The sequence below is a fragment of the Bradyrhizobium sp. MOS002 genome, from assembly GCF_003020115.1.
Taxonomy (GTDB): Bacteria; Pseudomonadota; Alphaproteobacteria; order Rhizobiales; family Xanthobacteraceae; genus Bradyrhizobium.
The window spans coordinates 443,032-553,629 of sequence record NZ_PYFX01000001.1 but is presented as its reverse complement, the minus strand read 5'-3'; the positions used below and the strand labels follow the sequence as shown (position 1 = coordinate 553,629).

The window sequence follows — 110,598 nt, the reverse complement described above, 5'->3', positions numbered from 1 at the left end:
AGCCGTCAACCCACTGTGCAGGGAAGGCCGAGTGTTCGGCGTCACCTGTATGCTGCTGTGCGGTCTCTTTGCGCTACACTTTCGCGCAGCGGACCGCGGGTGCCAGCCGGCACCCGGTCTTCCCTGCGCCCTCTTCACAGAGGAGGGGTAAGGAGAGAAGCAAAACTCGGGTGCTTTGAGCCGCGAGAATGCTGATCTGTGCGTGATTTGACCCAGGGAATGGTGCTGCCAGACAGGATTGAACTGTCGACCTCTCCATTACCAATGGAGTGCTCTACCACTGAGCTACGGCAGCATGTGCTGGGGTAAGAATCGGCCGCCACGAGGGGCCTACCAAGCGGGCCGATATCTGCCACAAGCCCCCCTCCTGTGCAAGCTTGCTAGCTCCGCCAAAGCGATAAAATCGGGTCGATATCGGGGCCAAAGTGCCTGTTTTGGCTCGAAACGGCCGACTTTCCGCGGATTCGGTTCCGATATCCCCACCCAACTGGCCAGTTGCCCGACGCGCCGGATTCGATCCATTTCGATTTTCGCACGATCGGATCGCGCGGGCCTCTTGAGCTGCCTTATTCCTCGGGCATGTTATCGCCGATCGCTGTAATGGACCCTGATGGCTGACGAGAACGACAAGAGCGAGCGGCAGGACTCCAAACAGGCGAGGGCGTCCCGCGACGACCGGCTCAAATCGGCGCTGCGCGAAAACCTGAAGCGGCGGAAGGTGCAGGCGCGCGAACGCGCCGCAAGTGGCGACCCCTCGCAGAATGAAGATGGTTCCCTAGATGAGGGGACCGCCGACAAGACCGGCGGCTAGAATCCGACGGCTGGAATTTTTTTGGAGTGCATGGACGTGGCAATGGGGCAGGACGAATCGCAACGACCCGAGAGTGACGCGCAGATGTCGCGGTTCACCCGCCCTGAGCAGACCTTTCCGACGCTGACATCAGCGGAGATCGAGCGGATGAGGCATTTCGGCGAGGTCCGCAACTATGCCGATGGGGAATTCCTGTTCGAGACCGGCAAGCCGGGGCCCGGCATGTTCGTCGTGCTGAAGGGACATGTCGCCATCACCCAGCGCGACGGCCTTGGCCACGTCACCCCGTTGATCGACCAGGGGCCGGGGCAATTTTTGGCCGAGCTGAGCCAGCTCTCCGGACGGCCGGCGCTGGTCGACGGCCGCGCCGAAGGCGATGTCGAGACGCTGCTGCTGCCGCCGGAGCGGCTGCGCGCGCTGCTGGTCGCCGAGGCCGACCTCGGCGAGCGCATCATGCGCGCGCTGATCCTGCGCCGGGTCAATCTGCTCCAGGCCGGCGTCGGCGGCGTGGTGCTGATCGGACCGTCGCATTCGGCAGGCGTGGTGCGGCTGCAGGGGTTCCTCACCCGCAACGGCCAGCCGCATCATCTGCTCGATCCTGAGCGCGACCGTGACGCCGCCGAATTGATCGCGCGCTATTCGCCCAAGCCGGAAGACTGGCCGCTGGTCGTCGCCGCCAGCGGCGAGGTGCTGCGCAACCCCGGCGAAACCGAACTTGCCCGTGCCATTGGCATGATCGGCGGAGCAAAGGACGATCGCATCTACGACGTTGCGGTCGTCGGCTCCGGACCGGCCGGGCTCGCCACCGCGGTGTATGCCGCATCCGAAGGCCTCTCGGTCGCGGTGCTCGACACCCGCGCCTTCGGCGGCCAGGCCGGCGCCAGCGCGCGTATCGAAAACTACCTCGGCTTTCCGACCGGCATTTCCGGTCAGGCATTGACCGCGCGCGCCTTCACCCAGGCCCAGAAATTCGGTGCCGAGATCATGATTCCCGTCACGGTGAAGTCGCTCGACTGCACGCGCAGGGATGGCGCATTCTCGGTGGCGCTCGACGGCTGCGATCCCCTGCGCGCGCGCGCCATCGTGGTCGCCAGTGGCGCGCGCTATCGCCGGCCGGAGATCGAGAATCTCGACAAGTTCGAGGGCCGCGGTGTTTGGTACTGGGCCTCCCCGGTCGAGGCGAAGCTGTGCGCCGGCGAGGAGGTCGCACTGGTCGGCGCCGGCAACTCGGCGGGGCAGGCCGCCGTGTTCCTGTCGGGACACGCCAAAAAAGTTCTCATGATCATCCGCGGAGGCGGCCTGGGCGCCAGCATGTCGCGCTATCTCATCGAGCGCATCGAAGCGACCCCCAACATCGAATTGATGTTCAACACCGAAATCTCCGCGCTCGAAGGCGACGAAGCCTCGCTGCTGCGGCGCATCCGCCTGAAGAGCCGGCTGTCGAACGACGAGGATTTCGCCGACATCCGCAATCTCTTTTTGTTCGTCGGCGCCGATCCCGCCACCAATTGGCTCGACGGCTGTGGCGTGACGCTCGATCGCGGCGGCTTCGTCGTGACCGGCGCGCAGTCCGAACAGAACCAGGGCCGGCTGGTCGCGCCACTGGAGACCTCGGTGCCCGGCGTCTACGCCGTCGGTGACGTCCGTTCCGGCTCGGTCAAGCGCGTCGGCGGCGCTATCGGCGAAGGCGCCCAGGTCGTGGCCTCCCTGCACGGCTTCCTCGGCGACGCCGCAAAACCGGCGCTTTAGTCAAGGACAAGGCAAGTAAATGGCAAGTCGAATGAGGCTTGCCATTGCGCGTGTTGATGCAGACTATCCCCTCATCCTGAGGAGCGCGCATTGCGCGCGTCTCGAAGGATGAAGGCCCAGCCGCCAAAGCCGGGCCTGCATGGTTCGAGACGGCGCTCGCGCGCCTCCTCACCATGAGGATCGACAAACAAAACGCTTAACGGGAGGACTAAATGGCTGAACTCGTCGTGCTCTACAAGACGCCCAAGGATGCTGCCGCCTTCGACAAGCATTATGCCGAGACGCACATCCCGCTCGCGAAGAAACTTCCCGGCTTGAAGAAGTACGCGGTCAGCACGGGCGCCGTCGGCTCCCCCGCGGGACCGTCCGGAATCCACCTCGTCGCCATCCTCACGTTCGACAACGTCGCCGCCATCCAGTCGGCCTTCGGCAGCGAAGCAGGCAAGGCGGCCGCGGGCGACGTGCCGAAATTCGCCAGTGGCGGCGCCGACCTGTTGATTTTCGACACCAAGGAAGTGTGAGCCGCGATCCGACTTTCGTCGACTCGTAGCCCGGCGGGTTACAAGCTGCCGTCGTTTGCGACAGCGTTGCAAAAAATTCAGTCATGCGTTTGTCGATTCGCACGATGACGCATGGCTGTGCACGCATGTGTGACGCCAGCGCATGTGGCAATCCGATGAGGACCGTAATATCAATCCTGAACTCAATGCAGAGAGTAGGAGAGATGTCATGGTTCTTGGGTTGAGCTTGCCCGCCTTCACGTTGGTCCATGTCATCATCAGCCTGATTGGCATTGCCGCCGGCCTCGTCGTGATGTTCGGCCTGCTCGGCTCGAAGCCGATGCCGGGCCTGACCGCGATTTTCCTGCTGTTCACGATCCTCACCAGCGCCACCGGCTTCCTGTTTCCGTTCAAGGAGCTGCTGCCCTCGCATATCATCGGCATCATCTCGCTGGTCCTGCTCGCGATCGCCTGTATCGCGCTCTACGGCATGAAGCTCACCGGGGGCTGGCGCCCGGTCTACATCGTGACCGCGATGATCTCGCTGTATTTCAACGTCTTCGTGCTGGTGATCCAGTCGTTCCTGAAGGTGCCGGCGCTCGCCGCGCTCGCACCCGCCGTGCCGCCGAATCCACCGGGAGGTCCCGTGTTCGCCGTGGTGCAGGGCCTCGTGCTGGTGTTCTTCGTGGTGCTCACCGTCGGCGCCTGGCGCCGCTTCAAGCCGATGGCGTTCGCCTGATCATTCAAGGAGCCTGACAATGCCCACCATCACCACCAAGGACGGCGTCGAGATCTTCTACAAGGATTGGGGAAGTGGCCAGCCGATCGTGTTCAGCCATGGCTGGCCGCTGTCGGCGGACGACTGGGATGCGCAGATGATGTTCTTCGTCACCCGCGGCTACCGTGTCGTCGCCCATGACCGTCGCGGCCACGGCCGCTCGTCGCAGGTCGCCGACGGCCACGACATGGATCATTATGCCGATGATCTCGCGGCCGTGACGGCGCATCTCGACCTCAAGAATGCAATCCACGTCGGCCATTCCACCGGCGGCGGCGAAGTCGTGCATTACATCGCGCGCCATGGCGAGAGCCGGGTGGCGAAGGCCGCGATCCTCTCCGCAGTGCCGCCGCTGATGCTGAAGACAGACGCCAATCCCGGCGGCCTGCCGAAGAGCGTGTTCGACGATTTCAAGGTGCAGCTCGCTGCCGGCCGCGCCAGCTTCTACCGCGACATCGCAGCCGGTCCGTTCTACGGCTACAATCGTCCCGGCGCGAAGCCGTCGGAAGCGGTGATCCAGAACTGGTGGCGCCAGGGCATGATGGGCGGCGCGAAGGCCCATTACGACGGCATCGTCGCGTTCTCGCAGACCGACTTCACCGAGGATTTGAAGAAGATCAATGTGCCGGTGCTGGTGATGCACGGCGACGACGACCAGATCGTGCCTTACGCCGATTCCGCGCCGTTGTCGGCCAAGCTGCTCAAGAACGGCACGCTGAAGACCTACAAGGGTTTCCCGCACGGCATGCCGACAACGCACGCCGAGACCATCAACGCGGACCTGCTGGCGTTCTTCAGGGGGTGAGCGGCTTCACGCCAATATCGCCCTGATCGCGTCGAAAGTGCGCTTGACGAAAGCTTCCGGCTTCTCTCGCGCCCCTCCGCCGATCCAGCTCTCGCCGCCGACGCGCATCGCGCCGGTGGCAATCATTGCGACGAGGCGTGCCTTCAGCTGCTCCGATTTGTTTCTGGCGCGCTGGGAGAGCCCTTCGGCCAGCGCCCGCTCGAGCTTCTCGTATTTGAGCTGGTCGCGGGCCTGAAGCGCGGGATTGTCGCGCTTGAGCCGCGACATTGCCGCGGCCTCGGCCGGATCGATCCGCTTGAGCGTTGCCGCGATCGCGTTTTCCGCCGCGGTCAGCATGGTTTCGCCCGCCGGCCGCGCCACGACCTCCGCGACCAGCGCGGCGGCGGCGCCTTCCTGCCATGCCGCGACCACGTCCTCCTTCGAGGCGAAATAATGGAAGAAGCTGCGTCGCGACACGTCCGCCGCGGCCGCGATATCGTCGATGGTCGTGGCCTCGAAGCCGCGCTCCAGGAACAGCACCATCGCCGCGCGGGCCAGCCGTTCGCGGGTCGCCTGCTGCTTGCGCGCGCGCAAGCCCGGTGCTACCGGCGATTTTCCTCCCGGCGACAATGGCTTGGCGCTTGTCCTGGCGGGCTTCGAAGCATTCAAATCATTTCACCACTTGCAAAGTTGCACCCAGTGCACATTTAGACCCGTCGCGGGCCCTTTCCCAGCCCCGACGGAGCTATGGCATGACCGACTGGACCACGGCAGACATCCCCTCCCTCAGCGGCAAGACTGCCGTCGTGACCGGAGCGACGGGCGGCCTCGGCTACGAGACGGCGATGGCGCTGGCGGGCGCCGGTGCCATTGTCATACTCACGGGGCGCAACGACGCAAAGGGTCTGCGCGCGATCGAGGGCATTTGCGAACGCTTTCCCAATGCGCTGATCGCCTACGAGCATCTCGATCTCGCCAGCCTCGCCTCCGTCGTCGATTTTACCAGGCGCTTTGCCGCCGGCAATGAGCAGCTCGACCTGCTCGTCAACAATGCCGGCGTGATGGCGCTGCCGAAGCGGCAGCAGACGGCAGATGGTTTCGAGATGCAGCTCGGCACCAACTATCTCGGTCATTACGCACTGACGGCGCGGTTGTTGCCGCAGCTTCGCCGGGCGAAGGCCGCGCGAGTCGTCAACCTCTCGAGCCTTGCGCACCGCTCCGGGGCGATCAATTTCGACGATCTGCAGGCTAAGCATTCCTATCGTCCGTGGCGGGCCTATTGCCAGTCCAAGCTGGCGATGCTGATGTTTTCGCTGGAGTTGCAGCGCCGCAGCCTCGCCGCAGGCTGGGGTCTGACGAGCCTTGCCGCACATCCCGGCTACGCGCGGACCGATCTGATTCCGAACGGGCCGGGCACTAGGAGCTTGCAGTCGCGTGTCAGCCGGTGGCTGCAGCCTTTCATCAGCCAGTCTGCTGCGGAAGGCGCGCTGCCAACCTTGTTGGCGGCGACCTCGCCGGCAGCGGAGCCCGGCGGATATTACGGCCCGAACGGGTTCTACGAATTGAAAGGGCCACCACGGCCGGCGAAGATCATGCCGCAGGCAAAGGATTTCGCCTCGGCCGCCATGCTGTGGGATGTCTCGGCGACGTTGACCGGTGTATCCTTCGACGAGATCGCGGCCGCCGCATGAGCCGCGGGCCTGTCGGGGAGGTCCCGATGCAGATCATCATTTTCGGCGCGACCGGCATGGTCGGGCAGGGCGTCTTGCGCGAATGCCTGGTCGATGCCGGCATCGATCGCGTGCTCGTGGTCGGCCGCAGCCCGACCGGCGTACGTAACGCCAAGCTCACGGAGATCACGCATGGCGATTTCACGGACTACTCGGCGATCGAAGCGCAGCTCACCGGCTTCGACGCCTGCTTCTTCTGCCTCGGCGTCTCCTCGATCGGCATGAGCGAGGAGCGCTACCGCCATCTCACCTATGACCTCACGCTCGCAGCGGCGACCGCGCTGGCACGGCTCAATCCGCAGATGACATTCGTCTATGTCACGGGCGCCGGCACCGATTCCACCGAGCAGGGTTCGCGGATGTGGGCGCGGATCAAGGGCAAGACCGAGAACGATCTGCTCAAGCTGCCGTTCAGGACGGCCTACATGTTCCGGCCGGGTGCGATCCAGCCGCTCCACGGTGCCCGCTCCAAGACGGCGTGGGTGCAGGCCGTGTATACAGCAAGCTGGCCACTGTGGTCTGTGCTGCGCCGGCTCTCGCCGCGGCTCGTCACCTCGACCGAGCAGGTCGGCCGCGCCATGATCCGGGTTGCGCGGGAGGGGTATCCGCGAAAGGTGCTGGAGATGGAGGATATCAATAGCCTCTAGTCCCGTGGGGCGTTAGTTCTAGGGAAATTTCGCCGCCCGCGCGCGTTGAGCCCCGTCTGCCCGAAGGAGAAAGCGCCGTCGATGTCTCCCCAGCTCAAACTGATCGCACTCGACGCCGACGACCTCTCCGTGATCTCGGCCCACGTCCAGGACGCCCGCGTGCAGCCCTCGGACATCATCTGGCGGCAAAGCGAAAAGCGGCTGGTTGTCGGCATGAGCCGGTTGGACTGGGAGCAGACGCTTGACGGCGATGCCGAGCCGCGCAGGCTGGTGGCCGCCCTTCGTTTCGACCGCGTGCTCGCCTGCAAGTCGCGCAACATCGACCTCGACGCGCCGGACACGATCATGGACCTCGTCGGTATCGAATTCCACGGCCAGGACGCCCCCGGCGGGAGCGCGCTGCTCCTGTTTGCCCAAGGCGGCGCCATCCGCCTCGACGTCGAATGCCTGGAATGCGAGCTGACTGATCTGGGAGCGGATCAGCTGGGGACGGGGTTGGAGGCTGAAGGGGAGGGGTGAGGTGGCATGCCAAGGCCACGCATTCCGCTGTCGCCAGGATGACGCCGGAGGGGAACGGCCCGGCCCAAGGGTTGACGCAGCTTCCCCGCCGCGCCATTGAGCAGAGGCTTGGTGAGCCAAACCGCGCCCCCAAAAACCAGTTAGAAGCCAAGATGCCCGTTCGTCTCGACCGCAGCAGCGCCGATTTTGACCAGCGATTCGGGGCCTTCCTCGCCGCCAAGCGCGAGGCCTCGGCCGACGTCGAGGCCGCCGCGCGCGCCATCGTCGACGACGTGGCGAAGCGGGGCGATGCCGCCCTGCTCGAGGCCACGGCAAAGTTCGACCGGTTGACGCTCGATGCATCCGGCCTGCGCGTCACGGCCGCCGAGATCGACGCCGCGGTGAAAGCCTGCGATGCGGCGACGCTGGATGCGCTCAAGCTCGCGCGCGATCGCATCGAGACCTATCACAGCCGCCAACTGCCGAAGGACGAGCGCTTCACCGATTCCCTCGGGGTCGAGCTCGGCTGGCGCTACACCGCGATCGAATCCGCTGGCCTCTACGTGCCCGGCGGCACCGCGGCCTATCCGTCCTCGGTGCTGATGAATGCGGTGCCGGCAAAGGTCGCCGGCGTGACGCGCCTCGTCATGGTGGTGCCCTCGCCCGACGGCAAGCTCAACCCGCTGGTGCTGGCGGCAGCAAAGCTTGGCGGCGTCACCGAGATTTATCGCGTCGGCGGCGCGCAGGCGATTGCCGCGCTCGCGCATGGCACTGCGACGATCGCGCCTGTGACCAAGATCGTCGGACCCGGAAACGCGTATGTCGCCGCGGCAAAGCGGCTGGTGTTCGGCAAGGTCGGCATCGACATGATCGCCGGTCCCTCGGAGGTGCTTGTCATCGCCGATGACACCGGCAATGCTGACTGGATTGCCGCCGACCTGCTGGCCCAGGCCGAGCACGATGCCAGCGCGCAGTCGATCCTGATTACCGATTCCGCGCGCCTTGCCGCCGACGTCGAAAAGGCCGTTGAGGCACAGTTGAAGACGCTGCCACGCGCCGCGATCGCCAGCGCCTCGTGGGCCGATTTCGGCGCCATCATCATGGTGAAGAACCTCAACGACGCCATTCCGCTTGCGGATGCGATTGCCGCCGAGCATCTCGAGATCATGACGCAAGATCCCGACGCGCTCGCCGCAAGGATCCGCAACGCCGGCGCCGTGTTCCTCGGGCCGCATACGCCGGAGGCGATCGGCGACTATGTCGGCGGCTCCAACCACGTGCTGCCGACGGCGCGCTCGGCACGATTCTCGTCAGGTCTTTCGGTGCACGATTTCCTCAAGCGCACCTCGATCCTGAAATGCGGCCCGGATCAGCTGCGTGCGCTGGGTCCGGCCGCGATGATTCTCGGCAAGGCGGAGGGGCTAGATGCCCACTCGCGTTCGATTGGATTGCGCCTCAATTTGTCATGACCCAGCCGCCCGAACAGGACGACTCGCAGAATCGCATCGTCGGCGTCACGCTCGACGAGGACTCGATCGGCCGTTCCGGGCCCGACATCGAGCATGAGCGCGCGATCGCGATCTACGATCTGATCGAGCAGAACCTGTTCGCGCCGGAGGGCGCGGACGGGAAGGGGCCGTTCACGCTGCATATCGGCATCACCGGCAGCCGGCTGATGTTCGACATCCGCCGCGAAGACGGCACACCCGTGGTCGCGCATCTGTTGTCGCTGACGCCGTTCCGGCGGATCGTGAAGGACTATTTCATGATCTGCGACAGCTACTACCAGGCGATCCGCACGGCGACGCCGGACAAGATCGAGGCCATCGACATGGGCCGCCGCGGCATCCATGACGAGGGCTCGCGCACGCTGCAGGAGCGGTTGAAGGGCAAGGTGCGGGTCGATTTCGAGACCTCGCGCCGGCTGTTCACGCTCATTACCGTTCTGCACTGGAAGGGTTAAGCGCGATGGCGGGTCCGCCACGCGCACGCGATCCGCAATCGGTGCTGTTCGCCTGCGCCATGAACAGCGTGCGCTCGCCGATGGCCGAGAGCCTGCTGCGGCACATGTTTCCGCAAGGCCTCTACGTGAAGTCGGCCGGCGCCAGGCGCGGCGAGCTCGACCCGTTCGCGGTGTCTGTGATGGCCGAGCTCGACCAGGACATCTCCACCCACAAGCCGCAGACCTTCGAGGAGCTGGAGGATTGGGAGGGGCTGAATTTCGATCTCATCATCACGCTCTCGCCGGAGGCGCATCACAAGGCGCTGGAGCTGACCCGGACGCTTGCCGCCGACGTCGAGTATTGGCCGACGCAGGATCCCACCACCATGGAAGGCAGCCGCGACCAGAAGCTCGCCGCCTACCGCGACGTCTGCGATCAGCTCCTGATGCGCATCCGCCGGCGGTTTTCGAAGGTGGGCGCGGCGAACGGGTAGCATTCGGCCGTAACACCCGCGTCACAGACTGCAGGCACACGCATCCCGTGCCCGTCGAATCAGTAATGTCCGGGTTCCCGGGTTGTGAAATCAGCCCCCGTCCGATAGGTTCCGCGCGCAATTCACCCCCTGCTTCATTCCCCAAATCACCTGATGCTCGGCCGCCCCAAATTCGTTCTCGCCTCCGGTTCGCCGCGGCGCCTGTCGCTGCTCAACCAGGCCGGCATTGAGCCGGATGCGCTCCGGCCTGCCGACGTCGACGAGACGCCGAAGCGGGGCGAGCTGCCGCGCGCCTGCGCCAACCGGCTCGCGCGGGCCAAGGCGGATGCGGCACTCAAATCGGTGCAACTCGACGACGAGCTGCGCGGCGCCTTCATCCTCTCCGCCGACACGGTGGTGGCGGTCGGCCGCCGCATCCTGCCCAAGGCCAATCTCGTCGACGAGGCTGCGCAGTGCCTGCGGCTGCTGTCGGGCCGCAACCACCGCGTCTACACCGCGATCACGCTGGTGACGCCGCGCGAGGCCTTCCGCCAGCGCCTGGTCGAGACCCGCGTCCGCTTCAAGCGCCTCTCGGAGGACGACATCCAGGCCTATATCGGCTCCGGCGAATGGCGCGGCAAAGCCGGCGGCTACGCCGTGCAGGGCATCGCCGGCTCGTTCGTGGTCAAGATGGTGGGGTCCTACACCAACGTGGTCGGCCTGCCGCTGTACGAGACCACCACGCTGCTTGGCGGCGAAGGTTTCCCGATCCGCTTCGGCTGGCTCAACGCCACCGCCATCTGAGCCGACAAGCCGCTCCTGCAAAAAATCTCGAAAACAACCCCATGCACAGTAGAATTGCCCGGCGGCACCTGGCCAGGATGCTTGCGCCTCCGCCGGAGGAACCCCTTTTGCGGCAGGCCCTTGAGCTGGCTCGCATGTGTAAGCTGAGCACCTCATGGACGACCCGGTGAAAAAGCCCGCAAGCACCCTCAAAACCTGCCCGATCTGCGGCAAGCCGCAGGCCGAGGCCACCCGCCCGTTCTGCTCCTCCCGCTGCCGCGATGTCGATCTGAACCGCTGGCTGAAGGGCTCCTATGTCATTCCCGGCCGGGATGACGAGGCGGATGGGGAAGAATAACCCTGTTGTATCAATTATTTAAATTCTCGATGCGCCGCTGCGCGCCGTTTCGGCCAAGCCACGTTCCGCCTTGTGCACAGCCGGGCCGCACCCCGCGAAGCCATCGGCGAAGCGTGGGTGGACAGGCAGCCTTCAGCCCACTATAAACCGCCCGCTCGATGGGCTTTGGCCCCTCTTTGGAGCACGCCCAGGTAGCTCAGTTGGTAGAGCATGCGACTGAAAATCGCAGTGTCGGTGGTTCGATTCCGCCCCTGGGCACCATTCGCTCACTCAAGCAGGCGATAGGGCTCCTCCCGGCAGGGGCGACTGCGGCTCGACGGTCTCGTCAGCTTCGGCGCGCGAATACCAGTTGGCGGACGTCGATCTTTTCGGCCCTGAAACCTGCCTCGCAGTAGCACAGGTAATATTCCCACAGCCGCCGGAACGGCTCGTCGAACCCGAGCGAGGTCAGGTCCGACCAGGCATGGCCGAAGCTCGTTCGCCAGACCGCGATCGTCTTGGCATAGTCCTGTCCAAAGACCCGCTCGCGGATCAGGGGCATCTGCACGCGTTCGCCGAGCGAGCGCAGGACATTCGGCGAAGGCAGCATCCCGCCCGGAAAAATGTATCTCTGGATGAAGTCCACGCGCCGCCGATAGCTGTCGAAGAGCTCGTCGCGGACGGTGATCGCCTGGATTCCGGCAAGGCCGCCCGGCTTGAGCCGTTGATGCAGTTGATTGAAGTATGTCGGCCAGAACGGTTCGCCGACGGCCTCGATCATCTCGATCGAGGCGATCCGGTCGAACTGCCCGTCCTGATCGCGATAATCCTGCAACCGGACCTCGACTTTTTCGCCGAGTCCGGCTTCGTGGATTCGCCGGCTGGCGAATGCGTGCTGCTCCTTGCTGATGGTGAGCGCCAAGACTTTGGCGCCGCAAGTTTTGGCGGCATATTCGGCGAAGCCGCCCCAGCCGCATCCGATCTCAAGCAGGGTATGGCCGGGCCGCAGCTCGATCGCCTGCGCCAGCTGTTCGTATTTGTGCCGTTGAGCGGCGAGCAGGTCGGTCGCCTCGGGCGAGAACAATGCCGACGAGTAGGTCATGCTCGGATCGAGCCAAGCCGCAAAGAACTCGTTGCCGAGATCATAGTGGGCGTGGATGTTCAGCCGCGATCCCAGTCGCGTGTTTCGGCGCAACCGATGCAGCGCGCGCCGGCAAAGCCGGACCAGTGCATTGCCGGCGAAGGCGCTGTCGACCAGGTCCTCGTTGAGACAGAACACGTAAAGCAGCTGGGAGAGATCCGGCGTGCTCCAATCGCCGCGAACGTAAGCCTCGGCCATGCCGATATCGCCGCCCAGGACCAGGCTTCGCGCGAACGCGTAGGTGTTGAGCTCGATGGTCGCCGCCGGACCCGGATGCGTTCCCCGCAACACCACCGTTCTGCCGTCGGGAAGGCGAACATCCACGGTGCCGAGCTTGAGCCGCGAGGCAAGCCGGAGCGCGAGCCGCGCGAGCAAGGGAACGTCATCGAAGCGAGCGGTCTGGTGAGTGGCTGCGAGGTCCATGGCTTCACATTCAGCGTTGGTTCGGACGGGGAACGTAAGGAACATTCTTCAGCCAAAGCCGGATCGCTTCCCAATGGATGGCCGCGACGACCTTGAAGGTGAGAAGTGGCAGGGTGACGAGCGTCGCCAACAGCGAGCGGCCGGTCAGCGGGCGACGCTGCCCGGAGAATGCGGCCGTAAATATAGCGCCATGCTCATCGGACTGCACGATTCTGACCTTCACTTGCTGGTCGGGCGGGGCAATGGTGAAGCGATAGCTCGTTTGCATCTCCATGAATGGCGAGACGTAGAACTCTTTCGCCTGGCATTGTCGTATGGCACCGCCGGCAGCAGCATCCTCGACCGGAAGGACGTAGGAATGGATCTCGCCAAAAGTGTTGCGGACTTCGTAGATCAGCAGCGCAAGATTGCCGTGGCTGCCATAGCAGAAGTAGATCGAAAGCGGATTGAACACGTAGCCGAAGACCCGCGGATAGCACAAAAGGAGGATGCGCCCTCCCGACAGATCGATATCGCGTTGTTCGGCCAGGCGTCGCACATGGTTGCCCAAGGATGCCCCGTCACGCTTGCCGTGATCGGATTCGTGAAAGCTGAAGAGTGATGCGCGATTGACGCCGAACAGGCGAGACTGGCGATCCGCTTCATCAAGCCGGTCGAGGTCGATGAGCAGGTTCATGACCCGGTAGGCGAACCTGTGGTGCACGGGCCGCATGCGCGTGTGCATCACGCGGCCCAGGTAGAGCGCGGCTGCAGATGACGTCGCCGTTCGTTCTGGAGCGCCCGGTTGCAACATGTTCTACTCAGCAGCCTGCGCCAGCAACGCGCCGGACCGTCGCCACGGCACCGCACTGCCAAGTGCCTCGGCGACGGCGATGCCGGAACGCAAGCCATCCTCATGGAATCCGTAGCCGGTCCACGCGCCGCAAAACCAGGTACGGCGGTGTCCCTGGATTTCGGGCAGGTTCCTCTGCGCGGCAAACGCGCCCGCGTCATATTGTGGATGCGCGAATGTGAACTTGCCGAAAGTGAGATGAGGCGCCGGCTCGCAAGGGGGATTGAGGCTGACGAATAGCGGCTTGCTGTCGTCGATGCCCTGCAGCCGGTTCATCCAATAGGTCACGGCGACGTCATTCTGGGCAGGCGTTTCGCGTCGCCAGCGCAGGAAGTTCCAGGATGCCCATGCGTTGCGGCGTTTCGGCATGAGGCTGAGGTCGCGGTGCAGATAGGCCGTGTTTGGCGCGTAACGGATCGCGCCGAGAATGGATCTCTCGCGTGGGTCGGCATCCGACAGCATCGCCAAAGCCTGATCACTGTGACAGGCCATCACGACAGCGTCGTAGGATTCCTGATGGCCGTGACTGTCGCCGATCGTCACCCCATGCTCGGTTCGATGGATCGACGTCGCCGCGCAGCCGAGCCGGATGCTGGCCTTGAACCTGGCCGTGAGCTTCTCGACATAGCGCCGGCTGCCGCCTTGGACGGTCCGCCAGAGCGGCCGATCCAGATGCAACAGCCGGTGATTGTCGAAAAAGGCGATGAAGTTTTCCGCGGGAAAGGCGAGGATTTCGGCCGAGGGCGACGACCAGATGGCGGCCCCCATCGGTCCCAGATAATCGCTGAACAGGCGCGGGCTGAACGCTCCCTGGCGCAGATATTCGCCGAGTGTGAGGTTCTGGAGCCGGCCAGCCCGCAAGTCGGAGACGCTTTCCTTATTGAAGCGGCGGACCTCGGCCAGCATGCGAAAATACGAGGGGGAGAAGAGGTTGCGCGGCTGGGCAAACAGGCCGGAGGCGACCTGAAGGAAGGTCTCGCCGCCACCCCGCCATTCGAATCGGCCATGGTCGGCCGACATCGCGAAGCTCATGCATGTCTCCTCGGTCTTCACACCCAGGTGCGCGAACAGAGACGTCAATTCCGGGTAGTTCGGCTCGTTGAAAACGATGAAGCCGATGTCGACGTCGATCTCTTCGCCATCGTAGTCAACGCGTACTGTATGACTGTGTCCACCCGGTCGCAATTCCCGCTCGTAGACGGTCACGGCATGACGCTCTGACAGGAGCCATGCGGCGGCATTGCCAGCAATTCCCGTCCCGATCACCGCCAAACGCATGTCTTGTCGCCCCCCAATACCACCAGCGACGGCCGGAACATCCGGGTTCGGGCCAATGTCGATCGTCGCCCGGCTCAGGACAGCTCTAATAGCTGACCCGTCCACATGCGCTTGAGGAAACGTTCCAGCGGACGGCGTGGATCACCCGTGAAACCGGGGCATAAGGCGGACGTAAGGATCCAAGTTTGCTTATGGTGAGGACATGGATTTCCTGCAAATACTGATCATCGCCGGCATCGCGCTTGCCCTGTCGCTGTTGATGGGGCTGGCCTGGATCGTTCAGCAGCGAACGGGCAATTCTGGGTGGGTCGATACGATCTGGACCTTCTCCGTCGGCCTCGTCGGGGCGGTTGCGGCCCTTTTGCCGTTCGGCGAGGCGCTGCCAGTGCGCCAGATGCTCGTGGGCGGGCTGGTGCTGCTTTGGTCGGCGAGGCTCGGGACGCATATCGCCCGCCGCGCCGCAGCGGGTATCGACGATCCCAGATATGCCAGCTATGCCCAGGAATGGGGCTCGCGGGCGCCGCTCCGCATGTTCGCATTCCTGCAGTCGCAGGCCTTCGTCTCGGTCCCGCTGCCATTCGCGGTCTTCCTGGCTGCACACGCTCCACGGACCGGGTTGGGACTTCAGGACTATGCCGGCGCCGCCATCATGCTTGCGGCCGTTGCAGGCGAGGCGATCGCCGACGAGCAATTGCGGGGCTTCAAGCGCCACAAGGCAAACGCGGGCCTGGTCTGCGATATCGGGCTTTGGCGCTGGTCGCGTCATCCGAATTATTTCTTCGAATGGCTCGGATGGCTCGCCTACCCGGTCATCGCGCTGTCGCCGGGCTACGCATGGGGCTGGGCGAGCCTGATTGCGCCGGCGATCATGTACTGGATACTCGTGCACGTGACCGGAATACCCCCGCTCGAGGTCCAGATGCTTCGATCCCGCGGCCGCCGATATCGGGACTATCAGGCACGCACCAGCGCGTTCTTTCCACGACCGCCCAAACAGGCGCCGGAATGATCGGACGTCCGGCGCCGCGCGATCTGGTTCAAGGGCGTGACGGGGTTGCGCGGCAAGGCGGAACGAGGGCGCAGCGTGATCCAGCGAAGGCCTCCCGTCGTTTATAGGCGTTGCCTTTGTCAAACCGGTTGCGACACCACCGGAGGGGAGACCGGACATGAGCCTGCTTTTCACATATCTGTCGGTGGCTGCGACCTTCGTTGCGCTCGACATGATCTGGCTGAAGACCATGGTTGAGAGACTTTACCGGCCGGTGCTGGGCGACATGTTGCGCTCGGAGCCCGACCTCGCCGCCGCTGCAGTGTTTTATCTGGCGTATCCCGTCGGCCTGATCTGGTTCGCAGTGCTGCCGGCTCAGCAAGATGGCGGCGCTCTGCGCGCCTTCATGTCCGGCGTGATGCTGGGCTGCTTCACCTATGCGACCTACGATCTGACCAACCAGGCAACGCTGCGCAATTGGTCGACGGGGCTCACTGTTGCGGACGTGTGCTGGGGATCCTTCCTCGCCGGTGTCAGCGCCTGGACCGGATTTCTCGTCGCACAGAAAATGGCGCATTGATCATGGACGGGACGCACGACGGAGCGCTGCAGCAGGATGGCGACCGGAAGCGCGGCAGATGGTACCGATTCGCGGCTTTCCTGTTTCTGGTTCCTGCTGCGGGGATTCTGATCGGGGTCCTGAACCGTTCGGGAGCCTGGTACGCGGCGCTCAACAAGCCGTCTTTCAATCCGCCGGATGCGGTCTTCGCACCGGTCTGGACGATCCTGTTCCTGATGATCGCCGTGGCCGGATTCCGCACCTTCGAGGCGGAGCCGCGCGGAACGACGATGAGATTATGGAGCCTGCAGATGATCCTGAATTTTGCATGGCCTCCCATCTTCTTTTCGCTTCATCGCATGGACGTGGCTCTAGGCGTCATTGTTGCGCTGTTCGCCGTGATCCTTGCCTTTGTCTGGCGTCAATGGGCGAACGATCGGCTGGCGGCGACGCTTTTCATTCCCTATGCCGGTTGGGTGGGCTTTGCGACCTTGCTGAACATCTCGTTGCTCCGTCTCAATTAAGATCGGCGCGCAGAACTGACTTCACGCGTTGAACGGACGAACGTAGTGCCGAATTCAGGGATCCGTCGCTCCATCGCATCCGTCAAAGGCATCTCTGGTCGCCGCGATCTTGTCGGAGAGCGACGTGAATGCGATCAGGACACTCTGCTTGGCATCGTCGTCAAGCACGAGGTGCGCAAGATCGACCAGTCGATCACCGAAACGCTCCATGACAGCGAGCAAATGATCGAGACATTCCGCGGGCTGCTCGGCTGCCAGACGGTCGACCTCTTTCACCATCTGCTCGAGCCTCGCAACGGAGGACACAAGCAGGTCCTGGTGTCCAGGGTTGGGGAATTCGATGATCTCTGCGGTCACGCGTGGGGTCCTCGCCTGCTTCAGGCTGCAGCCGATGCGGCAAGGCAGTCCTTGCGTACCGCCAGAAGGGTTCGGTGCAGCCAGGTCTTGATGGTGCCGACCGGCACACCGAAGCGCCGCGACAAGCTCGCGCGGCTCTCACCCTCGAGATAGGCCAGCGCCACCAGCCTGCGGCGGTCTTCCGGTAAACGAGCCAGCACGCTGCGTGCGATCGGTTCGGCGCGGGCGTAGTCGAAATCGTCGATGGGCGATGAATCAGCGTTTGTCGGAATCAGAAGCGCCTCGTCCAGCTCGTGAGTCGGCAGTCTTCTGACCCGCAGATGGTCGATGGCGGTATTCCGCGCGATCGCGGACATCCATGTCATCGCCGAAGCACGTTCGCCGTCGAACCGACCCGCGTTGCGCCAGATCTTCAGATAGGCTTCCTGAAGAATGTCCTCGATGTCGTGGGGCGGAGTTCCGACGGCGAGCGCAGTCCTGCGCAGCCTGCTCCGCGTCAGCACATGCAGCGCTGCGAAGGCGCGTGTGTCGCCCGCCGAAACGCATGCCAGCAGTTCGGGCAATGCTTCGCTCTGCGCCTGTCGTGTCAGGCTTAAGCCGGCCATGACCTGTCTCCCTTGCGTTTCCTTCGATACGCTCCGGGCTCGCGTTCGGATCACCCGGCGGAAGAAGGATCAAAGCCGCACGAATGGCCCGATCAGCCTGCCGAGCAGGCCGTTCATGTGCAGGTCGCCCGTCATTGCGACAAGGCAAACACAGGGGCCCTCGTCGCCCACCACAGGTCGATGGTCGACCTCGTCGTCGCCATAGTCGAAATCACCTGGACCAAACCGGCCGCCCTCGTGGCTGAAGCTGCCCTCGAGCACGAGGGTCAGTTCGGTGCCGGTGTGTGTGTGTTCAAGCATGCGCGTCCCCGGCGCGGACCGAAGCAAGAATGCCCGCGCCGTCCCCGATCCGGACAACTCGATCGGGCGCATGCTCAGACCCGGAGCGATGCGCCTGCGCTTGCCGATGCGGTAGTTTCGCAGCGCCGCCGGAACATCCTGCTCGCTGCCGCGAGCGATCTCAGCAGTCGGCACCGCTCGTTTTTCAGGAGCGTCATGAATGCGCGACATCACCCGCTCGAACGCATCCGATGCGACCGGCACCGGCTCGATATCGTCAAGCGCCAAGCCGCCAAGTTGCTCGATGGCCTGCACGAATCGGCCGCACCGTGCGCAACCCGCAACATGCACTCCCACCACCAATTGATGGGCTTCTTCCAACCTGCCGGCCGCAAAGTCGGCCAGAAGATCTTCCGGCGGATGATGGCTGATCGTCATGCTTCTTCGTCCAATATGTCTCTCAAGCGGTTCATCGCCAGCCTGATCCGCGACTTCACCGTTCCGAGCGGAATGCCGAGCAGGCTTGCGATTTCCGGGTGCGGCCTCTCCTCGATGAACGACAACCGCACCACCATGGATTGCTCCATCGAGAGCCGCTTGACGGCCGAATTGATCCGCGCCGCGTCCTGCACGCGGGACATGACGGCGTCCGCGGGTTCCGCGGGATCCGGTGCCTCGGGAAGCTCAGAGGTGCCTCGCAGGCGGTCTGCCCGCGCTCTGCTGCGGAACAAATCGATGCGCAAATTGCGCGCGATGGTGAATATCCATGCCGCGGCCCCAGCGGTGGAAGGATCGAACTGGCCTGCCTTCCGCCAGACGGCGATCAGGGTATTTTGAGCAATCTCCTCCGCCTCGTCCGAACTGCACCCGGCCTTCAGCATCAGTCCCTTGATGCGTGGCGCGAAATGCTCGAATAGGCGCTTGAAGGCCTCCCGGTCTCCGGCCGAGGCGACGCGTCCGATCAGATCAGCCCAATCCACCTTTGTCTTCGGCCCTTTGCTCGTGCCAGTCGACAGCCGCGCTTCAATCCTCCGGGGAAAACCAGCCTTCGCCCGGATTGGCGCATCTAAAGCTCGGATAGCAGCGATCATAGCGCCTCGACAAGCGACCTGTGGGTCTGGGAACGAACGAGGACAGGCCTTGGATCACCGCGGAATGATCATTGCGACAGGTTCCGGGGCCGTCCGCACGCAGGTCCGGCCGACGGCGCGCCGTCTCGTGCCCACGCCTCACACCGGAAACGTCAGCGATTTCGCGAGCCTGACCAGGTCGACCTGGCGCCGGCAGCCGGTCTTTTCGAAGACGTGAATGAGATGGCTCTTCACGGTGCTGACGGAAACGCCGAGCAAGGCCGAGATCGCGTCTCGTGTGTGTCCCTCGCAGATAAGCTCGAAGATGCGAATCTCGGCCGGCGTGAGATCATAGAGCTGGTTGAGCGCATCGTGAGGCAATCGCGGCGGCCCGGAGGCGGACGTCACGAACACGGCGGCAGCGGCGCTCTGGATCAGGCCGGATCGGGTGTGGCTGCGTCGCAGCGGCAGAACGTGGATGACGAGAGGGTCACCGCCTTGGCGAGGGATCGGGATGCCGATGCCTTTTTGCCCGAGCGTCGCCTCGTCCTTTGCTGCCTGCGCGACGGCGGATTGCAATGCGGCCGTGGTCGCCGCGGATTGAACCGCGATCCGGCCATGCCTTGTCACGATCGGATCGCCGGCCGCGAGCATCGCCGCGGCTGCGGCGTTGGTGTGAACGATGTTCGAATCCTCGTCGGCCAGGACGACGCCCACCGTCAGGGCCTCCACCGTCGCGGCGAATGTGTTGGCTTCCACCGTCTTCATGTCGAACAGATTGCTGATCGTCACGGCGCGGCGGATGTGAGGCGCCAGAAGGCGCAATCCGTCGACCTGCGCATCGTCAATGCGGCCTGCCGACTCATGCTGGCTGAATATCGCGTTTCCGACCATCGTCCTGTCGCGTACGAGGCCGACGGCAACGGCGTCGAACAAGCCCTTGGGCAGGGCCCATTCGCGATAATAGCGATTGCTGGAAATGACGTCCGGCCGGACCGCCTGGGATTGAACGATCGGCTCGCCGAGCGGGTATTGCTGAATGCGCTCGGCGCCGCCCCAGAGCTCGATGATATCGGGGCCGTAGCCGACCCCGTTCTGGGCCATCTGGGCCAGGTCGGACCCGGAGACTGCATTGACGACGGCTTTCATGTTCGAGAGGCTGGCGACCGAGAGCGCGCCGGTGGCAAAGCCGAAGTCGGCGCAAATCTGGTCCAGAACTTCGGTCCAGCGTTCCGGCGCGATCACACAATCATAGATACTGCCGATGAGGTCAGAGAACTTCTCGACCGAAGCCTGCTGCATTCCAAACCACTCACTTCAAAATCACTGACGACAAAGCGTGCCGTCACCCCGAGTTCCCCTACACCGGAAAGGCCAGCGACCTTGCCAGCCTGACCAGGTCGACCTGGCGCCGGCAACCTGTCTTTTCGAAGACATGAAAGAGGTGGCTTTTCACGGTGCTGACGGACACCCCGAGTTGCGACGAGATCGCCTCGCGTGTCTGTCCATCGCAGATGAGCTCGAAGATGCGAATTTCGGCCGGCGTCAGATCGTAGAGCTGGACGAGAGCATCGTGAGGCAGCTGCGGCGGACCGGAGGCCGATGCCACGAACAGAGCGGCGGCGGCGCGCTGGACCAGGCCCGCCCGCATGTCGCCGCGTCGCAGCGGCAGAACGTGAATGACGAGAGGGTCTCCGCTCGAGCGGGGGATCGGGATGCCGATGCCTTTTTGGCCGAGTGCCGCCTCGTCCTTTGCTGCTTGCGCGATGGCCGATTGCAACGTGCTGGTGGTGGTCGCCGATTGAACGGCGATCCGGCCATGTCGAGCCAGAAGTGGATCGCTTGCCGCGAGCATGGCTGTGGCTGCGGAATTGGTGTGAACGATCTTCGAATCGTCGTCCGCCAGAACGACTCCGACCGTCAGGGCCTCCACTGTCGCGGCGAATGTCGCGGCTTCCAAGGTCTTCATGTCGAACAGATTGCTGATGATCACGGCACGGCGGATGTGAGGTGCGAGAACGCGCAATCCGCTGACCTGCGCATCGTCAATGGCTCCGTCCGACTGATGCTGACTGAATGTCGCATTGCCGATCATTGTTTTTTCGCGAACGAGGGCGACGCCGACGGCGTCGAACAAGCCCTTGGGGAGAGCCCATTCCAGGTGATAGCGATTTCCGAGGACTGTTTCCTCCGGGACCGCCTGGGATCGAATGATCGGTTCTCCAAGTGGATATTGCCGGATGCGCTCAACGCCGCCCCAGAGTTCGACGATATCGGGCGCATACTCGATGCTGGTCCGGGCCATCGTCTGGACAGGGTCGGTCCCGGACGCGGCATTGACTCCGATCCTCATGTTCGTGAGGCTATAGGCCGAGAGCACGGCGGTCGCGAAGCCGAGCTCCGTGCGAATCTCATTTAGAACGCCCGTCCAGCGTTCCGGCGCGATCACGCAGTCGTAGATCGCGCCGATGAGGTCTGAGAACTTCTCGACCGAAGCCTGCTGCATTCCAAACCACTCACTTGAAAATCACGGACGTCACGTGGACGCTAGTTTAGGAGTGGCTTCATCGCCTATGGTGTATTTCACAATCCTGAGGCCCTGATCCTATCACCGTGATTCCGTGGCGCAAACGGGAACACCGAACACAAATGCTTATGGCCTGATTAAAACGGCGGCAGCCGCGACGTTGATTGCAAACCGGCAGGGCGTATCAAGTATGCAGGGGTTCGACGATGCAATGATATTGGGCGCGAGATGTCCTCGTCTCGGGGCCGCGGAGGCCTGTCCGCCGGGCGTAGACGAATCATAATAGATCGTGACGGTCGCCGTCCGTCTCTCCTCCGATTGGACGACGGCTCGACCGACAGCGCATCGATCATCGCCGGGTGATCGACGACACATATCATTCCAGCTGATCGATCTAGCTTGGTGTCAGGTGGCTCGCAGTGATCCACCAAGCAAAAGGCAAAACTCATGCGCAACTACATCCTTGCGGCTCTCGCAGCGATCGCATTGGCGAACGTGGTGACACCTTCGAACGCGACGACCATCGTCCGCGATCATCGCGACCCGCCCGTCGTACGCGACCATCGCAATCAACCCATCGTCCGGGATCACCGCAATCAACCTGAGGTCCGCGACCACCGCCACTAAGCGTCCTGGCGACGGAGCCGAACTGAGGAGGTTCGGCTCCGCTTCGCGTCATGGATCGTCTGCGCGTGGCGCCTACGTCCATTCGCGATTGTGAGGCTTGAGAACGAGCCACGCCCGCGCTCTCATGCTATTGCTGCCTCGCAACGACGCGAGGACACCCATGCTCCCCCTTCCCGCCGACATCTTCACCGAGCCCGAGGACGTCTCGCCCGACGGCCTTGCCAATCTCGGCCCGCTCCGCCGTCTCGCAGGCAGCTGGCAGGCTGACAAGGGCATCGACATCAATCCGAAGGCGGAGGGGCCGGAGCGGCGGACCTTCATCGAGCGCATCCGGATGGACCCGATCGATCCGCAGGCCAACGGGCCGCAGCTGCTCTACGGGCTGCGCTATCACATCCACATCAACACGCCCGAGGAAGACATCACCTTCCACGACCAGGTTGGCTACTGGTTGTGGGAGCCAGCGACCGGGCTGATCATGCAGACGCTGGCGATCCCGCGCGGGCAGGTGCTGCTGGCGTCGGGCAAGGCCGGGCCGGACGACAAGGAGATCTCCGTCACCGCCAAGCGTGGCGACACCGCTTACGGGATCTGCTCGACTGATTTTCTGGAACAAGCGTTCCGCACCGATGCTTACCGCTGCGACATCACCTTCAACGACGACGGCAGTTGGACCTATCTGATCCAGACCGAGTTGTTCGTGAGCGGCGCGCCGTTCAACCATCGCGACACCAACACGCTCAAACTCGTCGCGCCGCCGAAGCTCAATCCCCTCGCGGTGATCGTGAACGGTCGGAGTGAGAAGGGCAATGAGCCGGCAGCCTGAGCGCGGCCCGGAGATGCGCATGAAGCCTTACGTCATCTGTCTGATGCATTCGAGTCTGGACGGCCGCACCCATCCCAGCCGCTGGCGACCGAAGGGGGGAGCGACGGACTGGTTCGAGAAAATCCACGACGAGCTCGGCGGCGATGCCTGGGTGATCGGCCGCGTCACCGGCGCGGAGTTCGCCAAGGGCAAGCCCTATCCCACGACGGTGGACGCGAAATTTCCGCGCGAAAACTGGTTCGCGCGACGTGACGCGAAAACCTATGGCGTCGTGCTCGATGCGCAGGGCAAGATCGGCTGGGGCCGCTCCGATATCGGCGGCGATCCGATCGTCGTCGTGCTGACCGAGGGCGTCTCCGATTCGCATCTCGCCGGGCTTCGCGGCGAGGGCATGTCCTATATCTTTGCCGGCAAGTCCGAGATCGACCTCGCGCTGACGCTGGACATTCTCAATCGCGAGCTCGGGGTGAAGCGCTTGCTGGTCGAGGGCGGCGGCGTCGCCAACGGCGCGTTCCTGCGCGCCGGCCTGATCGACGAGTTCAACCTGATCCTCAGTCCCGCGATCGACGGCGCCAGGGGCGCGCCCTTCGTGTTCGACTCTACGGACGCTGACGGCGACCGGCGTGCGCCGCTGACTGCGATGACGCTGGAGGGCACGCGGGATCTCGGCGGCGGTGTCCTGTTGCTGCGCTATCTGATCCAGAACGATCCGCAGGCCGTGGGCAAGTAACAGCACCGAGATGGCGGCAACATCAGACCATATCGTCATCGTCGGTGCCGGCGCGGCCGGCCTGATGGCGGCGCGCGAGCTGGCGCGCGCGGGCAGGACAGTGACGATCCTGGAGGCGCGCGAGCGCTGCGGCGGCCGCATCCACCCGCTGCCTGCTTCGGAGTTCGGGTATCCCGCCGATGGCGGCGCCGAATTCGTCCACGGCGAGGCGCCGGTCACGCGCGCGTTGCTGCGTGAGGCCGGGCTGTCCCTTCAGGAGATCGAAGGCGAGCGGTGGGGCTTTGACGGCGCAGACATCGTGCGCGAGGATCGCCACGATCCGCATGAGGCTGAGCTGCACGCCGTGGTTCGGGAATTGAACGACGACCTCACCGTCGCCGATTTCCTGCGCCGGCATTTCGCCGGGGATGGACACGCGCGGCTGCGCCATTCGATCGAGCGAATGGTCGAGGGCTACGATGCGGCCGACCCGGAGCGCGCCTCCACGCTGGCGCTGCGCGAGGAATGGATGGCTGGCGGGCACTCTCCGCAGGCGCGGGTCAAGGGCGGCTATGGTGCGATGATCGACTTCCTGGCGGCCGGGTGCCGCAAGCTTGGCGTGATTTTTCGCTTCGGCTGCGTGGTGTCGGCGATCGAGGAGGAAGGCGGCGCGATCGCCGTTCGCTGTGTCGGCGGCAACGTGCATGGCTGCGATCGCGTGATCCTCACCGTTCCGTTGCCGTTGCTGCGCGAGATTGCGCTGCCGAGCAGCGCGCGCGCGAAGGCGGCGGCCGCCGACGACATCGGCTTCGGTAACGTGATAAAAATCCTGCTGCGCTTCAGGCGGCCATGGTGGCGCGCGCGCAAGGAAGAGCTCGCGGAGATGAGCTTCCTTTTGTCCGACCAGCCCATCCCGGTGTGGTGGACGCAATATCCGAACCCTCATCCGGTGCTGACCGGATGGTTCGGTGGCCCGCGCACGGCAGCGCTGTCGCAGCTCGATCCGCAAGCGCTGATCGATGCCGGGCTCGATTCGCTTGCTACGGTCTTCGGCCTGTCGCGCGAGGACCTCGCGCGCGAGCTCATCGCGGCCGCTGCGACCAACTGGGCGCACGATCCCTACGCCCGCGGCGCCTATTCCTGGGCGACGCCGCGAACGCGCGAGGCACAAGCGACCCTCGGGCGCGCCGACGGTCCGGTGCTGTTCTCCGGCGAGGCGCTCTATCGCGGAGCCGACATGGGCACAGTCGAAGCGGCGCTGGCGAGCGGTCAACAGACGGCGGGGATGATCTTGCGGGGATAGGCTGACGCGCAAAGAAAGGCCCGCATTTCGCGGGCCTTTCGTCTTACCAGCGACCGTCTTACCAGCGGCTGCCGCCGAAGCCGAACGTCACGCTGGGACCGCCGCCGCCGTAATATCCGTACGGTCCGCCGCCGTAATATCCGTGGTGCCGCGGGTAGTAGCCGTAGCTCCGGTAGTGCGGACGATGAAATCCGTGATGGTGGTGAGGACGCCAGTGATGGCGATGGCCGTGATGGTGGTGCCTGTGCTGCGCGCTGATATCGGTTGACTGGGCGGCTGGCGCGTTCTGTTTCGCGCTTGAATGATTGGCCGCGTTCGCCGCCGATCCGCCTGCAAGCGCCGCAGCACCGACGGCTATCGCGACAAAGAGATACTTCATGTCATCACTCCAGTTGAATGTCGTGTGACAACACATGGTCATCCGGCGCGTTCCGGCCAGTGCGGGCGTCGAAACGACGCAGTTTCATCCGCGTCCGATTCGCGGCGGTGTGCGTCTCGTGAGATTTATTGTCGCATCACGCGCGTCGATCGCCGCGCTGCCATCACTCTGCCGCGAATGACGCAATCACGTCATCGGTGGTGACGATGCGCGCGAATTCGCCGTTGAGGTTCGATAGCGTCATCGCATGGATATCTTCGGCAGAATGCCTGTCTCCATCCGGCCCGACCCGTTCGAATGTCCAGGTCGCGTCGCGCACCAACTGCGCGTCGAAGCCGAGATTACCGGCCATCCGCGTCGTTGTCTCGACGCAATGATTGGTGGTGGCGCCGCAGATGACGAGCGTGCCGATGTTGTCCGCGCGCAGGCGCTTTTCCAGATCGGTGCCGATGAAGGCGCTGTTGACGCGCTTGACGATCACGACCTCGCCCGGCCGCTCGCGCGCCTCGTCCTTGACGGCATAGCCCGAGCTCGTCGGCAGAAACGAGGAGGACGGCTTGGTGCCCTCATGACGGATGTGGAAGATCGGCGCGCCGCTCGTTCTGAACGCCGTCAGGAGATCGGCGATGCGCGCCACTGCATCCGGGTTGTTGCGCCGCTTGCCCGCCGCCTCCCATTCGTCGAACGCACGCTGGACGTCGACGACGATGAGGGCGGGAAGGGCGAGGGACATGAGGGGCGGCTTTCAGACTTACTTGCAGACTTGCTTGCTGCGCCGACTATGCGAGGCGATAGTGACAACGCGCAATGTCAATCTTCCCTCGTTTCGCGACGCCTCGTGCCCCGGCTCTGCGATGCGGATCGGGAAAGCGAAGCGGTCGCGCGTCATGGGTCGCTCCGATTGACGGTCGCAATGTCAAGACATGATTCGAAGACGTCGCCAAAGGACGCCATGCCGGGGCTGATCAGTCGATCGCTCAACTCAACGTGATCCTCATGCGCGTTGCGCTTGATCCAGCGCAACTCCGGCCAATGTCTCCCCATGCAATGTCGCCGCGAAAATTCGAATTGCAGATCGAGGCAAGACATGAAGGCGTATTTCATCGGTGGCGGCATTGGATCGCTCGCGGGCGCGGCGTTTCTCGTTCGTGACGCGCAGCTGCCGGGCCGGGATATCGTGATCTACGAGGCGCAGCCGCTGGTCGGTGGCAGCCTCGACGGCGCGCTGCTCGCGAACGGTGCCTATTCGCTGCGGGGCGGACGAATGCTCACGACCGATCACTACGAATGCACCTGGGACCTGCTGTCGAGCATTCCCTCGCTCGAACGTCCCGGCCTCAGCGTGCGCGAGGAAACCGTCGCGTTCAACACCGAGAACCCCGCGCATTCGCAGGCGCGGCTGGTCGATCGCAACCGCTTCAAGCTCGACGTCTCGCATATGGGATTTTCCGGGCGTGACCGGCTCGAGCTGCTGCGGCTCACGGAGGCCTCGGAGGAGACGCTCGGCAACAGCCGCATCACCGACTGGCTGTCGCCCAAATTTTTCGAGTCCAATTTCTGGTACATGTGGCAGACCACTTTCGCCTTCCAACCCTGGCACAGCGCGGTCGAGCTGAAGCGCTATCTGCATCGCTTCATGAACGAGTTCCCGCGCATCGAGACTCTCGCCGGCGTCAAGCGCACCGTCTACAACCAGTATGACGCGATCGTGCGGCCGCTTGCCGGCTGGCTTAAAGGGCAGGGCGTGCAATTCGTGCGCGGCACCGCCGTCACCGACATGGCGATCGAGAGCGAGGACGGACGCTTGCGGGTGCGCCAGCTCGTACTCGACCGCGACGGCCGCATCGCCAATGTCCAGCTCGAGGACGGCGACCTCGTGTTCCTTCAAAACGGCTCGATGACGGACGCCTCGAGTCTGGGCTCGATGACCGAGCCGGCTCCGCGCCTGACCAAGTCGGACAGCCGGGGTTGGGCCCTGTGGGAGAAAATCGCGAGCGAACGTCCCGAATTCGGCAAGCCGTCCGCGTTCAACGCGTCGATCCCGGAATCCTATTGGCTGTCATTCACCGTCACCTGCCGCGATCCGCGCTTCTTCGACAAGATGGAGGCGTTCTCCGGCAACAAGGCCGGCACCGGCGGCCTCGTCACGTTCAGGGATTCCAACTGGCTGATGTCGGTGGTGTTGTATCACCAGCCGCATTTCGCCGGACAGCCGAAGAACGTGCAGGTGTTCTGGGGCTATGCGCTGCATCCCGACCGTGTCGGCAATTTCGTGGCCAAGCCGATGTCCGATTGCGGCGGCGCCGACATCCTGAAGGAGCTTTGCGGTCACCTGAATTTCGACCCTGGCGTGTTCGAGGATGCGATCTGCGTTCCCTGTCGCATGCCCTACATCACCAGCATGTTCATGCCGCGCACGGCGACCGACCGGCCGCTGCCGGTGCCGAGGAATTCCGTCAATCTCGCCTTCGTCAGTCAGTTCGTCGAAATCCCCGATGACGTCGTGTTCACCGTCGAATATTCGGTGCGCGCGGCGCAGATGGCGGTCTATCAGTTGATGAAGATCGATCGCCCCGTGCCGCCGGTGACGCGGCACGACAAATCGCTTGCGGTGATCTTCGCGACGCTGGAAAAGGCGTTCACGTGACGGGCGGAGCGACTTGAACGGCAGAGGGCCTCGACTTACGGCCGTGCCACAGCCAGCGGCAGGCTGATATGAAAGACGGCGCCTCCCGTCGGCGCGTTCTCGGCCCAGATGCGCCCGCCATGTGCCTCGATGATCGTGCGCGTGATCGAGAGGCCGATGCCCATCCCCTGCGTCTTGGTTGTGAAAAACGGCTTGAAGATTTTGGTTACCTTTTCTGTGCAGATGCCGTCGCCGGCATCTGCGATCGAGATCATGGCCTGATTGTTTGCAAGGCTGGTTCGACCGACGACGCGTCGCCGATCCTCCGGCAGATCGGCCACCGCTTCGATGGCATTCATGACCAGGTTCAGAATAGCCTGTTGGAGCTGCACTTTGTCGGCAGTTACGCGAATATCCGAGAACGATCGATCCGTCGCGAGCGCAACGTCGTAGGTCAGGGCCTGAATGGAAAGGAACCTAAACACATCGCTGACCGCCGCGTTGAGGTCGAGTTCGATCCGCTCCGTGCGGGCCCTCTTCAAAAATGAGCGCACCTGAACGACGATCTCGTTGGCACGCTTATCGTCTCGGCGAATGTCACCCAGTATCTCCCTGATCACGCCGAGGTCAGGTGCCGGTGTCTGCAACACCTGCTCGGCGGTCTCAGCATTGATCAGAATGGCGGCGAGCGGCTGGCTCAGCTCATGCGCGATTGTGGCAGACATCTCGCCCGCGGTCGCAAGGCGATTCATGTGGGCTAGCTCCGACATGCGTTGGCGTGCCTCGACCTCCGCCAGGAATCGCAGCCTGCGCTCGCGCAGGAGGATGGCGATCATCATCGCCTGCACCAGCACCACGCCGGCACTGATCATGACACGCCAGTAGTACTGCTCCCAGAAGCTCGGTTCTCGGAAACGCACCTCGCTTCCGGGAGGCAGATGGGCTTCGTCCACATTCCAGAGCTTGAGCTGTCGCCAGTCGAAGATCGGCTTCACGTTATCCCCGGCAACAGGCGGGATGTTCGACGGCGATTCGCCGCCGAGAATCCGCATTGCCAACTGGCCGGCTTCCTGTCCGATGGTTTCGGGCAGCAGCAGGAAGCCGCCAACCCCGGTTCGCCCGAGAAATGTGTCGGAGGTGATGATGATCGGGCGGTTCGCGCGCTCGGCGACGCGCGCAAGCGCCGCGGCCGGCAAATAGTGGGTGCCTTCGCCGTCGGAATACATCGCCGAGGTCAGAATTGCAGAACGAGGGGGCAAGGAGCCGACCCGTTCGCGCACCTCCCGCAGCACCATGCCGGACAGATCGATGATTTCGAGACCCGGCATCGTGGTCGCGAATTCCTGTTTCCAGTGGCCATATGTCAGCGGATTTTTCCATGCATCGCCAACGAGGACGACGCCAGTCAAGTCGGGAACGACCGCGCGTGCCGCAGTCAGTATCTGCGCCGGAGACACCTTGGCAAAGATGGCGGTCGTGCCGGGCAGGAACAGCGCGCGCGTCTCGGGCAGATCGGGCACGAAGCCGTAAACCACGGGGGCGGCGGGCCAGATGTCGTGCTTGCGCGCCTGCAGGAATTTCGCCGACGCGACGCCGATCGAGACGATGACGTCGATCGGCCGATGCGCGTATTTGGTCTTGAGATGACCGACCAGGCTCTCCTCGTAGTCCGGTCCCGGGAAACGGGCGAGATCGAGGCTTTCGCCGTAGATCACGGTGTGGATCTGTCCATTTTCCTTCGCAGCGGTGCGGATACCGGCAAAAATCTCCGAATAGAACGGCGAACGAAAGTCGGCGTCTTCCAGCACCAGGATCGAGCGCTGCCCCGGACCGTCGGCTGCAGGGCATTCATGTGCCAGGGTTGCGAACAGGCAGACGATCAGGAGCCGCTTGATCGCGATGACCATCCGCATTGCTGGACTCTGTGCCTGCCTGTGTTTGCAACGGGCGCCTCCTCAATGAGGACGCATCCGAGCATACCTGCCGGTTCCGAAGTTTCAACGAAAGGATTTGATCCGGCTGTGCTGCGCAGGCGGCGGTTCACCTCGCCCGCATACAGAGCGAAGAAGGACCGCTATTTGAACGGATCCTGGATCGACGGCGCCGACTGCCTGATACGACGAACGCTCACCGGCGTGCCGTCGGAGACGAACAGCAGTTCGTAGCGACGGCCCTCGCTGTCGGTGGCAGAGCAGGTGACGTCAGTCACCTTCTTGGCGGCGAAATTGCCGGTCTGACGGCAGAGGCCAGTGGAGGTCTGCTCGGCGGGCACCGGTAGCCCGTCGACCTTGGGGCGGTCCTTGGAATTGAGCAGCATGCGGTCGATCGGCAGCTCATAGGAATTGTCGTCGGCGCGCTTGCCGTTCTCGCCGGAGAACGACACGACGTGATTCTCGTCGGCGGGATCGTCAACCGCGACCGCGAAATTGACCCGGCCCTTGTCACCATGGGCATAGGCGACCGTCTTGCAGGCAAAGGTGCGGCCCGCGACCTTCAGCGTCTTGCAATGGCCGGACATCAGCGCCAGCAGATCGACGAAAGCGTTACCGGCCGGAGCGTTGTTCACGGGAATCGACAAGGAAGACTCGCCAAAACAAGGGCTTGCCAGGGCCACGAGGGCGGCGGTGAGGACTGGTCGGCAGAGGCGCATCGGGAGGCTCACATGCCAGGGAACCACGGAAAAGTTCCGCCCGATAACCAGCGAACCGCAAATTGGTTGCGATCCCGTTTGTTCTGCCGGATTCGTCTGAAATACCACCGCGCCACCCCAACGGCGATTCGCCCATATCGCCCAACCCATTCCCGGCCGGCACTTGCCGTCAGGCCGGTGTTTTTTTCGTGGCGGGGCTACCCCATAGCCGCCTGCCAGCGCGTATCGCGCAAGGATGGGCGACGGTGCAGGCGGGCATCGAGCAGGGCGCGGGCGCGGGACAGCTCGCCGCTGCGCATCAGGGCGACGATAAAAGTGTCTTCGATCAACTCGCGCTGGGCGTGGCTGCCGCCGAGGCGCACGACCTCGCTGAGAACCGGCGCGAGCATTTGCACGCACGCCACGTATTGCTCGTCCGCGAAGGCGGCCAGCGCTCGGCAGACCGCCGGCACCACGGGACCGGCCGGCAGCTTGCCATCGGCGAGCCGCTGCTCGATCGCGGTCAGCCGCGCGGCAAGCGCTTCGCGATTTTCCGTCGCAGCTGCGAACAGGGCCATGTGGACGTCGGCGAAGGGCAGGCTTGATTTCGGAAACAGCTCTTGCGCCGTGGCATCGGCTTCGACCCAGAGCGCGCTCGGCACGGCGTGGCCGTAAGCCGACAAGCGCCAGAGCAGTGACGCACCGTCGGTGATGGCATTGAGTGGTGGCGCCTGTGTGGCCTTTGGCTGCAGCACATCGGCATAGATCGCAAGCGCCCGCGCGGCATCGCCATGCTCCAGCGCGCCGAGCGCCTGATGCCAGCGGATGTGGCCGTGCAAGATCCCGGCGCGGTCGTAACAGGGGATCCAGTCGTCGACGAACCGGTCGGCCGCTTCGATCGAACCGTCCTCGAACATCGCATGCAGCACGGCGTGCGCGGCATGGGCATTCTGCCGGCGCAGCTCGAAGCCGCGCTCAGTGACGCCGCGGCCGCGACTGAAATTGCCGTTCTCGGTCATCGCCCAGCCGTACATGGTGAGGAACCACCAATCCTCGCCATAATGATGCGCGACGCGCTCGCACAGCTCCTGCCGCGCGCGGTCGTGATCGGCCATGCCGGAGAACGCGAACAGACCGAAGGCGCCGAGCGGCAGCGACAGCACCAGTGCATCGCGCGGCCACGCCTCGACGTGCTTCATCGTCGCCGCGATCGCCTCGGGCAGCCTGCCCTCGATTGCGAGCGCCAGCGTCTCGACATGCGAGCGCTCGCGTTCCGTGCCGCGCTTCGCCACGAGCTCGCGCGCGAGTGCCGCCTTCTGCCGTGCCAGATCGCCTTGCTGATAGAAGCCGTGCAGACGGGCGCGGGCGATATAGGCCAGCGCAAAATCCGGATCGGCCGCAATCGCGCGCTCCAGCGTTTCCGCCGTGCCGGTCCAGCCCGCGAGCATGAGGTCGACGCCCTCGCGATAAGCGGATGCCGCCTCGGGCGAAGAGGTGGAGAGCGGCAGGCCGTAGCGATCTTCGAGGGCCATTCTTGTCTCCGGCTCAGGCCGTCCGCGCCCGACGTCCTTCGATCGGATAGGCCGGGTCGTTGTAGCCCGGCGTCGAGGGATGACCCGGCACGACCAGTCTGTCGATCAGCGCCTCGTCCTCCGCCGTGAAGCGATAGTCGAGCGCGCCGGTGTAGCCGTCCCATTGCTCCTCGGTGCGCGGACCGGCAACGATGGAGGAGACAAAGGCGGAGTTCAGCACCCAGGCGACTGCGAACTGGCCTGCGGTGATGCCCTTTTTCTCGGCGTGGGTCTTGATCTCCTGCGCCAGCTGGAGCGATTCCGGCCGCCATTCGGTCTGCATCATGCGCGTGTCGTTCCGGCCTGCGCGCGTCTCCTTGTCCGGTGCCGTGTCGGGCTTGTATTTGCCGGTCAGCACGCCGCGCGCCAGCGGGCTGTAAGGCACGATGCCGAGGCCGTAATAGGAACAGGCCGGGAAGTGCTCGACTTCGGGCATGCGATTCATGGCGTTGTAATAGGGCTGGCTCACCGCGGGCCGGTCGATGCCGAGCCGGTCGCAGATGTTGCAGATTTCGGCGACGCGCCAGGCGCGGTAGTTCGAGACGCCGAAATAGCGCACCTTGCCGGCGCGGATCAGGTCGCCCATCGCGCGCACCGTCTCCCCCAGCGGCGTCGAATGGTCTTCCTTGTGCAGATAATAGATGTCGATGTGATCGGTGCCGAGCCGCTTCAGGCTCTCATCCGCCGCCTGCAACACCCAGCGCCGCGACAGGCCGACACGGTTGGGATCCTCGCCCATGGGGTTCGCAAGTTTGGTGGCGAGCACCCAGGCGTGACGGTTGTTGCCGATGGCGCGTCCCACGACCTCTTCGGACGCGCCCTTGGAATAGGCGTCCGCGGTGTCGATGAAATTGATCCCGGCCTCGTGCGCCTTCGCGATGATCCGCTTCGATGTGGCTTCATCGGTCGGCCCGCCGAACATCATGGTGCCCAGACAGATCGGCGACACTTTGAGGCCGCTGCGGCCGAGTTGGCGATATTGCATGGGCTGTCCTTGCTGCTTCTTCGGCGACAGCATAGCCGTCTCATCCCGTCATTGCGAGCGCAGCGAAGCAATCCAGAGATGCGTCTCCGGAAAGATTCTAGATTGCTTCGCTGCGCTCGCAAAGACGAGCTCGGCGGAGCTGCTTACTACGCTCTCAGCTGTCATCGCCCGGCTTGACCGGGCGATCCAGTACGCCGAGAGATTGGTGATTGAGCGGAGAAGCCGCAGCGTACTGGATTCCCCGCCTTCGCGGGGAATGACGGCGGTGAGCGCGATCGGCAGTGTCGGCCTGATTGCGCGAACCTACCCCGGCCCCTTCAAAATCTTGAACACACCATTGGCCATCACCACGCAGCGGTCGTCCACACTGACCTCGGTGCTCATGAAGATCAGGCTGCGCGTCGCGCGCACCACGCGCGGGCGGGAGATCAGGATGTCGCCGATCTGGCCGGCTTCGACGAAATGGGTGTCGAGCTGCACCGTCGCCATGAACTCCTTGCCGGAGGCGTAGCGGGCGGTCATGCCGCAGGTACGGTCCGCGAACGTCATCATCACGCCGCCCTGGACCATGCCGCGGCGATTGTGGTGCTTGTCCTCGGTCGCGAGTGCGAATTCGTATTGGCCGTCGACCTTGCGCTCCCATAGGGGGCCAATCAGATGCATGAAGCCCGTGGTCTCCAGAATGGTCCAGCCTTCTGCCTTCAGCCTTGCGGCTGTCTTGTTGGTCATGTCGTCCATTCCTGAGCGGGTCGTGCGATCTCATTTCATCGGGGCCGGACGTGGTGTAGTCAAGCGTCATGAGACCGTTCGACGATGCCACACGGCGGAATATCGCAGAGGCCTGCGCGTCCTTCGCGCGGCTGCCCGACGCGGCCGAGCCGTCGCCGTTGAAGCGCGCCGCGGTCGTGCTCGCGCTGACCGAATCCAATGACGGCGACGACACCGCCTTCCTGATCACCAAGCGTGCATCGAGCTTGCGCGCGCATCGCGGCCAATGGGCGCTGCCGGGCGGACGCTGCGATGCTGGCGAGACGCCCGTTGAAGCGGCGCTGCGCGAACTCGAGGAGGAGCTCGCGCTCCGGCTTTCGGCCGACGCGGTGCTCGGCTTGCTCGACGACTATCCGACGCGGTCCGGCTATTTGATCACACCGGTCGTGGTCTGGGCCGCGGACAGTGCCGCGATCAGGCCGAACCCGGATGAGGTCGCCTCCGTCCATCGCATCGGGCTCGCGACGATCGAGCACGACGACGCCTTCGACTTCACCGATATCCCCGAAAGCACGCGCCGTGTGATCCGCTTCCACCACCAGATGAGCCTGATCCATGCGCCGACGGCGGCGCTGATCTACCAGTTCCGCGAGGTGCTGGCGGGCCGCCAGACCCGCGTCACCGAGCTGGAACAGCCGGTATTCGCCTGGAAATAGCGATGGTAAACGCCACGTTAACGTGACGGTTACCGGATGCCTGCTAAGAGGGCAGCATGCATCATTCGATTCGAAAATCACTGGCGTTGGTTCCACTCGCGCTCCTTCTGCTCGCGCCTGCTGCGCGTGGCGGTGGGGCCGACGCGCTGCCGCTGGCTGTCCGCGATGCCAAGGCCCAGCTGCTGTCGCAGTTCTTTGCGCAAGGTGGGGCCTCGCCCTCCGTGCTGGAATATCGCCGCAAGCTGCAGGAGTATCAGGCGGCGCGTGCGGCCTTCGACGAGGAAGCCGGCGCCTATTGGAGCCAGATCTCCGAGAAGCGGAAAGGTCGCAACGCCAAGCGGCGCAGCGGGCAGCAGATCACGCTCGACGATTATGTGCTGGAGCATCCGCCGCTTTATAACGGGCCGAAACGGCCAGTGAATCCGGAGCCGGAGGAAACCCCGGACCGCCCGACCAAAAAGCCGATCCCCGTGGTCGCCGATCTGCTGCGCGCGGCGCAGGAACTCTACCAGTTCACGCCGCAGCGGCCGTCCAACGAAGTCGAATTCAAGCGCGTCTATGCACGCTACGCGCTGGCCTCGGGGCTGACGCGCGATCAGGCGGTGCGGGTCTATGCGTTCGAGACCGGCGGCACCGGAAGTTACGACGTGCAGGCGGGAATCGAGCATGGCGGCAAGCGCGCCATCTCGACCGCGATGGGCTACAACCAGCTGCTGACGACCAACAGCGTCGAGCTGCTGGCCGAGCAAGGCCATGAATTCATCCGCGCGCTCTCTGACAAGGTCGCGCGGACCTCGGGTCCGGCGCACCAGTCGCTCGAGCACAAGCTCACCGTTCTGAAGAAAATGGTGGCGCACGCCAAATCGGTGCCCGACACTTGGTCGGAGCATGAGAAGATCGGCAACACCGCGCAGGGCTGGGCCATGCATGCCATGGTGCTCGACATCGATATCGGGCCGATGCTGCAGACCCACAAGCTGCTCACCTCGGTGCTATTCGCGCGCACCAAGGGCTACAGCCGCCCGCTCAGCGCGGCCGAGCTCGAGATGATGAACCTCACCGGCGACGGCACCGGCCTCGACATGGTGACGATGCCGCAGGCGATGCGCGAGCAGGTGCCGACCTCGAACTTCTTCCAGCGCGGCGGCTACGAGCGCAACCCGGTCGCGATCCGCCACAACACGGTGGCGAAGCTGCTGGCGGTGACGGATACGAGGATGGACAGCAACAGCAACAACGCCGGCGCGCGGGAGCTGGCGGGGGCGTTTTAGGCGGCGTCGTCCCGGCGAAGGCCGGGACCCATAGCCACAGGGCGTAGTTTGGGAGGACGGTCGTTCGGTACTGCGGCCGTACGCAATCGAGGGATCACGCGGTATGGGTCCCGGCCTTCGCCGGGACGACGCAGCGTGTGGCGTCGCCGCGACCTCGCCCTACTGATCCGACCCGAACTTGAACTTGCCGTCGCCTTCAAGGTACGGGCCGCTGCGCATGTAGAGCTGGCCGTTGTGGCCGATGAAGAACAGCGTGCCCTTCGGCACCTTCTTGGCGCCCTTTAGAAGTTCACCGGCATTGTTGGTGCCCATCTTGTAGGAAAAGGTCTTGCCGTCCTTGTCATAGGCGTAGCCGGTGTCGGGCTTGAGCTCCCACGGTGTTGCAGCGGTCTGTGCCAATGCCGGTGCAGCGAACGCGCCGAGCACGGCCGTAACCAAAAATGTCTTTGTTGAAAATGCCATCACCCTATCCTCCCCATCGAGGCGCCTGGCTTGAACAAATCACGAACGACGCTTTCAGGTCAATTTGCGAAAGCGCCGCAGCGCATCACGTCTTGCCCAGCAGTTTGTGATTTTCCCTTCGCCCCTTCGCGACTATGTTCCGCTTTCCGTCTAGAACGCAATTCGACAAAAATATGGGTGGGGATGATTCGGATGAGCCATGTCATTAAAGTTTGTGGGACTGCTGCACTGCTGCTGACGGCGCTGGCGCCGGCCGCCCGGGCCGATGACTACCAGCTCAGCCACAACCAGCGGATTTCGTGCAGCCGCGGCCTGGCCCCAGGCAAGCTGAACACCGCGACCTGCAAGTCCTACACCTATCTCTTCAACACCAAGACCTCGGAATATTTCCGCTGTCAGGTCTCGCTGGCGCTGACCCGAGACAACAAGGAAGTCATCAACGTCCAGACCGACGGCGCCTGCACCAAGAAGCCGCGCATCTTCGAGACCGACGGCCACTACGATTTCGACGCCACCGAGACCGAGCCGCCGAACACCAATTCGTTCTTCGGCCCCGGCGGCTACTCGGTCTGGGCCGCCGACGTCAGCGCGCAGAAGGTGCGCGGCTGCATCATCATCTCCTCCGGCCTCGGCTCCGACATCTCCAAATGCCTGGACATGACCTTCCAGTGAGGGTTTGCCAGTGAGGGCTTGCCAGTGACCGTGCGCTCCCTCCCCGCGTGCGGGGGAGGGCTGGGGAGAGGGTGTATCCTCAATGGGACAATCCCCCAGAGGAGAAAGCCCTCACCCGGCGCTTCGCGCCGACCTCTCCCGCACGCGGGAGAGGTTGCACCGAGCCTGCCGCGTGAGTGATTGATCCTCACGTCAGCATGCCTGGCTGCGCCACCTCGCCGCACCTGCCGAGTTCCCCGAAAATCGAGCCAGGACAGCCATTTACCGCAGTCCTGTTTTGACTTTTGGATGGGTTGACCCGCCCCCCTCATCCGGCCAACTTCCCGGCCGGTTTGGGGAGTGGAAAAATCATGAAACGGACGATTTTCGGCGTGGCCGCGGCTCTTGCTCTGGCGGCGTCGGCACCTTGTGCGCAGGCGCAATCCTTCATCAACGTGCTGACCGGCGGCACCTCCGGCGTCTACTATCCGCTCGGGGTCGCGATCGGGAAGATCTACGGCGACAAGATTCCGAACGTGAAGACGCAGGTGCAGGCCACCAAGGCGTCGGTCGAGAACCTGATCCTGCTCCAGCAGGGCCGCGGCGAGATCGCGTTCACGCTGGGTGACTCGCTGAAAGCCGCCTGGGACGGCGAGGAGGAGGCGGGCTTCAAGACCAAGCTCGACAAGCTGCGCACGATCGGCGCGATCTATCCGAATTACATCCAGATCGTCGCGACCGCCGAGAGCGGCATCAAGACGCTGGCGGACCTCAAGGGCAAGAGCCTGTCGGTCGGTGCGCCGAAATCGGGCACGGAGCTGAATTCGCGCGCGATCCTGGCGGCGGCCGGCATGAGCTACAAGGATCTCGGCAAGGTCGAGTATCTGCCGTTTGCCGAATCCGTCGATCTGATGAAGAACCGCCAGCTCGGCGCGACGCTGCAATCGGCCGGCCTCGGCGTGGCCTCGCTGAAGGATCTGTCGACTTCGAGCCCGATCACGGTGGTGTCGGTGCCGAAGGAGACCGTCGACAAGATCGGCCTGCCCTTCATCGCGGCGACCATTCCCGCCAACACATACACCGGCCAGGACAAGGACGTGCCGACCGCGGCCGTGGTCAATTACCTCGTCACCAGCTCGGCGGTGTCGGACGATCTCGCCTACCAGATGACAAAACTGGTCTACGAGTCGCTGCCCGAGCTCGCCAACGCGCATGCGGCCGGCAAAGAGATCAAGCTCGAGACGGCCGCCAGCGGCAGCCCGGTTCCGCTGCACCCCGGCGCGATCCGCTATTACAAGGAAAAAGGGCTGATCAAGTAATCAGCTTTCGTTATCGGACGTCATGGCCGGGCTTGTCCCGGCCATCCACGTTCTAAGAGCAGGCGAGAAAGTCCGTCATGCCCGGGACAAGCCCGGGCATGACGGTCTGGAGGCGCTGTGCAATATAAGCGCTGGACGGTTGGGGACATATCGATGTTGCAGGCAGAGGGCAGCGAAGCGCCCATCAAGGTCGAGTTCGACAATTTCGAGCACGGTTTTCCGGAAGGTTTTGGCCCGCGCTGGTGGGGTACGCTCGCCTACTGGATCGGCATCGCCTTCGCGACCTTCCAGCTTTATGTCGCGGCCTTCAACTATCTGCCAAGCCAGGTGGTGCGCGGCGTCCATGTCGGCTTTCTCATCCTCCTCACCTTCGGCCTGATCGGCAACTTCACCGCCAAAAGCGATTTCGGCCGCGCGATCGGCTGGCTGGTCGGCGGCGCGGGCTTTCTGTGCGGGCTCTATCAATGGATCTTCTATGCGGATCTCATCGCACGTGACGGCGATCCGACCCGCCTCGATCTCGCGGTCGGCACGCTGCTCGCCGTCCTGATCTTCGAGGGCACGCGGCGGCTGATGGGCGCGGCGCTTCCGCTGATGTGCGGCGCATGTCTCGTCTATTGGTTCTTCGGCCAATATCTGCCGTCACCGCTCAACCATCGCGGCTATGATTTCGATCAGATCGTCACGCATCTGTCGTTCGGCACCGAAGGCTTTTACGGCGTGCCGATCTACGTCTCGGCGACCTACATCTTCCTGTTCATCCTGTTCGGCTCGTTCCTGGAGCGCGCCGGCATGATCCAGCTCTTCACCGACGTTTCTCTTGGGTTGTTCGGCAGGACCCGCGGCGGCCCGGCCAAGGTCGCAGTGTTCGCCTCGGGCATGATGGGCACGATTTCCGGCTCCGGCGTCGCCAACGTCGTCACCGTCGGCCAGTTCACGATTCCGCTGATGATCAGGTTCGGCTATCGCCGCGCGTTCGCGGCCGGCGTCGAGGCGACGGCCTCGATGGGCGGGCAGATCATGCCTCCGGTGATGGGCGCGGTCGCCTTCATCATGGCGGAGACGCTCGGCGTCCAATATTCGGAGATCGTGAAAGCGGCGGCGATTCCCGCGATGCTCTATTTCGCCTCCGCTTTCTGGATGGTGCACCTGGAAGCCGGCAAGCACGGCCTCACCGGCATGAAGCGCTCCGAGATTCCAAGCGCCTGGAAGGCCCTGGTGACGCGCTGGTATCTCGTGCTTCCGCTCGCGGCGCTGGTCTACATGCTGTTCGAAGGTTTTACGCCGCTCTATGCCGGCAGCATGGGCCTCGCGCTAACGGTGGCGCTGATCCTTGGCACCGCCATCACGACGGGCGCGCCTTCGATGGCGATCCGCTATATCTTCTGGATCGGGCTCGCGCTCGTCGTTGCCGCGCTGTCGCGCGACGGCCTTCAGATCGTGCCGGTCGCCTGCGTCGTCGTCGCGTTGATCGTGATCACTGCCTTCGTGCGCGGCGGATTTCCCGCCCTGCGCGCCTGCCGCGATGCGCTGGCCGAAAGCGCGAAATCCGCCATCACCGTCGGCATGGCCTGCGCTATCGTCGGCGTCATCATCGGTATGATGTCGCAGACCGGCGTCGGCACCATCTTCGGCGGCTGGGTGATCGGGCTGGGCGAGAAGAGCCTGTTCCTGGCGCTGATCATGACCATGCTGCTGTCGATCCTGCTCGGCACCGGCATCCCGACCATCCCGACCTACATCATCACGGCGGCGCTCGCGGCGCCTGCGCTGGCCAAACTCGGCGTGCCGCTGATCGCGAGCCACATGTTCGCGTTCTACTACGGCATCATGGCCGACCTCTCGCCGCCGGTCGCGCTGGCGGCGTTAGCCGCGGCACCGATCGCGAAGGAGAATCCGGACAAGATCGGCTGGGAGGCGATGCGCATCGCGCTCGCCGGCTACGTCATCCCCTTCATCTTCGTCTATTCGCCGGCCCTGATGCTGCAGGCCGGCGATCCCATGGCGGCAAAACTCGGCTTCTACGGCGCGGTGGCGCTGGCGACCCTGAAGGCGCTGGTCGCGATCGCGCTGTTCGGCATGGTCGCGATCGGCTTCCTGTTCACGCGCCTGACGTTCCTCGAACGTTTGGTCGCGCTCGGTGCTGCGCTCTGCCTGCTCGGGGACTTCCCGTTCAGCGACACCGCGGGCTTCCTGCTCGCCGCGGCGATCGTGCTGTGGCAGTGGCGGCAGCGTCCGCCGTCGCCGGTCGAGGCGGTGTGAGCCTCTGCTTCGCCACAGCTTCAGGCGTGAAGGCGCTGGCGCTGTCCGCCTTCACGCTGGTGTGGACGCATTCGATCGCGAAGGTCGACTGGCAGGAAGACTGGCGCGTCACCCCCGCCGGGCTCGAACTGGTGCAGGCACGCATCAAGGGCACAGGCCCCGGCATGGAGCCGCCGCCCGAGGCCCGCCTCGTCGACGGCTGGTTTCAATGGAGGCCTGCGCGCGCGCCGATGCCGGAGGTCGTGCTGGGCAGTTCGGGCGCGGCTGGCGAATGGCGGCTATGCCATGACGGCAAGTGCCGGACGTTGTCCGAGATTGTCGGTCATCCCATTGGTGCTAACGTCACAAAAATGAGCGTCTGCAAAGATCCGTAGCCTGGATGGAGCGCAGCGTAATCCGGGAATGGCGGCCCCGGATTACGCTGCGCTCCATCCGGGCTACAAGAAAAACAAGGGAGACACGTGATGGATCGGCTCAAGGGCAAGGTTGCGATGGTGGTGGGCGCCGGCTCGATCGGACCGGGCTGGGGCAACGGCAAGGCCACAGCGGTGACGTTTGCGCGTGAGGGCGCGCAGGTGTTTTGCGTCGATCGCAACGGCGCGGCCGCCGAGGAGACCGTGAAGATCATCACGGACGAAGGCGGCACGGCGACCGCCTTCACCGCCGACGTCTCGCGGGCCGCCGAGATCGAGGCAATGGTCGGGGCGTGTCTCAAGGCCTATGGCCGCATCGACGTGCTGGACAACAATGTCGGCATCGCCGAGATGGGCAGCGTCGTCGACGTGACCGAGGAGAGCTGGGACCGCGTCTTCACCGTAAACCTCAAGAGTGCCTATCTCGCCATGAAGCACGTCATCCCCGCGATGGTGAAGCAGGGCGGCGGCTCGATCATCAACATCTCCTCGATCGCCTCGATCCGCCACGTCGGAATTTCGTATGTCAGCTACAACGTCAGCAAAGCGGCGATGAACCAGTTGACGCGTTCCACCGCGATCGAGTTCGCGAAGAACCATGTGCGCGTGAATGCAATTCTGCCCGGCCTGATGAAGACGCCGATGGTGGAACATTCCGCAGGTCTTGCGAACAGCTATGCCAAGGGCGACGTCGAAGCGATGTGGCGGGCGCGCGATGCGCAAGTGCCGATGGGCCACATGGGCGACGCCTTCGACGTTGCCAACGCTGCGCTGTTCCTGGCCTCGGACGAAGCGAAATATGTGACGGGGATCGAGCTCGTGGTGGACGGCGGGATCACGTGCAAGGCGGGGGCGTAGGCGCCGCTATAAATTCCACCGTCGTCCTGGAAAAGCGAGCGTAGCGAGCGCTGATCCAGGACCCATAACCACTGGGAGACGCTTGGCGAAGGCTGGTGGCTCCAGCTTGCTTCAACAATCGGCATTCGGGGTAATGGGTCCTTGCTTTCGCCAGAACGACATCACTGCGCCAGCGCCAGAATCCCGCCGGCAAACGAATGCCACGTGGCGGTCTCGCTGACCGGCCAGTTCAAGACCTTCACCGTCAGCATGGCCAGCGTCCCGTAGATGTAGACCGGATGCACGCGGCCCTCGGTGCGCCAGTCGCGTACCATGGCGACGACGAGCAGGAGCGCGGCGACCATCGCGGGCGCGATGGTGACCGGCACCGGCGGCGGCCCGGGCGGTCCCGGAGGCGCGAGAAAGGTGAGAAACCAGCGCGCGATCGCGGCATCGAGGATGGAGACCGCGGCGAGCAGCATCAGGCGTTTGTGAATCTCGGGCTTTCGCGTGTTCATGATCGCGAGCACGAACACCACTGCGAAGAACGCGATCCCGCTCATCGGCACGATCGAGAAGGCGATGCCGGCCTCTTTCTGTCCAAGCGCGGCGGAATGCTGCATCACATGTACGGAGGCCAGGAAGCCGAAGATCGTCATCGCGGTCGCGAGCGAAACGCCGGCGATGCCGAGCGCGCGGTGATTGACCACGCGGCCTGAGGCGGCGAGCCAGGTCTGGATCACGAAATAGAGAGACCAAGTGAAGAACAAGAGACCGTGGAAATGAATGACGGGGCTTGCGGACAACGTCCGTTGCGCCAGCGGCACAAAATAGGTCGGTGCGAAGCCGAGAAAAGCGGTGACAGCGCAGGCCAGGGACATGTGGAGATAGAAATATCGTGCGGGCGACGCATCTCGCGCGCGCACACGACGGTCGTCGATCAGGGTCGTCATGAGGGATGAGTCTGCGACGATGGCATTCGGTTCAATGCCTGCCGTTCACCCTCCGGTGTCGTCCCGGCGAAGGCCGGGACCCATAACCACAAGATGTGGGAATTGGCACGCCGATGGCTCCAGCTTGTTCTCAACAACTGAAAGTCGGGGTTATGGGTCCCGGCCTTCGCCGGGACGACCTGAAGTCTGGAGGCAGCGAAACATCAACCCCCTGCGCTCAACTCTGCGCGATCGAGCTCTTCCTCGATCCGATGGAACGCATCGTCGCCGATCACTTCCCTGGCGCGGAGGTCGAAGATCGATTTGCGCGCGGCCGCGATACCCCGGCGGCGCAGCGGATCGGCGGGCAGTTCGCCGTTGGTGATGCCGCCATGGGGATCGTCGTCCGCCTGCATCAGGATGGCGCGATATTCGAGCCGCAGGATTTCCGCTTCCTCCGACGGATCGTCCTCGATCGCGTCGAGCGCCGCGCGATAGGCGACGGCCCGGGCGCGCGCGACTTCGATGCCGACGGGGTCGTCGTCCTTGAGGCCGAACGCCAGGATCAGCGGCCGCAGCGTCAGCCCCTGAACGACCAGCGTGCCGAGCACGACGGCAAACGCCGAGAAGACGATGAAGTCACGATGCGGAAAGTTTTCCGGCAAGGCAAAGGCGGTGGCGAGCGTGACGAGGCCGCGCATACCGCACCAGGAGATGATGAGGCCGCCCTTGGGCGAGGCGACCTGCTTCGGATCCTTGGGGTGATAGATCCCGTGCGCGATCAGCGCGCGCAGCGTCGTGCGGTAGAATGTGATCCAGGCCAGGCGCACCAGGACCACGGTGAGCAGGATCCAGGCCGCGGCCACGCAATATTCCCAGCGCACGTCTGCATCGAGCCGCGTCCAGATCGGCCGCATCTGCATGCCGATCAGCATGAAGGCGAGCACGTTGAGAACGAACACCATGGTCTCCCACACCGCATAGGAAGGCACCCGCAGCCGCGCCGGCATGCGTGCCCCCGCCGTGCGCGCGATGGTGATGGCGTAGACCACGATGGTGAGGATGCCGGAGAGGCCGAGATGCTCGGCGGCAATCCAGACCATGAAGGTGGTGGCGAACTGCACGATGATCGCGCTCGGCGCTTCCTTGACGCGTTCCATGAACAGCGGGATGATGCGGCCTGCGACCAGGCCCGCGACAACGCTGCCGACCAGCGCCAGCGCCATGGTCGGCGCGACTTGGCTCCATGCCAGATGCTCGGTGGCAACCGCGCCGACGGCGATGCGATAGATCAGGAGCGCGGTCGCGTCGTTGAGCAGGCTCTCGCCTTCCAGGACCTTCACCATGCGGTGAGGCAGCTTGACCTGGCTCAGGATCGCAACCGCGGCGGCCGCATCCGGCGGGGCCACGATGGCGCCGAGCGCAACCGCGGCGGCCCAGGGCATATCAGGCATCAGCCGGTGCGCGACGTAGGCCACGCCGGCCGTGGTCAGGCCGACGGCGGCGACGACCAGGGTGGCGACTGGAACCCAATTGTTGCGGAGATCGCGCAGCGACGTGTCGAAGGCGGCATCGAGCAGGACCGGTGCGACAAAAAGAGCTAATGCCAGGTCGGGCTCCAGCGCCCAGGATGGGCTCGACGGCACAAAGGCGATCAGCGCGCCCCCGATCGCGAGAAAGGTCGGATAGGGGACCTTGATCCGCCGCGCCAGCGCCGATAATGCAACGGCGCCGAGCAGAAGCACAATGATCCATTCGAATGTCGACACGTTGATCCCCGAAACCGATTTGAGCGGCGCCACAGGCTAGCACCAATCCGGCCGTATGATGGATAGTGCGGCCCCAAGGCAAGACCTCAACCCGGACCTTAACTCAAGACTTTCCAACTGTGGCTAGCATGCGTTTTCTCATTCATTGGTCCTGCGCCGGGGTGCTTTTCGCACTTTCGTTCGTCGTGGCTCATGCCGCAACCGGCGGCGAACCGGCTGCGGTCCCGCAGGTCGACATCGCTCCGTGTGTCGCGGCTGCCGCAGCCGACGACGTCGACAAGGCCGTCACGGCCTGCGCCGCCGTGATCGACAACGAGAAGACGGCGAAGGCCGACCTGATCAAGGCGCTGATCGCGCGTGGCACGCTGTTTGCCCGGCACGATCAGGTCGACCGCGCGATCGCCGACGACAGCCGCGCCCTGGAGCTCGATTCCGGTCTCGCCGATATCTTCAACGCACGGGGCGAGCTCTGGCTGAGGAAGGGTGACAAGCCCAAGGCGGTGCAGGATTTCGGCGCGGCATTGAAGATCGATCCGAACCACGAGAAGGCTAAGGTCAATCACAAGGCGATGGCGCGCGAGATCGAGCGGATCGGCGCGCAGATGGCGGTCGCAGGCAAGCCCAGCTTCAATTGCAAGGGTGCGCGCCGCCCCGTCGAGAAGGCAATCTGCGCCAACCGCGAGCTCGCTGACCTCGACCGCGAGGTCTTTGCCGCCAATGCCCGCGTGTTGCGCGAAGCCCGCAATGCGGGCGAAGCGAAGGCGCTTCAGCGCGAGCAGGACGATTTCATCGCCCGCCGCAATGCCGGATATGGCCGGCCCGGCTACGATCTGAAGAAGACGATGCAGGAGCGGCTGCGGCAGCTGAACGGGGTGGACGGGTATTGAGGCCTTGAGGCCGCCGCAACGTCATGGCCGGGCATGACGACTTCTCGTGAGAAGGGCGCTGGTCGTGAGAAGGGCGCTGGTGCGCCCCTGACGGGCTCAATTTTGAACCCATCGCTTCCCCGCGGCGACAATGGTGAAAGCTTGATGTCCCGGAGTCCTATGCCATGTGCGGCACGCATCCTTCCGCGCAAATGTTTTCGTTAGCAAAGATCTCGCTTGGCTCGTTCCTGCTCGGCGCAGCAATGAGCGTCGTCCTCGTCGCCCCTGCCTTGGCCGGCGTCGATTGCGTGATGGGGAGCAAGGCCGCCCCGGCTGAGCTGATCCCCGCATGCAGCGCCATCATCGACCAGACCCCAAATCCATCTTCCGATCGCGCCGCGGCTTTGCTGGTGCGCGCCGACGCCAATGCGCGGACTTCGGGCGGCCTCACCCAGGCGCTGCGGGATATCGATCGCGCCATCGCGCTCGATGGCAGGAACGCAAAAGCCTGGCGCCTGCGCGGCGATCTCCTGCGCGAGGCCGGCGGCGATCTCAACCGCGCCGCGGCGGACCTCAGCAAGGCCATCGAACTCGATCCGCAGGATTCGGAGTCTTACGAGCTGCGCGGTGTCGTCTACACCAACCAGCGCCGGCTCGACCGCGCGCTTGCCGATTACGACCAGGCGATCAAGCTGAAGCCTGACAATGCACAGGCCTGGTCCGACCGCGGCGTGACCTATTATCTCGGCGGCGACAACGAGAAGGCGATCCGCGATCTGAGCGAGGCGTTGCGGCTCGATCCGAACCGGCCGCGCAGCTACACCAATCGTGGCGCCGCCTACAAGAAGCTCGGCCAGCTCGACAAGGCGGTTGCCGACGATGGCGAGGCGATCAGGCTCGATCCGAAGGTACCCGAATATTACGACAATCGCGGGCTGTCGCTGGCCGCGATGGGCGAGTACGACAAGGCGATTGCCGATTACGACCAGGCGCTGCGGCTGGCGCCGCGGCCGAACTTCTTCACCAACCGCGGCGACTCCTACCACCTCAAGGGCGAGCTCGGCGCGGCTCTGAGCGACTACGAGGCCGCGCTGAAACTCGATCCGAATTTCGCGCAGACCTACAACAACCGGGCCGTGCTCTACAAGAAGATGGGCGAGCGCAAGAAGGCCTTGGCCGACTACGAGACCGCGCTGCGGCTCGATCCCGGCAACGACAACGCCGCCGCCGGCCGCCGCGCCATGATCGCTGAGATCGCGAAATTCGGCGGCGAACCGCTGCGGCCGCTCGCGGCGACTTCCGGCAATGGCCCGTCGTTCGATTGTGCCACTGCGAAGCGCGAGGTCGAGAAGGTGATTTGTGCCGATCCGCAGTTGGGTGTGCTCGATCGCCAGATCGCCGAGACCTACGAGCGCGTGCTGAAATCGGCCAGGTCCCGTTCGGCCGGCGACCTCCGTCGCACCCAGCGCGATTTCCTCGCCACCCGCAATATGAGCTTCGGCCGCCCGGGCTATGATCTGAGGAAGGTCATGCAGGAGCGGCTGCAGCGGCTGAATGCGATGGATAGCTGAGCATTGTTCTTTTCAGCTTGAACCGCGGCCCGTTCCCGGGAAAATACCCCTCAAACAAGGCCGGTACTTGATCCCTGTCATGGCGGGACGTTTGTCCTGCCACAAGGTCAAGGCTAGGCGAATAAGGGAACGGGAGCGCGGGAATGAACGTCCGAGGAAACATCGACGGAAAGAGCCTCTATCACGAGGTCTATGCGCGCTCACTGGCCGACCCTGAGGGCTTTTGGGCCGAGGCGGCCAAGGAGATCGACTGGATCGAGCCACCGAAAAAGATCTTCGATCCCTCGCAGGGCGTCTACGGCCGCTGGTTCAGCGGTGGCGTCGTCAACACCTGCTACAACGCGCTCGACCGCCACGTCGAACGCGGCCGCGCCGACCAGATCGCGCTGATCCACGATTCGCCGCTGGCAAATAGCGTGACCAAATTCACCTACGCCGAACTGCTGGCCGAAGTGCAGGCGCTCGCCGCCATCATGCAGGATTTTGGCGTCGCCAAGGGCGATCGCGTCATCCTCTATATGCCGATGGTCCCGGAGGCCGTCGTCGCGATGCTCGCCTGCGCGCGCATTGGCGCGGTGCACTCCGTGGTGTTCGGCGGCTTTGCCGCGAAAGAGCTCGCCACCCGCATCGACGATGCGCAGCCAAAGTTGATCCTGTCGGCGAGCTGCGGCATCGAGCCCGGCCGGATGGTGCAATACAAGCCGCTGCTCGACGAGGCGATCAGGCTTGCGGGCGTAAAGCCGAAGGCCTGCATCGTGCTGCAACGCCCGCAGCTCGTTTGCGCCCTCACACCCGGCCGCGACTATGATTGGGCGGGCCTGCGCCGCAAGGCGATGAACGACGGCAAGAAGGCGCCGTGCGTGCCTGTCGCGGCTACCGATCCGCTCTACATTCTCTATACGTCAGGCACGACCGGCATTCCCAAGGGCGTCGTGCGCGACAATGGCGGCCACCTCGTCGCGGTGAAATGGTCCATGTTCAACCTCTATGGCGTCAAGCCAGGCGAGGTCTGGTGGTGCGGCTCCGACATCGGCTGGGTGGTTGGCCATAGCTACATCGTCTACGGCCCGCTGCTGCACGGCGCGACCTCGATCATGTATGAGGGCAAGCCGGTCGGCACGCCCGATGCCGGCGCGTTCTGGCGCGTGATCAGCGAGCACAAGGCCGTCGCCTTCTTCACTGCGCCGACCGCGTTCCGCGCGATCCGGAAAGAAGATCCGGAAGGAAAGTTCATCCGGCAATACGACCTCTCGACGTTCCGCACGCTGTTCCTGGCCGGCGAGCGCGCCGATCCGCCGACGGTGGAATGGGCGGAGCAGCAGCTGAAAGTGCCGGTGATCGACCATTGGTGGCAGACCGAGACCGGCTGGTGCATCGCCGGCAATCCGGTTGGCTTAGGCCAGCTACCGGTGAAGCACGGCTCGCCGACGGTGCCGATGCCGGGCTATCAGGTCGACGTGGTCGACGAAGCGGCAAAGGCGGTCGGTCCGAACACCATGGGCTCGATCGTCATCAAGCTTCCGATGCCGCCGGGCTGCCTGCCGACGCTGTGGAATCAGGACGAACGTTTCAAGGAAACCTATCTCACCGAATTCCCCGGCTACTACAAAACGTCGGATGCCGGCTACAAGGACGAAGACGGCTATATCTTCGTCATGGGCCGCACCGACGACATCATCAATGTCGCCGGCCATCGGCTCTCTACCGGAGGCATGGAGGAGATCCTGGCGTCGCATCCCGATGTCGCCGAATGCGCCGTGCTCGGCGTCAAGGATGCGATCAAGGGCGAGGTACCCTGCGGCTTCCTGGTGCTCAAGGCGGGTGTGAAGCGGGCCCCCGCCGAGATCGAGAAGGAGATCATCGCGCTGGTACGCGACAAGCTCGGTCCCGTTGCCGCGTTCAAGCTCGCCATTACCGTCGGCCGCCTGCCCAAGACGCGCTCCGGAAAGATCTTGCGCGGCACCATCAAGAAGATCGCCGACGGCGAGACGTGGGCGATGCCCGCCACGATCGAGGATCCCAAGGTGCTCGACGAGATCGGTGAGGCGCTGAAGGGGAGGGTGTGAGGTTTGTTCCCAGGGCATAGCCATTGACGTGCGACGCCGCTGCTCCAACCCCGCTGTCATCGCCTGCGCAGGCAGGCGATCCAGTACGCCGCGGCCGGAGTTGTGTGACGTAATGAGCGCCGCGGCGTACTGGATTCCCCGCTTTCGCGGGGAATGACAGTGGTGGCGCGGAACGGCGTACAGGGACTTACATTCTCCTCATTCCGCGCTAAACAGGGCGGACCAATAGGGGACCTCGTATGCCACTCGCCGCTGCGCCGCGTCTGCTTGCAGCCGTGCTGCTCGCCATCATCCTCTCCGCCTGCTCCGCGCGCTACCAGACGCCGGTGGCGATGGGCGGCGACGATGACGACGCGGTCTGCCAGAGTCGTGGCTATGCGGCCGGCTCGCCCGAATACGTGGCCTGCCGCAAGGACCGCGACGTCCAGCGCAGTTCCGCGACCACCCGCGCCGACCGCCGCCAGCGCGATCTCGGCGAATACATGCTGAACCATCCGGACCGGCCATGATGTGAGCTGCGGCATTATCCTGCCGCGACACATCTGCAACGCCGCAGCCAAATCGCAATCGCATTTATCCTGATTTGATCGGCATCAAATCCTTCACCATTGCGTTTCTGCTCTGACGCTGATGTCGCGCAACGAAGCGCGCACATGGCTGAAGGGGACTGCAATGGACGGAATGATAAGAAACATGGCGCGGCTTGCGACGCTAGGCGCGGCGCTGGTGGGGGCTCTTGCCTCGGCACAAGCCGCCGATTTGCCGATCTACAAAAAGGCGCCGCCCCCGGTAGAAGCCTTCAATCCCTGGATGGTGCGTTTGCGGGTGCTTGGCGTGTTGCCGGATGCGGGCGGCTCGACCGTCAATGTCGCCGGCGTTCCGTCGCTGTCGTCGCCGAATTCGGGCCTCTCGACCAGCGACCAGGTCGTGCCTGAGCTCGACATCAGCTATTTCTTCACCAAGAACATCGCGGCCGAGTTGATCCTCGGTGTAACCCGGCATTCGATCAGCGGCACCGGCTCGCTCGCAAATCTGCCGATCGGCAAGACCACGCTGCTGCCGCCGACGCTGACCCTGCAATATCACTTCGACAATTTCGGCGCGTTCAAGCCGTATATCGGTGCCGGCGTGAACTACACGGTGTTCTTCAACAACGCGGCCGCCAATACGCCCGCCGCCATCGCCGGTCCGCCCGCGATCGTCGCCACCACCACCAGCCTGCATGTCAGCAACGCCTTCGGTGGCGCGGTGCAGTTCGGCTTCGACTACATGCTCGATCGGCACTGGGGCCTCAATGTCGACGTCAAGAAACTCTGGCTGCGGCCGGACTATTCGGCGACGGTCAGTGGGCTGCCGGTTACCGGCACCGCGCATATCGACCCGTGGCTGGTCGGCGGTGGTGTGACGTATAAGTTCTAGTCTCGCCTTCGCCGGGACGGCGCCCGAGAGCGTGGCGAGGTCCCTTCTCGCGACCAAACAAAAACGCGGCGGGTTGGCCCGCCGCGTTCGCATGCGATGATGAACGAAGAGCGAAGGATTACTCCTCCTCTTGGTCCTGCTTCTTGCCGCCGAGCGTCTTCAGCTTGGCGAACACGGCATCGACGTTGAGATCGTCGCTGGACCTCTCCGCGGGCTCGTACTCGTCCTTCTTGGTGGTTTCGGAGGCCGGCAGCAGGGTGGCGCCGCCATAGGCTGCGTCGATCGGCTTTTCCTTGGCCGCGCGCGCGACCTCGAAATCGAGCTCGATCTGCGAGCAGAGGCCGAGGGTGACGGGATCAATCGGCGTCAGCTGGGAGGTGTTCCAGTGGGTGCGATCGCGGACACTGGCGATCGTGCTCTTGGTCGTGCCGACCAGGCGCATGATCTGGGCATCCTTGAGCTCGGCATGGTTGCGCAGCAGCCAGAGGATGGCGCTCGGACGTTCGTGGCGGCGCGAGACCGGGGTGTAGCGCGGGCCCTTGCGCTTCGGCTGCGGCGGCAGCACCACCTTGCTCTCCTGGAGGCGGAGCCGGTAGTCCGGGTTGTTCTCGCCCTTCTCGATCTCCTCGCGGGTCAGCTGGCCATTGGAGAGGGGATCCATGCCCTTGATGCCCTGGGCGGCGTCGCCATCGGCGATCGCGCGCACCTCGAGGGGGTGCATTTTGGTGAAATCGGCGACCTGATCGAAGGTCAGCGCGGTGTTGTCGAGCAGCCAGACGGCGGTCGCCTTGGGCATCAGAGGTGCGTTGCTCATGGCAAATCTCCTTTGTGCTTCGCCCACCCCTTTGGAGGCGAAACCGGTGGTCATCAGCGATGACTGGGAATTCGGGCTATATAAGCCCGGAGGGGGTAGCCACGCAATGGTTCTGCTATAGATAGTGCCTTGACAGCGCCCGAAAGGGGGCCCAATTCCCTCTGAAGTCCCTGTAAGACCGTACCCAAGCCCTATTCATTCATCGACCGCTTCCCGCCCATTTGGCGAGGTGATTCGGTCCCGAGATCGCTCAATGTCAGCCAAACCAGACCTCAAGATCGTGCTTTGTTCTCCCCGTGGCTTCTGCGCCGGGGTGGTCCGGGCGATCGACACCGTGGAGCGGGCGCTCGATAAATACGGCGCCCCCGTCTATGTTCGCCACGAGATTGTGCACAATAAATACGTCGTCGATGGGTTGAAGAAGAAGGGCGCGATCTTCGTCGAGGAACTCGCCGAAATCCCGGAAAACACTACCGCGCCGGTGGTGTTCTCGGCCCATGGCGTGCCGAAATCGGTTCCGGCCGACGCCACGTCCCGCAATTTGTTCTCGCTGGATGCGACCTGCCCCCTGGTCACCAAGGTGCACCGCGAGGCCGCGATCCATTTCAAGCGCGGCCGCGAGATCTTCCTGATCGGCCATTCTCATCATCCGGAGGTGGTGGGCACGCTCGGCCAGCTCCCGACCGGCGCCGTGACCCTGATCGAGACCGCCGAGGACGCGAAGACCATCGCCCCGAAGGACCCGAATAACCTCGCCTTCGTGACCCAGACCACGCTGTCGATCGACGACACCGCGGAAATCGTGGCGCTGCTGAAGGAGCGCTTCCCGAACATCAACGGGCCGCACAAGGAAGACATCTGCTATGCCACCACGAACCGCCAGCTCGCGGTCAAGAAGGTGGCGCCGGTGGTCGACGCTCTGATCGTGGTCGGTGCGCCAAACTCGTCGAACTCGCAGCGTCTGCGCGAGGTCGCCGAGCGCGAAGGCTGCCCGATCGCGGTGCTGGCGCAGCGCGCCACCGAAATCGACTGGAAGCGGTTCGAGAACATCACCAGCCTCGGCATTACCGCGGGCGCCTCGGCACCGGAAGTGATCGTCGAGGAGATCATGGACGCATTCGCCGAGCGCTTCACGCTGCACGTGGAGACGGTCTCGGCCGCGGAAGAGAACGAGTTCTTCCCGCTGCCGCGCCAGGTGCGCCCCGAAGCCGCCGCCGAGTAGACCTTCATGGCGGTCTACACCGACGTTGCCGCCGACGAGCTTGCGGACTTCCTCAACCAATACGATCTCGGCGAGTTGCTCTCCTACAAGGGCATCGCCGAGGGCGTCGAAAATTCCAACTTCCTGCTGCATACGACCAAGGGGTCGTTCATCCTCACGCTCTATGAGAAGCGCGTGGCGAAGAACGATCTGCCGTTCTTCCTCGCGTTGATGACGCACCTGGCCGAGCACGGCGTCAACTGCCCGCTGCCGGTGAAGGGAATAGACGGCGAGGCGTTGCGCGAGCTGTCGGGCCGACCCGCCGCGATCATCACCTTTCTCGAAGGCGTCTGGCCGCGCAAACCGAGCGCCGCCCATTGCGCCGGCGTCGGCGAGGGGCTCGCCAGGATGCATCTGGCCGGCGCGAATTTCGCGATCAGGCGTGAGAACGCGCTGTCGGTCCCGGGCTGGCGGCCGCTGTTCGATGCGGCGTCGCACCGGGCCGACGAGGTGCAGCCCGGCCTGCGCGCGTTCCTGAGCCACGAGCTCGACTATCTCGAGAGCGGGGTCTGGCCGACGCAGCTGCCCGAAGGCGTGATCCACGCCGACCTGTTCAACGACAACGTCTTCTTCCTCGGCGACAAGCTCTCCGGGATCATCGACTTCACTTTCGCCTGCAACGACATGCTCGCCTATGACGTCGCGATCTGCCTCAACGCCTGGTGCTTCGAGCCGGATCATTCCTTCAACGTCACCAAGGCGCGGGCCTTCCTCAATGCCTATGGCCGCGTGCGAAAGCTGGCCGAGGCGGAAGAGGCCGCGCTGCCGTTGCTCGCGCGCGGCGCCGCGATGCGCTTCCTGCTGACGCGGCTGGTCGACTGGCTCAACGTTCCGCCCGGCGCGCTGGTTCGGCCGAAGGATCCGCTGGAATATGTCCGCAAGCTGCGCTTCCACCAGAGCGTTTCCAGCGTGCGCGACTACGGGCTGTCGCCGTCGGGGCTGGTGGCGTGAGCGAGCTCCCGATTGTCACGATCTACACCGATGGCGCCTGCTCGGGAAATCCTGGGCCCGGCGGCTGGGGCGCGATCCTGAAGTTCGGCGACAAGGAAAAGGAACTGAACGGTGGTGAGCGCCACACCACCAACAACCAGATGGAATTGATGGCGGCGATCTCGGCGTTGGAGGCGCTGAAGAAGCCGTGCACGGTCGATCTCTACACCGACAGCCAATATGTCCGTCAGGGCATCACCGGCTGGATCCATGGCTGGAAGCGCAACGGCTGGCGCACCGCCGACAAGAAGCCGGTGAAGAATGTCGAGCTATGGCAGCGCCTCGATTCCGCGCTGAAGCAGCACGAGATCCGCTGGCACTGGGTCAAGGGCCACGCAGGGCATCCCGAGAACGAACGCGCCGATCAGCTCGCGCGCGACGGGATCGTGAAGGCGCGGCTGCAGCAGAGGGTCGCAGAGTAGGCGCGGTCGGCGCTCCACTCTCAACTGTCATCGCCCGCGAAGGCGGGCGATCCAGTACGCCGCGGCGGCTGTAATGAATCTCGACGTCTCTGGAATACTGGATGCCCCGCTTTCGCGGGGCATGACAGTGTCATTCGTGGCTGAAAGCGGTGGCCGTTTACAGCTGCCCCAGCAGCGTATCGCCGCCGGACACTTCGACCTTGCCGGGCATCGCCTCGAGGTTCAGCTTCTTGACCACGCCGTCCTCGACCAGCATCGAATAGCGCTTGGAACGGATGCCAAGACCGTTGCCGGAGGCGTCGAGCTCCATGCCGATCGCCTTGGCGAAGTCTGCATTGCCGTCGGCAAGGAAAATGGCCTCGTCGCGCTGGTCGGTGTCGCGCTTCCACGCATTCATGACGAAGGCGTCGTTGACGGAGACGATGGCGATGGTGTCGACGCCCTTGTCCTTCATGGCGTAGGCGTTGAGGAAGATGCTCGGCAGATGCATCTTGTGGCAGGTGCCGGTATAGGCGCCGGGCACCGCGAACAGCGCCACTTTCTTGCCCTTGAAGATCTCGTCGGTGGTCTTCACCTGCGGACCTTCGGCCGTCATCACGCGGAATTTCGCCTCGGGCAGCTTTTCGCCAGTCTGGATCGCCATCGTTAGTCTCCCTGAAAATCGGTCCCGCTTTTTAGACCGTACGGCGGGCCTGCACAATATTGCCGGCACGGATAGTGTCCCGGGAGCGGCGAGGGCGGGACCCTTCACCGTTACGTCATCAGCCGGCGAACCCGCCGCCGTCAAGGAAGGCCTGCTCGTCCGGTGTGGTGTCGCGGCGGAGCAGACGGTTGCGGTGGGGGAAGCGGCCAAACCGCCGGATGATGTCGGCGTGCTCACGCGCGTATTTCAGGTTTTCGGCATTGTCGGTGTTTTGAAACAGCGCGACGCAGTGCAATTGGTCGGGCAGGTGCTCGGAATGCATGAAGGGCAAATAGAGGAATTCGAGCAGGACCGGATCGATTCTTTGATCTGCACCCCGCGCAATGGCGCGGCGGGCGACGTCGCGCGCCAGCACGTCGCTGGCAAAGGCCTGCGATGTGCCGCGAAACATGTTTCGCGGAAACTGGTCGAGCACGATGACGAGCGCGAGTGCGCCCTCGTCGGTCGCCTCCCATGACGAGAGCTCGCCGGCGACCGCTTTCTGCCACAGCGCGAGAAAGCAGCGCCTGACCTCCGCGTCGAATGCGTCGTTGCGCTCGTACCAGGCATCGCGGCCGGCCTCGCGCCAGAAGGCGAGAATGCCGGCCGGACTGATATTGCCGAAATCAGTCATGAACGAAAGAGGCGCTTACGCCGCCTCCGCCTTCTTCTCGTCGCGCAGCTGCCGGCGCAGGATCTTGCCGACATTGGTCTTCGGCAGGTCGGCGCGGAATTCGATGTGCTTGGGCACCTTGTAGCCCGTCAGCTGCTCCTGGCAGAACTTGACCAGGGCCTCCGCCGTGAGGTTCGGGTCCTTCTTGACCACGAACGCCTTCACCGCCTCTCCCGACTTGGAATCGGGAATGCCGATGACCGCGCATTCGAGCACCCCGGGATTGCTCGCGATCACTTCCTCGATCTCGTTCGGATAGACGTTGAAGCCGGAGACCAGGATCATGTCCTTCTTGCGGTCGACGATCTTGGTGTAGCCCTTCTCGTCCATGATGCCGATGTCGCCGGTGCGGAAATAGCCGTCAGCGGTCATCACCTTGGCGGTCTCCTCCGGCCTGTTCCAGTAGCCCGACATCACCTGCGGTCCCTTGGCGCAGATCTCTCCAGGCTGGCCGAGCGGCATCTCGTTGCCGTCGTCGTCGCGGATCGAGATCCAGGTCGAGGGCACGGGGATGCCGATGGTGCCGTTGAACTCGGGATCGGTCGTGGTGTTGCAGGTCAGCGTCGGAGATGTCTCCGACAGGCCGTAGCCTTCGGCGATGGAGCAGCCCGTGATCGCCTTCCACTGCTCAGCGACGGGGCGCTGCACCGCCATGCCGCCGCCGTTCGAGATCTTCAGCTTGGAGAAATCGAGCTTCTTGAAGTCGGGATGGTGCATCAGGCCGTTGTAGAGCGTGTTCACGGCCGGGAAGTTGTTGACCTGGTACTTCGCCAATTCCTTGATGAAGCCCGGGATGTCGCGCGGATTGGGGATCAGGAGATTGCAGCCGCCGGCGCGCACCGCGAGCAGGTAGCAGGCCGTCAGCGCGAAGATGTGATAGAGCGGCAGGGCGCAGACGACCATGAGCTGATCGACATGCGGCGGCGCGGCCATCGCCGGCTGCAGCCAGGCGTCGTTCTGCAGGACGTTGGCGACGATGTTGCGATGAAGCAGGGTGGCGCCCTTGGACACGCCGGTGGTGCCGCCGGTATATTGCAGGAACGCGACGTCTCCGGGCGACAGTTTCGGCTTGTTGAAGGCCAGAGAGCGGCCGGCGGAGATCGCGTCGTTGAAGGAGACCGCGCCCGGCAGCGACCAGGCCGGCACCATCTTCTTGACCCGGCGGACGACCAGATTGACGATCACGCCCTTGAAGCCGAGCAGGTCGCCCATGCTTCCGACGATGACGTGCTTGACTTGCGTCTTCGCGATCACCTGCTCGACGGTGTGGGCGAAATTCTCCAGCACGATGATGGCTTCGGCGCCGGAATCCTTGAGCTGGTGCTCGAGCTCGCGCGGCGTGTAGAGCGGATTGACATTGACCACGGCGAAACCGGCGCGCAGCACGGCTGCGGTCGCGACCGGATATTGCAGCACGTTCGGCATCATGATCGCGACGCGGGCGCCGCGTTGCAGGCCTCGCCCTTGCAGGTAGGACGCCATCGCCAGCGACATCTGGTCGAGGTCGCGATAGCTGATCGACTTGTCCATGCAGATGAACGCCCTGCGGTCGGCGAACTTGGCGAAGCTCTCCTCCAGAAGGTCGACCAGCGATGAATATTGCGTCGGCTCGATATCGGCGGGGACGCCGGGCGGATATTGCTTAAGCCAGATGCGCTCCATGGAAACTCCCCTCATGACCAGAGCCCGTTGTGTCTCGGGCTTGCCTCATTGCCGTCAGTATCGAGCCTGCCGGAACGGGTGGCAAGCGGTCGAGGCTTAGGACAAACGTCAGGGAGTGGCTACCGGAATCCTCGCAAATGGCGCTGCCGCAACTGCGAAGCGGTCTCGCCTCGCGTCGGCCGTTAACTGTTGTTGGCCGGCTTGGCGGGCTTGGTCGCGGCCTTGGGCTTGGCGGGCTTGGCCGCCTGCTCGCCGCTCGCCGCAGGCTTGGCCACCGCATCGGGCTTGGCTGCGGCATGCTTGGGGCCGGCCGGCTTGGCGGCGGACTTGCCGTCGGTCGGCTTTGCGGCCGCCGCCGGCTTGGCATCGGGCTTCGCCGCCGCTGTCTTGGCATCCTTCGGCTTGTCTGCTGGCTTGTCGGCCGCGTCGGGCTTCTTGGCGACGCGCGACTTCTTGCCACGCGGCTTTGGCGTGGCCTGCTGGTCGGCATCGGCCGCAACCGCCGCGATCAGGGCGGTCCCGGTGCGGGTCGGACCGGTATAGACCAGTACGGGCTCGGCCGCCGCCGGGGCCGAGGCCATCAGCTCGGAGGCCTTCATCAGGGGCGGCTGAAGGCCGGCCGTGAAGAAGGTGACCTGAGCTTCGCCGCCGGTGGCCGAGGCCGATCCCGACATGCCGCCATTGGTCGCGATCAGCGCGTCGTCATCGTCGCTGGCCGGCCGCTTGCGATGGCCGCCGCACATGTCGTCACGCAGGTTCGGCGGCGAGGCATCGACCGGCACCAGCTTGTCGACGGTGCCGAGCGAGGGGCGGAGCCAGGTGAGATTGTCTTGCGAGAAGCCGCGCTCCAGCAGCTGCGCTGCCTTCACCGCGCGCGCGGTCCCGGAGTTGGCGCCCAGCACGACGGCGATCAGCCGGCGGCCGTTGCGGGTGGCCGACGCGACGAGGTTGTAGCCGGAGGCGCAGATGAAGCCGGTCTTGAAACCATCGGCGCCGGGATAGCGGCCGATCAGCTTGTTGAAATTGCCGGTGACGCGCTTGCCGAAGCGGATTGCCGGAATGTGCACGAAATACTCGTATTCGGGCAGGTCGCGCAGGAACGAGCGCGCGAGAATGCCGAGATCCCGCGCGGAGGTGATCTGTCCGTCGGCGGGCAGGCCGTTCGGATTGACGTAGCTCGTCTGCGTCATGCCGAGCTTCTGCGCGGTGTCGTTCATCAGCGCCGAGAAGCCGTCGATCGAACCGCCGACGCCCTCGGCGAGCACGACGGCCATGTCGTTCGCCGATTTCACCATCATCATCTTGAGTGCGTTGTCGACGGTAAGCTGCGTTCCCGGGCGAAATCCCATCTTCGAGGGCGACTGCGAGGCTGCCGTCGGCGACACCGTGAGTATTGTGTCGAGCGTGAGCTTGCCGTCCTTGACCGCTTTCAGCGTCACATAGGCAGTCATGATCTTGGTGACGGAAGCCGGATACCAGGGAATGGTCGCGTTTTCCGCCTGCAGTACCTTGCCGCTGTCGGCCTCGATCAGGAGCAGTGCTTCGGCGCTCGCCGCGCGCGGCGCGAGCAATGCGGCGCATGCGAGAGCCGCAGCGAACAGGTTGAACAGGGATTTGCGAAGCAGCGGGCGAAGAGCGTGCACTATCCGATTCCGGTCCTTGGAGACCCGCCGGTTCCGGTCGGCTCTCGTGATCTGATGTTCGGTTCTGAAATCCAGCGCCGCCGCTTGCGGCGTCGCAAACCTATACCGGCTGGTGCGTCGGGAATAGGGGCATGAGCGGGGTATTCCGCAATGAAATGGGCCGAATTTCGACGATATGATGGGGACTTGCCAGGCGGCTCGCTAAGGCGACTTGACGGCCGTCGCGGCAGCCTCAGCCGCTGTCACGCTGGCCCGTGCGTTCTCCTGAACCATGAACTGAGCCCTGGCGAGGTCGGCGAAATGGCCGCCTTTGGCCACGAGTTCATCGAAAGTTCCGCTTTCGATCACACGCCCGTTCTCGAACACCAGGATGCGCGTGGCATTGCGGATGGTGGAGAGACGGTGGGCGATCACGAAGGTGGTGCGGCCCTTCATCACTTCGTCGAGAGCGGTATTCACCTTGGCCTCGGTGACGGCGTCGAGTGCGCTGGTCGCCTCGTCCAGGATCAGAATCGGCGGATCCTTCAGCAGCGCACGGGCGATCGACAGCCGCTGGCGCTCGCCGCCCGAAAGCATCCGGCCCCGCTCGCCGGCGTTGGTCTCGAAGCCGCCGCTGCGCTCGATGAATTCGAGCGCCTGCGCGCGCTCCGCCGCCTTGCGCATCTCGACCTCGGTGGCATCAGGCTTGCCGACGCGCAAATTCTCCGCGATCGAGCGGTTGAACAGCAGCGCCTCCTGAAAGACCACGCCGATGTTCCGCCGCAGGGATGTCAGCGTCACCCCGCGCACGTCCATGCCGTCGATCCTGATGAAGCCGGACTGCGGATCGAAGGCGCGATGCAGCAGCGCAATCGCCGTCGACTTGCCTGCGCCGGTTGCGCCGACCAGCGCGATGGTCTGGCCGGGAAGCGCGGTGAAGGAGAGGTCCTCGACCGCCGGCCGCTTGCCGTCATAGGAGAAGGTGACGTCGTTGAATTCGACGAGGCCGGAGAGCCGACCCGCATCGATCGCGTCGTGCCGGTCGTGCACCGCAGGCACCGCATCGAGCACGTTGAAGAATTCGCGCAGGCGCGGGGCTTCCATGAACACGTTGTTGATGAAGCTCACGACCTGCTCCAGCTTCTGGATCAGAAGCGTCGCGAAGCTCACGAACATCACGATCTCGCCGACCGAGGTCAGCCCCTGGTCGTGCAGCGCGATGCCGAAAGTGAAGATCGCGAGCACAGTGATCGTTGTGGAGGCGCGAGTGATGACGGTGACGAGTGCCCACCACGACAGCACCGGCATTTGCGCCGCCAGCAACTGGTCGGCGACGGAGCGCAGGCCCTTCACCTCGGATTCGACGCGGACGAAACTCTGCACCAGCGCGACGTTGCCAAGGGCGTCGGAAGCGCGCGCGGAGAGCTCGCTGTAGTGCTCCTCCACCTCCATCTGCATGCCGAAGGTTCTGCGCACCACGAAGGTGGTCAGCGCGGTGAAGACGATGCAGAGCACGAACAGCAGGATTGCCAGCCGCCAGTTCAGGTAGAGCGACAGCGGCAGCAGCACCACCACCGAGAGGAGGGCGGCAAAATGCTCGCGGAAGAAGCCCAGCCACAGCCGCCACAGTGCATCGGTGCCGTTGAGCATGACCTTCATCAGCCGGCCCGAATGCGTACCGGAATGGAAGGTCAGCGGCAGTTGCAGGATGTGCTCGAAATAGTCCGTCAGGACCGCCTGCCGCTGGCGGTGGGAGAGCCGGTCGGCCTGTAGCGCCACGAGCGCGCTGCAGGCGATGGTGAACAGCCCGAACGCGACCCAGGCAACCAGGAATGGCCAGGCCGAGTTGGAGCCTGCGACCGTCTTGCCGGAGAGCACATCGACGATCCGGCCGAACAGCACCGGTTCGGCGAATTGCGAGCCCGCAAGCAGGAGATTGCCGATCGCGAGCAGCCAGCCCAGCCGTGCCTCCTTGCCGAGCAGCTCGAGAACGCGGGTGTAGAGGCGGAGAATGGGCATTGGCGAGGAGCTCGAGCGGATAGAACGGAGTGAGCCCATACTCTAATCAGGGATCGGCTGCGAGATATAGCGGAAGCTGTCGGTTTTGCTCAGTTGATCAACCGCCCTGCGACCGGCGGCAAGTACCCGCCGTCGAAGATGTCGCCCGCCGCCGGCCGTTTGCGGAATTTGAAATCCTGCCCGATCTGGTCGATCGCGCGATCCATGCGCGCCGGGTCGATGTCGCCGAGGCCGTTGCGACGGACCTCGTCGGTCAGGATATTGTCGACGAGGACGGTGCGCAGGCGCTCCAGCTCAAGATCGCGGTCGCCGTTCTCGATGCGGCTCGCGGCCTCGTCCGCCGCACGTGTCGGCTCCTTGACGGTCGCGCTGATGCCGGCGATCAATGCACGGATGAACCCCTTCACGGCGTCCGGCTTGGCCGCGGCGAAAGCCGGGTTGACTATGACGGCAAAGCCATAGGCCTCGCAACCATAGTCGGCATAGCGAAGCGCGACGAGATCGCCGCCTGGAACGCCGCGGTCGCGCAGGTTCACTGCCGAGAGATAGTTGAAGCCGGCGACGGCATCGACCTGTCCCGCGGAGAGGATCGGCTCGCGCACCGCGGCGCTTATCTTGTGGAATTTCACGTGAGCCGTGTCGATGCCGTTCTGCTGCGCCAGTGCCGGCCACAGCCGCATCGACAGATCGCTATCGGCAACGCCGACGGTCTTGCCATCCAGGTCGGGCAGGAGGTGGATACCACGGCTCCTGCGGGCGACGATCGCGTAGGGCGCACGGTTGAACAGCACGAACACCGCCTTGACCGGTGACGCATCCTTGTCGCGGAAGCGGATCAACTCGTTGATGTCGACGAGCGCGAGCTCGCTGTCGCCCTTGGCGACGCGCGCAAGCGCCTCCGGCGATCCGGCTGTGCTGCCGAAGGAGACGTTGAGACGTTCGGCGCCGAAGCTGCCGTCCTTTGCGGCAAGGAAGAACGGCGCCATGCTCGCATCGATCGGGCGGTCGAAGATGAAGTGGATCGCAATGGAGGGCGCTGCGGTTTCGGCCGCAGTAGCATCCCGCGCAGTCAGCGCCGCAAGCGAGATTGCAGCGGCCAGCAAGCCGCGAAGAGCGATTGTCGTGAATTCGAACATCAGTCGCGCCGGTCGGGAATTGTTATGGCTTTGTGACGCTCGGAGCGCCGGCTGGCGACAAGCTTGTCCGCGCCAACATGAACGGCGGATGAGCGGCGGTTGCGTCACGATTACGCAACCCCGTTCAGCTTGTGTTGGGGTTGGGGAACCCAACATGGGATGTGGGTGTTTGAAAGACATGAGCCTGTCATCAGGCACCATTCGAGGTCCCAAGGAGGGTCCAGGACATGTTCGACAGATTTTCGAGATTTGCCGGCCGCAAGGCCGTTCTCGCCACCGCCGCGGTGCTGGCGCTGACCGCAATGACCCCGACCGCTTCATACGCAGGCGGCCGTCACTGGCATGGTGGCGGCGGCGGCGCGGCCTTTGCCGGCGCGGCCATTGCCGGTGCTATCGGCACCGGCCTCGCAATCGCCGCGACCCGTGACGCCTACGCATATGATGCTCCTGCCTATTACGGCGGCGGCCCGGTCTACTACGACGACGGTCCGGTCTATTACGGCGGCGACTCGTATATCGGTCCGCGCCCGTATCACCGTTGTGGCGGCCCGTACCAGTCTGCGCAGGGTGGCCAGGGTAACCTTTCGACTTGCTACTAGCTTTGGCTAGCAAGTGTTGACCAGCCGGCCGTCGCGCTTGCCGCGACGGCCGGCTTTTTGCTTTTGCTGTCGTGCGTTAACGTCCCCGCCATGGCTTTAGAGTAGCTTGGCGTACATGAGTGATTCGCTTGAGCGGCTATATCTGGCTGTGCTCGCGGCCAAAGATCTCGATCCGGCAACGTCGCGTACGGCCCGGCTGTTTCAGCGTGGGCCGTCCAAGATGGCAAAAAAACTGGCCGAAGAGGCCATCGAGGTCGTCATCGATGCGGTCAATGGCGACACCCAGGCCGTGGTCCGGGAAAGCGCCGATCTGCTCTACAATCTCACCGTGCTCTGGGCCTCGGCCGGCGTGCGCCCCGAGGACGTCTGGCGCGAAATGTCGCGGCGTGAAGACATGCTCGGAATCGCCGAGAAGCTGCCGAAGTCGGCGATGAAGCTGCCCAAAGTTGCGTCACCGCGCGTCGCCGCAAGGCGGCCTATCGTCGCGCTCGAAGGCCGCACCGCGCGCAAGCGCCACTAGTATTGTCACAAATCGGTCCCATCTCGGCATGGACAAATCCGTCCCATGGTGCTTCATCGCGGCGCCATGCTGAAACGTATCTACGACTGGTGCATCGACGCCGCTCACAAGCCTTACGCGCTCTGGATCATGGGCGCCGTGGCTTTCGCTGAAAGCTCCTTCTTTCCCGTCCCCCCGGACGTGATGCTGATCCCGATGTCACTGGCGCGCCCGCAACGCGCCTGGGTCTATGCGGGGATCTGCACTGCGACGTCGGTGCTGGGTGGCCTGTTGGGCTACGCCATCGGTGCGCTGCTCTTCGACTCGGTCGGCCATTGGCTGATCGAGGTCTATGGCCTCGGCGGCAAGGTCGACGCCTTCCGCGCCTCCTATGCCGAATGGGGCGCCGTGATCATCCTGCTCAAGGGCCTGACACCGATCCCCTACAAGCTCGTGACCATCACGTCCGGCTTTGCCGGCTACAATATCGGGCTCTTCATCCTGTGCTCGATCGTCGCGCGTGGCGGGCGCTTCTTTATCGTGGCGATCCTGCTCAACCGCTACGGCGACTGGATCCGGGTCAGGATCGAGAAGCATCTCGGATTGGTGGTGGCAATCGGCGCCGCGGTGCTCGTGCTCGGCTTTGTCGTCGCAATCAAATTGATCTAACCCGAAGGCGCTTTGCCCCCGCGCCAGGTTCGGCTACGGTTGGCGTCATGACGCTTCGATCCGGCATTCCGGTCCTGCGACTTGGGACGCTGACATTTGCGGTGCTTTCGCTCCTGCTGGGTGCCGGCGGGACCGGATGGCCGCAATCCGCGCCGGCGCTCGGCTTGCAGGAGCAAGGACCGCAGGCAGCACCGGCGCCCTCGACAGCTGCTTCGTCGCCGCCGGTGCATGAGGAAAATCCCGGGCTGATCAACGAAATGGGCAAGCTGTTCGACAAGCTGCCCTCGATGCTGCCGCCGATCAAAAGCCCGGGCGAGACCATGAACGATTTGTCGCGCCTGGCGAAGCCGTCGACCATGGTGTCGGGACGCGTGGCCTGTCCGGCCTCGTCGAACGGCGCGCCAGACTGCAAGCTCGCCGCCGACAAACTCTGCCAGAGCAAGGGCTACACGGAAGGCAAGAGCCTGAATGCCGATTCCGCGGAAAAGTGCTCGGCCAAGGTTCTGATCCCGGGCAGGCAACGCAAACCGGATGACTGCCGCACCGATACCTTTGTCACCAGCGCGCTGTGCCAGAACTGAGGACGTCGCGCGAGCAAGCAAGGAGCGCCCATGAGCCGCACGGAGCAGGACTTCCTCGGACAGCGTGAGATCGCCGACGACATCTATTACGGCGTCCAGACCATCCGCGGGAAGGAGAACTTCCACATCACCGGCATTCCGATGAACCAGGAGCCTTACTTCGTGAAGGCGCTTGGATACGTCAAGAAGGCCGCCGCCATGGCCAACCGTGATCTCGGCGCGGTGGACACCAAAGTCGCGGAAGCCATCATCGTGGGCTGCGATCGTGTCATCGCCGGCGATATGATGGACCAGTTCGTCACCGACTTCATACAGGGCGGGGCCGGCACCTCCACCAACATGAACGCCAACGAGGTGATCGCCAATCTCGCGCTGGAATCGCTCGGCTTTGCGAAGGGCGACTACCAGCACGTCAGCCCCAACGATCACGTCAATTACGGCCAGTCGACCAACGACACCTATCCGACCGCCTTTCGGCTGGCGCTGATCCTGCGGCTCGAGAGCTACATGACGGCGTTGCGCCAGCTCCAGGAGGCGTTCTTCGCCAAGGGCAGGGAGTTCGAGCGCGTGCTGAAGATGGGCCGCACCCATTTGCAGGACGCGGTGCCGATGTCGCTCGGCGCCGAATTCCGCGGTTGGGGCACCACCATGGGCGAGGAGGTCGATCGAATCTCCGAGGCCCGCGCGCTGCTGCGCGAGATCAATCTCGGCGCCACCGCGATCGGCACCTCCGTCACCGCGGCGCACGGCTATCCCAAGCTCGCGGTCCGGCATCTGAGCGCGCTCACCGGCGTCGACTTCATCCTTGCAGGCGACCTCGTCGAGGCGACGTCGGATACGGGCGCTTATGTGCAGCTCTCCGGCGTCCTCAAGCGCACCGCGAGCAAGCTGACCAAGATCTGCAACGACATCCGCCTGCTCGCCTCGGGCCCGCGTGCCGGCTTCAACGAGATCAACCTGCCGCAGCTTCAGCCGGGCTCCTCGATCATGCCGGGCAAGGTCAATCCCGTTATCCCCGAGGTCGTCAACCAGACCAGCTTCCTCGTCATCGGGCTCGACACCACCGTGACGCTCGCGGCATCCGCCGGTCAGCTCCAGCTCAACGTGATGGAGCCGGTGATCTCGTTCGCGCTGTTCTTCTCGATCCGCACCATGGAGCGCGCGGTCAACAGCCTGCGCGAGAATTGCGTCGTGGGCATCACTGCCAACGAGGAGCACACCCGCAACATGGTGCTGAACTCGTTGGGTATCGTTACGGTGCTGAAGCCGCTGCTCGGCTACAAGCAATGCGCCGAGATCGCGCGCGAGGGCTACAAGAGCGGCAAGTCGCTGCACCAGATCGTCGTGGTCGAACGCAAGCTGCTGACCCAGGAAAAATGGGACGAGATGTTCTCGTTCGAGCGGCTGATCAATCCGGATCTGCTTGCGTGATGTCGTCGGTCCGCGCTGAATTCCGCGCGTTGGAATTGCGGTAACGGGCGTCCTCCACGGCGCCAAAACGCAATACTTGACAGTGGAAAGATTGCCTTGTTGGTATGGCTCCCAACTTCGATTTGACCGCCAGCAGAGGATCGTCTCGCAATGTCCATGCCTGCCTTGTTCAAGGGGCGCCTGTCGATCCCCGTGATCGGTTCGCCGCTCTTCATCATCTCGGTGCCCGATCTCGTGATCGCGCAGTGCAAGGCGGGTGTGGTCGGCTCGTTTCCGTCGCTGAACGCGCGGCCGCCGGAGCTGCTCGACGAGTGGCTGGCGCGGATCACCGAAGAGCTCGCGGCCTATGACCGCGCGCATCCCGACAAGCCGTCGGCGCCGTTTGCGGTCAACCAGATCGTGCACAAGTCGAACAACCGGCTCGACCACGACATGCAGCTCTGCGCCAAGTACAAGGTGCCGATGATCATCTCGTCGCTCGGCGCGCGCGAGGAGCTCAATCAGGCCGTGCACGGCTGGGGCGGCATCGTTTTCCACGATGTGATCAACCAGAAGTTTGCGCACAAGGCGATCGAGAAGGGCGCCGACGGCCTGATCCTGGTCGCGGCGGGCGCTGGCGGCCATGCCGGCACGATCTCGCCGTTGGCGTTCGTTGCCGAGACACGAAAATGGTTCGACGGCCCGATCGCGCTGTCGGGCGCGATCGGCAACGGCAAGGCGATCCGCGCCGCGCGCATTCTCGGCGCCGACTTTGCCTATATCGGCTCGGCCTTCATCGCCACCAAGGAAGCCAATGCGGTCGAGAAGTACAAGGAGATGATCGCGGGCGCGACGGCCGACGACATCGTCTATTCCAACCTCTTCACCGGCGTGCACGGTAACTATCTGAAGCCGTCGATTCTCGCCGCCGGTATGGATCCGGAGAACCTGCCGACGTCCGATCCCTCCAAGATGAACTTCGGCACCGACGCCTCCGGCGAGCGCGCGAAGCCAAAGGCCTGGAAGGAAATCTGGGGTTCAGGCCAAGGCGTCGGCAGCATTGACGGCATCGTGCCCGCCGCCGAAATGATCGCGCGCTTCAAGAAGGAATACGACGAGGCGGTCGATCCGCCGTTGTGAACTCAGTCGTCCCGGCCTAGTGCGCGATAGCGCACTAGGCCGGGACGACAGCTCTTGCTGAGCGCCGAATGTGCATCACGGAGAAGCGATGACCCCCATCTACCGCGTCGACGGCGACAGCGTCGTCACCAGCCCGGATGCTGCGGGCCCGTGGGACCGGCGTATGCAGCATGGTTCGGCACCGGCCTCGCTGGTGACGTGGGCGGCTGAGCGCATTCCGACGCCGGTTACGATGGACATCGCGCGGGTCACCATCGACCTGATGCGCCCGGTGCCGGTGGCGCCGCTCACGATTGCGACCGAGATTTTGCGCGAGGGCCGCAAGATTCAGCTCTGCGGGGTCAAGCTGCTCGCCGACGGCGTACAGGTGGTCGGCGCCACCGTGCTCAAGATCAAGCGCCAGGCGCTGACGCTGCCCGAGGACGTCAAGGCGCTGCCGGTTACGCTGCCGTCGCCGGAGGACTCGCTGCTCGAGGATGGTCATGCCGCTACCAGCCCGTTCGTACGGTCGGTCTCGATGCGCGCCGCGCGCGGCCGCTTCGGCCAGGCCGGCGCGGGCGCGATCTGGTTTCGCGTCGACCATCCCCTGATCGCAGGCGAAACGCTCTCGCAGGCGATGCGCGCCGTGGTCGCTGCCGATTTTTCCAACGGCACTGCCTCGACGCTCGACTTCCGCGCCTGGACCTACATCAACGCCGACCTCACCGTGAGCTTTTCGCGCCAGCCGATCGGCGAATGGATCCTGCTCGACGGCGATTCCTGGATCGGTCCCGATGGCGCCGGGCTTGCGATGTCGCGGCTCGCCGACCGGCAGGGCTATTTCGGCCGCGCCGTGCAAAGCCTGGTGATCGAGAAACGGTGAGGTATCTTTCTATCCCACCATCCGGCCCCGCCCGCTCCAAAAGCTCGCGCGCAGCACCTTCTTGTCGACCTTGCCGACGCCGGTCATCGGCAGTTGCTTGACGAACTGGATCTGCTTCGGCGCATGGGCCGAGCCCTTTCGCGTCTTCACCAGATTGACCAGTTCATCGACGTCAGGTTTTGCGCCTTCGCGCAGGACGACGACAGCGGTGACGGCTTCGCCCCATTTCTCGTCGGGGATGCCAACGACCGCGACCATGGCCACGTCCGCATGCTGCGACAGCACGTCCTCGACCTCGCGCGGAAAGATGTTGAAGCCGCCGGAGACGATCATGTCCTTCTTGCGGTCGAGAATGAACATGTAGCCGCGATCGTCCTTGCGAGCGATGTCGCCGGTGTGTACCCAGCCGTTCTTCAACGTCTCGGCGGTGATGTCCGGCCGCTTCCAGTACTCCGCCATGACGTGTGGAGCGCGCACGCAGATTTCGCCGGCTTCGCCCGTCTTCACTTCCTGGTCGTTGTCGTCGAGGATCTTGACCTCGCACGCCGCGATCGGGAAACCGCAGGACAGGAACAGCTCCGGTCTCTTGGGGTCGTGATCCCCCTTGCGCAGCACCGAGACGGGATAGCATTCGGTCTGGCCGTACAATTGCGAGAACACCGGCCCGATGCGCTCGATCCCCTCGATCAGCCGGCTCGGCGACATCGCGGAGGCGCCATAGAGCAGGAGCTCGAGCGACGAGAGGTCGGTCTTGCCCAGCGCGGGATGATCGAGCAGCACGTAGATCATGGTCGGCACGAGCAATGTGAAGTTGATCCGCTCGCGCGCGATGGTAGCCAGTACCGCCTCGGGATCAAAACCCTTCAGCATGTGCACGGTGCCGCCGCGCATCAGGGTCGGCAGCACCTTTGTGCCCGCGACATGGCTGATTGGAGCGACCGTCAGATAGCGCGCCGCCTCCGGAATTTCGAAGTCGGCGAGGATCGCACCTGCCGCACCGCTGTTCTCGCGATGATAGCGTAGCGCGCCCTTGGATTTTCCGGTTGTCCCGCCGGTGTAGTTCAGCGTGGCAAGATCGTCGGCGCCGGCGAGGCACAGCGCGCTGGCGTGGCCTTCGATCTCGATCGCCTGCAACAGGTCGGCGCCATAGTCGGCCGGTCCCATGGTGAAGACCGCCTTGAGCTGCCCCGCCTGTGCGGCCAGCTCGCCGCCGCGCTCGCGGAAGGAGGCCGCATCCACCACCAGCATTTCGGACTCGGAATCCTCCAGCTGGAAGAGCTGGTCCTCTCGCGATCCCAGAGGATGCAGCCAGGTGATGCAGAGCCTGGACAATTGCGCGGCGACGCCGGCGCACCAGGTGTCGGCGCGATTGGCGGTGAGGAATGCGACGCGCGCGCCGGGCTGCAATCCAAGGCGCATGAATACGCTCTGGATGCGTCCGATCAGGTCGAGCGTGCCCTGATAGCTCAGCGATCCGCCGGGCCAGGCGAAAGCGGTGCGGGCGGGATAGCGCGACAGTGCCCGTAGCGTCTGCGCACAAGTCGGGGACGATGCATGGAGCGGATCGGCCATATGTTTCCTCATTGCTTTGTCATCGGCTTTTGACGTGCCAATGTTGCGCGCAAGGCTAGCACAGGAATGCGGGATCGAACGACAAAGCCCGCGCGCGGGGAGGCTTATATGAGGTCCGATCGACTGCAACGCTTTCGCGATCGTCTCGGTCTGCCTTTGATCGCGGCGCCGATGTTTCTGGTGTCGGGCGTCGAACTCATGGTCGCGGCCTGCCGCAACGGTGTGATCGGTAGCTTTCCTACCGTGAACTGCCGCAACGCGGAACAGCTTGAGGCGTGGCTCACGGAAATCGAAATGCGGCTGCGGCAGCACGCGGATCAAACCGGCCGCCAGGCCGCGCCACTCTGCCCGAACTTGATCGTGCATCGTTCGAACGCGAGGCTGGAGCAGGATCTCGCAGTGCTGCTGCGCCACAAGCCGGAGCTCGTCATCACCTCCGTTGGATCGCCCGCGCCGGTGTTGAAGCCGCTGCATGAAGCCGGCGCGCTGGTGCTGGCGGACGTGGCCTCGATCCGCCACGCCCGGCAGGCGGCGGAGGCGGGGGCCGACGGGCTCGTGCTGCTTACCGCGGGCGCAGGCGGGCAGACCGGCTGGCTCAACCCGTTCGCCTTCGTCCGCGCGGTGCGCGCGTTCTACGATGGCATCATCGTGCTCGCGGGCGGCATCAGCGACGGCCACGCATTGCGCGCGGCCGAAGTGCTCGGCTGCGATCTTGGCTACATGGGCACGAAATTCATAGCGACACGCGAGAGCATGGCGGACGAGCGTCACAAGCAAATGCTGGTCGACGGCAGCGCGGATGACATTCTGCTGACCACCGCGTTCACGGGCCTGCAGACCAGCATGCTCAAGCCGTCGATCGTGGCAGCCGGTCTCGACCCTGACGATCTGCCGGCGCGCGGCGCGATCGACATCGGCAAGGACATCGACATCAACGCGCGCGAGAGCCGCCCCAAGCGCTGGCGCGATATCTGGAGCGGCGGGCATTCGATATCGGGTGTGACCGAAGTGATGGAGGTCAACGGTCTCGTCGCGCGGACGCTCGCCGAGTATCGAGAGGCTGGTGGCCGTCTCTCCCAGTAAAAATGCGGAGACCGACAGGGCCCGTCGCCCCCATCACAGTTAATCGAGCGCTCCTGAGAAGCCCTTACTTAACGGCAGATTAACCAACGCCCGGCAAGAATCCCTCTCACGGCCGCCAATCAGGACCGAGAGGGACAGGCTATGGACTTCGACTTTCTTAACGCCAAGACGGCGGCTTCGCTGGACGAAATTCGCGTTCGCGTGGCCCACGCGCTGGCCCGCCACCCGCTTTGCCGCAACGTGCGCTTCGACATCGTCAGCGTCCCCCGCACCCGCCGGGGCGGCAATTGGACGGTGGCGCTGCAGTCGGTCGAGCCACGCGGAGTCTGGGAAGCCTCGGAGATCGTGGCTGACATCCAGGACGCTTACGATCTGGCGCTAGCTGCCTGATTTTGTTGAGTTTTCCAGGCAATGTCGCCACAGTCCGGTCGATTGCCGCCGCAATGGCACGGTTAAGCCTTAATTATCGCCCAGTTTCCGGGCAGTGATCACGTGCACTTGAAGCCGGTTGCGGAGAGACGTTTGTCGAAAGCCATCACCATCGTCGTGCTGACCTGCTTCCTCGTCCTCGGCGCCGCCACCACCGCCATTCTCGGCCGCGACAGTGTGCCCAGCGTCAGCGCTGAGATGATCTCCCAGAACCCGCCTAAGCCGCTTGCAACCAACCGGGCGGCCAAGGCCGACCGTCTGGTTCCGACGCTGGCGCTGGCCTCGGCCGCGATCGACCCGGTCCAGGTTCCTGCCGACAAGCTCTCGCAAATGCCCGTGCTGACCGAGCCGCTGCGCCAGGCGTTTGCCGCCGCCACGCCATCCGATTTCCCGATGCCGAAGGCGAGCGTGAACGAGGCTCCGGCCGCTGCTGAAATTCCTGCCGTCGAAGTCCCGGCCAAGCCGAAGGTCGCCGCCAAGCCGCAGCCGCAGAAATCCTATTCGCTGCTGTCCGACGTGCAGATCGCGGGCATCAGAGACCGTCTGAAGTTGTCGTCGTCGCAGGAATATTACTGGCCCTCGGTCGAAACCGCGCTGCGCAACGTTGTCCGCAAGATCTCGGCAAACAAGCTGTCCAATCCGAACGTGCAGGGCGTGCCGATCGATCCCAATTGCGACGAGGTCCAGCAGTTGAAATCGGCCGCGATGCCGCTGCTGTTCCAGCTGCGTGACGACCAGAAAGAGGAAGTGCGCAAGCTCGCCCGCATCATCGGGCTTGAGAAGGTCGCACAGCAGATCTGACCCGTAAGTTCCTCCTGGAACCGCGCCCCTATCAGGAACATCCGGCAATCGATAAGCGTTGCCCGCTCCAAAGAGGGAGTGGACCAATGCGCGCCTCGACAGCTTATTTCGTCGGTGCCGGAACCATCGTCGCAGCCATCGCCATTGGTCTCGGCGGCGGCATTGTCGCCGGCAATATCATGAATCCGGTCTCGCCCAAGCAGGGGCCGGATACCAGCAAGATGGCGCAGCGCGCTGACGCCAAACCCGCGACGACGAACGCGCCATCCGAGCGCCTGCAATATCTAACCGGCTCGCAAGCCTTCGGCGCCATGGTCGCCGCGCCGGCGCAGGCCGAAGCCAAATCCGAAGAGAAATCCGAAGCCGCGAAGCCCGACACGCAGACTACTCAGGCCAACGCTGCACCGCCAGCGCAACAGCCTTCGCAAGCGGCCGCGGTGGAGCCCCCGAAGCCGGCACCAGCATCGCCTCCGCAAGTCGCGAAACCTGCTGCACAGCAGGCGTCGACAGAGCTGTCACCCTCACCCGACAGCGCCTATGCCAAGGCCAGGGATTCTGACGTCAAGCGCGCCACGTCTGAACGGCGCCGGACGGAGCGCCGTGAGCGCTGGGCCGAGCGCCGCTATTACGAGTCCCGCGAGCCACGGGGCATGCGCGACCGCACCGATTGGGACGACGTGGCGCGCAACATCCGCGAAGATTCCGATGCGCGCGATGTCTCGAGCCGGCCGCGGGGCGGAGTCCCGCAGATCAGGCTGTTCGGGATTGACGACGATTAGCGTCGACCCTCGCCGTCGCGCACGCGATCGTGAGCCACGGTTCGTTCTGCAGAGGCACTTGCCTCGATTTTCAACTTCCAGACGATCTCCGTTCCATGCATGATTGACGTTGCCAGCAAGAGGCCGCGTCATGGACGTAGCGCTATTAGCATCGGGCCGCCTCTTCGGGCCGCTCGGCGAACGTTTCACCGTGCCGATGCAGGTTGACCGACCACCTCGGCTGCTCATCTCTCCGGCGCGACATGCGCAAGCTCTGCGAGATGTCGGATTCACCGCGCTCCAGTTGCTGCCGATATCGAAGGCAATGACAGGCGCGGACCGCGGTTGCGACGGCGACTGCGTATTCGGGCCTCGCAGCGCGGCCTCCTCGATTGACCTCACTTATCTCGCATTACAAACCTCATGGAGGTTTCCGTGTCATTGCATCTGTTGTGGACGTCCGCCGACAGCCTCGTCGTGGCCTTCGCGCTCGCATTCATCGTTCCGCGACGCCATGTGCTGCCGCTCATTCTGATGTTCGGCGTTTGCGACGCGCTGGGCTCCGCGCTCGGTGTCGGTGTGCCGGTGGCAGGCGGCCTTGCCGCGATCGCGCTGATCTCGTGCGGCGCGTTGCTGGTCCTGCGGCTTCCGGTCGCGCATCGCCTGACACAGGCGGCGGGCTGGGTCTACGTCCTGCCGCCGCTGCTTGCGATGGACAATGTCGTGTCGCACGTGCCGGACCATATCGGCCTCGTGGCGCTGTCCAGCGCCGGGATGGCTGGCCTCGGATTTTCGTGCGGAGCCACGGCGCTCTGTTCGTCGAACGCAAGTCCTGAAAGCGGACGGCCGCTCGCCGGAGCCTGCCTGCTCGTCGCCGGAAGCGTTTTGGCATTCGGGGGCTGACCATGCCCGCTTCCGTCACGACCCGCAGCTACAACCACGCCCGTACCGGTGCGAACAATTCCGAAACAGTGCTGACGGCCACCGCGGTCCGCAACAAAGGTATCGTCAAACTCTTCAGCCTTCCGATTCCCGACGATCCCAGGCTCGAGGCGCAGCCGCTGGCGGTCGGCGGCGTGCACATGGCCGATGGCACGACCCGCGATCTGATCTTCCAGGCCAGCATGGGCAACTGGGTCTATGCATTCGACGCTGTGACTGGCCACAAGATCTGGGCGACGAATCTCGGACGTCCGATCGTCGGAACGAGGGCGATCGACGGACATATGACCAACGTCCATTGGGGCATTCTCTCGACGCCCGTGATCGACGAAGGGGCAGGTATTCTTTATGCCTGCGCCTGGATCAGCAACGACGGCAGCGTCGCCAAGGGGCAGCATTTTCTCGCAGCCCTGCGGATCGCCGACGGCTCGAAGGTGCACGAGCTCCTGAATCTCGAGGGCGCGGTGTACACGCCGCCGGGCGGTCTGCCGGTGCAGAAATTCGTCTCGGCTCAACGCAAGCAGCGCAGTGCCTTGACGCTGACGCAGAACCACGTGTTGATTCCCTTCGGCACGATCGCGGAAACGTCGAAGACGGCGCGTGGCTGGCTGATTGCGGTCGATGTTCATGGCTGGCGGCTCGCTGCCGCCTGGTGCTCCACCGTTACCGGCTCCGGCGGCGGGCTGTGGCAGAGCGGGGCGGGGCCTGCCGTTGCCCCCGACGCTTCGATCTACGTCATCACCGGCAACGGTGCGTTCTCTCCGCAACACGGCGATTTCGGTGAGAGCATCGTGCGGCTGGCCTTGCACACGGGAAACCATGCCCGTTTCGAGGTCGTGTCGTGGTGGGCGCCATGGACCGACGTCAACCGGGTCGGCGCCGCCGCGGCCGAGGAGAACGATGACGAGTCGGCGTTACCGTCCAACGTATCCCTGCCTTCCGTGATTGCACATGCCAGGCGCATGGGAATGCCGCTAAAGCCTCTTCATGCGCGCGAGATGGCGCATGTCGCAGTCACGTCAGATCGCAATGCAATCGACGCCCAGATCGCGTCGGTCGTGGCGCATCACATGGAAGCGATGAACGAATCGATGTGGGGCGACCAGGATTTCGGTTCCGGCGGTCCGGTCTATGTCGCTTCCGCCCATGCTATTCTGGCCGCCGGAAAGGATGGCGTCCTCTACACCGGCAACGCCAATGCGCTCGGCAACACGCAACCGGCTGATCTTGCGGCCGGCCATTTCGCGGCGAACTACGACAAGCTTCGCATGCCGCCGATCCTGTATACATATTTCGATCCAGCCGTGCCGCCGGCGCCGGCGGCACCGACGGAGCTGAACCTGTTTCCCGGCGGCGCGACGCGACATCTGCATGGCTCGCCGCTGCTGTTCCAGTCCGCCGTCCACGGCATCATGCATTTCGTCGGCGGCGAGAACAGTGCCTTGCGAGCCTGGTCGATCGCAGCCGACGGGACCACGGCCTATCTCGCCGGGGGCAACGAGATCGCTTCGCCGCAATCGCCGCGTCCGCCGGGCGGCATGCCCGGCTGGGGCATCACGCTTGCCGCCAACAACGGCGCTGATGGCATCATCGTCGCGATGGTGCCCTATAAGGATAGCAACATGATGCTCAGCCCGGGCCGCTTCCTGGTTTACGACGCGCAGAATTTCGCCACCAATCCGGACGGCTCCAAGCGGCTCCAGGTGATCTGGGACAGCGAGAACTGGGGACCGGAGCACGCCTTCATGCATCCCAAGTTCAACCGCCCGATCGTCTGGAAGGGCCGCATCTATCGCCCGACCTATGACGGGCGCATCGACGTCTATGGCCTGACGCATTAGCGCCCGCGAGATTTGTGCCGTGGACGGCGAGTGCTCACCCGCCGTGCGACTCCACGACCTTGCGGCAGCCATCCGAAAGCTTCGACTTGTTCTCGCGCAGGCAGGCATTCATCTGCGGCGGCTTGCCAATGTGTTCGGCGCAGAATTTGCTCGCGTCGCTTCGGCAAGTCATCTGCTCCTGCGGCGTCGGACCGGATTGTGCAGCGGCGGTCTGGGCGGTAGCGGCGAGCAGCAGCACGGCAAGAACCGAAATCTTCATAAAGCACCTCCTTGGGAATGTCGTTGGTCCCGCTCGGGATCAAGCGAGCCGGACCATCTCGCGAGGGCCCGGCGCAGGTCCATGCCATGTTCATGGCATCGGCCAGCCCGTCCCGCCGCCGTACCCCCATTTTCATGGCATGTATCAGTGCGCCGTCTTTTGTCATTCAGGCTGCACGTCGGCTGCGAGACCCGGTGATTGCATCGGGACGCCGAACGGGAAGCAGGAGAGCAAGATGTCGAAAAGAGCGGGAGCGCTGAGCGCCGGGCTGACGATTTTGGCGCTGGCGGGTGCGGCGGTGGTTTCGCTGGGCACGAGCCCAGCGCAGGCGGTGGTCTATTGCAAGACAGTCGGCATACCCAAGGGCTGCGTGGTGCGGCCGACAGCAGCAGTGGTGGTTGCGCCGGCCGCCGCGGTCGCGGTCGCGACACCCGGGGTCGGGGCGCCCGGCGTCGGCGTGCGCGCGGGCACGCCGATGAATCGCGGTGGTCCGGTCAATCGCGTCGGCGTGCGCTGAGAAAGACGAAAGAGTTCGGGCGAAGGAGCATTGCGGACGAACCCCCCCGTCCTCCGCAGGCAAATCATCCGGCCCGTCCCTCTCTCCGCGCGTCCCACACGTTCGGAGAGGGGGCTTTTCAGCCGACGGCGGCATCGCTGTCGGGGAAAATCTGCGGCAATTGCAGCCGCACGCGCGTGCCTGAGGAATCCGAGCTCAGATCGAGCATCGCCCCGCAGCGCGCGGCACGGTTCCTCATGTTGCGAAGGCCCCGCGCGGTCTGGCTCGCGTTGGTGGCCCCGCCGCCGCCGACCGGCGCAGACCCGTTCGCAAAGCCCTTGCCGTCATCCGCGACCCTGATCACACCGTACGGCCCCTGACCTTCGTCGACCGTCTCGATGGTCACCCCGATGCGGCGGGCCTCTGCGTGCTTGACCGCGTTGGTCACTGCCTCGTCGAGGATGCGCACGATCTGGATGACATGCCATGGCCTAAGCTCGGGATGCAGCGGCAGCCCCTGCGGCGTCGCCACATGCCAGTCGAGCGCGATGTCGTGCGGTCGCAATTGCGCGGTCGCGCGCTCGCGCCAGGAGCCGAGTGCGAGCATCAGGTCGCCGCCGATATCGTCCATGGAGTCGATGACGAGGCGGAGGTCCTTCAGCGCCGCACGGGCGGCGTCGGTGATGGTCGCGCCCTCGTGGCCGCGCTCGGACAGAGCCACGATGCTGATGAGCTGGCCACCGAGGCCGTCATGCAGGTCGCGCATCAGCCGCGTGCGCTCATTGGCAAGCGCAGCGGCCCGTGCACGCTCCTCCTCGCGGGCAAAGCTCGCCTTCAGCCGCTCCTCGGCCTCGCGAACGCGCGTCACGAGCTGGCCGGCAAAGCTGTCGACCTGGTTCAGCGCGCGCGCGAACCGCCAGGTCAAGCCGGCGCCGATCGCGACCAGCATCGCCGAATAGGACAGGCGCGAGAGGAAGATGCGCTCGTCGGTCACGATCTCGAACACCGACAGCATGTCGTGGACCCAGCAGATCAGCACGATAGTCACCGCGCAGCCGAGGGTGAAGCTTGCCGCGTCCTGCCGCCGCACCACTGCGGCAGCTGTGACGCAGGCCATCAGGATCAGGCAGAGCCCGACGGTGGGAATGCCAAGCACGAGAAACAGAATGCGCGGCAGCGGCGGGCCTGCGATCAGCCCGACACTGAATACGACGAGCCCCGGCGCGAACAGCAGCATGCCGTAACGCGGCCAGCGCCAGCCGAAGAACAGCACGCCGAAGACGACGACCAGGGCGCTCTCGATCGGTGCGGACGCGAGCAACACTGCGGCGAGCCGGGAGGTGCTGGCGGGGGGCACCGGTGCCGGCGCGAAGGCCTGCACTACGCCCAGTACCATCGCCACGGCCAGGACGCCGTAAACCGGCTCGCGGCGGCGCATCAGCCACATGATCGCCAGGATGACGGCGAGGATCGACTGCCAGGCGGAGAACACCACGGGCAACGTGACGAACATCAGCGTGCGTGTCTCGTAGGCCGGCCGCAAGGCCGCATCCGGCCCGACATATACGGTATCGAGAAAGCCCTTGAGCGGTCCCCAGACCAACAGCCGCACAGTGATCTCGTTCGCTCCCTCGCGCAGCAGCGAGGACGGGATCGACCCGATCTGCGGGGTGTTGCGGTCGGGCCGGTTGGCGTTGGCATCGCGTCGGGAATCCAGGATGACGACGCCGTTGATTGCGACTTCCACCGCGTTGCTGAAGCGCGGCAGGAATACCGACCATCCCGACGCCACATCGCCGCGGCGGAACGTGAAGGCGCCGGTGTAGAGCGGCGGGTCGGCCAGGGAATAGCGTGACGACGTGAAATGCGGCAGCGTCACGGGACGCGCCCCGCCGTCCTCGCGTAGCGAGACTTCGCTCAGCGCAAAGTCGTCGGGGTCGTTGGGCTGGAGCAGCCGCAGCCCGAGGACGGTCGCGACCAATATCAGCGACTGGAGCAGCAGATAGGGCACGAGTCGCGAGACCAGCAGCCGGCGCCGCGCGGGTTTGACCGGTGCCTTCGCCGCGATCTCGCTCACAGCTTGATCAGGCCCTGCTGCACCGCTTCGAACACCGCTTCGCTGCGGGTGTGCACTTCGAGCTTGCGATAGATGTTCTTGATGTGGCCGGGCACGGTCTGTTTGGAGAGACCGAGATGGCTCGCGATCTCGGCGTAGCTAAAGCCTTTTGCGATGCCCCAGAGGATGTCGATCTCGCGTGGGGTGAGCCTTGCGGTGTTGAGCGCGGGACCCGGCGAAGGCTCGGCCGCATTCTGCGCGGTACCTTGTGTTCTGCGCACGATGAAGCGGGCGATCGAGGCCGAGATCGGCGAATGGCCGGCGACCAGATCGCGCACGGTGGTGGCGATATCAGTGGGGAACGCATCCTTCAGGAGATAGCCGGTGGCGCCGACCGTGATCGCGGAGATCACACTCTCCTCGTCGCCGAGCGCCGAGATCACCATGATCTCGGTGTCGGGAAAGCGTTGCCTTGTCTCGCGGATCAGTTCGACGCCGTGGCCGTCGGGCAGCCGCAGATCGGTGAGCAGCACGCGCGGCGCCCGCTCGCCGAGCCCCGAGCGGGCCTCTGCGAGCGTGCCGGCGCTGCGTACCTCGTAGCCGGCCTTGACCAGCGCGTCCTGAAGCCGCCAGCAAGTCGGCGCGTCGTCCTCGACGAGGAGGATGGTGATGGCTTCACCCGTCTCGCCCTGTTCGGTCATGATCAGCGTCCTGCACCGCGTGTCCCCCGCGGCGCAGGCCCAAGTTTAGCCGCGGTGCGGGCGCCGCGACACCCATAATCATGGGGGCGCAATGGGCTCCTCCATGCAATCAGCCCGGGGGCGTCGTTAGTCGGCCGGAGGCGGAGCTGGAATCCGCTGGACCCTGATCGTCGCCGTGCCGCTGTTGTTGTTGTAGAACTGGACGCGCGGTCCCTGGAGCGGAACTAGCCACCCCGGTGCAAACCGTAATGGAACGACCCGCGGCAAGAACTGGACGGCGTCATTGACGTAGAAGAATAGCTCGCCAGACTCGGGTGCCACGAATTCCGCGACGAGCAGATCGGACAATCCCTGCCTGCGCCATAGCGCGCGTGCCGCTGGCAGTGCCTCGGTCGGGATCGGCTCGAAATCTCCGAATGGGCGCCAGACACGCTTCAATTCGCTGTTTGGCTTATCGAACTCCATGGAGTCCTCGACACGGATGGGGTACTTGTCCTTGGTGTTGTCCTCGTATGCCGGCACCGTCGCGTTGACCCGACGCGGCAGCTCGTCCGCCGGGATTCCATTGACGGCTTGGAGCGGCAGGTTGTTCGATCCTCTGGCGCCCACCCGCACGATCGGCTGGAACCAGTCTGCGCCGTAGAGCCGCAGGATCGGGACAGCCGAGCGGTGGGTCGAATCCGGTGGGGTCTTGAATCCGTTCAGGCCGGTCATGATGGTGCGATCAAACCACGGATCGGCCATTTGAATCCAAACGCGATATTTGCGTCCCTTTTCGACCGCGAGGCGGCTCGCCCAGCAAAAATCGTTGACGTCGAACAAGTCGCCGTCACGGGCGGTAACCGGCGTGTCGCCAACCGCACGCGTCGATGCGCTGCTCTTGCAAATGTCGCCGATGCCTGCGCGCCAGTTGAGATAGCCGCGGGACGTCAACAGCAACGCGGAGCCGAAAATGGCGGCGAGGAAAATACCCGGCATCAGGACGTTGGTGAATGCCATGCGCACCGGCCAAGCGTGCAGCCGCATCCAGCGTCCGATCGCGAGCAGCCAACCCGATTTGCTCACGCGGCGTCTGGAGGTCTTCCGGTCGGGCCTGTACCAGGCCAGTCGCGCGCGCTCCTGAATGCTGTCGCGCAGCACCGCGTTCCTGTTCCAGGCGATGAGTATGACAATGACAAGAACCGTAGTGAGAAAGGGATAGTAGAGTGCGATGGCAAGCCACGGCCCTGCATAGGATGGCAGGACATTCGCGAGAAGATCCGCGAGCGGCTTGACTACGGGGCCGGTGCCGTTGTCGAACCACGTGATCCATTTGAGCAGGCCGGTGTCCTGGAGACCGTGATCCTTGGATGACCCCACTACTGCGCGCGCGATCCAGGGCCATGCGACAAGTAGGCCAAGCGCGATAACCAGCGAGAAGTAGGCCACGCGACGCCACCACACGGTATCGAGCACCTGTCTGGCCATCTCGGCATCCGGCGGGCTCATCGCCGTGAATGCATCGGCTTCTGCCGCTTTTTGCCGATCCCCGGTTCTCGCGGCGTAGGCCGACTTCATGGCCTTGCGCGTCTCGTCCTTCGTGAGCGGCAAGACCTCTCCACTCGGCAGCAGCACCCGGGCGCTTGCCGGAAGCATCAGCGGTGCGTAGTTGTCGCATCCGTGCAGCATGCGTTCGACGACGGCGAAGTGCACCACCGGCGATCCGCCATCTTCCTTGCGGTCCGCGATCGGCCGCGGGCCGTAGCGGTAGAGCACCGCGGCGCCGCTGCGTGAATCATGCATCGGCCCGATCGCGGACTGGTACTCGCGGAAATGCTCGATCGTGCCGTCCTGGAAGCGGAGCCTGCCGTCGAGCTGATCAGCCATCCAGACCAAGGGCACGAAGGACAGCGTGGAGTCAGGATAGCCGCCACCGATGTCGGAATGGACTCCCGTGAACCACACCTCCTTGACGACCTGTCCCTGCGGAGGATCGCGCTGGTCGATTCGCAGCGGATGGAAGGTGGTGCGCTCGTCGTCGAGCGCGAGCGCATGGCAAGCGCGCTTGACCGTCTTCGACAGCCGGTGATTACGGAACGAGATCGGCCAGATCGCCCAGTCGACCGCGAGGCGGAGCTCCTCGACCGGCACGCCGAAGGCCTCGACCGTATCGAACAGTCCGAGGAATTCGATCTCGATTTGTTTACGGCCGTCCATCGCCTCGCGAACCTTGGCATAGGAGCGATGCCCAAGGACGAGGTGATAGAGATAGATCAGGACGTCGCGGATCCAGCGGACGATCCAGATCGTCGGCAGGCTGCGATAGCCGACCGACTCCTTGCGATATTCCCGCCAGGCAGCCATCGTGTTGCGCTGCATTTCCACATGCGACACCGCAACCTTGTCAATCTCCGCCGGCACCAGGCCCTGGCTCGCGATCAGCGACGCCAGCGTGCGCGCGGTGAAGGCGCCGCGGCTGAAGCCGAAAATGTAGATCTCGTCGCCCTCGCGCCAGTTCCAGCACAGGAAGCGATAGAGTTTGCGGACGTTGCCGGGCACGCCGATGCCGGTGGCGCCGTCGAGCGCGGCGAGCGGCGCCCAGCCGGCGGTGCCGACGCCCTTGATGTAGTAAGCGATCTGGTCCGGCTGGGTGTGGTCGAGCGCCTCGTAGAGACGCCAGACGCTGGATTCCTGGGTAGTAAACGCATTGCCGGTGCCGTCGGCGAACAGCACCAGCTTGCGTTTTGACGGGACGGCGGCGGTGTGCCCGCCGGCATTCATCTCGATCTGCGCGCGTTCCGGTCCGGCAGAATCGGCGTTCGGCGCGCCGTCATGGTGCGGCATGAGCCCCTCCGACAATGCGACGGGGACGAGCTTCAGGCCCGAGCCGGGCAGCACCCCCCCCCAAAGTCAATCAATGGTTGCAATGGTTGCGTCGTGAAAATGCAGGTGCATTCTGCACACAATCCCGCTGAGGTAGCAAGCAGGAACGCGCCGCCGCGGTACGACGTCGGGGAAGCGGCGACGGACGGCGGGGAGAGGCGGAGTGTTCAGCCTCTCTGCATCAGCGCCGCCGCCTTCGCCAGCGGCTTTAACGACCTCTCTTGCTTCGACCGCTGTTTGGCCCGACGCACACCTCGGCACTGGGAAGTGAGGTAGGCCACAGACGGGTTGACTTACGGGAGGAGACCCTCGAAATCTTCCCGGAGCCAGCCTAGGGACTCCTTACGGATTGAAGCCTGCACCATGGTCGGATTGATCCCACCGGCTCCGATGTTCCGCCTGCAGCATCTCGCCGGCCGCGTTGCGCTGGCGGTTGCCCTGATGCTGGCGGCGGCGTCGACCGCGCTGGCTGACAAGCGGGTGGCGCTGGTCCTTGGCGTGTCCAACTACCAGAGCGTCGCGCGGCTGGCCAATCCCGACAACGACGCGGCCGCCATCAGCGACGTCTTCAAACGGATGGGGTTCGATATCGTGGAGCTGCGCCGGGATCTCGGCGTCATCGAGATGCGGCGGGCGGTGCGCGATTTTGCTGCGGTTGCCGCGGATTCCGACATGGCCGTGGTCTATTACGCCGGTCACGGCATCGAGGTGAACGGCGCGAACTTCCTGATTCCGGCTGATGCCAGGCTGCAGAGCGATTTCGACGTCGAGGACGAGGCGGTGCCGCTGGACCGGATTCTCCAGGCGATAAATCCGGCGAAGCGGCTGCGGCTCGTCATCCTCGATGCCTGCCGCGACAATCCGTTTGCGGAGCGGATGACGCGCAGTGTCGCCACCCGTTCGATGGGCCGCGGCCTTGCCAAGATCGAGCCCGCGACGGCGGATACGCTGATTGCGTTCGCCGCCAAGGCCGGCGCGGTCGCAGGCGACGGCGACGGTGCGCACAGCCCGTTTGCGACCGCGCTCCTCAATCATCTGGCGACGCCCGGCCTCGACCTTCGCCTGACCCTTGGCCGGGTTCGCGACGAGGTGCTGAAGAGCACGGGGCGGCGGCAGGAGCCGTTCGTCTACGGATCGCTCGGTGGAGACACCGTGGCGCTGGTGCCGCAGATTGCCCCGAAGGTCGATCCGGACGCTGAGTCCCAGCGGGACTACGAATTTGCGGCGCAGATCGGCACAAGGGAGGCATGGACCTCGTTTCTCGGCGTTCACGGTAGCGGCCCCTACGCTGCGTCTGCTCATGCGGCCCTCGACAAGCTGGATGCGGCGGAGAAGGCCCGTGAAAAGGCAGACCTGCTGAGGCGGCAAGCCGAACAGCAGGCGAGGCAGAAGAACGAGGACGTCCGGAAGCAGATCGAGGAGCAGGCTGCGCGCCAGGCCGAGCAGACCAAGCTTCAGATCTCGGAACAGGCCCGGCGCGATCTGGAGAAGGAGCGCCAACGCCTCGCCGACCAGGCTAAGCGCGAACTCGACGATGCCCGGCGGCAGGTTGCGGAGGCGCGCCGGCAGGCCGAGGACGCGGCCCTTCAGGTCGAGCAGGCGAAGAAGCAGGCCGCGCTGGACGCGCAGCAGCAGATCGAGGCCGCAAGGCGCGAACAGGAACAGCGCGAGCGGGAGCGACAGGCCACACTTGCCGCGTTAACTCCGCCGGCTGCGCCTGCCCCTGCGCCGGTTGTCGTGCCGGCCATGGATCCCGCGGATATCGCCCGCCTGCTCCAGGCCCATCTGAAGCGCGTCGGCTGCGACCCCGGTACTGCCGACGGTGCCTGGACTGCTCCGTCGCAAAAGGCGCTCGACAATTTCAACCGAAACGCCGGTACCAAATTCGACGTCAAAATTGCAAGCCTCGATGCGCTCGACGCGGTGCGCGCCAGGCCCGATCGTGTCTGTCCGCTGGTTTGCGCCAAGGGACAAAAGGTAGAGGGCGATCGTTGCGTCCAGATCGTCTGTGACGGCAATGACGTGCTGGATGCCCAGGGCGTGTGCCGCCGGCGCCCCGATCCGCCGCCGCAGAAGCCAAAGGCGATATCGCGCCAGGAGTCGAGCCCGCGCGGTCGCGCGCGTCCGTCCGGCGGAGCCGATTCATGCGGCGGCAGTTGTGAGGGCGATTGAGACCAGCGCCGGTGACACGGCGCCCCGGCTCACAGGCTGGGAACGACGTTGACGTTCACTTTCAGATTCAGGAACGTGCGCTTGCCGGTGCCGTCCTCGAAGTAGAGACGGCTCTCGAAGCGGTCGCTGCCGGTAAAGCCGGAGTTGGGCCGGTACACAGCCTTTGTCGAGTTGACCAGGCTGTAAGAGCCGTTTGCCGGAGCGACGACGACGTCCTGGCCCACGAACGGACCCAGCGATTGGAAATTGAACCCGCAACCGCGATCTTGCGCGACCCGCATCGGGATGACGACATTACAACCCTGGCAGATGTTGAAATGCGGGCGCCGGCAAGAGGTGTTGGCATTCAGGCCGTGAGCGTTTTGGTAGCTCTTGTAGCCCGGGCGCATCTTGTCGGCGCTCGCAGTGTCGGAAAGAAGCAACAAGGCGGCGGTTGCGAGCGACAACACAATTGTCATGAAAGGACGGATCATTCTGAAAACCCCTTTGGCGGCCAATGAAGCAAAAGCGATTTATGCCAACATAGAAGCTTAAGCGCCGGGGGGAGGCAAGTATCTCTGGAAGGTTGCAGGACGGCTTCCCAATGCCATGCGCCTTCCACTATCATTTCGGGTAGGGAGTCGCCGGCAGGACGCGGCGCGGCGGCAACCGTCTCGCCTGAAGGCCGGGCCGATATGTGATCGATGGCACAGACCTGAGGGCGGACCGCTATCGAAATAGTATTCATACCGATTGCAGCCCATTGCCGAAGCGTGGAACGAAGCCCGCATCATGGTCCGATTGAGCCCTTCAGTCCCGACGTTGCGCTCAAGCCGGTTGGCCTGCCGGCTGGCGCTATCGGTTTTGTGGATGCTGGTCGCGGCGTCGACCGCGCTGGCTGACAAGCGGGTGGCGCTGGTACTTGGCGTGTCCAACTACCAGAGCGTCGCGCGGCTGGCCAATCCCGACAACGACGCGGCCGCCATCAGCGACGTCTTCAAACGGATGGGTTTCGATATCGTGGAGCTGCGCCAGGATCTCGGCGTGACCGAGATGCGGCGGGCGGTGCGCGACTTTGCTGCGGTTGCCGCGGATTCCGACATGGCGGTGGTCTATTACGCCGGTCACGGCATCGAGGTGAACGGCGCGAATTTCCTGATCCCGGCAGATGCCAGGCTGCAGAGCGATTTCGACGTCGAGGACGAGGCGGTCCCGCTGGACCGGATTCTCCAGGCGATAAATCCGGCGAAACGGCTGCGGCTCGTCATTCTCGATGCCTGCCGCGACAACCCGTTTGCGGAGCGGATGACACGCACGGTTGCGACGCGCTCGATGAACCGCGGCCTTGCCAAGATCGAGCCCGCGACGGCGGACACGCTGATTGCGTTCGCCGCCAAGGCCGGAGCGGTCGCCGGCGACGGCGACGGCGCGCACAGCCCGTTTGCGACCGCACTCCTCAATCATCTGGCGACGCCCGGCCTCGACCTTCGCCTGACGCTTGGCCGGGTTCGCGACGAGGTGCTGAAGAGCACGCGGCGCCGGCAGGAGCCCTTCGTCTACGGATCGCTCGGTGGCGACACCGTAGCGCTGGTGCCGCCGGTTGCGCCGCCGGTCGATCCCAACGCGGGAGCCCGGCGGGATTATGAGCTTGCAGCACAGGCCGGCACCAAGCAGGCTTGGCTTTCCTTTCTCGCCGTTCATGCCAGCGGCATCTATGCCAACTTTGCGCATGCGGCGCTCGACAAGCTCGAGGCCGCAGAAAAAATCAGCGAGAACGCCGATGCTGTACAGCGGCAGGCTGAGCAGCAGGTCCGGCAGAAGAGCGACGATTTCAGGAAACAGATCGAGGAGCAGGCGGCGCGCGAGACCGAACGGGCCACGCAGCAGATCTCCGAGCAGGCCCGGCGCGATCTGGACAAGGAGCGCCAACGCCTCGCCGACCAGGCTAAGCGGGAGCTCGACGACGCCCGGCGGCAGGTTGCGGAGGCGCGCCGACAAGCCGAGGATGCGGCCCTTCAGGTCGAGCAGGCGAAGAAGCAGGCCGCGCTCGATGCACAGCAGCAGATCGAGGCGGCGAAGCGCGAAGCAGAGCGGCGCGAGAAGGAGCGCCAGGCTACGCTTGCCGCCCTGACCCCGCCCGCCGCGCCGCCTCCTGCTGTTGCCTTGGCGCCGACCACTGCGCCGGTGATGGATCCTGCGGACGTCGCCCGCTTGCTCCAGGCGCACCTGAAGCGCGTCGGTTGCGATCCCGGTGCAGCCGATGGCGCCTGGACTGCTCCGTCGCAAAAGGCGCTCGACAGCTTCAACAGATATGCCGGCACCAAATTCGACGTGAAAGTCGCAAGCCTAGACGCGCTCGATGCGGTGCGCGCCCGGCCCGATCGCATCTGTCCGCTGGTTTGTGCAAGGGGGCAAAAAGCGGTCGGCGACCGCTGCGTCCAGATCGTCTGTGACAACAATTTCGTGCTGGACGCCCAGGGGGTGTGCCAGCGGCGTCCCGATCCGCCGCCCCAGAAGCCAAAGGCGGTATCCCGCCAAGAGCCGAGCCCGCGTGCGCCGTCTGCTCCGGCCAGCAACGAAGGCGGTAAATGTTATACCTATGGCGGAAAGCAGTACTGCCAGTGATCCGGCGTTGCTCGCTCTGGGTTGAGGGGCTGGCGAGATCCTCGCGTCCGTCCAGGATTGCCCCCTTTACAAGGCCTCTCCCCGCGGCGGCGGATATCGCCGGGCCAGCGCCGACAACGGCAAGTGTCGCTCGCCCTCCGGCAGCTCCAGATAGGCGAGCACGAGCGGCCGTTTCCAGTCACCGACGCCGAAATCCATCGCCATCCATTTTTGCGGTTCGGGGCCCTCAAGACCGCGCACCCAGACGAAATAGCGGGGGAGATCGTCAGCTTCCGTTTCCGTCGCGCGTCTCCTGGCCATCGAAGCTGCTCGCTGCATCAACATACGTTGCCGCACGATATAGGGACTGGCTCGGCGAAGTCGAACCCGTTCAGGGAGGCTCGTGCCGGGAAGCACGCGGCCCTCTGCTGGCGAAGTGTCTCCGGGACGCGGATGCGAGCCGTAGGGCCGCACGCCCGCGTCACTGCCAGAGTTCGCAGGTCGCAACCCGGTTGATATCGGCAAGCCGCCGGCTGGTGTCACCATTGAGATCAAGGCTCGCCACCAGCGTCAGCAGGCGATGATAGGCGCCGTCAGCGACCTCGACGGGCAGCGGGGCCTCATCGAACGTCTCGACATAGCTGCCGACGAGACCGCTCAACAGACGGCACAGGCCGTGCTGTTCGGGGTTGTCGCGGCCGAGCGACTCGAGCTTTTGCTGAAAGATTCGGAAGGTGCGCAGGCCGTGGTGCTGTTGCGAAAGCCACGCGTGCAGGTCGTTCATATGAGCCTCTTCAAATTGCGGAAGAAGCTACCGGTTTATACAGGCGGGATGTGACGATTGCTAGGGAGGGGAAAGTCGAGACAGTCCGTCTTCGCTAAGAGGCTTCGCCGGACACGCTTCACCCTTTCGGGCTTGGCGCGGGCTGCGCCACGCGAAGCCCGAAAGGGCGAAGCGTGGTGCCCCTGGCCGGAATCGAACCAGCACTCCTTGCGGAACTCGATTTTGAGTCGAGCGCGTCTACCAGTTCCGCCACAGGGGCCCTCGGTCGGCCCTAAGGCGGGCCTCGCGAAGCCGGCGGACTATAGCCATGGACCAAGCGGGGTCAACCCGCGCCAAAGTGATCCCGGCCGTTCTCGACAGCCGCATGAGCCGGGGTTACAGCCTTGGAAAGCGACCCATCGAAAAGAGGCTGCCGTGACGACCCAGAGTGCCGCAATACCTGCGTTCAAACCGGCGGCCATGAACCCCGCGCTGACCGCTTCGCTCGCGGTCACGTTGATAGCAGCCGCGACCATCGCGGGCGCCTGGTTCTTCCAGCTGGTGCTCGGGATCGTGCCCTGTCCGCTCTGCCTGGAGCAGCGCTACGCCTATTACCTCGCGATCCCGCTCGGCCTGCTCATCACCCTCGCGGCACGGGGCGGTGCGCCGAGGCCGCTGCTGCTCGCGGGCCTTGCGATCCTTGTGCTGGCGAGCCTCGCCAATGCCGGGCTCGGCACCTATCACGCCGGGGTCGAATGGGGCTTATGGAAGGGACCGACCGACTGCTCCGGTCCCGTCGTCAATCTCGGCAGCGCCACCGACCTGCTGTCGCGGCTCGACACCGTGAAGGTGGTCCGCTGCGACGAGGTGCAGTGGCGCTTCCTCGGCCTCTCGCTGGCCAGCTACAACGTGCTGATCTCGCTCTTGATGGCTGCGATCGCCGCGTGGGGATTTGTTGCGACGGCGAAGCGCTAAGGCTCAATCATCCACATCGTCCTGCGTCCGGCCGAACAGGTGCACGATGCCGGGCGTCGCGATCGTCACGAAGACGAAACGCGAGAGGTGATGTGCGCCGACGAAGATCGGGTCGATGTGCAGCGTCAGGGCCAACGCCAGCATGGCGTCCATAGCGCCCGGTGCGTAGGCGACCACGACGTCGGAGAATTTTACCTGCGTGGTGAGCGCCACGATGCCGACGAAGATCGCGGAAACGGCGATGGCGACGGCAAACGAGCCCAGCGCCGCGTTGATATGGCCTGCGAGCGTCTTGATCCGCATCCGCGCGAAGCGGCTGCCGATCAGGGCGCCGATGCCGACCAGCGCCACGCCGCGTACCCAGTCCGGCAGGCCGCCCTCGACCCAGCCTGCGCCATGCAGCACGCTTGAGCCAATCATCGCACCGAACATCCAGCTCGCCGGAAACTTGATCAGCCGCAGGAGGAGCGCCGCAGCCAGCGAGGCTGCGACCAGCTCGACGAGGCCGAGCGGCGAGGCGATCGTCGTCGTCAGCGACGGCGCGACGGAGGGTGCGACGCCGGCGAACGCCAGCACCATCGGCAGCGCCGCGGTGAGGATGATGACGCGCATGGTCTGCACCACCGCGATCCCCGGCAGGTCGGCCCCGCGCTCGACCGCCAAAATCGTGATCTGCGACAGCGCGCCGGGGCTGCCGGCGAGGAACGCCGAGGTGCGGTCCCAGCCGTGGATACGCTGGAGATAATAGCTGGAGCCGAAGGTCGAGCAGAAGGTCGCGAGCGCGAGCAGCCCGATGGTGAGGGGATAGGCACTGACCTGTTGAAGCAGGTGGCGCGAGACGACTGATCCTAACGAAATGCCGAGCAGCACCAGCACGGTCTGGGTCAGGATCGGTGGCAGCGTCAGCTGGCGCCCGGCGATCGCGGCGATCCCGACCGCGATCATCGAGCCCGAGATCAATCCCCCCGGAAGGCCCGCGAGCAGAAACACGAGGCCCCCGGCGGTGCCGATGACAAGCGTTTCCACCGTGCTCAAGATCTTGGCACGGCTCGGCCATTCGAACGGCAGGGAGGCGGTGATTTGCTTCACACCACCTTATCGCAAATCAGCGAGGGGCGTACAATTGCGGCCACGTCATGCCGCAATGCGTGCGCCTCTCGCCGAAGATCGTGACGGGTTTACTTCTTGTCAGCAGGGGCGGTGGTCGCGCCGGCCTTGGCTTCCTTCATGCATTCGCGGCGAAATTTCTTGCGCTCCTTGCCCTTCAATCCTTTGGTATCCGCCTGCTTGGAGCATTCGAGCGATCCGGCCGAGCGCTCCTTCGGCGCCTTCTTGTCGGTCATAGCGGCGGCATCGGTTTTGGCTGCCGGCGCGGCGGTCTGCGCGAAGGCGGTGCCGGTGGCGAGCAGGGAGGCGAGGGCGACGACGGCGAGGCGAGATGTGAAGGTCATGGTGCTGCACTCTTCTTGCGGGAATTGCGAAGGGCGCGAAGGTCGACTCGCCTTGCTGAACGCGACATGAATAATTCGAACGTGGAGGATCACTATATTTTGGCGGCAGGAGCCATCGCTTCCTTGTCGCGAGCGTGCGGCACGCTAGGATAGCAATCCTCGGTTAACTTCCCTCGGGGGAAGATCAAGGAGGAGACCAAGGATGACCGTTCAATCAAAGTTGCTGTGTGCAGTTGCGCTGTCGGGCTTTGCCGCGCTGGTGGCGAGTGCGCCGGCGCAGGCGCTGACCTCGCAGGAGTGCAGCGCGAAATATCAGGCCGCCAAGAAGGACGGCTCGCTCGGCACCACGAAGTGGAATGACTTCCGCAAGGCCCAGTGCGGTGCGGACGCGACGCCAGCGGCTGCGCCGACCGCGGCTGCTCCTGCTGCGCCCGCCGCTCCCGCCGAGCCGAAGCAGGCGAAGAAGGAAGCCGCCCCCGCTGCCGCTCCGGCGCCGACCCTGCCGGCCGGCCCGGCAATCTATCCGAACGCGGTCGATCCGAAATACGCCAAGGAGAGCGCCGGCAAGGGGCGCCTGCACACCTGCGTCGACCAGTACAACGCCAACAAGACCACCAACGGCAATGGCGGCATGAAGTGGATCGAGAAGGGCGGCGGCTATTACAGCGAATGCAACAAGAAGCTGAAGGGCGCCGCCTGAAGCTTCTGGACGACGCAGAGGCCGGAGCCAAGCTCCGGCCTCTTGCTTTAGTCCAGTAGCTTCTCGGCTGATTTCGCCACGAGCTGCGATCGCTTGCGCGGGCCGCGCTCGACGAACAGCAGGCTCTGGCCGAAGATGAAGCAGTAGAACAGGAAGGCCTGCGCTTCAGCCGCCTCGGCCTCGAGGCCGGTCGCGCGGTAGAGTTCGGCGACGTGCTTCAGCCGCGCCGCGTCCACGTTCGCCACCGCTGCCGCGGCGCCCTCGTCCGAGCGGGCCCATTGCCGGATCGCAAGCTCGATGGCCATCCCGTCCGGATTGAGCCGCTCGGAATAGAGCTGGATCACCGCCCTCAGCCGTTCACGGGGCTCTTGGCCATCGAGACTCGTCTGCTGTGCGATCGCCGTTGAACGCCCCTCGCGCCAACGTTCCAGCATGGCACCGAGCAGCGCGGCACGGTCGGCGAAGCGGCGGTAGAAGCCGCCCTTGGTGACGCCCAGGTTCTTGGCGAGCACCTCGACCCGAACCCCCTCGACCCCCGATCGGGCAAGCTCGGTGAACCCTGCCTCGACCCAGACATCGCCTTTGCCGTCGCTCATGCAGGAAGTCTCGCCGATTCTTGATACGGTGCCGTATTGCTAACGCGGGAGGAGATTGATACGCTACCGTATCAGCCATCAAAGGCAAAAAAAGCCAGGGAGAATTGCGATGGAGCAGGAGGCGACCTATCGCGGCACAGTCTATCCGTGGCAGTGCGATCACGTCGGCCACATGAACATCATGTGGTATGTCGGAAAATTCGACGAGGCCAACTGGAATCTGTTCGCACGCCTCGGGCTGACGCCGAGCTATCTGCGCGGCTCCGGCCGCGGCATGGCCGCTGTGCAGCAGAACATCACCTACAAGCGCGAGCTGCTCGCCGGCGACATCGTCGAAATCCGCAGTCATCTGCTGGAGATCCGCGACAAATCGATCCGCTTCCGGCACGACATGGCCAATGCCGAGACCGGCGAGATCGCCGCGTTCTGCGAGATCACCGGCGTGCACATGGACCGTAGCCAGCGCAAATCGGTGCTGTTCACGGATGCCATCCGCGAGATCGCCTTGAGGCATCTCGCCGAGCCGGCAGAGGCCTGACCCATGGCCGCATACGAGCCGAAGAACCCGGGCTATCGCGCGGCTGCCATCGCCATGTTCGACGGCCAGCCGGCGATGCACACGCTCGGCATCGTGATCCTCCGCCTTGCGCCGGGCGAGGCTGAACTCGCCATGCCGCATTCGCCGGCGCTCACACAGCAGAACGGCTTTGTCCACGCCGGCATCATTACCGCAGGACTCGACAATGCCTGTGGTGTCGCCGCCTTCACCCTGATGCCGCGCGAGGCCGATATCCTCACCGTCGAGTTCAAGACCACGTTGCTCGCGCCGGCACGGGGCGAGCGTTTTGTCTTCAAGGCCGAGGTGGTCAAGCCCGGCCGCACGCTGACCTTTTGCGAGGCCCGGGCGCTTGCCGAGCACGAGGGCAAGGTCACGTTGATCGCCACGATGACCGGGACGCTGATGGCAATGCTGCCCCGCGTTGTGGCCTTGCCCGAACCGCGCACGACCGCTGCATAGCGGTGATTGACAAGGCTGCCGGCGCATCCCTTGATACCCCCATCATGCTTGCAAGCCTTGGTCTCATTCTGCTCTGCCAGTTGATCGGCGAAGCCGTCGTGCGCGGCCTCGGCCTGCCGATGCCGGGCCCGGTGCTTGGCCTCCTGCTGCTCCTGATCTTGTTGCTCGCGCGCGACCGATTTGCGCTTCTCGCGCGCGGGCCGCTCCGCGATGATGGCATCGAGACGGCCAGCAAGGGTTTGTTGGCGCATCTGTCGCTGCTGTTCGTGCCGGCCGGCGTCGGCGTCGTGCAAAAGCTCGATCTGCTCGCGTCCCACGGCATCGCCATCATTCTCGTGCTCGCGCTGTCGGTGGTCGTCACGCTGCTCGCAACCGTACTTACCTTCCGCCTCGTCAGCCGCCTGTTGAGGCAACAGGACGCGCGATGAAGGACAATCCGTTCTCGCTCTGGGTCTATCTCTCGCAGTCGCCGCTGCTTTGGTTGACCGTGACGCTGCTGGTCTATGCCAGCACGGATGCGGTGTCGCTGGCGACGCGGCGCCATCCGCTCGCCAATCCCGTGCTGCATGCGATGTGGATCGTCGGCGCGTTCCTGCTGTTGACCGGTACCTCCTACACCACCTATTTCGCCGGCGCGCAGTTCGTGCATTTCCTTTTGGGGCCAGCGACGGTCGCGCTGGCTGTTCCACTCTACGAGAATCGCAAGCGTGTCGTCGCTTCGATCGTGCCGATGCTGGTGGCGCTGGTCGCGGGATCGGTCATCGCCGTGGTGTCGGTGGTGTTGCTGGCCGAGCTCGCCGGTCTGCCGCGCGACGTGGTTTTGTCGCTCGCGCCGAAATCCGTCACGGCCGGCGTTGCCATGGGCATCGCCGAATCCCTGCACGCCGATCCCTCGCTGGCAGCGGTTGCGGTCATCCTCACGGGCATCATGGGCGCGATCATCGTGACGCCGCTGATGAACCGCACCGGCATTACCGATTTCCGCGCCCGCGGCTTTGCCGCCGGCCTTGCCGCGCACGGGATCGGTACCGCGCGTGCGTTCCAGGTCGACGAAATCGCCGGCGTCTTCTCCGGCATCGCGATGAGCCTGAACGCTTTGGTGACCTCCTTCCTGGTACCTTTGGCGGTCACGCTGCTGGTGCGATGACATCGTCGCCGCGACACTCTATATGACCTGTAACAATTCCCGGTCTCGAACCGTATCGACGGAGATGGGACCGAAACGGGACGAGATATGGCTGGATTCAGGAACAAAGGCCTGGTGCCGACGCGGCGCGCGGCGCTGACGCTGATTGGGGCGGGCGCCCTTGCAGCGGGTGGGATCACCTCGGCGCGCGCGGCGACCGACGAAGACGAGGTGCTGACCGAAGCCAAGGTGCTGCGCGACCCCGACGTTCCCGTCGCCGGTAATCCCGATGGCAACGTCAGCATTATCGAATGGTCCGACTATAACTGCCCCTATTGCCGCAAGCTCGAGCCCGAGTTGCGTCAGGTCATCCAGGACGACGGCAAGGTCAGGCTGGTGATGAAGGACTGGCCGATCCTCGGGCCGGTCTCGGTCACCGCGGCGCGGATCGCGCTCGCGGCGAAATTCCAGGACAAGTACCACCAGGCCCATGACGCGATGATGGGCGTCAGCTCGCGCCTGACCGAGCCACGCATCAACGAGCTGCTCGCGGCCGCCGGCGTCGACATGGACCGGTTGAGGCGTGATCTCACCGACCACGCCAAGGACATCGACGCCGTGCTCAAGCGCAACAACGAGCAGGCCGAAGCCTTCGGTTTCCGCGGCACCCCGTCCTTCATCGTCGGCAAGTACCGTGTGCCGGGCGTGCTCAGCATGGCCGAGTTCGAGCAGGTCATCGCCGATGCCCGCAAGGCCAAGATGAACTGAGGCGAGCGATATTCGCCGCGCAACACAAAGGCGCCGCCGCGGACCCGCGACGGCGCCTCATTCATGACACGGCGTCGTTACTTCGAGGAGATGCGGACCCAATCCTTGTGCGCGCGATCGCGCAGCGCGTCCCAATCGGCCTTGGCGACATCCCAATTCACGATGGTGCGATTGGTGGTCGCGACCTCGCCATTGGCGACCGACGACGTCTGCATGGAGTCGTAAACATAAACGCCGCAGCCGAGCAGCAACGCGCCCAAAATCATTCCAAGAAACATCCGCATGGCGAAACCTCCGATGACGGGCGATAACGTCGGCCCCGACCGATGGTTCCGCAACAGTGCGGCGCAGGTAAGGACGGCCCGTTCACGCTCCATTCAGCCACTGCACCAGCTGCGCGTTGATCTCGCGCGGATAGGTATGGCTGAGGTCGTCGATCTCGCGATAGGTGACGTCTGCGCCGGCGGCGGCGAGGGCCGCCTGTGTCTGCCGCGCGGTCTGCACCGGAAACATCCAGTCGAGCTTGCCATGCGTGATGAAGATCGGCAGGCGCTGCAGACGCGCAGCGTCGGCCATTTCGGCCATCAGCGGGTGGAAGGTCGCCGACACCGGCGCGAGATGCGTGAAGGGCGAGGCGCCGTCGAGTCCTGTGACGTAGCAGAAGGTGCCGCCGTCGCTCATGCCTGTCAGCAGCATGCGCGAGGCGTCGATGCTCCAGCGGCTGCGCACCGTTTCGAGAATGCGCATGAGGTTGGGCGTGTCGGTGTCGTCACCCATCAGGGCCCAGGTCGGGCCGGTCGCGGTCGGCGTCACCAGGATCGCGCCAAGACTGCGGGCGTCGCGCAGCCAGCTCCACAGAAAGCCACGGCCGTTGCCGCTGCCGCCATGCAACGCCATCACCAGCGGCATGGCGCGGTCGGGCGTGTAATATTCGGGCACGTAGACCGAAAAGCCGCCGCGGCTGCCGGGCTCGTTGTGATCGTGGATGATGCCGGTGTGCGCGTCCGCGCCGGCTTCGAGCCGCGACAACAGGTCGGCGTTCTCGCGCGTGGCGGCGTTGAGGAAGAAGCTGCTCACCGGCGGAAACTGCACCGCCAGCGGATAGAGTGCCTCCTGCGCGCGCGGCGCATGGCGCAGCGCGCGGAAGACCGCGACGAGGTCGCCATTGCCACGCTCGACCTCGCGCAGGCCGGCAAAGGCGGCGAGCGTCTCGTCGCAGGCACGATCGAGCCGCTCACGCAGTCCTGTGAACTGTTCCGGCCATTCTCCGATTGCCGCCCGCGCCGTTTGCAACGCCTCGTCGGGAGCGCCGATCGCGTTCATCACGGAGCCGAAGGCCGGCGGATGCAGGTTTCGCTGAAAGAAACCGAGCGCTTCCAGCGCATTGAGCAGCGGCGGCAGCACGGCCACGATGTCGTCAACGACGGCCTCGCTCATCGTCGCTTCCTTGCGTCAGTTCTGATCGTTAGTGCAACTTTGGCGCCTTCAAGAGCTTGAAGCGATCGGTCGAGGTCACCGTCACGTCGAAGGTGACGCCTTCATGATGTACCGTCAGCGGCACGTCGACGCCGGCGGCGCCGAGGCCCCACAGCTTCTTGTAGAAGCCGGTCTGGCTCGTGACCTTCTCGCCGTCCACCGCGAGAATGACATCGCCGGTCTTGAGCTCGGCACGGGCGGCCGGGCCGTTGGCGGAGATCCCGATAACCACCACGCGGTTGTCGATCTCGGTCGAAAAGAGTCCGAGCCACGGCCGTGCCGGCTTGTTGACGCGGCCGAATCTGCGCAGATCGTCCAGGATCGGTTTCAACAGGTCGATCGGCACGATCATGTTGACGTGCTCGGCCTTGCCGTCGCGCTCGCGTTCGAGCTGCAGAGAGCCGATGCCGATCAGCTCGCCGCGCTCGTTGAGGAGCGCCGTGCCGCCCCAGTTCGGGTGCGCGGGATGGGTGAAGACGGCCTCGTCCAGGAGGTATTCCCAGTAGCCGGCGAATTCCTGCTTGGCCACGATCTGGCTCGCGACCGAACGCGTGCGTCCGCCGGTGCCGCCGACCACGACGCGGTCGCCGAGTCGGGTCTCGGCCGAGATGCCGAGCGGCAGGGGGTCGACGTCGAGCCGGCCGAGCGCCTGCACCAGGCCAAAGCCGGTGACGGCATCGAAGCCGAGCACATGTCCCTCCACCACGCGCCCGTCTCCGACATGCAGCCACACGGACTCTGCTTCGGTGATGAGATAACCGATGGTGAGCACCAGCCCATCGTCGATCACGACGCCGTTGCCGGCGCGTTCGGTCCCCAGTGTCTCGGCGCTGAAGGCGTCCGGCGGGATGATGGCATGCAGGCCCACGACGGAGGCGAGCGCGCGGTCGAGATCGAAACCGTAGTCGCTCGCACGCGGCTGATTGGCCGGCGGCACTCTCCATTCGGTCAGGGCGGGCATGGAGTTCTCCTGGCTGAGGGCATCGCTCCGCCATGGCTAGCGGAACGACGCGCGAAGCACGCATAATTTAGGCCGGAGGAGGCCGTCTTGAAAGCCTCGTTCCCAACTATTCCGGAGAACGCCGTGTGAAATCTTTGAAAGGCACAGGAACGGTTCATGCACGGTCGGTCGGCTCTCCGGCAGTGGCCGCATGGCTGCTGTCCGGCGAGGTGCTAGGCGTCGCACAATGAAGCTGCTAACCATTGCCGCTTCGTTTGACCTAGGGATCACGGACCGAAGCATGGACAACCGCAGCGACATCTGGCGTGGCATCGACACGATCAAGGCACGTTTCATCGACCTCAGTGACAAGGTCTGGGGCATGCCCGAGGTGTGCTACACCGAGGCGCGGTCCGCCGCCGAGCATCTTGCCGAGCTGCGCCATCAGGGTTTTCGCATCACCGAGCAGGTCGCGGGCATTCCGACCGCGGTGATGGGCGAATGGGGCGAGGGCGGGCCGGTCATTGCCTTCATGGGGGAATATGATGCGCTGCCGGGCCTCAGCCAGGAGGCGGGCGTCGCGGAGCATCGTCCGGTCGAGACCGGCGGCCACGGCCATGGCTGCGGTCACAATCTGCTCGGCTCGGCGGCGCTGCTGGCCGCGACCGCGGTGAAGGACTGGCTCGCCGAGAACAAGGTGCCCGGCCGCGTGCGTTATTACGGCTGCCCGGCGGAAGAAGGCGGCGCGGCAAAAGCCTTCATGGTCCGCTCCGGCGCGTTCGAGGACGCTGATATTGCCATCACCTGGCACCCGAGCAGCTTATGGGAGGTGGCGGTGACGCCGTCGCTCGCTAATACCCGCGCCGATTTCATCTTCACCGGCCGTACCTCGCATGCGGCGGCCTCGCCGCATCTCGGCCGCTCCGCGCTCGACGCAGTGGAATTGATGAATGTCGGCGTGAACTATATGCGCGAGCACATGCCGAGCGATGCGCGCGTCCACTACGCGGTGCTCGATACCGGTGGCATCGCGCCGAACGTGGTGCAGGCCCACGCGCGTGTGCGCTATTCGATCCGCGCCCGCGACCTGCCAGGCATGAACGAGCTGGTCGGGCGCGTGAACAAGATCGCGCAGGGCGCGGCCTTGATGACCGAGACCAAGATGGAGATGAAGATCATTTCCGCGGTCTCCAACATCCTGCCCAATGCTCCCTTGGAGCAGGCGCTGCACCGGGTCATGGAAGAGCTCGGCCCGCCGCATTTCGACGACGCCGACAAGAACTTCGCGACCCAAATCCGCGCAACGCTGAGCGACAAGGACATCGCCGCAGTCTATTATGCGATCGGCATGGAGCCAACCGATCGGCCGCTGGCCGACTTCCTGGTGCCGCTCGATGCCAAGCGTAACCCGCAGGTTGGCTCGACCGATGTGGGCGATGTGAGCTGGGTGGTGCCGACCGTGCAGGTCCATGCACCCACGGTTGCAATCGGCACGCCCTTCCACACCTGGCAGGTGGTCGCGCAGGGCAAGAGCGCGCATGCGCACAAGGCCATGGTGCAGGCCGCCAAGGCGATGGCCGGCATCGGCATCAAGGCGCTGACGGATCCGGAGCTGATCAGGGCTGCCAAGGCTGACCTCGAGAAGCGGACGGCGAAGACGCCTTACGTCTGTCCGCTGCCAGACCACGTCGCACCGCCGCTCGACATGTCCGTGGCGTAGATTTCGCCTCGATACTTCGTCTGATCCGGCGCTCAAATTTTCTGCAGTGCAGCGCGAAACTCAGCGTGTTTCGACGCTGGATTGCCGAACGGATGGGCTGCGGAATATGGTTTTGCCCAACAGACAGTCAGAAGACCGTTTGCATACACACGGTCGCAGTTGACGCGCACCCCATTAGGTGTGCCATCTACCGCCAGCCAAGCCCGGTGGTCGCCTCGCGCGACCGCCTGCATCCATACGGGAACCAGACGGGGGACAACCATGCTGGATAAAGAACTACGTTCGATGATCGGTGACGTGAAGGACGGGCGGATGGATCGCCGCGGCTTCATTCAGCGCTTGGCTGCCGTGGGTCTCACCGCGCCTCTGGCCAATCAGATCCTCGCGCTTGGCGGGGTGGCCATGGCTGAGGGCGCCTCGACCTACAAGCCGACCAAGCGCGGCGGCGGTGGTGCGCTCAAGCTGCTGTGGTGGCAGGGGCCGACCCTGCTCAATCCGCATTTTGCCACCGGCACCAAGGACCAGGATGGCGCGCGCCTGTTCTACGAGCCGCTCGCCTGCTGGGATCCCGACGGCAACATGAAGCTGGTCCTGGCCGCCGAAATTCCCTCGATCCAGAATGGTGGCCTCGCCGCTGACGGCAAGTCGGTGACCTGGAAGCTCAAGCCCGGCGTCAAATGGCATGACGGCACGCCGTTCACAGCCGACGACGTCGTCTTCAACTGGGAATATGCCAAGGATCCGGCGACCTCCGCACTGACGATCGCGACGCTCCGCGACATCACGGTCGAGAAGGTGGACGACCTCACGGTCCGCGTCCTCTTCAACAAGCCGACGCCGTTCTGGGCTGACGCTTTTGTCGGGGCTCCCAATACGATCATCCCGAAACATCTGTTCAAGGACTATATGGGGTCCAAGTCGCGGGAGGCGCCGACCAACCTCTCGCCGGTCGGCACCGGCCCCTACAAGTTCGTCGAGTTCAAGCCGGGCGATCTTGTCCGCGGCGTGATCAATCCCGATTATCACATGGCGAACCGGCCCTATTTCGATTCGATCGAGATGAAGGGGGGCGGCGACGCCGTCTCTGCCGCGCGCGCGGTGATCCAGACCGGCGAATATGATTTCGGCTGGAACATTCAGGTCGAGGACGACGTGCTGCTGCGCCTGGAGAAAGGCGGCAAGGGAAAGACCGTCTACGCCGTCGGCGGCGACACCGAATTCATCGCGCTGAACTTCACCGATCCCAACACCGAGGTCGATGGCGAACGCTCCTCGATGAAGACCAAGCACCCGCTGTTTTCCGATCCGGCGGTGCGCAAGGCGCTCTCGCTGCTGATCGATCGCGAGTCGGTCAAGAAGGCGATCTACGGCCGCGCCGGCCGCACCACCGCCAACTTCCTCAACGGGCCCGAAAAATTCGTGTCCAAGAACACCACGTGGGAGTTCAGCATTGAGAAGGCCTCGAAGATCCTCGACGACGCCGGCTGGAAGCCGGGCGCCGACGGCATCCGCGAGAAGGACGGCAAGAAACTGAAGCTCCTCTACCAGACTGCGATCAACGGGCCGCGCCAGAAGACGCAGGCCATCGTCAAGCAGGCCTGCCAGAAGGCGGGCATCGACGTCGAGCTGAAATCGGTCGTCGCCTCCGTGTTCTTCTCCTCCGACGTCGGCAATCCCGATACCTATTCCAAGTTCTACGCCGACATGGAGATGTTCCAGATCCCGCTGAGCCAGCCCGATCCGTCGCAGCACATGCGTCGCTACCTTTCGAACCTCGTCGCCACGAAGGAGAACAAGTGGCAGGGCACCAACTTCCCGCGCTGGGTCAACAAGGAGTACGACGCGACCATCCTGGCCGCGGACGGCGAGATGGATCCAGTCAAGCGCGCGGCGTTCTACATCAAGGCCAACGACCTCATGTATCAGGACATCGTGTTCATCCCGGTGCAGCACCGCTTGAAGGTCGAGGCGGCCGCCAACAATCTGCGCCCGGTCGTTTCCGGCTGGGCCAACGAGACCGACAATTTGTTCGACTGGTATCGCGAAGAATGATCACGCACGCCTAGAGCGGTCCTTCTTCATGAGCCAGTATGTCCTGCGTCGCCTCCTGATCGCGATTCCGAGCCTGCTCGGAATTTCGCTCGTGCTGTTCGTCGTGCTCGCACTAGCCCCGGGCGATCCCTTCTCGGAGCTGGCGACCAATCCGAATGTGCCGCCCGAAGTCGCTCTCGCGCTTCGGGCGAAGTTCGGCCTCGACGATCCGATCTACCTTCGTTACCTGCACTGGCTCAACGCCATGCTGCACGGCGACTGGGGTTTCTCCTTCGTCAGCCGGATGAACGTCGACACGCTCATTCTCCAGCGACTGCCGACGACCCTCTACGTGATCGGCTCGGCGCAGATTCTGGCGCTCCTGATCGCGATCCCGGTCGGGGTCTATGCCGCGACGAAACCTTATTCGCTGTTCGACCAGGTTGCCAACACGCTGGCCTTCGTCGGCTTCTCGCTCCCGACCTTCTTCACAGGCATCCTGTTCATCCTGATCTTTTCGGTCACGCTGGACTGGCTGCCCTTCGTCTACACCACGGACATCAAGGGCACGGGCATTCACTGGCTCGCGGAGACGATCCGTCAGGCGATCATGCCTGTGGCGGTGCTCGGCCTGTTCCAGGCTGCGTCGATGACGCGCTTCGTGCGCTCGGCGATGCTCGACGTGATCCGGCTGGACTATGTCACCACCGCGCGCGCCAAGGGCATCGGCCAGCGGCGGGTGATCATCAAGCACGTGATGCGCAACGCGATGATCCCGGTCGTTACGCTGATTGCCTTGCAAATTCCGGCGGTGTTCGGCGGCGCCATCGTTACCGAGCAGATCTTCCGCATCCCCGGCATCGGCTCGCTGCTGATCTCCTCCATCCTTTCCAACGACACGCCGGTGGTGATGGCCGTCACCTTCGTCTTTGCGTGCCTGGTCGTGCTGTTCAATCTCATCGCGGACGTTCTTTATGGCTGGCTTGACCCTCGCATCTCCCTCCGCTGAGCGGCGCGTCTACTCGCCCTGGCGCGAGACGTGGCGGCGCTATAGCCGCCACAAGCTTGCCGTGGTCAGCGCGTTTCTGCTCCTCGTTCTGATCCTGGCAGTGGTGGTCGGCCCCTTTATCTGGCGGGTCAAGATCGACGACATCGACATCGTGGCGGGCATGCAGGGGCCGTCGCTGGCCCATCCCTTCGGCACCGACGATCTCGGGCAGGATATCCTCGCCCGCATGATCTATGGCGGACGCATCTCGCTCGCGGTCGGTCTCGCTGCGATGCTGGTCTCGGTCTTTGTCGGCGTGCTGATCGGCGCGCTCGCCGGCATGTCGCGCGGTGCACTCGGTCATGGACTGATGTGGCTCACCGATCTCTTTTTGTCGCTGCCGCAATTGCCCCTCCTGCTCCTACTGATCTATCTCTTCCGCGACGGGTTGAAGGCCGCTTTCGGCCCCGAGGGCGGCATTTTCATCCTGATCGTGCTCGTGATCGGTGGCTTGCGCTGGATGCCCGTCGCCCGCCTCGTTCGTGCGCAGTTCCTGTCGATCCGTGAGAAGGAATTCGTCGAAGCCGCGCGCGCGCTCGGGGCAAGTCCGGTGCGGCAGGTGGTGCGCCATATCCTGCCCAATGCGCTGGGTCCGGTGATCATCGCCGGCACCATCGACGTTGCCGCCGCCATCATCGCGGAATCGACGCTGTCCTTCCTCGGCCTCGGCTTCCCTCCGGATACGCCGACCTGGGGCCGCCTGCTCTATGATGCCAAGGACTTTCTCGACATCGGCCCGCACTGGGCGCTGTTTCCGGGCGGCGCGATCTTCATCGCGGTGGTCGCCATCAACTTCATCGGCGACGGCCTGCGTGACGCGCTCGATGCGCGACGGGTGATCTGATGGCGCCGTTGCTCGAGATCAAGGGACTGAAAACCCATTTCTCCACCGACGACGGCATCCTCCAGGCCGTTGACGGTGTCGACATCTCCATCAACCGCGGCGAGACGCTCTGCGTCGTCGGCGAATCCGGCTGCGGCAAGACCGTCACCGCGATGTCGATCCTGAAACTGATCGCGATGCCGCCAGGCCGCATCGCGGCGGGCGAGATCATCTTCGAGGGCCGCGATCTCGTGCCGCTGACGAGCAGTCAGCTCGACGAGATCCGCGCCAAGGAGATCGGCTTCATCTTCCAGGAGCCGATGACCTCGCTCAATCCGGTGCTGACCATCGGCGAGCAGATCGCCGAAAGCCTGCGCCGCCATGAGAACGTCACCAGGAAACAGGCGCTCGAGCGCACCATCGAGATGCTCAAGCTGGTGCAGATTCCCAACGCTGAAGGCCGCGTCCACAACTATCCGCATCAGTTCTCCGGCGGCATGCGTCAGCGCGTGATAATCGCGATGGCGCTCGCCTGCAAGCCGAAGCTGATCATCGCGGACGAACCCACCACGGCCCTCGATGTCACCATTCAGGCGCAGATCCTCGACCTGCTCCAGGACATGAAGGAACGTTTCGGCATGGCGGTGATGCTGATCACCCATGCCATGGGCGTCGTCGCCGAGACCGCGCAGCGCGTCGTCGTGATGTATGCCGGCAAGGTGGTGGAGGAGGCGCCTGTCGACGACCTTTTCGGCAACCCCGGCCATCCCTATACCCAGGGATTGATCCGCTCGATCCCGCGCATCGATCTTGCCAGCGAGCACAAGGTCCGGCTGGAGGCGATCGGCGGCTCGGTGCCGATCCTGATCAATCCGCCGGTCGGTTGCCGCTTCGCTCCGCGCTGCCGCCACGCCATGAGCGTCTGCACCGAAAGGGAGCCGCTGCTGCGCGAGATCGCGCCCGGCCACCGCATGGCCTGTCATCTGGGAGATACGCAGTTGGGAGGCGCAGCATGACCGAGCCTTTGCTCCGCGTCAGCGGCCTGAAGAAATATTTTCCGGTGCATGGCGGCCTGTTGTCGCGTCAGGTCGGCAGCGTTTATGCGGTTGACGGGGTCTCGTTCTCGGTCAATCGCGGCGAGACGCTCGGCCTCGTCGGCGAATCCGGCTGCGGCAAGTCGACGACGGGACGCTGTGTGCTGCGCCTGATCGAGCCGACCGACGGCGAAGTCGTGTTCGATGGTCAGGACGTCCGCCAGCTCGGCGGCACCGATTTGCGCGCGATGCGGCGGAACATGCAGCTCGTGTTCCAGGACCCGTTCGCCTCCCTCAATCCGCGGATGACGGTCGGCGCCATCCTCGGCGAGGCGCTGATCATCCATAAGCTCGGCTCATCGGCCAAGGAGCGCGAGGATCGCGTCGCGAGGCTGCTGGTGAAGGTCGGTCTCAAGGCCGAGCATATGCGGCGCTATCCGCATGAATTCTCCGGCGGCCAGCGCCAGCGCATCGTGATCGCGCGTGCGCTCGCGGTCGAACCGAAGCTGATCGTCTGCGACGAACCGGTGTCCGCGCTCGACGTCTCGATCCAGGCGCAGGTCATCAATCTGCTGGAAGATCTCCAGGCCGAGCTGAACCTCACCTATCTCTTCGTCGCGCATGATTTGTCGGTGGTCGAGCACATCTCCGACCGCGTCGCGGTGATGTATCTTGGCCGTATCGTCGAGCTCGCCAAGGCCAGCGACCTCTATCGCAATCCGCAGCATCCCTACACGAGGGCGCTGTTATCAGCGGTGCCAGTGCCCGATCCCAAGCTCAAGCGCGAGCGCATCCGCCTCAAGGGCGACGTTCCGAGCCCGATGAAGCCGCCGTCGGGCTGCCACTTCCACACCCGCTGTCCCATCGCGCAGCCGCGTTGCGCGGAAAGCGCACCGGAGCTGAAGGAGGGAGCGGGCGGGCACTTCGTGGCGTGCCATCTCGCCTGACGCCGGGAAAAGCGGAGCGCGCTTTCACGCGTGAAGCAGGCCGTGCTCCGAAAGGGCCTGCCTGAAAGCCTCAACCGAGGTGTGGTGATGCGCGAACAGACCCGCCTCTCTCGCGCCGGCGACATTGGCCATGAGATCGTCGACGAACAGGACGCTATCCGGTTTCACGTTGAGCTCCGACAGACAGAGGCGGTAGCAGCGCGGGTCCGGCTTCGCCGTCTTGAACCGGGCCGAGGCGTACATTCGCGAGCCGAACAGCGGCGGCAATTCCGGAAGCAGCGCAGCGATATGGTCGGCGACCAGCGTGGTGTTGTTGGTCAGGACGGCAATGTCGACGGTTTGACGCAAGCTGCCGGCAATCTCCAGCATGGCACGATCAATCTGCATTGAGCGGCGTCGCGCCTCGATCCACTCGTCAAGTGACAGCGGATAGCCGATGCGCTCGCCGAAGCCCCGCAAATAGTCCGCGGCATCGAGAGTGCCGGAATCGCCGAGCAACTCGAAGCCGCTGTCCCAGATCGCCTTGTGGACGGATTCGCTCGTGATCCCCGCAAGCTTCGCCAGCCATGCGACGCGCCTTGCCCTGTCGTAGTCGCAAAGGACATTGTCCATGTCGAAGAGGACGAGCTTGATTCCACCAGTCACAGCGGCACTCTCGGATGGGCCGAACATCCGGCCGTGATCCAAGCCATACCGCGCTGGAGCGCCGGCGACAAATCCGAAGCAACAGTCGATCCCGTCACGCGCTCCTCGCGGGCCAGGGAACGACCTGTCCCGACATCACCAGCCGGTCACGGCCGTTGTCCTTGGCGGCGTAGAGCGCGCGATCGGCGGCGGCGACCAGCGTGCTGCAGTCCGTCGTGGTTTGGGATGGAAGGCTCGTCGCGCCGCCAACGCTTGCAGTCACCAGGCGGGAGGGGGGACTTTGCGCATGCAGCATGGCGAGATCGTGCAGGGCCTTGCGAATCCCATCGCCGACCTCGGCGCAGCCCTCGGGACCGGTGTTCGGCAACAGCACGGCGAATTCTTCGCCACCATAGCGTGCCGCGAGATCGGCCGGGCGCTTGGTGTGCGCGGACAGGATCCGGGCCAGCGCGCGCAGGCATCCGTCACCGGCCAGATGGCCGTATTGGTCGTTGAATTTCTTGAAATGATCGACATCGATCAGCAGGAGCGAGAGCTGCGTGCCGTCGCGCCTTGCGCGCGCCCATTCGTCTGCGAGACGCTCGTCGAATGCGCGCCGGTTGGCGAGGCCGGTGAGGCCGTCGGTCGTTGCAAGCGAGGCGAGCTTGTCCTGAAGATCCTTTTGCTCGGTCATGTCGCGCACCACCGCGACGACGCCGTCGATCTCGCCGCTGTCCGACGCCAGGGTCACGTGCAACGCCGCCTCCGCCCAGATCTCGCCCTTGTCGCGATGACGCTGGCGATAGACGAACCGCGTCTCCTCGGCCTCGCCATTCTTCAGCGCGGCGATGGCCTGCTCGACCCGCTCCATGTCGTCGGCGTGAATGCCGGCCAGGGCCGAGGTGGACAGCAATTCGTCGGAGGACCAGCCCGTGATGCGCACGCACGAGGGGGAAACGTAGAGCAGCCGGTTGTCCAGCCCGATCCGGGTCACCATGTCGCTGGATTGCTCGGCCAACAGGCGGAAGTTTGCTTCGCTGACGACAAGGGCCTGGGCCATGCGCTGCCGCTGCACGAGCTGACGGACCAGGTAAAAGCCGATCACCGCGATCAGCAGCACGAGGCCGAGGACGAAGATAGTGCGCGCAGCCGCGGCTTGCCGCCAGGGCGCCAGCACGTCGTCCCGCGACTTGCTCGCCAGCACCATCAGGGGATAGCGGCTGCTGCGCTGGTAGTAGCTCAGCCGCTGGACGCCATCGAGCGGCGACTTGAAATAGTAGACTGCGGCGGCGGGACGACTTTCCCAACCCTTGAACAAGGGCGCATTGGACAGGTCGCGTCCGACAAAGGCGCCGCTGTCGTCGCGGCTGCGCGCGAGCATGATGCCGCTATCGTTGAGAAGCGATGCCGAGCCGTTCGTACCGATGTCGAACCGCTCGTAGAACTTGACGAAATAGCTGACGTCGATCGTGAGCAGGGCAACGCCGGCGAAGCCGCCGTCGGCATCGTTGATCCGGCGGGACGCGGTAATGATCCATTGGCCCCCGGATCGGCTCTTCACGGGCGGTCCGATCAGCGTGCCCGTCTTCGGCGAGTCGCGATGGCGCTGGAAATATTCGCGGTCGCTGTTGTTGAGCTTGGAGAAATCGAGGCGCTCGGTCGTGGCAAGCCACTGCCCGGTCTCGTCATAAACGAAGATGCCGCGGATGCGGTCCGATGATTTTCGTGTCGGCAGATAGGCCTGAAGCTTGGTGATCGTGTCCGGACCCGTCCCATCGAGTTCGAGCCGATGGACCAACCCGACGAGGATCGTATCAACGAGTTCGAACGTGTCGTCCGCGTGCTGGACCAGCGAATGCGCCAGGTTGGCGACGTCGATCTCGGCGTTCTTGAGATCGGCATTGCGTGTTTCCCATTCACGCCAGGCGCTCAAGCCGAGGATGGCGAAGCAGGTCAGGATGACGAAACCCGCTGCCCAGATCGGAAGGCGCGTCTTTCCGAGGTCGCGGCCCGTGGTCATCAGGCTTGCTCCATTTCGGCGCAAACCTCCCACTTTGGCCTTAACGGCCTGTTGCAACATCCGCGCGGATTGTGCGCTTCCGGTCGGAACAGTCCTCGACAATTGACGGGCTATGGTCGAGCTAACAAGCTGGCCTCAGGCGTCGGCTTCGCCCGGCCTTCCTGCCTCACTCATCCAGCGTGAAGCCGACGCGCAGCGTAACCTGGTAGTGGCCCACGGCACCGTTCTCGATATGGCCGCGCGTTTGCACCACCTCGAACCATTTCATCTCGCGAACGGTCTTGGCGGCCCGGCTGACCGCGTTCTTGATCGCATCCTCGATCGAGGTCTCGGACGATCCGACCAGTTCCAGGATCTTGTAGACGTGATCTGTCTCGCTTGTGGCCATGACCATTCTCCCCTTGTGCTGTGGCGGGACCGGATTTGTCTGTCGCGGACAACCGCCGCCCGCGCGACATCCGGCCTCGACTCTGAACGGATGCCGGCGCTTCGAGTTCCGTCCCCGGCAGGATCCTGCCGCTCGCCTTCTGGGGTGTCTCCCTTTTTTGCAAGTGCACGAAAATCTGGATCGCGTGTGCAAGCGGCGCTCCCGAATTGGCGCGCGGTCGCGGGCCTGCTCTTGCCCGTCCCGATATGAGCGAGCTAACTTGGGCCTTTCCTCTGGCATCTTCGAAGTGCGGTGATGATCGAGCGTTGGACGAGGGGCGCTCTGGCTGCGATCGGTCTCTGCGTTGTGCCTGCACCGGGCATCGCGCAGGACGATCTCGACGATGCACCGGTGAGCATGTCGCTTCAGGTGACGACCGATCCCTCCACCATCGAGTGCCGCCGGCTGGAAACGGTGAATCCTGCCTCGCTGGTCTTCTTGCCGCTGCGCCGGACCTTCAACGAGGACTTTGACGAGCATCCGCTGGCGAACGGACGCTGGGTGCCGCATTACGCCGGCGGTGCGGCCTGGCCGGAGGCGCGCTACTGGGGCGGCGACGGCTCCGACTTCAAGCGCAAGACCAGCGCCAATGGCGAGCAACAGATCTATGTCGATCCGCGCTACGCGGGGCGCGCGGGGGCACCGCTCGGGCTCGATCCGTTCAAGGTCAAAGACGGCGTGCTGTCGATCGTCGCCAGCCGCACCCCGCCGGGGTTGAAGCCGGTGCTGTTTAACAACGACTACATCTCCGGGATACTCACGACCCAGGGCACGTTCGCGCAGAAGCACGGCTATTTCGAGATCCGCGCCAAGGTGCCGGTCGGGCATGCGGTGTGGCCGGCGTTCTGGATGCTGGCGGATGACGGCGGCTGGCCGCCGGAGGTCGACGTGCTGGAAGGCCGCGGCGAAAAGCCGGGCGATCTCGTGATGACGACCCATTGGCGGATTCCTTCGACCCAGAAGATCCAGTCCTGCGGCTTCGACTTCGCGGTCGGCGACGCTTCGAGCGCATTCCACACTTACGGTGTACTGTGGGAGGAGGATCGCCTGGTCTATTTCATCGACCGCAGGCCGGTGTCCGACATCAAGGTGCCGATCGGTTTCGACGATCCCATGTACATGATCGTCAATCTCGCGATCGGATCGAAATTCTTTCTCGGCGTCGGACCTGTCGACGCGGAGTCGCCGCCTACCGTCGCATTCGAGATCGACCGGATTTCCGTCTATCAGATCGATATGGAGCAGGCCCGGAGATAGCAATGGCTGCTGATTTCTCGCGGCGCGATTTTGCAAAGCTCGCGGGCCTTGCGGCGGTTGGCGCAACGGCAGGTGCCAAAGCTGCGGACAAGGCTGCGGTCGATGAAACGCTGATCGTGCCCGACCGCCACGCGCCTTTCCCGAAGAATTTTCTCTGGGGCACGGCGACTTCGTCCTATCAGATCGAAGGCGCCGTCGACGAGGACGGTCGCGGCAAGTCGATCTGGGACACCTTTAGTCACACGCCCGGCAAGATCGAGGACGGCACGACCGGCGACCGCGCCAACGAGCACTATCATCGCTACAAGGACGACGTGGCGCTGATCAAGGCGCTCGGCGTCAAGGCCTATCGCTTCTCGATCGCCTGGCCGCGGGTGTTTCCGGAAGGATCGGGGCAACCCAATCCCAAAGGGCTGGACTTCTACAACCGTCTCGTCGACGAGCTGCTGGCGAACGGAATCGAGCCCTACGCCACGCTCTATCACTGGGACCTGCCGCAGGCGCTCCAGGACCGCCTCGGCGGCTGGCAGTCCAGCGACACCTCGAAGGCTTTTGCCGACTATGCCGCCTACGTCGCCCAGCGCCTGACCGATCGCGTGAAGAATATCTTCACCGTCAACGAGGTCGGGCGCTTCGTGAATTTCGGCTATGGCTGGGGCATCGACGCCCCGGGCCTCAGGCTGCCGGCGGCACAGCTCAACCAGATCCGCCATCACGTCGCGCTGGCGCATGGGCTCGCGGTGCAGGCGATCCGCGCGTCGGGACGCGCCGGCACCCGCGTCGGCGCGGCGGAGAACATTGCCGCCTGCGTGCCGGCGATCGCGACGCCCGAAAACATCCGCGCGGCCGAGATCGCGACGCGCGAGCTCAATGCCGGCTTCCTCGGCGTGGTGCTGGAGGGAAAATACACCGACGGCTTCCTCGCTTATGCGGGGGCGGACGCGCCGAAATTCACGCCTGAGGAACTGAAGATCATCAGCACGCCGAACGATTTCGTCGGTCTCAATATCTATGCGCCGCAATATTACGTCACGGCGTCCGACCGCGCGCCGGGCTTCCACGTACTGCCGTTTCCCTCCTCGTTCCCGCACATGAATTCGGAATGGCTCCGCGTCGGCCCCGAGGTGATCTACTGGGCACCGCGCCTCGCCGCAAAGATCTGGAACATCGACAATATCTATATCAGCGAGAACGGCACCTCCTCGGAGGACAAGCTCGCTGCCGACGGCGAGGTCTACGACCTCGATCGCATCATGTTCCTGCGCAACTACCTGACCCAGATGCAGCGCGCGGTCGCTGAAGGCGTGCCGATCCGCGGCTATTTCCTGTGGAGCCTGATGGACAATTTCGAATGGATTTTTGGTTACGGAAAGCGGTTCGGCCTGTACCGGGTCGATTTCGAGACGCAGGCGAGGGTGCCAAAGCTGAGCGCGGCGTTCTACCGTGATGTGGTGGCGCGGAATGCGATCGGGATGTGAGAACCGGCGCAGACCTTACGGATCCAGCTCCGTATCCCAGTAGAGGTAATCCAGCCAGCTGTCGTGCAGATAGTTCGGTGGGAACAGGCGGCCGTTACGGTGGAGCTGGTGCACGGTCGGCGCGAACGCGTGCTGGCGTGGAAACATCTTGGCCTGCACCGGCGTCAGATTGCCCTTGCGCAGATTGCAGGGCGAGCACGCCGCGACCACGTTCTCCCAGGTGGTCTGGCCACCTTTGCTGCGCGGGATGATGTGGTCGAAGGTAAGGTCTTCGGGCGAGCCGCAATATTGGCAGGCGAAACGATCGCGCAGGAAGACGTTGAATCGGGTGAAGGCAGGATGCGTGGTCGGCTTGACGAAGGATTTGAGCGAGACGACGCTCGGCAGCTGCATTTGCAGCGTGGGACTATGGACCGCCTGATCGTAATGCGCGACGATGTTGACGCGGTCGAGGAATACCGCCTTGATCGCGTCCTGCCACGACCACAAAGACAGTGGGTAGTAACTCAGCGGCCGGAAGTCCGCATTTAGTACCAACACCGGCCAATGGCCTTGCGAGACATGTGCGTTCAAGTAACGCTCCTGGCCTCCAATGTACGCTGCGAAGCAGCACGTAACTCACATACTACATGCAGCGTGACGGGATTGTGAAGCCCGTTGAGCGACTTATTCCGGCACAAGCAATGCGGCCGGGGGGTGGCAAAGCGCGCAAAATGCCGTGATTTCCAGGTCCAAGGCCGTGGAGGCAGCGTCATCCCGACAGCGCGACGTGGATGTGCCGAGGCAGCTACTCCCGCACCCGCTCCAGCTTCTGCAAACATCGCGTCGCGCGCACCGCGGCCGGCATCTCCTCGTCCGGAAAGCTGGTCTTCCAGTCTGTGACGCCGACCTCGCCGACATAGATATCGCCCCTGGAATCAAGTGCGATGCCGTGCGGCGCCAGGAATTTTCCGCTTGCAACACCCGGGCCTGCCTCGCCGCCAAGCCGCGCGATGCGGTTGCCTTTCGCATCCACGATCGACAGCCGCGGACCGAGATTGGGCACCTTGCGGTTGACCGCGAGGCCGGGGCCGAGTTCCCCGATAATGAAGGTCGGGCTTTTGCCGCCGCCGCAACAGCACAGCGCACAGGGGCGGTGCAGATTGTTCCACTGCGTCTCATACTTGCCGTTGCCATCGAACACCTGCACGCGGTGGTTCTCGCGGTCGGCGACATAGACAAAGCCGTCGGCATCGGTGGCGATGTTGT

General features: G+C 64.4%; 113 protein-coding genes and 3 tRNA genes (1 of these 116 only partly in view). 68 read left to right on the top strand and 48 right to left on the bottom strand.

Annotation, left to right across the window (positions count from 1 at the left end; translation table 11 throughout):
* Window positions 1–220: 220 nt before the first annotated feature.
* Window positions 221–295 (bottom strand) — tRNA-Thr (locus tag C7G41_RS02830).
* A gap of 315 nt (window positions 296–610) precedes the next feature.
* On the opposite strand from C7G41_RS02830, the gene C7G41_RS02825 reads away from it, so the two are divergent.
* The 5 genes from C7G41_RS02825 (at window position 611) to C7G41_RS02805 (ending at window position 4,643) form a co-directional block, all read left to right on the top strand.
* Entirely contained in the window at window positions 611–811 is a 201-nt protein-coding gene (locus C7G41_RS02825; protein WP_106941124.1) for a hypothetical protein, read from the top strand.
* Window positions 812–853: 42 nt separating this feature from the next.
* On the top strand, window positions 854–2,560 hold the full coding sequence (locus C7G41_RS02820) for an FAD-dependent oxidoreductase (protein WP_106941476.1): 1,707 nt from the start codon (window positions 854–856) through the stop codon (window positions 2,558–2,560).
* Window positions 2,561–2,772: 212 nt separating this feature from the next.
* A complete protein-coding gene (locus tag C7G41_RS02815) occupies window positions 2,773–3,081 on the top strand; it encodes an EthD family reductase (RefSeq protein ID WP_106941123.1) in 309 nt (102 codons plus the stop codon).
* 208 nt (window positions 3,082–3,289) lie between these two features.
* Complete coding sequence (locus tag C7G41_RS02810; protein WP_199198093.1) at window positions 3,290–3,799, top strand: hypothetical protein; 510 nt, start codon at window positions 3,290–3,292, stop codon at window positions 3,797–3,799.
* A 19-nt stretch (window positions 3,800–3,818) separates the two neighbouring features.
* Window positions 3,819–4,643, top strand: coding sequence for an alpha/beta fold hydrolase (locus C7G41_RS02805; protein WP_106941121.1), 825 nt, complete (start codon window positions 3,819–3,821; stop codon window positions 4,641–4,643).
* A gap of 6 nt (window positions 4,644–4,649) precedes the next feature.
* Here the strand turns inward: C7G41_RS02805 and C7G41_RS02800 are convergent, their stop codons facing one another.
* Window positions 4,650–5,291, bottom strand: coding sequence for a TetR/AcrR family transcriptional regulator (locus C7G41_RS02800; protein WP_106941120.1), 642 nt, complete (start codon window positions 5,289–5,291; stop codon window positions 4,650–4,652).
* A gap of 83 nt (window positions 5,292–5,374) precedes the next feature.
* On the opposite strand from C7G41_RS02800, the gene C7G41_RS02795 reads away from it, so the two are divergent.
* From C7G41_RS02795 to C7G41_RS02755, 9 genes are all read left to right on the top strand, one after another.
* Window positions 5,375–6,313 (top strand): SDR family oxidoreductase, encoded by a 939-nt coding sequence (locus C7G41_RS02795; RefSeq protein WP_106941119.1) that lies wholly within the window; start codon window positions 5,375–5,377, stop codon window positions 6,311–6,313.
* Window positions 6,314–6,339: 26 nt separating this feature from the next.
* Complete coding sequence (locus tag C7G41_RS02790) at window positions 6,340–6,999, top strand: NAD(P)H-binding protein (RefSeq protein WP_199198092.1); 660 nt, start codon at window positions 6,340–6,342, stop codon at window positions 6,997–6,999.
* Between the two features lie 81 nt (window positions 7,000–7,080).
* Entirely contained in the window at window positions 7,081–7,518 is a 438-nt protein-coding gene (locus C7G41_RS02785; protein ID WP_027565715.1) for a DUF2948 family protein, read from the top strand.
* 152 nt (window positions 7,519–7,670) lie between these two features.
* A complete protein-coding gene (gene hisD, locus C7G41_RS02780; protein WP_106941117.1) occupies window positions 7,671–8,966 on the top strand; it encodes a histidinol dehydrogenase in 1,296 nt (431 codons plus the stop codon).
* Window positions 8,963–9,460: a UPF0262 family protein gene (locus C7G41_RS02775; protein WP_007615473.1), complete on the top strand. Its 498-nt coding sequence runs from the start codon at window positions 8,963–8,965 to the stop codon at window positions 9,458–9,460. The genes hisD and C7G41_RS02775 overlap by 4 nt, the downstream gene beginning before the upstream one ends.
* 5 nt (window positions 9,461–9,465) lie before the next feature.
* Window positions 9,466–9,933 (top strand): low molecular weight phosphatase family protein, encoded by a 468-nt coding sequence (locus C7G41_RS02770; RefSeq protein WP_106941116.1) that lies wholly within the window; start codon window positions 9,466–9,468, stop codon window positions 9,931–9,933.
* A gap of 153 nt (window positions 9,934–10,086) precedes the next feature.
* The gene (locus C7G41_RS02765; protein ID WP_027565713.1) at window positions 10,087–10,716 is read left to right on the top strand and encodes a Maf-like protein; all 630 of its coding nucleotides are present in this window, start codon (window positions 10,087–10,089) and stop codon (window positions 10,714–10,716) included.
* A 154-nt stretch (window positions 10,717–10,870) separates the two neighbouring features.
* Window positions 10,871–11,053 carry a DNA gyrase inhibitor YacG gene (gene yacG, locus C7G41_RS02760; RefSeq protein ID WP_106941115.1) on the top strand — a complete coding sequence of 61 codons (183 nt, stop codon included), beginning with the start codon at window positions 10,871–10,873 and terminating at the stop codon, window positions 11,051–11,053.
* A 185-nt stretch (window positions 11,054–11,238) separates the two neighbouring features.
* Window positions 11,239–11,314 (top strand) — tRNA-Phe (locus tag C7G41_RS02755).
* Window positions 11,315–11,378: 64 nt separating this feature from the next.
* Here the strand turns inward: C7G41_RS02755 and C7G41_RS02750 are convergent.
* Genes C7G41_RS02750 through C7G41_RS02740 form a run of 3 tightly spaced genes read right to left on the bottom strand, consistent with a single transcriptional unit; the run spans window position 11,379 to window position 14,706 of the window.
* A complete protein-coding gene (locus C7G41_RS02750) occupies window positions 11,379–12,596 on the bottom strand; it encodes a cyclopropane-fatty-acyl-phospholipid synthase family protein (protein WP_106941114.1) in 1,218 nt (405 codons plus the stop codon).
* Between the two features lie 10 nt (window positions 12,597–12,606).
* The gene (locus C7G41_RS02745; RefSeq protein ID WP_106941113.1) at window positions 12,607–13,389 is read right to left on the bottom strand and encodes a DUF1365 domain-containing protein; all 783 of its coding nucleotides are present in this window, start codon (window positions 13,387–13,389) and stop codon (window positions 12,607–12,609) included.
* 3 nt (window positions 13,390–13,392) lie between these two features.
* Window positions 13,393–14,706 (bottom strand): NAD(P)/FAD-dependent oxidoreductase, encoded by a 1,314-nt coding sequence (locus C7G41_RS02740; RefSeq protein WP_106941112.1) that lies wholly within the window; start codon window positions 14,704–14,706, stop codon window positions 13,393–13,395.
* Window positions 14,707–14,908: 202 nt separating this feature from the next.
* Between C7G41_RS02740 and C7G41_RS02735 the strand changes: the two genes are divergently transcribed.
* The 3 genes from C7G41_RS02735 to C7G41_RS02725 all read left to right on the top strand — a co-directional run bounded on the left by C7G41_RS02735 (window position 14,909) and on the right by C7G41_RS02725 (window position 16,777).
* Entirely contained in the window at window positions 14,909–15,715 is an 807-nt protein-coding gene (locus C7G41_RS02735; RefSeq protein ID WP_106941111.1) for a DUF1295 domain-containing protein, read from the top strand.
* Window positions 15,716–15,872: 157 nt separating this feature from the next.
* On the top strand, window positions 15,873–16,274 hold the full coding sequence (locus C7G41_RS02730; protein WP_106941110.1) for a DUF2177 family protein: 402 nt from the start codon (window positions 15,873–15,875) through the stop codon (window positions 16,272–16,274).
* A 2-nt stretch (window positions 16,275–16,276) separates the two neighbouring features.
* Window positions 16,277–16,777: a TspO/MBR family protein gene (locus tag C7G41_RS02725; protein ID WP_106941109.1), complete on the top strand. Its 501-nt coding sequence runs from the start codon at window positions 16,277–16,279 to the stop codon at window positions 16,775–16,777.
* A gap of 54 nt (window positions 16,778–16,831) precedes the next feature.
* Here C7G41_RS02725 and C7G41_RS02720 read toward each other — a convergent pair whose 3' ends face one another.
* From C7G41_RS02720 to C7G41_RS02695, 6 genes are all read right to left on the bottom strand, one after another.
* Complete coding sequence (locus tag C7G41_RS02720; RefSeq protein WP_106941108.1) at window positions 16,832–17,134, bottom strand: hypothetical protein; 303 nt, start codon at window positions 17,132–17,134, stop codon at window positions 16,832–16,834.
* 20 nt (window positions 17,135–17,154) lie between these two features.
* On the bottom strand, window positions 17,155–17,739 hold the full coding sequence (locus C7G41_RS02715) for an RNA polymerase sigma factor (protein WP_106941107.1): 585 nt from the start codon (window positions 17,737–17,739) through the stop codon (window positions 17,155–17,157).
* A gap of 69 nt (window positions 17,740–17,808) precedes the next feature.
* On the bottom strand, window positions 17,809–18,456 hold the full coding sequence (locus tag C7G41_RS02710) for a ChrR family anti-sigma-E factor (protein ID WP_106941106.1): 648 nt from the start codon (window positions 18,454–18,456) through the stop codon (window positions 17,809–17,811).
* A complete protein-coding gene (locus C7G41_RS02705; protein WP_106941105.1) occupies window positions 18,453–18,998 on the bottom strand; it encodes a sigma-70 family RNA polymerase sigma factor in 546 nt (181 codons plus the stop codon). The genes C7G41_RS02710 and C7G41_RS02705 overlap by 4 nt, the downstream gene beginning before the upstream one ends.
* 249 nt (window positions 18,999–19,247) lie before the next feature.
* Window positions 19,248–20,390, bottom strand: coding sequence for a helix-turn-helix transcriptional regulator (locus tag C7G41_RS02700; protein WP_106941104.1), 1,143 nt, complete (start codon window positions 20,388–20,390; stop codon window positions 19,248–19,250).
* A gap of 58 nt (window positions 20,391–20,448) precedes the next feature.
* Entirely contained in the window at window positions 20,449–21,594 is a 1,146-nt protein-coding gene (locus tag C7G41_RS02695; RefSeq protein WP_106941103.1) for a helix-turn-helix transcriptional regulator, read from the bottom strand.
* 468 nt (window positions 21,595–22,062) lie between these two features.
* Between C7G41_RS02695 and C7G41_RS37640 the strand changes: the two genes are divergently transcribed.
* The 4 genes from C7G41_RS37640 (at window position 22,063) to C7G41_RS02675 (ending at window position 25,080) form a co-directional block, all read left to right on the top strand.
* Window positions 22,063–22,242: a hypothetical protein gene (locus C7G41_RS37640; protein ID WP_199198091.1), complete on the top strand. Its 180-nt coding sequence runs from the start codon at window positions 22,063–22,065 to the stop codon at window positions 22,240–22,242.
* A gap of 160 nt (window positions 22,243–22,402) precedes the next feature.
* Window positions 22,403–23,068: an FABP family protein gene (locus C7G41_RS02685; protein ID WP_106941102.1), complete on the top strand. Its 666-nt coding sequence runs from the start codon at window positions 22,403–22,405 to the stop codon at window positions 23,066–23,068.
* A 19-nt stretch (window positions 23,069–23,087) separates the two neighbouring features.
* Window positions 23,088–23,798 carry a dihydrofolate reductase family protein gene (locus C7G41_RS02680; RefSeq protein ID WP_106941475.1) on the top strand — a complete coding sequence of 237 codons (711 nt, stop codon included), beginning with the start codon at window positions 23,088–23,090 and terminating at the stop codon, window positions 23,796–23,798.
* 10 nt (window positions 23,799–23,808) lie between these two features.
* Complete coding sequence (locus C7G41_RS02675; RefSeq protein WP_106941101.1) at window positions 23,809–25,080, top strand: NAD(P)/FAD-dependent oxidoreductase; 1,272 nt, start codon at window positions 23,809–23,811, stop codon at window positions 25,078–25,080.
* Between the two features lie 58 nt (window positions 25,081–25,138).
* Here the strand turns inward: C7G41_RS02675 and C7G41_RS02670 are convergent, their stop codons facing one another.
* Window positions 25,139–25,459 (bottom strand): hypothetical protein, encoded by a 321-nt coding sequence (locus C7G41_RS02670; protein WP_199198090.1) that lies wholly within the window; start codon window positions 25,457–25,459, stop codon window positions 25,139–25,141.
* A 163-nt stretch (window positions 25,460–25,622) separates the two neighbouring features.
* The gene (locus tag C7G41_RS02665; protein ID WP_106941100.1) at window positions 25,623–26,192 is read right to left on the bottom strand and encodes a cysteine hydrolase family protein; all 570 of its coding nucleotides are present in this window, start codon (window positions 26,190–26,192) and stop codon (window positions 25,623–25,625) included.
* A gap of 354 nt (window positions 26,193–26,546) precedes the next feature.
* Between C7G41_RS02665 and C7G41_RS02660 the strand changes: the two genes are divergently transcribed.
* Window positions 26,547–28,106, top strand: coding sequence for an oleate hydratase (locus C7G41_RS02660; RefSeq protein ID WP_245446436.1), 1,560 nt, complete (start codon window positions 26,547–26,549; stop codon window positions 28,104–28,106).
* 35 nt (window positions 28,107–28,141) lie between these two features.
* Here C7G41_RS02660 and C7G41_RS02655 read toward each other — a convergent pair whose 3' ends face one another.
* From C7G41_RS02655 to C7G41_RS02635, 5 genes are all read right to left on the bottom strand, one after another.
* Window positions 28,142–29,998 carry a sensor histidine kinase gene (locus C7G41_RS02655; RefSeq protein WP_106941098.1) on the bottom strand — a complete coding sequence of 619 codons (1,857 nt, stop codon included), beginning with the start codon at window positions 29,996–29,998 and terminating at the stop codon, window positions 28,142–28,144.
* Window positions 29,999–30,159: 161 nt separating this feature from the next.
* Window positions 30,160–30,735, bottom strand: coding sequence for a hypothetical protein (locus C7G41_RS02650; RefSeq protein WP_106941097.1), 576 nt, complete (start codon window positions 30,733–30,735; stop codon window positions 30,160–30,162).
* Window positions 30,736–30,932: 197 nt separating this feature from the next.
* The gene (locus C7G41_RS02645) at window positions 30,933–32,246 is read right to left on the bottom strand and encodes a tetratricopeptide repeat protein (protein ID WP_106941096.1); all 1,314 of its coding nucleotides are present in this window, start codon (window positions 32,244–32,246) and stop codon (window positions 30,933–30,935) included.
* Between the two features lie 13 nt (window positions 32,247–32,259).
* The gene (locus tag C7G41_RS02640) at window positions 32,260–33,270 is read right to left on the bottom strand and encodes an aldo/keto reductase (RefSeq protein WP_106941473.1); all 1,011 of its coding nucleotides are present in this window, start codon (window positions 33,268–33,270) and stop codon (window positions 32,260–32,262) included.
* 303 nt (window positions 33,271–33,573) lie between these two features.
* Entirely contained in the window at window positions 33,574–33,999 is a 426-nt protein-coding gene (locus C7G41_RS02635) for a PaaI family thioesterase (protein ID WP_199198089.1), read from the bottom strand.
* 68 nt (window positions 34,000–34,067) lie between these two features.
* Between C7G41_RS02635 and C7G41_RS02630 the strand changes: the two genes are divergently transcribed.
* Together C7G41_RS02630 and C7G41_RS02625 are read left to right on the top strand one after the other, a co-directional pair.
* On the top strand, window positions 34,068–34,694 hold the full coding sequence (locus tag C7G41_RS02630; protein ID WP_106941094.1) for a CoA pyrophosphatase: 627 nt from the start codon (window positions 34,068–34,070) through the stop codon (window positions 34,692–34,694).
* A 56-nt stretch (window positions 34,695–34,750) separates the two neighbouring features.
* Window positions 34,751–35,965, top strand: coding sequence for a hypothetical protein (locus tag C7G41_RS02625; protein ID WP_106941093.1), 1,215 nt, complete (start codon window positions 34,751–34,753; stop codon window positions 35,963–35,965).
* A 159-nt stretch (window positions 35,966–36,124) separates the two neighbouring features.
* Here the strand turns inward: C7G41_RS02625 and C7G41_RS02620 are convergent, their stop codons facing one another.
* On the bottom strand, window positions 36,125–36,427 hold the full coding sequence (locus C7G41_RS02620; protein ID WP_106941092.1) for a hypothetical protein: 303 nt from the start codon (window positions 36,425–36,427) through the stop codon (window positions 36,125–36,127).
* Window positions 36,428–36,619: 192 nt separating this feature from the next.
* Between C7G41_RS02620 and C7G41_RS02615 the strand changes: the two genes are divergently transcribed.
* From C7G41_RS02615 to C7G41_RS02595, 5 genes are all read left to right on the top strand, one after another.
* Complete coding sequence (locus tag C7G41_RS02615; protein WP_199198088.1) at window positions 36,620–37,099, top strand: hypothetical protein; 480 nt, start codon at window positions 36,620–36,622, stop codon at window positions 37,097–37,099.
* Window positions 37,100–37,449: 350 nt separating this feature from the next.
* Window positions 37,450–38,397: a TAXI family TRAP transporter solute-binding subunit gene (locus C7G41_RS02610; RefSeq protein WP_106941090.1), complete on the top strand. Its 948-nt coding sequence runs from the start codon at window positions 37,450–37,452 to the stop codon at window positions 38,395–38,397.
* A gap of 153 nt (window positions 38,398–38,550) precedes the next feature.
* The gene (locus C7G41_RS02605; protein ID WP_106941089.1) at window positions 38,551–40,659 is read left to right on the top strand and encodes a TRAP transporter permease; all 2,109 of its coding nucleotides are present in this window, start codon (window positions 38,551–38,553) and stop codon (window positions 40,657–40,659) included.
* A complete protein-coding gene (locus tag C7G41_RS02600; protein ID WP_245446435.1) occupies window positions 40,656–41,033 on the top strand; it encodes a DUF1850 domain-containing protein in 378 nt (125 codons plus the stop codon). The genes C7G41_RS02605 and C7G41_RS02600 overlap by 4 nt, the downstream gene beginning before the upstream one ends.
* Window positions 41,034–41,123: 90 nt before the next feature.
* A complete protein-coding gene (locus C7G41_RS02595; protein ID WP_106941087.1) occupies window positions 41,124–41,930 on the top strand; it encodes an SDR family NAD(P)-dependent oxidoreductase in 807 nt (268 codons plus the stop codon).
* Window positions 41,931–42,091: 161 nt separating this feature from the next.
* On the opposite strand, the gene C7G41_RS02590 is transcribed toward C7G41_RS02595, so the two are convergent.
* Both C7G41_RS02590 and C7G41_RS02585 read right to left on the bottom strand, forming a co-directional pair.
* Window positions 42,092–42,862, bottom strand: a complete 771-nt coding sequence (locus tag C7G41_RS02590; RefSeq protein ID WP_106941086.1) for a hypothetical protein — start codon at window positions 42,860–42,862, stop codon at window positions 42,092–42,094.
* A 203-nt stretch (window positions 42,863–43,065) separates the two neighbouring features.
* The gene (locus tag C7G41_RS02585; protein WP_106941085.1) at window positions 43,066–44,643 is read right to left on the bottom strand and encodes a sodium:proton antiporter; all 1,578 of its coding nucleotides are present in this window, start codon (window positions 44,641–44,643) and stop codon (window positions 43,066–43,068) included.
* Between the two features lie 95 nt (window positions 44,644–44,738).
* On the opposite strand from C7G41_RS02585, the gene C7G41_RS02580 reads away from it, so the two are divergent.
* The 5 genes from C7G41_RS02580 (at window position 44,739) to C7G41_RS02560 (ending at window position 50,532) form a co-directional block, all read left to right on the top strand.
* The gene (locus C7G41_RS02580; RefSeq protein ID WP_106941084.1) at window positions 44,739–45,497 is read left to right on the top strand and encodes a tetratricopeptide repeat protein; all 759 of its coding nucleotides are present in this window, start codon (window positions 44,739–44,741) and stop codon (window positions 45,495–45,497) included.
* Window positions 45,498–45,661: 164 nt separating this feature from the next.
* On the top strand, window positions 45,662–47,047 hold the full coding sequence (locus tag C7G41_RS02575) for a tetratricopeptide repeat protein (RefSeq protein WP_106941083.1): 1,386 nt from the start codon (window positions 45,662–45,664) through the stop codon (window positions 47,045–47,047).
* Between the two features lie 143 nt (window positions 47,048–47,190).
* Complete coding sequence (locus C7G41_RS02570; protein WP_106941082.1) at window positions 47,191–49,113, top strand: propionyl-CoA synthetase; 1,923 nt, start codon at window positions 47,191–47,193, stop codon at window positions 49,111–49,113.
* A gap of 239 nt (window positions 49,114–49,352) precedes the next feature.
* On the top strand, window positions 49,353–49,622 hold the full coding sequence (locus tag C7G41_RS02565; RefSeq protein ID WP_106941081.1) for a hypothetical protein: 270 nt from the start codon (window positions 49,353–49,355) through the stop codon (window positions 49,620–49,622).
* 163 nt (window positions 49,623–49,785) lie between these two features.
* A complete protein-coding gene (locus C7G41_RS02560; RefSeq protein WP_106941472.1) occupies window positions 49,786–50,532 on the top strand; it encodes an OmpW family protein in 747 nt (248 codons plus the stop codon).
* A 118-nt stretch (window positions 50,533–50,650) separates the two neighbouring features.
* Here the strand turns inward: C7G41_RS02560 and C7G41_RS02555 are convergent, their stop codons facing one another.
* Window positions 50,651–51,346 (bottom strand): DUF1013 domain-containing protein, encoded by a 696-nt coding sequence (locus C7G41_RS02555; protein WP_027565675.1) that lies wholly within the window; start codon window positions 51,344–51,346, stop codon window positions 50,651–50,653.
* Window positions 51,347–51,599: 253 nt separating this feature from the next.
* Between C7G41_RS02555 and ispH the strand changes: the two genes are divergently transcribed.
* From ispH to rnhA, 3 genes are read left to right on the top strand one after another with little or no spacing between them, the layout of a single operon-like run.
* The gene (gene ispH, locus C7G41_RS02550; protein WP_007597506.1) at window positions 51,600–52,568 is read left to right on the top strand and encodes a 4-hydroxy-3-methylbut-2-enyl diphosphate reductase; all 969 of its coding nucleotides are present in this window, start codon (window positions 51,600–51,602) and stop codon (window positions 52,566–52,568) included.
* A gap of 6 nt (window positions 52,569–52,574) precedes the next feature.
* The gene (locus C7G41_RS02545) at window positions 52,575–53,558 is read left to right on the top strand and encodes a homoserine kinase (protein ID WP_106941079.1); all 984 of its coding nucleotides are present in this window, start codon (window positions 52,575–52,577) and stop codon (window positions 53,556–53,558) included.
* Window positions 53,555–54,019 (top strand): ribonuclease HI, encoded by a 465-nt coding sequence (gene rnhA, locus C7G41_RS02540; protein ID WP_106941078.1) that lies wholly within the window; start codon window positions 53,555–53,557, stop codon window positions 54,017–54,019. The genes C7G41_RS02545 and rnhA overlap by 4 nt, the downstream gene beginning before the upstream one ends.
* Window positions 54,020–54,176: 157 nt before the next feature.
* On the opposite strand, the gene C7G41_RS02535 is transcribed toward rnhA, so the two are convergent.
* The 6 genes from C7G41_RS02535 to C7G41_RS02510 form a co-directional block, all read right to left on the bottom strand.
* Entirely contained in the window at window positions 54,177–54,662 is a 486-nt protein-coding gene (locus tag C7G41_RS02535) for a peroxiredoxin (RefSeq protein ID WP_106941077.1), read from the bottom strand.
* Window positions 54,663–54,780: 118 nt separating this feature from the next.
* The gene (locus C7G41_RS02530) at window positions 54,781–55,335 is read right to left on the bottom strand and encodes a DUF924 family protein (protein ID WP_106941076.1); all 555 of its coding nucleotides are present in this window, start codon (window positions 55,333–55,335) and stop codon (window positions 54,781–54,783) included.
* Window positions 55,336–55,350: 15 nt separating this feature from the next.
* The gene (locus C7G41_RS02525) at window positions 55,351–57,036 is read right to left on the bottom strand and encodes a long-chain fatty acid--CoA ligase (protein ID WP_106941075.1); all 1,686 of its coding nucleotides are present in this window, start codon (window positions 57,034–57,036) and stop codon (window positions 55,351–55,353) included.
* A 182-nt stretch (window positions 57,037–57,218) separates the two neighbouring features.
* Complete coding sequence (locus tag C7G41_RS02520; RefSeq protein WP_106941074.1) at window positions 57,219–58,679, bottom strand: D-alanyl-D-alanine carboxypeptidase family protein; 1,461 nt, start codon at window positions 58,677–58,679, stop codon at window positions 57,219–57,221.
* A 201-nt stretch (window positions 58,680–58,880) separates the two neighbouring features.
* On the bottom strand, window positions 58,881–60,677 hold the full coding sequence (locus C7G41_RS02515; RefSeq protein ID WP_106941073.1) for a glucan ABC transporter ATP-binding protein/ permease: 1,797 nt from the start codon (window positions 60,675–60,677) through the stop codon (window positions 58,881–58,883).
* 89 nt (window positions 60,678–60,766) lie between these two features.
* A complete protein-coding gene (locus tag C7G41_RS02510) occupies window positions 60,767–61,813 on the bottom strand; it encodes an ABC transporter substrate-binding protein (RefSeq protein WP_199198087.1) in 1,047 nt (348 codons plus the stop codon).
* Between the two features lie 227 nt (window positions 61,814–62,040).
* Between C7G41_RS02510 and C7G41_RS02505 the strand changes: the two genes are divergently transcribed.
* The 7 genes from C7G41_RS02505 to C7G41_RS02475 all read left to right on the top strand — a co-directional run bounded on the left by C7G41_RS02505 (window position 62,041) and on the right by C7G41_RS02475 (window position 67,573).
* Window positions 62,041–62,412, top strand: a complete 372-nt coding sequence (locus C7G41_RS02505; RefSeq protein WP_106941072.1) for a hypothetical protein — start codon at window positions 62,041–62,043, stop codon at window positions 62,410–62,412.
* Between the two features lie 115 nt (window positions 62,413–62,527).
* Window positions 62,528–62,932: a phosphoribosyl-ATP diphosphatase gene (gene hisE, locus C7G41_RS02500; protein ID WP_106941071.1), complete on the top strand. Its 405-nt coding sequence runs from the start codon at window positions 62,528–62,530 to the stop codon at window positions 62,930–62,932.
* Between the two features lie 45 nt (window positions 62,933–62,977).
* On the top strand, window positions 62,978–63,580 hold the full coding sequence (locus C7G41_RS02495; protein WP_199198086.1) for a YqaA family protein: 603 nt from the start codon (window positions 62,978–62,980) through the stop codon (window positions 63,578–63,580).
* Window positions 63,581–63,627: 47 nt separating this feature from the next.
* A complete protein-coding gene (locus C7G41_RS02490) occupies window positions 63,628–64,161 on the top strand; it encodes a hypothetical protein (protein ID WP_106941070.1) in 534 nt (177 codons plus the stop codon).
* A gap of 30 nt (window positions 64,162–64,191) precedes the next feature.
* A complete protein-coding gene (locus C7G41_RS02485) occupies window positions 64,192–65,592 on the top strand; it encodes an aspartate ammonia-lyase (RefSeq protein ID WP_007597482.1) in 1,401 nt (466 codons plus the stop codon).
* Between the two features lie 150 nt (window positions 65,593–65,742).
* Entirely contained in the window at window positions 65,743–66,711 is a 969-nt protein-coding gene (locus C7G41_RS02480) for a nitronate monooxygenase family protein (RefSeq protein ID WP_106941069.1), read from the top strand.
* Between the two features lie 88 nt (window positions 66,712–66,799).
* Window positions 66,800–67,573 carry a thioesterase family protein gene (locus C7G41_RS02475; RefSeq protein WP_106941068.1) on the top strand — a complete coding sequence of 258 codons (774 nt, stop codon included), beginning with the start codon at window positions 66,800–66,802 and terminating at the stop codon, window positions 67,571–67,573.
* 9 nt (window positions 67,574–67,582) lie between these two features.
* Here C7G41_RS02475 and C7G41_RS02470 read toward each other — a convergent pair whose 3' ends face one another.
* Window positions 67,583–69,145 (bottom strand): AMP-binding protein, encoded by a 1,563-nt coding sequence (locus C7G41_RS02470; RefSeq protein WP_106941067.1) that lies wholly within the window; start codon window positions 69,143–69,145, stop codon window positions 67,583–67,585.
* Between the two features lie 108 nt (window positions 69,146–69,253).
* On the opposite strand from C7G41_RS02470, the gene C7G41_RS02465 reads away from it, so the two are divergent.
* The 6 genes from C7G41_RS02465 to C7G41_RS02440 all read left to right on the top strand — a co-directional run bounded on the left by C7G41_RS02465 (window position 69,254) and on the right by C7G41_RS02440 (window position 74,999).
* Window positions 69,254–70,228, top strand: a complete 975-nt coding sequence (locus C7G41_RS02465; protein ID WP_106941066.1) for a nitronate monooxygenase family protein — start codon at window positions 69,254–69,256, stop codon at window positions 70,226–70,228.
* A gap of 141 nt (window positions 70,229–70,369) precedes the next feature.
* Entirely contained in the window at window positions 70,370–70,618 is a 249-nt protein-coding gene (locus tag C7G41_RS02460; RefSeq protein ID WP_018453152.1) for a hypothetical protein, read from the top strand.
* 132 nt (window positions 70,619–70,750) lie between these two features.
* Complete coding sequence (locus C7G41_RS02455) at window positions 70,751–71,458, top strand: hypothetical protein (RefSeq protein WP_199198085.1); 708 nt, start codon at window positions 70,751–70,753, stop codon at window positions 71,456–71,458.
* An 86-nt stretch (window positions 71,459–71,544) separates the two neighbouring features.
* Window positions 71,545–72,237: a hypothetical protein gene (locus C7G41_RS02450; RefSeq protein ID WP_106941065.1), complete on the top strand. Its 693-nt coding sequence runs from the start codon at window positions 71,545–71,547 to the stop codon at window positions 72,235–72,237.
* Between the two features lie 414 nt (window positions 72,238–72,651).
* On the top strand, window positions 72,652–73,119 hold the full coding sequence (locus C7G41_RS02445; RefSeq protein WP_146159746.1) for a hypothetical protein: 468 nt from the start codon (window positions 72,652–72,654) through the stop codon (window positions 73,117–73,119).
* A gap of 2 nt (window positions 73,120–73,121) precedes the next feature.
* Window positions 73,122–74,999, top strand: coding sequence for a hypothetical protein (locus tag C7G41_RS02440; protein WP_106941063.1), 1,878 nt, complete (start codon window positions 73,122–73,124; stop codon window positions 74,997–74,999).
* 34 nt (window positions 75,000–75,033) lie between these two features.
* On the opposite strand, the gene C7G41_RS02435 is transcribed toward C7G41_RS02440, so the two are convergent.
* Entirely contained in the window at window positions 75,034–75,258 is a 225-nt protein-coding gene (locus C7G41_RS02435) for a cysteine rich repeat-containing protein (RefSeq protein WP_007597470.1), read from the bottom strand.
* A gap of 235 nt (window positions 75,259–75,493) precedes the next feature.
* On the opposite strand from C7G41_RS02435, the gene C7G41_RS02430 reads away from it, so the two are divergent.
* Complete coding sequence (locus tag C7G41_RS02430; RefSeq protein WP_106941062.1) at window positions 75,494–75,775, top strand: hypothetical protein; 282 nt, start codon at window positions 75,494–75,496, stop codon at window positions 75,773–75,775.
* Window positions 75,776–75,893: 118 nt separating this feature from the next.
* Here C7G41_RS02430 and C7G41_RS02425 read toward each other — a convergent pair whose 3' ends face one another.
* The 3 genes from C7G41_RS02425 to C7G41_RS02415 form a co-directional block, all read right to left on the bottom strand.
* Entirely contained in the window at window positions 75,894–77,831 is a 1,938-nt protein-coding gene (locus C7G41_RS02425) for an ATP-binding protein (protein WP_106941061.1), read from the bottom strand.
* Window positions 77,828–78,511: a response regulator transcription factor gene (locus tag C7G41_RS02420; protein WP_199198084.1), complete on the bottom strand. Its 684-nt coding sequence runs from the start codon at window positions 78,509–78,511 to the stop codon at window positions 77,828–77,830. Before C7G41_RS02420 ends, C7G41_RS02425 begins: the two co-directional genes overlap by 4 nt.
* Window positions 78,512–78,637: 126 nt before the next feature.
* A complete protein-coding gene (locus C7G41_RS02415) occupies window positions 78,638–81,334 on the bottom strand; it encodes a DUF2235 domain-containing protein (protein ID WP_106941468.1) in 2,697 nt (898 codons plus the stop codon).
* Between the two features lie 402 nt (window positions 81,335–81,736).
* Here C7G41_RS02415 and C7G41_RS02410 point away from each other — a divergent pair, with 402 nt between their 5' ends.
* Complete coding sequence (locus C7G41_RS02410) at window positions 81,737–83,545, top strand: caspase family protein (protein WP_106941059.1); 1,809 nt, start codon at window positions 81,737–81,739, stop codon at window positions 83,543–83,545.
* 29 nt (window positions 83,546–83,574) lie between these two features.
* On the opposite strand, the gene C7G41_RS02405 is transcribed toward C7G41_RS02410, so the two are convergent.
* Entirely contained in the window at window positions 83,575–84,018 is a 444-nt protein-coding gene (locus tag C7G41_RS02405; RefSeq protein ID WP_106941058.1) for an Ig-like domain-containing protein, read from the bottom strand.
* A gap of 376 nt (window positions 84,019–84,394) precedes the next feature.
* On the opposite strand from C7G41_RS02405, the gene C7G41_RS02400 reads away from it, so the two are divergent.
* A complete protein-coding gene (locus C7G41_RS02400; protein ID WP_245446434.1) occupies window positions 84,395–86,149 on the top strand; it encodes a caspase domain-containing protein in 1,755 nt (584 codons plus the stop codon).
* Between the two features lie 66 nt (window positions 86,150–86,215).
* On the opposite strand, the gene C7G41_RS02395 is transcribed toward C7G41_RS02400, so the two are convergent.
* From C7G41_RS02395 to C7G41_RS02385, 3 genes are all read right to left on the bottom strand, one after another.
* Complete coding sequence (locus C7G41_RS02395) at window positions 86,216–86,449, bottom strand: hypothetical protein (protein WP_106941466.1); 234 nt, start codon at window positions 86,447–86,449, stop codon at window positions 86,216–86,218.
* Between the two features lie 160 nt (window positions 86,450–86,609).
* Window positions 86,610–86,912 (bottom strand): hypothetical protein, encoded by a 303-nt coding sequence (locus C7G41_RS02390; RefSeq protein ID WP_106941057.1) that lies wholly within the window; start codon window positions 86,910–86,912, stop codon window positions 86,610–86,612.
* A gap of 174 nt (window positions 86,913–87,086) precedes the next feature.
* A tRNA-Leu gene (locus C7G41_RS02385) sits at window positions 87,087–87,171 on the bottom strand.
* Between the two features lie 155 nt (window positions 87,172–87,326).
* Here C7G41_RS02385 and C7G41_RS02380 point away from each other — a divergent pair.
* Window positions 87,327–87,866 (top strand): disulfide bond formation protein B, encoded by a 540-nt coding sequence (locus C7G41_RS02380; protein ID WP_106941056.1) that lies wholly within the window; start codon window positions 87,327–87,329, stop codon window positions 87,864–87,866.
* Between the two features lie 3 nt (window positions 87,867–87,869).
* On the opposite strand, the gene C7G41_RS02375 is transcribed toward C7G41_RS02380, so the two are convergent.
* Together C7G41_RS02375 and C7G41_RS02370 are read right to left on the bottom strand one after the other, a co-directional pair.
* Window positions 87,870–88,955 carry an AbrB family transcriptional regulator gene (locus tag C7G41_RS02375; RefSeq protein ID WP_106941055.1) on the bottom strand — a complete coding sequence of 362 codons (1,086 nt, stop codon included), beginning with the start codon at window positions 88,953–88,955 and terminating at the stop codon, window positions 87,870–87,872.
* Window positions 88,956–89,044: 89 nt separating this feature from the next.
* A complete protein-coding gene (locus C7G41_RS02370) occupies window positions 89,045–89,317 on the bottom strand; it encodes a PsiF family protein (RefSeq protein WP_106941054.1) in 273 nt (90 codons plus the stop codon).
* 202 nt (window positions 89,318–89,519) lie between these two features.
* Here C7G41_RS02370 and C7G41_RS02365 point away from each other — a divergent pair, with 202 nt between their 5' ends.
* Window positions 89,520–90,017 carry a hypothetical protein gene (locus tag C7G41_RS02365; RefSeq protein ID WP_106941053.1) on the top strand — a complete coding sequence of 166 codons (498 nt, stop codon included), beginning with the start codon at window positions 89,520–89,522 and terminating at the stop codon, window positions 90,015–90,017.
* Window positions 90,018–90,064: 47 nt separating this feature from the next.
* On the opposite strand, the gene C7G41_RS02360 is transcribed toward C7G41_RS02365, so the two are convergent.
* On the bottom strand, window positions 90,065–90,613 hold the full coding sequence (locus C7G41_RS02360; RefSeq protein ID WP_106941052.1) for a TetR/AcrR family transcriptional regulator: 549 nt from the start codon (window positions 90,611–90,613) through the stop codon (window positions 90,065–90,067).
* A gap of 109 nt (window positions 90,614–90,722) precedes the next feature.
* Between C7G41_RS02360 and C7G41_RS02355 the strand changes: the two genes are divergently transcribed.
* From C7G41_RS02355 to C7G41_RS02335, 5 genes are all read left to right on the top strand, one after another.
* Window positions 90,723–91,151, top strand: a complete 429-nt coding sequence (locus C7G41_RS02355; RefSeq protein ID WP_106941051.1) for a thioesterase family protein — start codon at window positions 90,723–90,725, stop codon at window positions 91,149–91,151.
* Window positions 91,152–91,154: 3 nt separating this feature from the next.
* On the top strand, window positions 91,155–91,631 hold the full coding sequence (locus C7G41_RS02350) for a PaaI family thioesterase (protein WP_106941050.1): 477 nt from the start codon (window positions 91,155–91,157) through the stop codon (window positions 91,629–91,631).
* A gap of 44 nt (window positions 91,632–91,675) precedes the next feature.
* Window positions 91,676–92,059, top strand: coding sequence for a CidA/LrgA family protein (locus C7G41_RS02345; protein ID WP_106941049.1), 384 nt, complete (start codon window positions 91,676–91,678; stop codon window positions 92,057–92,059).
* Window positions 92,056–92,778, top strand: coding sequence for an LrgB family protein (locus C7G41_RS02340; RefSeq protein ID WP_106941048.1), 723 nt, complete (start codon window positions 92,056–92,058; stop codon window positions 92,776–92,778). The genes C7G41_RS02345 and C7G41_RS02340 overlap by 4 nt, the downstream gene beginning before the upstream one ends.
* Window positions 92,779–92,865: 87 nt before the next feature.
* A complete protein-coding gene (locus C7G41_RS02335) occupies window positions 92,866–93,525 on the top strand; it encodes a DsbA family protein (RefSeq protein WP_106941047.1) in 660 nt (219 codons plus the stop codon).
* Window positions 93,526–93,602: 77 nt separating this feature from the next.
* Here C7G41_RS02335 and C7G41_RS02330 read toward each other — a convergent pair whose 3' ends face one another.
* The 3 genes from C7G41_RS02330 to C7G41_RS02320 all read right to left on the bottom strand — a co-directional run bounded on the left by C7G41_RS02330 (window position 93,603) and on the right by C7G41_RS02320 (window position 95,962).
* Window positions 93,603–93,809, bottom strand: a complete 207-nt coding sequence (locus C7G41_RS02330) for a hypothetical protein (protein ID WP_027514183.1) — start codon at window positions 93,807–93,809, stop codon at window positions 93,603–93,605.
* Between the two features lie 82 nt (window positions 93,810–93,891).
* Window positions 93,892–94,962, bottom strand: a complete 1,071-nt coding sequence (locus C7G41_RS02325; protein WP_106941046.1) for a phospholipase — start codon at window positions 94,960–94,962, stop codon at window positions 93,892–93,894.
* A 28-nt stretch (window positions 94,963–94,990) separates the two neighbouring features.
* Window positions 94,991–95,962, bottom strand: coding sequence for a S1C family serine protease (locus tag C7G41_RS02320; RefSeq protein ID WP_106941045.1), 972 nt, complete (start codon window positions 95,960–95,962; stop codon window positions 94,991–94,993).
* Between the two features lie 280 nt (window positions 95,963–96,242).
* On the opposite strand from C7G41_RS02320, the gene C7G41_RS02315 reads away from it, so the two are divergent.
* The 6 genes from C7G41_RS02315 to C7G41_RS02290 all read left to right on the top strand — a co-directional run bounded on the left by C7G41_RS02315 (window position 96,243) and on the right by C7G41_RS02290 (window position 103,544).
* Window positions 96,243–97,661 (top strand): M20 family metallopeptidase, encoded by a 1,419-nt coding sequence (locus C7G41_RS02315; RefSeq protein WP_199198083.1) that lies wholly within the window; start codon window positions 96,243–96,245, stop codon window positions 97,659–97,661.
* A 261-nt stretch (window positions 97,662–97,922) separates the two neighbouring features.
* Window positions 97,923–99,713, top strand: a complete 1,791-nt coding sequence (locus C7G41_RS02310) for a peptide ABC transporter substrate-binding protein (protein WP_106941043.1) — start codon at window positions 97,923–97,925, stop codon at window positions 99,711–99,713.
* A gap of 28 nt (window positions 99,714–99,741) precedes the next feature.
* Window positions 99,742–100,701 carry an ABC transporter permease gene (locus tag C7G41_RS02305; protein ID WP_106941042.1) on the top strand — a complete coding sequence of 320 codons (960 nt, stop codon included), beginning with the start codon at window positions 99,742–99,744 and terminating at the stop codon, window positions 100,699–100,701.
* Window positions 100,667–101,584, top strand: a complete 918-nt coding sequence (locus C7G41_RS02300) for an ABC transporter permease (protein ID WP_007597392.1) — start codon at window positions 100,667–100,669, stop codon at window positions 101,582–101,584. The genes C7G41_RS02305 and C7G41_RS02300 overlap by 35 nt, the downstream gene beginning before the upstream one ends.
* Window positions 101,584–102,579 carry an ABC transporter ATP-binding protein gene (locus C7G41_RS02295; protein WP_106941041.1) on the top strand — a complete coding sequence of 332 codons (996 nt, stop codon included), beginning with the start codon at window positions 101,584–101,586 and terminating at the stop codon, window positions 102,577–102,579. Before C7G41_RS02300 ends, C7G41_RS02295 begins: the two co-directional genes overlap by 1 nt.
* Window positions 102,576–103,544, top strand: a complete 969-nt coding sequence (locus tag C7G41_RS02290) for an ABC transporter ATP-binding protein (RefSeq protein ID WP_106941040.1) — start codon at window positions 102,576–102,578, stop codon at window positions 103,542–103,544. Before C7G41_RS02295 ends, C7G41_RS02290 begins: the two co-directional genes overlap by 4 nt.
* A gap of 24 nt (window positions 103,545–103,568) precedes the next feature.
* Here C7G41_RS02290 and C7G41_RS02285 read toward each other — a convergent pair whose 3' ends face one another.
* The 3 genes from C7G41_RS02285 to C7G41_RS02275 all read right to left on the bottom strand — a co-directional run bounded on the left by C7G41_RS02285 (window position 103,569) and on the right by C7G41_RS02275 (window position 106,576).
* Complete coding sequence (locus tag C7G41_RS02285; RefSeq protein ID WP_106941465.1) at window positions 103,569–104,216, bottom strand: HAD family phosphatase; 648 nt, start codon at window positions 104,214–104,216, stop codon at window positions 103,569–103,571.
* 67 nt (window positions 104,217–104,283) lie between these two features.
* Window positions 104,284–106,188, bottom strand: a complete 1,905-nt coding sequence (locus C7G41_RS02280; protein WP_199198082.1) for a diguanylate cyclase domain-containing protein — start codon at window positions 106,186–106,188, stop codon at window positions 104,284–104,286.
* A 166-nt stretch (window positions 106,189–106,354) separates the two neighbouring features.
* Window positions 106,355–106,576 (bottom strand): dodecin, encoded by a 222-nt coding sequence (locus tag C7G41_RS02275; RefSeq protein WP_106941464.1) that lies wholly within the window; start codon window positions 106,574–106,576, stop codon window positions 106,355–106,357.
* A 294-nt stretch (window positions 106,577–106,870) separates the two neighbouring features.
* Here C7G41_RS02275 and C7G41_RS02270 point away from each other — a divergent pair, with 294 nt between their 5' ends.
* Window positions 106,871–107,872: a family 16 glycosylhydrolase gene (locus C7G41_RS02270; protein WP_106941038.1), complete on the top strand. Its 1,002-nt coding sequence runs from the start codon at window positions 106,871–106,873 to the stop codon at window positions 107,870–107,872.
* A gap of 2 nt (window positions 107,873–107,874) precedes the next feature.
* Window positions 107,875–109,350, top strand: coding sequence for a GH1 family beta-glucosidase (locus C7G41_RS02265; RefSeq protein ID WP_106941037.1), 1,476 nt, complete (start codon window positions 107,875–107,877; stop codon window positions 109,348–109,350).
* A 15-nt stretch (window positions 109,351–109,365) separates the two neighbouring features.
* On the opposite strand, the gene C7G41_RS02260 is transcribed toward C7G41_RS02265, so the two are convergent.
* Together C7G41_RS02260 and C7G41_RS02255 are read right to left on the bottom strand one after the other, a co-directional pair.
* On the bottom strand, window positions 109,366–109,923 hold the full coding sequence (locus tag C7G41_RS02260) for an HNH endonuclease (RefSeq protein WP_007597381.1): 558 nt from the start codon (window positions 109,921–109,923) through the stop codon (window positions 109,366–109,368).
* Window positions 109,924–110,137: 214 nt separating this feature from the next.
* On the bottom strand, window positions 110,138–110,598 hold the 3' end of the coding sequence (locus C7G41_RS02255) for a peptidyl-alpha-hydroxyglycine alpha-amidating lyase family protein (RefSeq protein WP_106941036.1). It continues 517 nt past the right edge of the window; only the last 461 of its 978 coding nucleotides appear in the window; its start codon lies beyond the right edge, outside the window; its stop codon occupies window positions 110,138–110,140.

Bases quoted from the DNA above. Each gene is read 5' to 3' on its own strand.
- C7G41_RS02440 (WP_106941063.1), top strand. From the start codon at position 73,122: ATGCCCGCTTCCGTCACGACCCGCAGCTACAACCACGCCCGTACCGGT.
- C7G41_RS02300 (WP_007597392.1), top strand. From the start codon at position 100,667: ATGGCTGGCTTGACCCTCGCATCTCCCTCCGCTGAGCGGCGCGTCTAC.
- C7G41_RS02345 (WP_106941049.1), top strand. From the start codon at position 91,676: ATGCTTGCAAGCCTTGGTCTCATTCTGCTCTGCCAGTTGATCGGCGAA.
- C7G41_RS02785 (WP_027565715.1), top strand. From the start codon at position 7,081: ATGTCTCCCCAGCTCAAACTGATCGCACTCGACGCCGACGACCTCTCC.
- C7G41_RS02270 (WP_106941038.1), top strand. From the start codon at position 106,871: ATGATCGAGCGTTGGACGAGGGGCGCTCTGGCTGCGATCGGTCTCTGC.
- C7G41_RS02450 (WP_106941065.1), top strand. From the start codon at position 71,545: ATGCGCGCCTCGACAGCTTATTTCGTCGGTGCCGGAACCATCGTCGCA.
- C7G41_RS02740 (WP_106941112.1), bottom strand. From the start codon at position 14,706: ATGCGTTTGGCGGTGATCGGGACGGGAATTGCTGGCAATGCCGCCGCA.
- C7G41_RS02420 (WP_199198084.1), bottom strand. From the start codon at position 78,511: ATGACCGAACAGGGCGAGACGGGTGAAGCCATCACCATCCTCCTCGTC.
- C7G41_RS02295 (WP_106941041.1), top strand. From the start codon at position 101,584: ATGGCGCCGTTGCTCGAGATCAAGGGACTGAAAACCCATTTCTCCACC.
- C7G41_RS02565 (WP_106941081.1), top strand. From the start codon at position 49,353: ATGCCACTCGCCGCTGCGCCGCGTCTGCTTGCAGCCGTGCTGCTCGCC.
- C7G41_RS02515 (WP_106941073.1), bottom strand. From the start codon at position 60,677: ATGCCCATTCTCCGCCTCTACACCCGCGTTCTCGAGCTGCTCGGCAAG.
- C7G41_RS02525 (WP_106941075.1), bottom strand. From the start codon at position 57,036: ATGGAGCGCATCTGGCTTAAGCAATATCCGCCCGGCGTCCCCGCCGAT.
- C7G41_RS02280 (WP_199198082.1), bottom strand. From the start codon at position 106,188: ATGACCACGGGCCGCGACCTCGGAAAGACGCGCCTTCCGATCTGGGCA.
- C7G41_RS02665 (WP_106941100.1), bottom strand. From the start codon at position 26,192: ATGTCCCTCGCCCTTCCCGCCCTCATCGTCGTCGACGTCCAGCGTGCG.
- yacG (WP_106941115.1), top strand. From the start codon at position 10,871: ATGGACGACCCGGTGAAAAAGCCCGCAAGCACCCTCAAAACCTGCCCG.
- C7G41_RS02545 (WP_106941079.1), top strand. From the start codon at position 52,575: ATGGCGGTCTACACCGACGTTGCCGCCGACGAGCTTGCGGACTTCCTC.
- C7G41_RS02485 (WP_007597482.1), top strand. From the start codon at position 64,192: ATGAGCCGCACGGAGCAGGACTTCCTCGGACAGCGTGAGATCGCCGAC.
- C7G41_RS02745 (WP_106941113.1), bottom strand. From the start codon at position 13,389: ATGTTGCAACCGGGCGCTCCAGAACGAACGGCGACGTCATCTGCAGCC.
- C7G41_RS02395 (WP_106941466.1), bottom strand. From the start codon at position 86,449: ATGGCCAGGAGACGCGCGACGGAAACGGAAGCTGACGATCTCCCCCGC.
- C7G41_RS02285 (WP_106941465.1), bottom strand. From the start codon at position 104,216: ATGTTCGGCCCATCCGAGAGTGCCGCTGTGACTGGTGGAATCAAGCTC.
- C7G41_RS02400 (WP_245446434.1), top strand. From the start codon at position 84,395: ATGCTGGTCGCGGCGTCGACCGCGCTGGCTGACAAGCGGGTGGCGCTG.
- C7G41_RS02355 (WP_106941051.1), top strand. From the start codon at position 90,723: ATGGAGCAGGAGGCGACCTATCGCGGCACAGTCTATCCGTGGCAGTGC.
- C7G41_RS02460 (WP_018453152.1), top strand. From the start codon at position 70,370: ATGGACTTCGACTTTCTTAACGCCAAGACGGCGGCTTCGCTGGACGAA.
- C7G41_RS02635 (WP_199198089.1), bottom strand. From the start codon at position 33,999: ATGACCAACAAGACAGCCGCAAGGCTGAAGGCAGAAGGCTGGACCATT.
- C7G41_RS37640 (WP_199198091.1), top strand. From the start codon at position 22,063: ATGCGCAACTACATCCTTGCGGCTCTCGCAGCGATCGCATTGGCGAAC.
- C7G41_RS02750 (WP_106941114.1), bottom strand. From the start codon at position 12,596: ATGGACCTCGCAGCCACTCACCAGACCGCTCGCTTCGATGACGTTCCC.
- C7G41_RS02670 (WP_199198090.1), bottom strand. From the start codon at position 25,459: ATGAAGTATCTCTTTGTCGCGATAGCCGTCGGTGCTGCGGCGCTTGCA.
- C7G41_RS02410 (WP_106941059.1), top strand. From the start codon at position 81,737: ATGGTCGGATTGATCCCACCGGCTCCGATGTTCCGCCTGCAGCATCTC.
- C7G41_RS02405 (WP_106941058.1), bottom strand. From the start codon at position 84,018: ATGATCCGTCCTTTCATGACAATTGTGTTGTCGCTCGCAACCGCCGCC.
- C7G41_RS02810 (WP_199198093.1), top strand. From the start codon at position 3,290: ATGGTTCTTGGGTTGAGCTTGCCCGCCTTCACGTTGGTCCATGTCATC.
- C7G41_RS02815 (WP_106941123.1), top strand. From the start codon at position 2,773: ATGGCTGAACTCGTCGTGCTCTACAAGACGCCCAAGGATGCTGCCGCC.
- C7G41_RS02325 (WP_106941046.1), bottom strand. From the start codon at position 94,962: ATGAGCGAGGCCGTCGTTGACGACATCGTGGCCGTGCTGCCGCCGCTG.
- C7G41_RS02330 (WP_027514183.1), bottom strand. From the start codon at position 93,809: ATGCGGATGTTTCTTGGAATGATTTTGGGCGCGTTGCTGCTCGGCTGC.
- C7G41_RS02480 (WP_106941069.1), top strand. From the start codon at position 65,743: ATGTCCATGCCTGCCTTGTTCAAGGGGCGCCTGTCGATCCCCGTGATC.
- C7G41_RS02645 (WP_106941096.1), bottom strand. From the start codon at position 32,246: ATGGCCCTCGAAGATCGCTACGGCCTGCCGCTCTCCACCTCTTCGCCC.
- C7G41_RS02630 (WP_106941094.1), top strand. From the start codon at position 34,068: ATGAGACCGTTCGACGATGCCACACGGCGGAATATCGCAGAGGCCTGC.
- C7G41_RS02655 (WP_106941098.1), bottom strand. From the start codon at position 29,998: ATGCGGATGGTCATCGCGATCAAGCGGCTCCTGATCGTCTGCCTGTTC.
- C7G41_RS02725 (WP_106941109.1), top strand. From the start codon at position 16,277: ATGGACGGGACGCACGACGGAGCGCTGCAGCAGGATGGCGACCGGAAG.
- C7G41_RS02715 (WP_106941107.1), bottom strand. From the start codon at position 17,739: ATGGCCGGCTTAAGCCTGACACGACAGGCGCAGAGCGAAGCATTGCCC.
- C7G41_RS02350 (WP_106941050.1), top strand. From the start codon at position 91,155: ATGGCCGCATACGAGCCGAAGAACCCGGGCTATCGCGCGGCTGCCATC.
- C7G41_RS02625 (WP_106941093.1), top strand. From the start codon at position 34,751: ATGCATCATTCGATTCGAAAATCACTGGCGTTGGTTCCACTCGCGCTC.
- C7G41_RS02590 (WP_106941086.1), bottom strand. From the start codon at position 42,862: ATGACGACCCTGATCGACGACCGTCGTGTGCGCGCGCGAGATGCGTCG.
- C7G41_RS02535 (WP_106941077.1), bottom strand. From the start codon at position 54,662: ATGGCGATCCAGACTGGCGAAAAGCTGCCCGAGGCGAAATTCCGCGTG.
- C7G41_RS02610 (WP_106941090.1), top strand. From the start codon at position 37,450: ATGAAACGGACGATTTTCGGCGTGGCCGCGGCTCTTGCTCTGGCGGCG.
- C7G41_RS02805 (WP_106941121.1), top strand. From the start codon at position 3,819: ATGCCCACCATCACCACCAAGGACGGCGTCGAGATCTTCTACAAGGAT.
- C7G41_RS02310 (WP_106941043.1), top strand. From the start codon at position 97,923: ATGCTGGATAAAGAACTACGTTCGATGATCGGTGACGTGAAGGACGGG.
- C7G41_RS02305 (WP_106941042.1), top strand. From the start codon at position 99,742: ATGAGCCAGTATGTCCTGCGTCGCCTCCTGATCGCGATTCCGAGCCTG.
- C7G41_RS02530 (WP_106941076.1), bottom strand. From the start codon at position 55,335: ATGACTGATTTCGGCAATATCAGTCCGGCCGGCATTCTCGCCTTCTGG.
- C7G41_RS02695 (WP_106941103.1), bottom strand. From the start codon at position 21,594: ATGCAGCAGGCTTCGGTCGAGAAGTTCTCAGACCTCATCGGCGCGATC.
- C7G41_RS02605 (WP_106941089.1), top strand. From the start codon at position 38,551: ATGTTGCAGGCAGAGGGCAGCGAAGCGCCCATCAAGGTCGAGTTCGAC.
- C7G41_RS02650 (WP_106941097.1), bottom strand. From the start codon at position 30,735: ATGCGCCTCTGCCGACCAGTCCTCACCGCCGCCCTCGTGGCCCTGGCA.
- C7G41_RS02770 (WP_106941116.1), top strand. From the start codon at position 9,466: ATGGCGGGTCCGCCACGCGCACGCGATCCGCAATCGGTGCTGTTCGCC.
- C7G41_RS02555 (WP_027565675.1), bottom strand. From the start codon at position 51,346: ATGAGCAACGCACCTCTGATGCCCAAGGCGACCGCCGTCTGGCTGCTC.
- C7G41_RS02265 (WP_106941037.1), top strand. From the start codon at position 107,875: ATGGCTGCTGATTTCTCGCGGCGCGATTTTGCAAAGCTCGCGGGCCTT.
- C7G41_RS02430 (WP_106941062.1), top strand. From the start codon at position 75,494: ATGTCGAAAAGAGCGGGAGCGCTGAGCGCCGGGCTGACGATTTTGGCG.
- C7G41_RS02340 (WP_106941048.1), top strand. From the start codon at position 92,056: ATGAAGGACAATCCGTTCTCGCTCTGGGTCTATCTCTCGCAGTCGCCG.
- C7G41_RS02510 (WP_199198087.1), bottom strand. From the start codon at position 61,813: ATGTTCGAATTCACGACAATCGCTCTTCGCGGCTTGCTGGCCGCTGCA.
- hisD (WP_106941117.1), top strand. From the start codon at position 7,671: ATGCCCGTTCGTCTCGACCGCAGCAGCGCCGATTTTGACCAGCGATTC.
- C7G41_RS02675 (WP_106941101.1), top strand. From the start codon at position 23,809: ATGGCGGCAACATCAGACCATATCGTCATCGTCGGTGCCGGCGCGGCC.
- C7G41_RS02320 (WP_106941045.1), bottom strand. From the start codon at position 95,962: ATGCCCGCCCTGACCGAATGGAGAGTGCCGCCGGCCAATCAGCCGCGT.
- C7G41_RS02560 (WP_106941472.1), top strand. From the start codon at position 49,786: ATGGACGGAATGATAAGAAACATGGCGCGGCTTGCGACGCTAGGCGCG.
- C7G41_RS02580 (WP_106941084.1), top strand. From the start codon at position 44,739: ATGCGTTTTCTCATTCATTGGTCCTGCGCCGGGGTGCTTTTCGCACTT.
- hisE (WP_106941071.1), top strand. From the start codon at position 62,528: ATGAGTGATTCGCTTGAGCGGCTATATCTGGCTGTGCTCGCGGCCAAA.
- C7G41_RS02825 (WP_106941124.1), top strand. From the start codon at position 611: ATGGCTGACGAGAACGACAAGAGCGAGCGGCAGGACTCCAAACAGGCG.
- C7G41_RS02575 (WP_106941083.1), top strand. From the start codon at position 45,662: ATGTGCGGCACGCATCCTTCCGCGCAAATGTTTTCGTTAGCAAAGATC.
- C7G41_RS02680 (WP_106941475.1), top strand. From the start codon at position 23,088: ATGAAGCCTTACGTCATCTGTCTGATGCATTCGAGTCTGGACGGCCGC.
- C7G41_RS02765 (WP_027565713.1), top strand. From the start codon at position 10,087: ATGCTCGGCCGCCCCAAATTCGTTCTCGCCTCCGGTTCGCCGCGGCGC.
- C7G41_RS02795 (WP_106941119.1), top strand. From the start codon at position 5,375: ATGACCGACTGGACCACGGCAGACATCCCCTCCCTCAGCGGCAAGACT.
- C7G41_RS02660 (WP_245446436.1), top strand. From the start codon at position 26,547: ATGAAGGCGTATTTCATCGGTGGCGGCATTGGATCGCTCGCGGGCGCG.
- C7G41_RS02465 (WP_106941066.1), top strand. From the start codon at position 69,254: ATGAGGTCCGATCGACTGCAACGCTTTCGCGATCGTCTCGGTCTGCCT.
- C7G41_RS02640 (WP_106941473.1), bottom strand. From the start codon at position 33,270: ATGCAATATCGCCAACTCGGCCGCAGCGGCCTCAAAGTGTCGCCGATC.
- C7G41_RS02685 (WP_106941102.1), top strand. From the start codon at position 22,403: ATGCTCCCCCTTCCCGCCGACATCTTCACCGAGCCCGAGGACGTCTCG.
- C7G41_RS02315 (WP_199198083.1), top strand. From the start codon at position 96,243: ATGGACAACCGCAGCGACATCTGGCGTGGCATCGACACGATCAAGGCA.
- C7G41_RS02710 (WP_106941106.1), bottom strand. From the start codon at position 18,456: ATGACGATCAGCCATCATCCGCCGGAAGATCTTCTGGCCGACTTTGCG.
- C7G41_RS02475 (WP_106941068.1), top strand. From the start codon at position 66,800: ATGACCCCCATCTACCGCGTCGACGGCGACAGCGTCGTCACCAGCCCG.
- C7G41_RS02570 (WP_106941082.1), top strand. From the start codon at position 47,191: ATGAACGTCCGAGGAAACATCGACGGAAAGAGCCTCTATCACGAGGTC.
- C7G41_RS02435 (WP_007597470.1), bottom strand. From the start codon at position 75,258: ATGAAGATTTCGGTTCTTGCCGTGCTGCTGCTCGCCGCTACCGCCCAG.
- C7G41_RS02365 (WP_106941053.1), top strand. From the start codon at position 89,520: ATGACCGTTCAATCAAAGTTGCTGTGTGCAGTTGCGCTGTCGGGCTTT.
- C7G41_RS02775 (WP_007615473.1), top strand. From the start codon at position 8,963: ATGACCCAGCCGCCCGAACAGGACGACTCGCAGAATCGCATCGTCGGC.
- C7G41_RS02360 (WP_106941052.1), bottom strand. From the start codon at position 90,613: ATGAGCGACGGCAAAGGCGATGTCTGGGTCGAGGCAGGGTTCACCGAG.
- C7G41_RS02390 (WP_106941057.1), bottom strand. From the start codon at position 86,912: ATGAACGACCTGCACGCGTGGCTTTCGCAACAGCACCACGGCCTGCGC.
- C7G41_RS02335 (WP_106941047.1), top strand. From the start codon at position 92,866: ATGGCTGGATTCAGGAACAAAGGCCTGGTGCCGACGCGGCGCGCGGCG.
- ispH (WP_007597506.1), top strand. From the start codon at position 51,600: ATGTCAGCCAAACCAGACCTCAAGATCGTGCTTTGTTCTCCCCGTGGC.
- C7G41_RS02505 (WP_106941072.1), top strand. From the start codon at position 62,041: ATGTTCGACAGATTTTCGAGATTTGCCGGCCGCAAGGCCGTTCTCGCC.
- C7G41_RS02730 (WP_106941110.1), top strand. From the start codon at position 15,873: ATGAGCCTGCTTTTCACATATCTGTCGGTGGCTGCGACCTTCGTTGCG.
- C7G41_RS02615 (WP_199198088.1), top strand. From the start codon at position 36,620: ATGAGCCATGTCATTAAAGTTTGTGGGACTGCTGCACTGCTGCTGACG.
- C7G41_RS02370 (WP_106941054.1), bottom strand. From the start codon at position 89,317: ATGACCTTCACATCTCGCCTCGCCGTCGTCGCCCTCGCCTCCCTGCTC.
- C7G41_RS02735 (WP_106941111.1), top strand. From the start codon at position 14,909: ATGGATTTCCTGCAAATACTGATCATCGCCGGCATCGCGCTTGCCCTG.
- C7G41_RS02275 (WP_106941464.1), bottom strand. From the start codon at position 106,576: ATGGCCACAAGCGAGACAGATCACGTCTACAAGATCCTGGAACTGGTC.
- C7G41_RS02290 (WP_106941040.1), top strand. From the start codon at position 102,576: ATGACCGAGCCTTTGCTCCGCGTCAGCGGCCTGAAGAAATATTTTCCG.
- C7G41_RS02415 (WP_106941468.1), bottom strand. From the start codon at position 81,334: ATGCCGCACCATGACGGCGCGCCGAACGCCGATTCTGCCGGACCGGAA.
- C7G41_RS02490 (WP_106941070.1), top strand. From the start codon at position 63,628: ATGACGCTTCGATCCGGCATTCCGGTCCTGCGACTTGGGACGCTGACA.
- C7G41_RS02700 (WP_106941104.1), bottom strand. From the start codon at position 20,390: ATGCAGCAGGCTTCGGTCGAGAAGTTCTCTGACCTCATCGGCAGTATC.
- C7G41_RS02620 (WP_106941092.1), bottom strand. From the start codon at position 36,427: ATGGCATTTTCAACAAAGACATTTTTGGTTACGGCCGTGCTCGGCGCG.
- C7G41_RS02470 (WP_106941067.1), bottom strand. From the start codon at position 69,145: ATGGCCGATCCGCTCCATGCATCGTCCCCGACTTGTGCGCAGACGCTA.
- C7G41_RS02595 (WP_106941087.1), top strand. From the start codon at position 41,124: ATGGATCGGCTCAAGGGCAAGGTTGCGATGGTGGTGGGCGCCGGCTCG.
- C7G41_RS02790 (WP_199198092.1), top strand. From the start codon at position 6,340: ATGCAGATCATCATTTTCGGCGCGACCGGCATGGTCGGGCAGGGCGTC.
- C7G41_RS02495 (WP_199198086.1), top strand. From the start codon at position 62,978: ATGGTGCTTCATCGCGGCGCCATGCTGAAACGTATCTACGACTGGTGC.
- C7G41_RS02820 (WP_106941476.1), top strand. From the start codon at position 854: ATGGGGCAGGACGAATCGCAACGACCCGAGAGTGACGCGCAGATGTCG.